General features: G+C 68.9%; 102 protein-coding genes and 1 tRNA gene (1 of these 103 cut by a window edge). 55 read left to right on the top strand and 48 right to left on the bottom strand.

The features are described 5' to 3' along the window. Positions 1-89, bottom strand: the 5' portion of a protein-coding gene (locus tag RIE31_00515; GenBank protein ID MEQ8639085.1) for a nucleotide sugar dehydrogenase. 1,354 nt of this gene lie to the left of the window's left edge; only the first 89 of its 1,443 coding nucleotides appear in the window; its start codon is at positions 87-89; its stop codon lies beyond the left edge, outside the window. A 120-nt stretch (positions 90-209) separates the two neighbouring features. Here RIE31_00515 and RIE31_00510 point away from each other — a divergent pair, with 120 nt between their 5' ends. Then, the gene (locus RIE31_00510) at positions 210-2,252 is read left to right on the top strand and encodes a nucleoside-diphosphate sugar epimerase/dehydratase (GenBank protein ID MEQ8639084.1); all 2,043 of its coding nucleotides are present in this window, start codon (positions 210-212) and stop codon (positions 2,250-2,252) included. 10 nt (positions 2,253-2,262) lie between these two features. Next, positions 2,263-3,876, top strand: a complete 1,614-nt coding sequence (gene purH / locus RIE31_00505; protein MEQ8639083.1) for a bifunctional phosphoribosylaminoimidazolecarboxamide formyltransferase/IMP cyclohydrolase — start codon at positions 2,263-2,265, stop codon at positions 3,874-3,876. A gap of 3 nt (positions 3,877-3,879) precedes the next feature. Here the strand turns inward: purH and RIE31_00500 are convergent, their stop codons facing one another. Then, positions 3,880-4,407, bottom strand: a complete 528-nt coding sequence (locus RIE31_00500) for an isoprenylcysteine carboxylmethyltransferase family protein (protein ID MEQ8639082.1) — start codon at positions 4,405-4,407, stop codon at positions 3,880-3,882. 62 nt (positions 4,408-4,469) lie between these two features. Here RIE31_00500 and RIE31_00495 point away from each other — a divergent pair, with 62 nt between their 5' ends. Beyond that, complete coding sequence (locus RIE31_00495) at positions 4,470-5,540, top strand: hypothetical protein (GenBank protein MEQ8639081.1); 1,071 nt, start codon at positions 4,470-4,472, stop codon at positions 5,538-5,540. Positions 5,541-5,557: 17 nt separating this feature from the next. Here the strand turns inward: RIE31_00495 and RIE31_00490 are convergent, their stop codons facing one another. The 4 genes from RIE31_00490 to RIE31_00475 all read right to left on the bottom strand — a co-directional run bounded on the left by RIE31_00490 (position 5,558) and on the right by RIE31_00475 (position 13,665). Next, positions 5,558-6,886 carry an MFS transporter gene (locus tag RIE31_00490; protein MEQ8639080.1) on the bottom strand — a complete coding sequence of 443 codons (1,329 nt, stop codon included), beginning with the start codon at positions 6,884-6,886 and terminating at the stop codon, positions 5,558-5,560. A gap of 65 nt (positions 6,887-6,951) precedes the next feature. Continuing rightward, positions 6,952-12,006, bottom strand: a complete 5,055-nt coding sequence (locus RIE31_00485) for an NAD-glutamate dehydrogenase (GenBank protein MEQ8639079.1) — start codon at positions 12,004-12,006, stop codon at positions 6,952-6,954. A gap of 250 nt (positions 12,007-12,256) precedes the next feature. After that, the gene (gene msrB, locus RIE31_00480) at positions 12,257-12,742 is read right to left on the bottom strand and encodes a peptide-methionine (R)-S-oxide reductase MsrB (GenBank protein MEQ8639078.1); all 486 of its coding nucleotides are present in this window, start codon (positions 12,740-12,742) and stop codon (positions 12,257-12,259) included. Beyond that, positions 12,739-13,665 (bottom strand): DUF1932 domain-containing protein, encoded by a 927-nt coding sequence (locus tag RIE31_00475; GenBank protein MEQ8639077.1) that lies wholly within the window; start codon positions 13,663-13,665, stop codon positions 12,739-12,741. The genes msrB and RIE31_00475 overlap by 4 nt, the downstream gene beginning before the upstream one ends. Positions 13,666-13,847: 182 nt before the next feature. On the opposite strand from RIE31_00475, the gene RIE31_00470 reads away from it, so the two are divergent. The 3 genes from RIE31_00470 to RIE31_00460 all read left to right on the top strand — a co-directional run bounded on the left by RIE31_00470 (position 13,848) and on the right by RIE31_00460 (position 15,606). After that, a tRNA-Gly gene (locus RIE31_00470) sits at positions 13,848-13,922 on the top strand. 107 nt (positions 13,923-14,029) lie between these two features. Further along, the gene (locus RIE31_00465) at positions 14,030-15,181 is read left to right on the top strand and encodes a hypothetical protein (GenBank protein ID MEQ8639076.1); all 1,152 of its coding nucleotides are present in this window, start codon (positions 14,030-14,032) and stop codon (positions 15,179-15,181) included. After that, positions 15,178-15,606 carry a hypothetical protein gene (locus tag RIE31_00460; GenBank protein MEQ8639075.1) on the top strand — a complete coding sequence of 143 codons (429 nt, stop codon included), beginning with the start codon at positions 15,178-15,180 and terminating at the stop codon, positions 15,604-15,606. The genes RIE31_00465 and RIE31_00460 overlap by 4 nt, the downstream gene beginning before the upstream one ends. Here the strand turns inward: RIE31_00460 and RIE31_00455 are convergent. Beyond that, positions 15,603-16,265: an SOS response-associated peptidase family protein gene (locus RIE31_00455; protein MEQ8639074.1), complete on the bottom strand. Its 663-nt coding sequence runs from the start codon at positions 16,263-16,265 to the stop codon at positions 15,603-15,605. The two genes, RIE31_00460 and RIE31_00455, sit on opposite strands and share 4 nt — an antisense overlap. A 203-nt stretch (positions 16,266-16,468) precedes the next feature. On the opposite strand from RIE31_00455, the gene RIE31_00450 reads away from it, so the two are divergent. Further along, positions 16,469-16,909: a CHRD domain-containing protein gene (locus RIE31_00450; GenBank protein ID MEQ8639073.1), complete on the top strand. Its 441-nt coding sequence runs from the start codon at positions 16,469-16,471 to the stop codon at positions 16,907-16,909. A 35-nt stretch (positions 16,910-16,944) separates the two neighbouring features. On the opposite strand, the gene RIE31_00445 is transcribed toward RIE31_00450, so the two are convergent. Further along, the gene (locus RIE31_00445) at positions 16,945-19,077 is read right to left on the bottom strand and encodes an ATP-binding protein (GenBank protein MEQ8639072.1); all 2,133 of its coding nucleotides are present in this window, start codon (positions 19,075-19,077) and stop codon (positions 16,945-16,947) included. 256 nt (positions 19,078-19,333) lie between these two features. Here RIE31_00445 and RIE31_00440 point away from each other — a divergent pair, with 256 nt between their 5' ends. From RIE31_00440 to RIE31_00410, 7 genes are all read left to right on the top strand, one after another. Further along, positions 19,334-20,149 carry a phytanoyl-CoA dioxygenase family protein gene (locus RIE31_00440; GenBank protein ID MEQ8639071.1) on the top strand — a complete coding sequence of 272 codons (816 nt, stop codon included), beginning with the start codon at positions 19,334-19,336 and terminating at the stop codon, positions 20,147-20,149. A 24-nt stretch (positions 20,150-20,173) separates the two neighbouring features. After that, complete coding sequence (locus RIE31_00435) at positions 20,174-21,148, top strand: SMP-30/gluconolactonase/LRE family protein (protein MEQ8639070.1); 975 nt, start codon at positions 20,174-20,176, stop codon at positions 21,146-21,148. 33 nt (positions 21,149-21,181) lie between these two features. Further along, positions 21,182-21,784 carry a prolyl-tRNA synthetase associated domain-containing protein gene (locus RIE31_00430; GenBank protein ID MEQ8639069.1) on the top strand — a complete coding sequence of 201 codons (603 nt, stop codon included), beginning with the start codon at positions 21,182-21,184 and terminating at the stop codon, positions 21,782-21,784. A gap of 187 nt (positions 21,785-21,971) precedes the next feature. Next, positions 21,972-22,910 carry a thioredoxin gene (gene trxA, locus RIE31_00425; protein ID MEQ8639068.1) on the top strand — a complete coding sequence of 313 codons (939 nt, stop codon included), beginning with the start codon at positions 21,972-21,974 and terminating at the stop codon, positions 22,908-22,910. Between the two features lie 5 nt (positions 22,911-22,915). Further along, a complete protein-coding gene (locus RIE31_00420) occupies positions 22,916-23,686 on the top strand; it encodes an LON peptidase substrate-binding domain-containing protein (GenBank protein ID MEQ8639067.1) in 771 nt (256 codons plus the stop codon). A 16-nt stretch (positions 23,687-23,702) separates the two neighbouring features. Then, positions 23,703-23,951 carry a Trm112 family protein gene (locus RIE31_00415; GenBank protein MEQ8639066.1) on the top strand — a complete coding sequence of 83 codons (249 nt, stop codon included), beginning with the start codon at positions 23,703-23,705 and terminating at the stop codon, positions 23,949-23,951. Positions 23,952-23,954: 3 nt separating this feature from the next. Further along, positions 23,955-24,368 carry a DUF971 domain-containing protein gene (locus tag RIE31_00410; GenBank protein ID MEQ8639065.1) on the top strand — a complete coding sequence of 138 codons (414 nt, stop codon included), beginning with the start codon at positions 23,955-23,957 and terminating at the stop codon, positions 24,366-24,368. Between the two features lie 3 nt (positions 24,369-24,371). On the opposite strand, the gene RIE31_00405 is transcribed toward RIE31_00410, so the two are convergent. The 3 genes from RIE31_00405 to RIE31_00395 are packed head-to-tail and all read right to left on the bottom strand — an operon-like array spanning position 24,372 to position 27,850. Further along, positions 24,372-24,875, bottom strand: coding sequence for a GNAT family N-acetyltransferase (locus tag RIE31_00405; protein MEQ8639064.1), 504 nt, complete (start codon positions 24,873-24,875; stop codon positions 24,372-24,374). Between the two features lie 37 nt (positions 24,876-24,912). After that, the gene (locus tag RIE31_00400) at positions 24,913-26,352 is read right to left on the bottom strand and encodes an aromatic amino acid lyase (GenBank protein ID MEQ8639063.1); all 1,440 of its coding nucleotides are present in this window, start codon (positions 26,350-26,352) and stop codon (positions 24,913-24,915) included. 13 nt (positions 26,353-26,365) lie between these two features. Then, a complete protein-coding gene (locus RIE31_00395; protein MEQ8639062.1) occupies positions 26,366-27,850 on the bottom strand; it encodes an aromatic amino acid lyase in 1,485 nt (494 codons plus the stop codon). 207 nt (positions 27,851-28,057) lie between these two features. Between RIE31_00395 and RIE31_00390 the strand changes: the two genes are divergently transcribed. After that, the gene (locus RIE31_00390) at positions 28,058-29,026 is read left to right on the top strand and encodes a homocysteine S-methyltransferase family protein (protein ID MEQ8639061.1); all 969 of its coding nucleotides are present in this window, start codon (positions 28,058-28,060) and stop codon (positions 29,024-29,026) included. A 17-nt stretch (positions 29,027-29,043) separates the two neighbouring features. Here RIE31_00390 and RIE31_00385 read toward each other — a convergent pair whose 3' ends face one another. Genes RIE31_00385 through RIE31_00370 form a run of 4 tightly spaced genes read right to left on the bottom strand, consistent with a single transcriptional unit; the run spans position 29,044 to position 32,529 of the window. After that, positions 29,044-29,562 carry an N-acetyltransferase gene (locus RIE31_00385; GenBank protein MEQ8639060.1) on the bottom strand — a complete coding sequence of 173 codons (519 nt, stop codon included), beginning with the start codon at positions 29,560-29,562 and terminating at the stop codon, positions 29,044-29,046. Between the two features lie 5 nt (positions 29,563-29,567). Continuing rightward, complete coding sequence (locus RIE31_00380) at positions 29,568-30,272, bottom strand: HAD-IA family hydrolase (GenBank protein MEQ8639059.1); 705 nt, start codon at positions 30,270-30,272, stop codon at positions 29,568-29,570. Continuing rightward, on the bottom strand, positions 30,269-31,144 hold the full coding sequence (locus RIE31_00375) for a DUF4743 domain-containing protein (GenBank protein MEQ8639058.1): 876 nt from the start codon (positions 31,142-31,144) through the stop codon (positions 30,269-30,271). The genes RIE31_00380 and RIE31_00375 overlap by 4 nt, the downstream gene beginning before the upstream one ends. Continuing rightward, on the bottom strand, positions 31,141-32,529 hold the full coding sequence (locus tag RIE31_00370; protein MEQ8639057.1) for a UbiH/UbiF/VisC/COQ6 family ubiquinone biosynthesis hydroxylase: 1,389 nt from the start codon (positions 32,527-32,529) through the stop codon (positions 31,141-31,143). The genes RIE31_00375 and RIE31_00370 overlap by 4 nt, the downstream gene beginning before the upstream one ends. A gap of 90 nt (positions 32,530-32,619) precedes the next feature. Here RIE31_00370 and RIE31_00365 point away from each other — a divergent pair, with 90 nt between their 5' ends. The 3 genes from RIE31_00365 to RIE31_00355 all read left to right on the top strand — a co-directional run bounded on the left by RIE31_00365 (position 32,620) and on the right by RIE31_00355 (position 37,286). Then, complete coding sequence (locus tag RIE31_00365) at positions 32,620-33,312, top strand: methyltransferase domain-containing protein (protein MEQ8639056.1); 693 nt, start codon at positions 32,620-32,622, stop codon at positions 33,310-33,312. 149 nt (positions 33,313-33,461) lie between these two features. After that, complete coding sequence (locus RIE31_00360; protein MEQ8639055.1) at positions 33,462-34,676, top strand: aminotransferase class I/II-fold pyridoxal phosphate-dependent enzyme; 1,215 nt, start codon at positions 33,462-33,464, stop codon at positions 34,674-34,676. Between the two features lie 60 nt (positions 34,677-34,736). Further along, a complete protein-coding gene (locus RIE31_00355) occupies positions 34,737-37,286 on the top strand; it encodes a DNA translocase FtsK 4TM domain-containing protein (GenBank protein ID MEQ8639054.1) in 2,550 nt (849 codons plus the stop codon). Here the strand turns inward: RIE31_00355 and RIE31_00350 are convergent. Genes RIE31_00350 through RIE31_00340 form a run of 3 tightly spaced genes read right to left on the bottom strand, consistent with a single transcriptional unit; the run spans position 37,283 to position 40,029 of the window. Beyond that, positions 37,283-37,816: an adenylate kinase gene (locus tag RIE31_00350; GenBank protein MEQ8639053.1), complete on the bottom strand. Its 534-nt coding sequence runs from the start codon at positions 37,814-37,816 to the stop codon at positions 37,283-37,285. The genes RIE31_00355 and RIE31_00350 overlap by 4 nt on opposite strands. A gap of 20 nt (positions 37,817-37,836) precedes the next feature. Next, entirely contained in the window at positions 37,837-39,027 is a 1,191-nt protein-coding gene (locus RIE31_00345; GenBank protein ID MEQ8639052.1) for a DUF2652 domain-containing protein, read from the bottom strand. A gap of 45 nt (positions 39,028-39,072) precedes the next feature. Then, positions 39,073-40,029: a LysR family transcriptional regulator gene (locus tag RIE31_00340; GenBank protein MEQ8639051.1), complete on the bottom strand. Its 957-nt coding sequence runs from the start codon at positions 40,027-40,029 to the stop codon at positions 39,073-39,075. A 103-nt stretch (positions 40,030-40,132) separates the two neighbouring features. On the opposite strand from RIE31_00340, the gene RIE31_00335 reads away from it, so the two are divergent. Then, positions 40,133-41,620, top strand: coding sequence for an aromatic amino acid lyase (locus RIE31_00335; GenBank protein ID MEQ8639050.1), 1,488 nt, complete (start codon positions 40,133-40,135; stop codon positions 41,618-41,620). Positions 41,621-41,635: 15 nt separating this feature from the next. Here the strand turns inward: RIE31_00335 and RIE31_00330 are convergent, their stop codons facing one another. The 7 genes from RIE31_00330 to RIE31_00300 all read right to left on the bottom strand — a co-directional run bounded on the left by RIE31_00330 (position 41,636) and on the right by RIE31_00300 (position 49,905). Then, entirely contained in the window at positions 41,636-42,253 is a 618-nt protein-coding gene (locus RIE31_00330; protein MEQ8639049.1) for a LysE family translocator, read from the bottom strand. A gap of 47 nt (positions 42,254-42,300) precedes the next feature. Then, positions 42,301-43,350: a hypothetical protein gene (locus tag RIE31_00325; GenBank protein ID MEQ8639048.1), complete on the bottom strand. Its 1,050-nt coding sequence runs from the start codon at positions 43,348-43,350 to the stop codon at positions 42,301-42,303. A gap of 43 nt (positions 43,351-43,393) precedes the next feature. Continuing rightward, the gene (locus RIE31_00320; protein ID MEQ8639047.1) at positions 43,394-44,464 is read right to left on the bottom strand and encodes a hypothetical protein; all 1,071 of its coding nucleotides are present in this window, start codon (positions 44,462-44,464) and stop codon (positions 43,394-43,396) included. Positions 44,465-44,752: 288 nt separating this feature from the next. Then, the gene (locus RIE31_00315) at positions 44,753-46,006 is read right to left on the bottom strand and encodes a Xaa-Pro peptidase family protein (protein ID MEQ8639046.1); all 1,254 of its coding nucleotides are present in this window, start codon (positions 46,004-46,006) and stop codon (positions 44,753-44,755) included. 45 nt (positions 46,007-46,051) lie between these two features. Beyond that, positions 46,052-47,305, bottom strand: coding sequence for a Xaa-Pro peptidase family protein (locus RIE31_00310; protein ID MEQ8639045.1), 1,254 nt, complete (start codon positions 47,303-47,305; stop codon positions 46,052-46,054). An 82-nt stretch (positions 47,306-47,387) separates the two neighbouring features. Next, complete coding sequence (locus tag RIE31_00305; protein MEQ8639044.1) at positions 47,388-48,455, bottom strand: hypothetical protein; 1,068 nt, start codon at positions 48,453-48,455, stop codon at positions 47,388-47,390. 223 nt (positions 48,456-48,678) lie between these two features. Further along, positions 48,679-49,905, bottom strand: a complete 1,227-nt coding sequence (locus RIE31_00300; protein MEQ8639043.1) for an enolase C-terminal domain-like protein — start codon at positions 49,903-49,905, stop codon at positions 48,679-48,681. 274 nt (positions 49,906-50,179) lie between these two features. Between RIE31_00300 and RIE31_00295 the strand changes: the two genes are divergently transcribed. The 6 genes from RIE31_00295 to RIE31_00270 all read left to right on the top strand — a co-directional run bounded on the left by RIE31_00295 (position 50,180) and on the right by RIE31_00270 (position 57,016). After that, positions 50,180-51,808, top strand: coding sequence for a trimethylamine methyltransferase family protein (locus RIE31_00295; GenBank protein MEQ8639042.1), 1,629 nt, complete (start codon positions 50,180-50,182; stop codon positions 51,806-51,808). A gap of 60 nt (positions 51,809-51,868) precedes the next feature. Beyond that, positions 51,869-53,167 carry an FAD-binding oxidoreductase gene (locus RIE31_00290; GenBank protein MEQ8639041.1) on the top strand — a complete coding sequence of 433 codons (1,299 nt, stop codon included), beginning with the start codon at positions 51,869-51,871 and terminating at the stop codon, positions 53,165-53,167. A gap of 127 nt (positions 53,168-53,294) precedes the next feature. Beyond that, positions 53,295-54,605, top strand: a complete 1,311-nt coding sequence (locus tag RIE31_00285) for an FAD-binding oxidoreductase (GenBank protein ID MEQ8639040.1) — start codon at positions 53,295-53,297, stop codon at positions 54,603-54,605. Positions 54,606-54,703: 98 nt separating this feature from the next. Next, positions 54,704-56,017, top strand: coding sequence for an FAD-binding oxidoreductase (locus tag RIE31_00280; protein ID MEQ8639039.1), 1,314 nt, complete (start codon positions 54,704-54,706; stop codon positions 56,015-56,017). After that, complete coding sequence (locus RIE31_00275; protein ID MEQ8639038.1) at positions 55,933-56,244, top strand: TIGR02391 family protein; 312 nt, start codon at positions 55,933-55,935, stop codon at positions 56,242-56,244. Before RIE31_00280 ends, RIE31_00275 begins: the two co-directional genes overlap by 85 nt. Before the next feature lie 82 nt (positions 56,245-56,326). After that, positions 56,327-57,016 carry an outer membrane lipoprotein carrier protein LolA gene (locus tag RIE31_00270; protein MEQ8639037.1) on the top strand — a complete coding sequence of 230 codons (690 nt, stop codon included), beginning with the start codon at positions 56,327-56,329 and terminating at the stop codon, positions 57,014-57,016. Here the strand turns inward: RIE31_00270 and RIE31_00265 are convergent. Next, positions 57,013-57,357 carry a DUF952 domain-containing protein gene (locus RIE31_00265; protein MEQ8639036.1) on the bottom strand — a complete coding sequence of 115 codons (345 nt, stop codon included), beginning with the start codon at positions 57,355-57,357 and terminating at the stop codon, positions 57,013-57,015. The genes RIE31_00270 and RIE31_00265 overlap by 4 nt on opposite strands. Positions 57,358-57,520: 163 nt before the next feature. Between RIE31_00265 and RIE31_00260 the strand changes: the two genes are divergently transcribed. Beyond that, on the top strand, positions 57,521-57,949 hold the full coding sequence (locus RIE31_00260; GenBank protein MEQ8639035.1) for a CBS domain-containing protein: 429 nt from the start codon (positions 57,521-57,523) through the stop codon (positions 57,947-57,949). Between the two features lie 7 nt (positions 57,950-57,956). Here the strand turns inward: RIE31_00260 and RIE31_00255 are convergent, their stop codons facing one another. From RIE31_00255 to cueR, 4 genes are all read right to left on the bottom strand, one after another. After that, positions 57,957-58,589, bottom strand: coding sequence for a TlpA disulfide reductase family protein (locus RIE31_00255; GenBank protein ID MEQ8639034.1), 633 nt, complete (start codon positions 58,587-58,589; stop codon positions 57,957-57,959). 109 nt (positions 58,590-58,698) lie between these two features. Then, positions 58,699-59,169 carry a c-type cytochrome gene (locus RIE31_00250; protein ID MEQ8639033.1) on the bottom strand — a complete coding sequence of 157 codons (471 nt, stop codon included), beginning with the start codon at positions 59,167-59,169 and terminating at the stop codon, positions 58,699-58,701. Between the two features lie 10 nt (positions 59,170-59,179). Further along, entirely contained in the window at positions 59,180-61,663 is a 2,484-nt protein-coding gene (locus RIE31_00245) for a heavy metal translocating P-type ATPase (protein MEQ8639032.1), read from the bottom strand. Beyond that, positions 61,660-62,082: a Cu(I)-responsive transcriptional regulator gene (gene cueR / locus RIE31_00240; protein MEQ8639031.1), complete on the bottom strand. Its 423-nt coding sequence runs from the start codon at positions 62,080-62,082 to the stop codon at positions 61,660-61,662. Before cueR ends, RIE31_00245 begins: the two co-directional genes overlap by 4 nt. 169 nt (positions 62,083-62,251) lie before the next feature. On the opposite strand from cueR, the gene RIE31_00235 reads away from it, so the two are divergent. After that, entirely contained in the window at positions 62,252-63,106 is an 855-nt protein-coding gene (locus tag RIE31_00235) for a phytanoyl-CoA dioxygenase family protein (protein MEQ8639030.1), read from the top strand. A 22-nt stretch (positions 63,107-63,128) separates the two neighbouring features. Here the strand turns inward: RIE31_00235 and RIE31_00230 are convergent, their stop codons facing one another. The 3 genes from RIE31_00230 to RIE31_00220 all read right to left on the bottom strand — a co-directional run bounded on the left by RIE31_00230 (position 63,129) and on the right by RIE31_00220 (position 66,407). Further along, positions 63,129-64,388, bottom strand: coding sequence for a DUF4325 domain-containing protein (locus RIE31_00230; protein MEQ8639029.1), 1,260 nt, complete (start codon positions 64,386-64,388; stop codon positions 63,129-63,131). A 68-nt stretch (positions 64,389-64,456) separates the two neighbouring features. Next, positions 64,457-65,254, bottom strand: coding sequence for a sterol desaturase family protein (locus tag RIE31_00225; protein ID MEQ8639028.1), 798 nt, complete (start codon positions 65,252-65,254; stop codon positions 64,457-64,459). Between the two features lie 157 nt (positions 65,255-65,411). Further along, positions 65,412-66,407, bottom strand: a complete 996-nt coding sequence (locus RIE31_00220; GenBank protein MEQ8639027.1) for a methylated-DNA--[protein]-cysteine S-methyltransferase — start codon at positions 66,405-66,407, stop codon at positions 65,412-65,414. A 202-nt stretch (positions 66,408-66,609) separates the two neighbouring features. Between RIE31_00220 and RIE31_00215 the strand changes: the two genes are divergently transcribed. The 4 genes from RIE31_00215 (at position 66,610) to RIE31_00200 (ending at position 70,336) form a co-directional block, all read left to right on the top strand. Continuing rightward, positions 66,610-67,386, top strand: a complete 777-nt coding sequence (locus tag RIE31_00215; GenBank protein ID MEQ8639026.1) for a gamma-glutamyl-gamma-aminobutyrate hydrolase family protein — start codon at positions 66,610-66,612, stop codon at positions 67,384-67,386. Continuing rightward, on the top strand, positions 67,386-68,300 hold the full coding sequence (locus RIE31_00210; GenBank protein MEQ8639025.1) for a gamma-glutamyl-gamma-aminobutyrate hydrolase family protein: 915 nt from the start codon (positions 67,386-67,388) through the stop codon (positions 68,298-68,300). The genes RIE31_00215 and RIE31_00210 overlap by 1 nt, the downstream gene beginning before the upstream one ends. Positions 68,301-68,429: 129 nt before the next feature. Further along, positions 68,430-69,488 (top strand): 2Fe-2S iron-sulfur cluster-binding protein, encoded by a 1,059-nt coding sequence (locus RIE31_00205; GenBank protein ID MEQ8639024.1) that lies wholly within the window; start codon positions 68,430-68,432, stop codon positions 69,486-69,488. Between the two features lie 32 nt (positions 69,489-69,520). Beyond that, positions 69,521-70,336: an exodeoxyribonuclease III gene (locus RIE31_00200; GenBank protein MEQ8639023.1), complete on the top strand. Its 816-nt coding sequence runs from the start codon at positions 69,521-69,523 to the stop codon at positions 70,334-70,336. Here the strand turns inward: RIE31_00200 and RIE31_00195 are convergent. The 6 genes from RIE31_00195 to gfa form a co-directional block, all read right to left on the bottom strand. Further along, positions 70,333-71,238: a hypothetical protein gene (locus RIE31_00195; GenBank protein MEQ8639022.1), complete on the bottom strand. Its 906-nt coding sequence runs from the start codon at positions 71,236-71,238 to the stop codon at positions 70,333-70,335. The two genes, RIE31_00200 and RIE31_00195, sit on opposite strands and share 4 nt — an antisense overlap. Then, positions 71,235-71,783 carry a class I SAM-dependent methyltransferase gene (locus tag RIE31_00190; protein MEQ8639021.1) on the bottom strand — a complete coding sequence of 183 codons (549 nt, stop codon included), beginning with the start codon at positions 71,781-71,783 and terminating at the stop codon, positions 71,235-71,237. The genes RIE31_00195 and RIE31_00190 overlap by 4 nt, the downstream gene beginning before the upstream one ends. Positions 71,784-71,787: 4 nt before the next feature. Next, positions 71,788-72,282 (bottom strand): class I SAM-dependent methyltransferase, encoded by a 495-nt coding sequence (locus tag RIE31_00185; protein MEQ8639020.1) that lies wholly within the window; start codon positions 72,280-72,282, stop codon positions 71,788-71,790. Positions 72,283-72,340: 58 nt separating this feature from the next. Further along, complete coding sequence (locus RIE31_00180) at positions 72,341-72,814, bottom strand: cyclic nucleotide-binding domain-containing protein (protein ID MEQ8639019.1); 474 nt, start codon at positions 72,812-72,814, stop codon at positions 72,341-72,343. Between the two features lie 86 nt (positions 72,815-72,900). Next, the gene (locus RIE31_00175; protein ID MEQ8639018.1) at positions 72,901-75,600 is read right to left on the bottom strand and encodes an ABC transporter ATP-binding protein; all 2,700 of its coding nucleotides are present in this window, start codon (positions 75,598-75,600) and stop codon (positions 72,901-72,903) included. A 185-nt stretch (positions 75,601-75,785) separates the two neighbouring features. Beyond that, the gene (gene gfa, locus RIE31_00170; GenBank protein MEQ8639017.1) at positions 75,786-76,361 is read right to left on the bottom strand and encodes an S-(hydroxymethyl)glutathione synthase; all 576 of its coding nucleotides are present in this window, start codon (positions 76,359-76,361) and stop codon (positions 75,786-75,788) included. Between the two features lie 138 nt (positions 76,362-76,499). On the opposite strand from gfa, the gene RIE31_00165 reads away from it, so the two are divergent. Both RIE31_00165 and RIE31_00160 read left to right on the top strand, forming a co-directional pair. Continuing rightward, a complete protein-coding gene (locus RIE31_00165; GenBank protein MEQ8639016.1) occupies positions 76,500-76,985 on the top strand; it encodes a DinB family protein in 486 nt (161 codons plus the stop codon). A 350-nt stretch (positions 76,986-77,335) separates the two neighbouring features. Next, complete coding sequence (locus tag RIE31_00160) at positions 77,336-77,827, top strand: hypothetical protein (protein MEQ8639015.1); 492 nt, start codon at positions 77,336-77,338, stop codon at positions 77,825-77,827. On the opposite strand, the gene RIE31_00155 is transcribed toward RIE31_00160, so the two are convergent. After that, a complete protein-coding gene (locus RIE31_00155) occupies positions 77,824-79,128 on the bottom strand; it encodes an MFS transporter (GenBank protein ID MEQ8639014.1) in 1,305 nt (434 codons plus the stop codon). The two genes, RIE31_00160 and RIE31_00155, sit on opposite strands and share 4 nt — an antisense overlap. Positions 79,129-79,414: 286 nt before the next feature. Here RIE31_00155 and RIE31_00150 point away from each other — a divergent pair, with 286 nt between their 5' ends. The 12 genes from RIE31_00150 (at position 79,415) to RIE31_00095 (ending at position 93,795) form a co-directional block, all read left to right on the top strand. Then, complete coding sequence (locus tag RIE31_00150) at positions 79,415-80,674, top strand: hypothetical protein (protein MEQ8639013.1); 1,260 nt, start codon at positions 79,415-79,417, stop codon at positions 80,672-80,674. A 243-nt stretch (positions 80,675-80,917) separates the two neighbouring features. Beyond that, a complete protein-coding gene (locus RIE31_00145; protein MEQ8639012.1) occupies positions 80,918-82,234 on the top strand; it encodes a glycosyltransferase family 4 protein in 1,317 nt (438 codons plus the stop codon). A 24-nt stretch (positions 82,235-82,258) separates the two neighbouring features. Further along, a complete protein-coding gene (locus RIE31_00140; GenBank protein ID MEQ8639011.1) occupies positions 82,259-83,452 on the top strand; it encodes a glycosyltransferase family 4 protein in 1,194 nt (397 codons plus the stop codon). Further along, positions 83,449-84,129, top strand: coding sequence for a histidine phosphatase family protein (locus tag RIE31_00135; protein MEQ8639010.1), 681 nt, complete (start codon positions 83,449-83,451; stop codon positions 84,127-84,129). Before RIE31_00140 ends, RIE31_00135 begins: the two co-directional genes overlap by 4 nt. Next, a complete protein-coding gene (locus RIE31_00130; protein ID MEQ8639009.1) occupies positions 84,126-85,328 on the top strand; it encodes a glycosyltransferase in 1,203 nt (400 codons plus the stop codon). Before RIE31_00135 ends, RIE31_00130 begins: the two co-directional genes overlap by 4 nt. After that, complete coding sequence (locus tag RIE31_00125) at positions 85,325-86,188, top strand: polysaccharide deacetylase family protein (GenBank protein ID MEQ8639008.1); 864 nt, start codon at positions 85,325-85,327, stop codon at positions 86,186-86,188. The genes RIE31_00130 and RIE31_00125 overlap by 4 nt, the downstream gene beginning before the upstream one ends. After that, positions 86,188-86,790, top strand: coding sequence for a hypothetical protein (locus tag RIE31_00120; GenBank protein MEQ8639007.1), 603 nt, complete (start codon positions 86,188-86,190; stop codon positions 86,788-86,790). The genes RIE31_00125 and RIE31_00120 overlap by 1 nt, the downstream gene beginning before the upstream one ends. Then, positions 86,765-88,801, top strand: a complete 2,037-nt coding sequence (locus RIE31_00115; protein MEQ8639006.1) for an ABC transporter ATP-binding protein — start codon at positions 86,765-86,767, stop codon at positions 88,799-88,801. Before RIE31_00120 ends, RIE31_00115 begins: the two co-directional genes overlap by 26 nt. A 162-nt stretch (positions 88,802-88,963) precedes the next feature. Then, positions 88,964-90,943, top strand: a complete 1,980-nt coding sequence (locus tag RIE31_00110; GenBank protein ID MEQ8639005.1) for an ABC transporter substrate-binding protein — start codon at positions 88,964-88,966, stop codon at positions 90,941-90,943. A 118-nt stretch (positions 90,944-91,061) separates the two neighbouring features. After that, positions 91,062-91,331: a hypothetical protein gene (locus RIE31_00105; protein ID MEQ8639004.1), complete on the top strand. Its 270-nt coding sequence runs from the start codon at positions 91,062-91,064 to the stop codon at positions 91,329-91,331. Positions 91,332-91,546: 215 nt separating this feature from the next. Beyond that, entirely contained in the window at positions 91,547-92,545 is a 999-nt protein-coding gene (locus RIE31_00100) for an ABC transporter permease (GenBank protein MEQ8639003.1), read from the top strand. 83 nt (positions 92,546-92,628) lie between these two features. Further along, entirely contained in the window at positions 92,629-93,795 is a 1,167-nt protein-coding gene (locus RIE31_00095; GenBank protein ID MEQ8639002.1) for an ABC transporter permease, read from the top strand. Between the two features lie 71 nt (positions 93,796-93,866). Here RIE31_00095 and RIE31_00090 read toward each other — a convergent pair whose 3' ends face one another. From RIE31_00090 to RIE31_00075, 4 genes are all read right to left on the bottom strand, one after another. Further along, positions 93,867-94,799 (bottom strand): class I SAM-dependent methyltransferase, encoded by a 933-nt coding sequence (locus RIE31_00090; protein MEQ8639001.1) that lies wholly within the window; start codon positions 94,797-94,799, stop codon positions 93,867-93,869. A gap of 74 nt (positions 94,800-94,873) precedes the next feature. After that, complete coding sequence (locus tag RIE31_00085) at positions 94,874-95,737, bottom strand: MBL fold metallo-hydrolase (GenBank protein ID MEQ8639000.1); 864 nt, start codon at positions 95,735-95,737, stop codon at positions 94,874-94,876. Positions 95,738-95,953: 216 nt separating this feature from the next. After that, entirely contained in the window at positions 95,954-96,457 is a 504-nt protein-coding gene (locus RIE31_00080; protein ID MEQ8638999.1) for a hypothetical protein, read from the bottom strand. 106 nt (positions 96,458-96,563) lie between these two features. Continuing rightward, entirely contained in the window at positions 96,564-97,250 is a 687-nt protein-coding gene (locus tag RIE31_00075) for a response regulator transcription factor (protein MEQ8638998.1), read from the bottom strand. Between the two features lie 177 nt (positions 97,251-97,427). On the opposite strand from RIE31_00075, the gene RIE31_00070 reads away from it, so the two are divergent. From RIE31_00070 to RIE31_00060, 3 genes are all read left to right on the top strand, one after another. Further along, positions 97,428-98,702, top strand: a complete 1,275-nt coding sequence (locus tag RIE31_00070) for a GTP cyclohydrolase II (GenBank protein ID MEQ8638997.1) — start codon at positions 97,428-97,430, stop codon at positions 98,700-98,702. Positions 98,703-98,770: 68 nt separating this feature from the next. Next, complete coding sequence (locus tag RIE31_00065; protein ID MEQ8638996.1) at positions 98,771-99,412, top strand: hypothetical protein; 642 nt, start codon at positions 98,771-98,773, stop codon at positions 99,410-99,412. Positions 99,413-99,541: 129 nt separating this feature from the next. Further along, complete coding sequence (locus RIE31_00060; GenBank protein MEQ8638995.1) at positions 99,542-100,165, top strand: L,D-transpeptidase family protein; 624 nt, start codon at positions 99,542-99,544, stop codon at positions 100,163-100,165. A 26-nt stretch (positions 100,166-100,191) separates the two neighbouring features. On the opposite strand, the gene RIE31_00055 is transcribed toward RIE31_00060, so the two are convergent. Beyond that, positions 100,192-100,917 (bottom strand): YggS family pyridoxal phosphate-dependent enzyme, encoded by a 726-nt coding sequence (locus tag RIE31_00055; protein ID MEQ8638994.1) that lies wholly within the window; start codon positions 100,915-100,917, stop codon positions 100,192-100,194. Between the two features lie 102 nt (positions 100,918-101,019). On the opposite strand from RIE31_00055, the gene RIE31_00050 reads away from it, so the two are divergent. The 5 genes from RIE31_00050 to holA all read left to right on the top strand — a co-directional run bounded on the left by RIE31_00050 (position 101,020) and on the right by holA (position 109,084). Next, positions 101,020-102,867 (top strand): sulfotransferase, encoded by a 1,848-nt coding sequence (locus tag RIE31_00050; protein MEQ8638993.1) that lies wholly within the window; start codon positions 101,020-101,022, stop codon positions 102,865-102,867. 322 nt (positions 102,868-103,189) lie between these two features. Next, positions 103,190-104,311, top strand: a complete 1,122-nt coding sequence (locus tag RIE31_00045) for a porin (protein ID MEQ8638992.1) — start codon at positions 103,190-103,192, stop codon at positions 104,309-104,311. A gap of 249 nt (positions 104,312-104,560) precedes the next feature. Then, entirely contained in the window at positions 104,561-105,202 is a 642-nt protein-coding gene (locus RIE31_00040) for a DUF3576 domain-containing protein (protein ID MEQ8638991.1), read from the top strand. A gap of 113 nt (positions 105,203-105,315) precedes the next feature. Next, positions 105,316-107,970, top strand: a complete 2,655-nt coding sequence (gene leuS / locus RIE31_00035) for a leucine--tRNA ligase (protein MEQ8638990.1) — start codon at positions 105,316-105,318, stop codon at positions 107,968-107,970. Positions 107,971-108,025: 55 nt separating this feature from the next. Continuing rightward, entirely contained in the window at positions 108,026-109,084 is a 1,059-nt protein-coding gene (gene holA / locus RIE31_00030) for a DNA polymerase III subunit delta (protein ID MEQ8638989.1), read from the top strand. A gap of 21 nt (positions 109,085-109,105) precedes the next feature. On the opposite strand, the gene RIE31_00025 is transcribed toward holA, so the two are convergent. Then, positions 109,106-109,630 carry a hypothetical protein gene (locus RIE31_00025; GenBank protein MEQ8638988.1) on the bottom strand — a complete coding sequence of 175 codons (525 nt, stop codon included), beginning with the start codon at positions 109,628-109,630 and terminating at the stop codon, positions 109,106-109,108. A gap of 102 nt (positions 109,631-109,732) precedes the next feature. Then, a complete protein-coding gene (locus RIE31_00020; GenBank protein ID MEQ8638987.1) occupies positions 109,733-110,881 on the bottom strand; it encodes a polymer-forming cytoskeletal protein in 1,149 nt (382 codons plus the stop codon). Positions 110,882-111,106: 225 nt separating this feature from the next. Between RIE31_00020 and RIE31_00015 the strand changes: the two genes are divergently transcribed. Continuing rightward, a complete protein-coding gene (locus tag RIE31_00015; protein ID MEQ8638986.1) occupies positions 111,107-111,556 on the top strand; it encodes a VOC family protein in 450 nt (149 codons plus the stop codon). A gap of 42 nt (positions 111,557-111,598) precedes the next feature. On the opposite strand, the gene RIE31_00010 is transcribed toward RIE31_00015, so the two are convergent. Continuing rightward, positions 111,599-112,642: a C-terminal binding protein gene (locus RIE31_00010; protein ID MEQ8638985.1), complete on the bottom strand. Its 1,044-nt coding sequence runs from the start codon at positions 112,640-112,642 to the stop codon at positions 111,599-111,601. A 582-nt stretch (positions 112,643-113,224) separates the two neighbouring features. Between RIE31_00010 and RIE31_00005 the strand changes: the two genes are divergently transcribed. Further along, on the top strand, positions 113,225-113,662 hold a 438-nt coding region (locus tag RIE31_00005; protein MEQ8638984.1), incomplete at its 3' end, for an ABC transporter substrate-binding protein.

Below are 113,662 nucleotides of genomic sequence, written 5' to 3'. Positions count from 1 at the left end.
GGGGCGCTCTCGCTCTGGCCGGCCCGCCCTCGGCTGGCACCGACCTGGCTGGCCCTCCCCCGGCTGTCGCTCACCCTGTTATCACTCACTGGTGGCTCCTCACCCCGTGCCGGCCGGCCGGTGATCCGGCCGCTGCCAGGCGACGCTGGGGCGGACCTACCGTTCGACCGGCGATTCTGTCAACTGCCGGCCTGGTGTATGGTCCGCTCATGTCCGGTCTGTTCAGCCCCCAGCGCTTCTTCCGCACCCGCCGTGCGCCCCTTGTCCTGGCCCATGACGTGATCGTCGCCGGCCTGGCCTTCGGGCTGGCCCTGGCGCTGCGTGTGGGCGGCTCCATCGCCGCCTATGACCTGGCCTGGCTGGCCAGCCACGCGGCGGTCTATATGGCCATCGTCGCTGCCGCCGGCCTGGCCACGGGCCTGTATCGTGGCGTCTGGCGCTACGCCTCGACGCCGGAGTTGCTGACCATTTTGCGCACCGCCAGCGTCGCCGTCCTGGTCTTCACGCTGGCCGTCTTCGCGGTTACCCGGCTGGCCGACATGCCCCGTTCTCTGCCGGTCATTCTGTGGTTTACCACCGTCGCCTTCCTCGGCGGCCCGCGCTTCCTGTATCGCCTGCTGCGGGAAAGCCGGCAGGGCCGCAAGGCGCGCATGGCCGGACTCGAGCGGGTGCCGGTCCTGCTGGCCGGGGCCGGCGACCGGGCGGAGCTGTTCCTGCGCGACCTCAACCAGACGCCCGACGCCGCCTACCGGGTGGTCGGCCTGCTGGACGACAAGAGCGGTCGCGTCGGCCGCGCTATCCTCGGTGTGCCGGTGCGCGGCCGGCTGGACGATCTGGCCCGGGTGATAGACGACCTGCGGCGGCACGACGACGCCCCGCACCGGCTGATCCTGACTACCGACAAGCTGCCTGGTGAAGCGGTACAGCGTCTGTTCGACGAAGCGCAGCGACTGGCCCTGCCCATGGCGCGCCTGCCGCGCCTCACCGACTTTCGCAGTGACGATGGGAGTCATGACGGCGGGCATCATGACGACGGAACACTGGCGCCGGGCGCCGCCGGCCAGCCAGTGGCGCGCCTGCGCCCCATCGCCATAGAGGATCTGCTGGGCCGGCCGCAGACCGCGCTCGACCGCGCACCGGTGGAGCGCCTGCTGCACGGCCGGCGGGTTCTGGTGACCGGCGCCGGCGGGTCCATCGGCAGGGAGCTGGCCCGCCAGATCGCCGCCTATGGCCCGGCCGCTCTGGTACTGGCCGACCTCAGCGAATTCGCTCTCTATCAGGTGGACCTGGATATCAACATGGCGGCGGCAGATGTGGCGCGCCACGCCCGCCTGTGTGACGTGCGCGACGGGGCGGCGCTGGACCGCCTGCTGGCCGAAGGCCGGCCCGACCTGGTTTTTCACGCCGCCGCGCTCAAGCATGTTCCCATGGTCGAGGCACAGCCGCTCGAAGGCATCCGCACCAATACGCTGGGCACGGCGGCGCTGGCCGATGCCTGCCGCCGTGCCGGCGTCGCCCGCATGGTTCTCATCTCCACCGACAAGGCGGTCAATCCCAAAAGCGTCATGGGTGCCACCAAGCGCGCCGCCGAACGCTATTGTCAGGCGCTGGATCTGGCGCGCGGCGACGGCAACGGCCATGCCACCCGCTTTGTCACCGTGCGCTTCGGCAATGTGCTGGGCTCCACTGGCTCGGTGGTGCCGCTGTTCCGCCGGCAGATCGCCGCCGGCGGTCCGCTCACCGTCACCCATCCGGATATGCGGCGCTATTTCATGACCGTGCGTGAAGCGGTGGAGCTGATCCTCCAGGCCAGCGCCGCCGCCGGGCCCGAACAGGCCGGCGCCATTCATGTGCTGGACATGGGCCGGCCGGTCGCCATCCTCGATCTGGCCAAACGCATGATCCGCCTCGCCGGGCTGGAGCCCGAGCGCGATATCGCCATCACCTTCACTGGCCTCCGGCCCGGCGAGAAGCTGGACGAGGAATTGTTTCATGACGGCGAGCCGCCGGCGCCGACGGCCCTGCCCGGCATCCTCCAGGCGCGGCCGCGCGCCGGCGACGTGGCAGAGATCGCCGGCCTGCTGAAGCCGCTGGCCGAGGCGGTGGCCCGTCATGATCGGGCGGCGGCGCTGTCGATCCTGTCCCGCCTGGTGCCGGAGTTCAGCCCCGACGCCGCCGCCACCCCTGACGCCGCCGACGTTGACGCCGCCGCTGATGGCAAGGTGGTGCCCCTGCGCGGTCGTCCCGCATGAGTGGGCCCGCATGAGTGGGCCGGGCGACAGGGTAGCCATCCGTCGCGCCCTTCTGTCGGTGGCCGACAAGACGGGACTGGCCGATCTCGCCCGTGCGCTGGCGGCGCGTAATGTGGCCCTGCTGTCCACCGGTTCCACCGCCGCCATGCTGCGTCAGGCCGGCCTCGCCGTCACCGAGGTTGCGGACATCACCGGCGTTCCGGAGATGATGGATGGCCGGGTCAAGACATTGCATCCACGCATCCACGGCGGGCTGCTGGCCCGGCGCGACGCGGACTCCCACAACGCAGCTATGGCTGAGCATGGGATTCCGGCCATCGACCTTCTGGTCTCCAACCTCTATCCGTTTGAGCAGCGCCTGGCCGACGGTGCCGGCTTCGACGCTCAGGTGGAAGAGATCGACATCGGCGGCCCGGCCATGACTCGCTCCGCCGCCAAGAACCATGACTTCGTCACCGTGCTGAGCGATCCGGCGCAGTATGATTCCTTTCTCAGCGAGTTCAGCGCCCATGACGGCGCCACCTCGCTCCACTTCCGCCGGCGCATGGCGCAGGCCGCCTTCGCCCGCACCGCCGCCTATGATTCGCTGATCCAGGCCTGGCTGGCCCGCCAGATCGGTGACCAGTCGGCCGCGCCGCGCCACCTGGTTAGCGCCGGCCGTCTGGTCCAGACCCTGCGTTATGGCGAGAACCCGCACCAGACCGGCGCGCTCTACGCCGACCCGCTATCGCGCGGGCCGGCCATCGCCACCGCCCGGCAGGTGCAGGGACGCGAGCTGTCGTGGAACAACATCGCCGATGCCGACGCCGCCTTTCAGCTTGCCGCCGAGTTCGCCCGCCACCACCAGGCCGCCTGCACAATCGTCAAGCACGCCAACCCCTCCGGCGTGGCGCTTGCCGACTCGTCCGCCGCGGCTTATCTGGCGGCGCGCGCCGCGGACCCCGACAGCGCCTATGGCGGCATCATCGCTTTCAGCCGGCCGCTGGACGAGGCCGCCGCCCGCGCCGTCACCAGCCTGTTCGCCGAAGTGGTTGTCGCCCCCGCCGCCGACGATGCGGCATGCGCCGTGCTCGCCGCCAAGCCTAATCTGCGCCTTCTGCTGACCGGCCCCTGGCCTCCGGCGGGAGCGGTCCTGTCCGGTCCCATTCTGCGTTCGGTCAGCGGCGGCTGGCTCGCCGGCTCCGGCGATCACGCGGTCAGCACCGCCGCGGACCTGCGGGTCGCCACCCGCCGCCGGCCGGATGACTCACAAATCGCCGACCTGCTGTTCGCTTTCACGGTGGCCAAGCATGTGCGCTCCAACGCTATCGTCCTGGCCCGCGACGGCCATACGGTCGGCATCGGCGCCGGCCAGATGAGCCGGGTCGATTCCGTGCGTCTTGCGGTGGACAAATCAGAGGCCGCCCGTCACGCGGCGGCAGAGGCCGCGCCGCGCAGCCATGGCGCGGTGCTGGCCTCGGATGCCTTCTTCCCCTTCGCCGATGGCCTGCAGGCGGCGGCCGATGCTGGCGTCACCGCGGTCATTCAGCCGGGCGGCTCCTTGCGTGACGAAGAGGTGATCGCCGCCGCCGACGCCGCCGGCCTGGCCATGGTCATGACCGGGGTTCGTCACTTCCGGCACTAGCCCCTAGAGCCAGCGCCGCACCCGCCCCTTATAGGCCCGATAGTCCTCACCGAAGCGCCCCTCCAGATAGCGCTCCTCGCGGCTGATGACGCCCCACTGCATGACGGCGATGGCCGGCAGCGCCATGATCAGCACCCACAGGCTGCCGATCATCAGGCCGAGCCCCAGATGGACCAGCGCCAGGCTCAGATAAAGCGGATTGCGACTGAAGCGGAACGGGCCTGTTATGATCAGCGCGCGGGTCGCATGGAAAGGATCAACCGGCGTTCTGGCGCGGCGAAAGCGCGGCACGGTCATCACCGCTATCGCCAGCCCCGCCGCCAACAGCAGCACGCCGAATGACGACGCGCCGGTGTGCAGCATCGTCGGCCACACCCATTCCGCCACCAGGCCAAGGGCGATGGCCCCGGCGAAAATCAGCGGTGGCGGCGCCACCACACCGGCGGTGGTGTCATCCAACATGCCGCCACCCGGCTCTGGCCCGGACTCCGGCCCGGATGCTGGCCCGGTATCTGCTCCGCCGTCTGACATGATTCCCCTCCGATCGTACCGATTGCCGGCCAGACCCCTGTGACCGCGCGCCTGGCGCAGGCATGCTGGCACCCGTGAGCGACGGCGACCAGCATAACCTTGACCAGCAGGACGGCGGCGGACCGGTGCCCGGGGGGCCGGTAGAGGCGCGACCGCTCCTGCCGCCCGCCACCGCACCTGACGCCGGTCTGTGGCGCAACAGCCTCGCCCTGCTGGCGGAGAATCTGTCCCACTGGATAGGCCGCGCCAGCCAGCGGGTTCGCCACCGCCCGCCCGGTCGCGCCGATGTGACGGCGGAGGTGCGCCTCACCGAAGCCCGCCTCGCGCGCTTGTCCGCACTTGCCGGCCAGCCGGCGTTCGGCGGCCGCATCGCCCTGCTGGGCATGGGTCGCCACGCCGGCCTGCCCCTGCTGCTGGCCTGGGCCGGTGCCTCCGTGGTGGTCATCGAACGGTTCGACCGGCGCTTCGGCCGCCAGGACCAGGAGGCGGTGGCCGAGGCTCTGCGCCAGCGCTACCTGTCGCCGCGGCGGCGCATCCGTCAGGACTATGCGGCAGCGGGCGAAACCGGCGACGAGACCGCCGGCGATCTCAGCATCCACTTCGGCCAGGCGGCCCAGGCGGTCCTCGCCGCGGCCGGTCCGTTTGACGTCATCCTGTCGGACTGGGCGCTGACCGCCGACGCCGCCCCGCTGGCCTTGCTGGACGCCATGGCGGCGGCGCTGCGGCCCGGCGGGGTCATGGTCCACGATGTGCCGCTGGACGCCGGCACACTCTTTGCCGGCCACCATCCGCTGACCTTCCTGACACCGGGCGAGGCGGCCTGGCGCCTGATGTCCGCCGCCTCGGACCGGCCGGCCCGCCTGCGCGCGCCGGCCTATGGCGCCTGGCTGCGGGCGGCCCGGGCCGGTGGCCGGCTGGCCGATGGCGAGCTGCGGGTTTGCCGCATCGCCCAGACGACCCTGCCAACGCCTCTGTCGCTGGAGGAGGCGACCGCGCTGGCTGATGACGATCTGCGCGCCCGCGCCGCCGCCTTCGTCGCGCCTGTGCGGCCGCGCCTGGCCCGGCCCTTTCGCGGTCTCGGCGATCCCGACCTGGCCATCAGCCACATCACCGTCACCGCCCGCCGCGCCTGAACCCGCCTGCGTCCCGCCTAGCCTGGATCCCGGCCACCGGGCAGGCGCTGCGGCAGCAGCAGGATCAGACCCACCGCCACCAGGGCGACGGCGCCGGCCATGCCGGCGCGCTGGCTGTCGAACATCACACTCAGCCAGGCGAACAACAGCGGCCCCACAAAAGCGGTGATCTTTCCCGACAGGGCGAACAGGCCGAACATCTCGCCCTGCATCCCGACCGGCGCCAGCCGCGCCATGGCCGAGCGGCTGGCCGACTGCACCGGGCCGAAGAACAGGCCAAGCGCCGTGCCCAGAATCCAGAACATGGTGATGTCCGTGGTCAGCAACAGCGGCAGGCCGAGCCCGATCATCGCCGCCAGCGACACCACGATCACACGCTTAGGCCCCAGCCGGTCGTCGAGCCAGGCCATGGCCGCCGCCCCGATCCCCGCCGTCACATTGATGACGATGCCGAACAGCAGCACCTGCTCCAGGCTCAGACCGAAGGTGCCGGCCGCGTAGATTCCGCCAAACGCAAAGATGGTATTGAGCCCGTCGATATAGACAAGGCGGGCGATGAGAAAACGACCGATGGCGCTATAGCGTCGGGCCTGACGTACGGTTTCCACCAGCTCCCGGAAGGCCCGGCCGATGATGCGACCCGGCTGGCGGATGCGCGCCGTCCCGTCCGGCGTCCAGATGAACAACGGTACGGCAAACACCGCCACCCACGCCGCCACCAACAGCGCCGTCGCCCGGACCGGGCCGGCGGCGTGATCGTCCAGACCGAACGGCGCCGGCTCCGCCTGCACCAGACCGAAGAGCGCGATCACCAGACAGGCCAGGCCGCCGGCATAGCCAAGCCCCCACGCCCAGCCGGACCAGCGGCCAAGGCGACCCGGCGGCGTGATCGGCAGCAACATGGCATTGTAGAAGACGATGCCCACCTCGAAGGCGAAGTTGGCGACCGCCACCAGCAGCAGCGCCGCCAGGGCAAAGCGCGGCTCCGGCTCAATGAACCACAGTCCGGCGGTGGCCGCCGTCATCAGCAGCGTCAGGCCGCCGAGCCACGGCTTGCGCCGTCCGCCGGCATCGGCCAGCGCCCCCAGCAGCGGGCTGGTCAGGGCAATGGCCAGCGCCGACAGGCTGATGGCCACGCCCCACTGGCTGGCGCCGCTGACCGGATCGACCGCCACCGCCTGGGTGAAATAGGTGGCGAAGACGAAGGTGATGATGATCGTGGGAAAGGCGGAGTTGGCCCAGTCGAAGACCGCCCACGCCACGCGCCCGCCGGTGCCCCGTGTGTGCCGTGTGCCTCCCGCGCCGCCGCGACCGGCCTGGCCCTCGCTCTCGGGCGTCGCTGTCATGGCCGCACTCTAGGCGGCGACCGCCGGCCTCGCCAGCCGCGCCACGCCCGGCACGGTATCCGGCTCTAGTCCTGAACCAGACGGGCCAGGGCCCGCGCCGCGACGCTCAGCATGGCGAACTCCACCACCGGCTGCGTGCGCAACTCGCCGATCACCTGCTGTACCCGGGTCACCGCCACCGGGTGATGTCCGGCCCAGGCGTCCAGCGGCGTCACCGCCGGTTCACTCGCTGGCCGGCTGGCCGCATCGGCCAGAATGTGCGCCGTCACCGCCGACTGGCGGGCAAAGGCGTCGTCCACCAGCGCGGTCTGGGCCTGACGCTGCCAGTCATTGTCCGGCGTCAAACTCATGGCCGCATCACGCAACCATTCAAAGCCGAAGCGGTCGCCCACGGCGAAGTAGCAGCGGCCCACATCCTCCACCTCGGCGCGAACCGCGTCGGCGATGCCGACGATGTCCGGTCCGGCGGCCAGGGTCTCCAGGCTGGCCACCCGCCGCGCCAGGTCCTCGGGTACGCCGCGCGTGGTGTGCCGACCGGCGCGGGCGGCAAGCTCGGCTTTCTCGCCGTCCATCATGATGCTGTCCAGCGATGCGGCCAGGCGGGCGATGCCGGGGGCGAAGGCGGCTACCGCGTGGGCGACGTCCTCGACGCTCTCGGCCGTACGCAGCAACCACAGGGTCACCCGCTCCAACAGGCGGATGGTATCCAGCTGCATGTCCATCTGCGCCGCCGCCGGCACACTGGTATCCAGCGCCTCGATGGCCGCCCACAGTGAGCGCAGATCGAAGGAGTCCCGGGCAATCGCATAGGCCCTGGCCACGTCTGCCGCCGGCCGGCTGGTGCGTTCCATCATCTCGTTGGCAAAAGCGACGCCGGCCCGGTTGATCAGCGAGTTGGTGACGCTGGTGGCGACGATCTCGCGGCGCAGCCGATGATGCCGGATGTCCTCGGCGTAGGTCTCGCGCAGGCGCGTCGGAAAATAGCGCACCAGATCGTCAATCAGCAGGCTGTCATCGGGCAGGGTCGACTCGATCAGCTCTTCGTACAGATTGATCTTGGCGTATGACAGAAGAACAGCGAACTCCGGCCGGGTCAGCCCGCGGTGCGCCGCCTGACGCTCCGCCAGAACCTCATCGTCGGGCAGGTTTTCCACCACCCGGTTCAGCTTGCCCTGACGCTCCAGCCGCAGCATCAGACGCTTCTGCGCGCCGAGCATAAGAAAGCCGCGATGTTCGGCAATGGAGATGGCCTGGGCCTGCAGGTAATTGTCGCGCAGCACCAGCAGCCCCACCTCGTCGGTCATGCTGGCCAGCACGTCGTTGCGCTGCTTGCCGGTCAGCTCGCCGTCGCGCACCACCTGGTCCAGCAGTATCTTGATATTGACCTCGTGGTCGGAGGCGTCCACCCCGGCCGAATTGTCTATGGCATCGGTGTTGATGCGGCCGCCCTTGCCGGCCGGTCCGCCATTCTGGGCATAGGCGATGCGGCCAAACTGGGTCAGCCCCAGATTGGCCCCTTCCGCCACCACCCGGGCCCGCACCTCGCCGGCATTGACCCGGATGGCGTCATTGGCCCGGTCGCCGACCTCGCTGTTGCTCTCGTGCGCCGCCTTCACATAGGTGCCGATGCCGCCGAACCACAACAGATCGGCATCCGCCGTCAGGATGGCGCGCATCAGCGCGTTCGGCGTCACCTCGTCCTGGTCAAGGTGAAAGCGGGCGCGAATCTCCGGTGTCAGCTTCAGGCTCTTGGCGCGGCGTTCATAAATGCGGCCGCCGGCGCCCAGCGCCGCCGGGTCATAGTCGCTCCAGGCAGAGCGTGGCAGGTCGAACAGACGCTGGCGTTCGGCGAAACCCCTGGCCGTGTCCGCCTCCGGGTCGACGAAGATGTGCATGTGGTTGAAGGCGGCCAGCAACCGGATGTGCGGGCTCAGCAACATGCCATTACCGAACACGTCGCCCGACATGTCGCCGACGCCGACCACGGTAAAGTCCTCGCTCTGGGTGTCGCGGCCCATTTCGCGGAAGTGGCGTTTGACCGATTCCCACGCACCCCGCGCGGTAATGCCCATCTTCTTGTGGTCATAACCGTTGGCGCCGCCGCTGGCGAAGGCGTCGCCCAGCCAGAAACCGTATTCCAGAGCGAGCGCGTTGGCGATGTCAGAGAAGGTGGCGGTGCCCTTGTCCGCCGCCACCACAAGATAGGGATCGTCATCGTCGTGACGCACCACCTGGGGCGGCGGCTGAATCGAATCGCCCAGCCGATTGTCGGTGATGTCCAGCAGGCCGCGGATCAGCGTCTGATAACACGCCACCACTTCCTCACGCAGCCCGTCACGGTCCGCCGGCGGGCGCTTGACCACGAAGCCGCCCTTGGAGCCCACCGGCACGATGACCGCGTTCTTCACCATCTGCGCCTTCATCAGGCCCAGAACCTCGGTGCGGAAATCCTCGCGCCGGTCCGACCAGCGGATACCGCCGCGCGCCACCTTGCCGCCGCGCAGATGGACACCTTCGGTGCGCGGGCTATAGACGAAAATCTCCACCATCGGCCGCGGCAGCGGCAGATCGTCCACCTTCTGGCTGTCGAACTTGAACGACATGTAGGACTTCGCTCTGGCTACGCCATCGCTGCCCGTGACGGTCTGATAGACGTTGGTGCGCAGGCAACTTTCCACCAGATTGAGAAAGCCGGCCAGAATGCGATCCTGGTCGGGGTCTTCCACCGCGTCGAGGCCGGTCCGGACTTCCGCCGCCAGGGCGGCGGCCTTTTCGTCGCGGGAGGCATCATCCTGGGCCGGGTCAAAACGGCACTGGAACAGGCGGATGATAAGACCCGCCAGATGCGGCTGGGCGGCCAGCGCCGCTTCCATGCTGGCCTGACTGAAGGTGGTGCCGGCCTGGCGGCGGTACTTGGCCAGGGCCCTGACACCGCTGATCTGGCGACAGTTAAGGCCGGCCGCCAGCACCAGCCGGTTGAACCCGTCATTCTCCGCCCGGTCATGCCACGTCTCGCTGAAAGCCACGCGAAACAGATCGCCGATGGCCTGCAGGTCCAGATCGTCGGCGCCTTCGGCCTGGGCGTGGAAATCATGGATCCAGATGGGCTCGGACCCTTCCGGCTTGATCTCGTGGGGAATCTCGCTGATGACCCTAAGGCCCAGATTCTCCAGAATCGGCAGGATATCAGACAGGGGAATCGGCCCGCCCCTGTGGAACACCTTGAAGCACAGGCGGTTGGCCGGCGCGTTCGCCGGACGATAGAGCTTGGTGGCGATATCGCCGGTCTGTCGCACCTCTTCCAGAAAGGCGATGTCGCGCACCGCCACCTCCGGCGACACCGCATCGCGATAGGACAGAGGAAAGGCCACCGCATAATCCCGCAGCAGGGCCAGCCCGCGCTCCTCGCCCAGTTCCTGGACCAGTGCCTGGCTGTGCTGGTCGGTCCAGCTCTGCGCCGCCAGCGCCACCTCTCGCTCCACCTCCGCGGTGTCATAGTCGGCGATCTGGCCGGGCCGGGTGCGGATGATGTAGTGGATACGCGCCAGGACGCTGCCGTCGGCCAGATGCGGATAGAAGGTGCTGACCTGGCCGTTCACGCGTCGTGCCAGAATCTCGCCGATGTCCGTGCGCAGCCGCGTGTCATAGGCTTCGCGCGGCACGAAGACCAACGCCGAGACGAAACGGCCGAACGGGTCGTTGCGCATGAACAGGCGCACCCGCTGGCGCTCGTGCAGATTCAGAATGCCGATGGCCGTGTCGTACAGGGTCTCGGTGTCGATCTGAAACAGCTCGTCGCGCGGAAAACTCTCCAGCACGTTTTCCAGCGCCTTGCCGTTGTGGCTCTGCGGGTCAAAACCGGCGCGGCTGATGACCTGGCGCACCTTGCGGCGCAGGAAGGGGATGGAGTTGGCCGGGTGTGAATAGGCGGTGGACGTATAAAAGCCGACGAACACCCGCTCCGCCACGGCCACGCCGTCCGCATAGTCCTTCACCAGAATACAGTCCAGGTGCGCCGTGCGATGCACCGTGCCGCGCAGATTGGCCTTGGTCGCCAGCAACACCTGCGGCTGCAGCAGGAACTCCCGCATCTCGGCCGAGGCCGCTCCGGCCTGGCGCAGGCCACGGAAGACGACCACCTGATCGTCGCGCAGAATGCCAAGGCCGGAGCCGGCGCGCACATGAAAGGCGGTGTCGTGGGCATTGCCGCGCACGTCATACTCGCGGTAGCCGAGAAAGGTGAAATGACCGTCGCGCAGCCATTCCACAAAGGCGCGGCTCTCCATGATCTCGTCCGGCGACACCGGCGGCGGATCGCTGGCCAGGCTGGCGACCACTGTTTCCGCCTTCTGCCGCATGGCCTGCCAGTCGCCCACCGCCGAGCGCACATCGCCCAGTACGGCGGTGATACGCTGTTCAATCGCCCGCAGCCGGGCGTCGGCGGTCTGTTCGTCGATCTGCAGATGCATGCAGGATTCGGCGATGGTCCGGGGGAAGGTGTCCGCCCGGTCGCCGCCGCCATTGGCAATCGCCGGCCGCGCACTGCCACTGTCGCCGGGGCCGCCACTGTCACCGGAACCACCGGTCCCGGCGTCATCCCTATGGTCGCTGTCCTTGACCGCCGCTTCGTCGGCCCCTTCCATCTCGTCGTCGATAAGGGCCAGTCGGCGGCCGTCGCCGTCGCGCTGCACCCGCACGACCGGATGAATGATCAGGTGCAGGGCCAGGCCATCGGCGGCCAGCGCCCGGGTGATGGAATCCACCAGAAAAGGCATGTCGTCGTGGATGATGTCCACCACCGTGTGCGGCGATTTCCAGCCATCGGACTCAGGATCCGGGCTATAGACGCGGATGCGCGGCGTGAAGGTTCCACCCGTCGCCATGTCCGTGACCGGCGGCCGGCTGTCGCCCAACCGCCACAGCGCCAGCGCCGCGGCGGCCAGCTCGCGCGGCGCCGCCGTCAGCACATCCTCCGGTGGCACATGAGCATAGAAAGCCCGCACGAAACGGGCCGCATCCTCCGCCGCGTCCTGCCCCAGGCCATTGGCCGCGCGCGCCGCTTCGGCGCCGACCCGATCGATCAACTCCTGCAGCCGGTTGCCGGTGGCGGCTTGGCCCATGGTTGCTCCCGTCTGGCGCAAAGACGTCTGGTACAGGGACGTCCGGCGAAGCGACATCTGGCGTGACGTCTGGCGGACCGGCGCCGGCCAGCCCGGCCGGCGCTCCTCGCCGGCCGGCCATGTTTACCATAAACCCTTAAGCTTTCCTTAGTGTTGCGCCGCCGCTTCGCGGCCGGATCGTCGCGCGCCTGTTTCGCGCCCGGATGGCCCTATGGCGACGAGGTGGCGGCCCGACCGGTTGCGGCCAGCCTCACGCGCCGCCGGAGCCGCCGCCTGAACCGCCGTCCTCCTTATCGGCGACAAAGTTCATCGCCGCCGAATTCATGCAATAGCGCAGGCCCGTCGGCGCCGGCCCGTCATCGAACACATGGCCCAGATGGCCGTCACAGCGGCTGCACACCACTTCGGTGCGGCGCATGAACAGGCTGCGGTCCTCATGCTCGTTCACGGCCTCGCCGTCCGCCGGCTCGTAGAAGCTGGGCCAGCCGGTCCCGGACTCGAACTTGCTCTCGGAGCGGAACAAAGGCTGGCCGCAGCACACGCAGGTGTAGGTTCCGGCCGCATGATTGTCCCAGGTGCGGCCGGTGAAGGGCCGTTCGGTGCCTTTGCGGCGGGCCACCCGGTATTCCTCCGGCGACAGTTGCGCCTGCCACTCCGCATCACTCTTCACCACTTTGCGGCGCACCGGGTCCGGCGCGGCGGTGCCGGCGGTGGCCGGCGGGCGGGTATCGCTCATGACATCTCTCCTTTGGCGGGCCGTTGCAGCGCACCGGCCACGATCCGGACGGTTTCGGCCCGGCTGCGGCCGTGGTCCATGGTTTCGCGCGTCTCTTCTCCATATGGGCTTTCGGCCAGCCGCTGGAAGACCCAAGCCGCCCCGTCGTGAAAATCCCCGGTCACCCCGGCCGCGCGGAAGGTGGCGGCGATCTCTTCCATTTCGCCGATCCAGCGCCCGGCATCGGCCGGCAGGCGCGGGATCGCTCCGTCCAGACTGGCCAGCGCCGCCGCCTGGCTGTGCGCCAGTTCCGCCACAAGCGGCTCTGTCACGGCAAGCTGCTCGGCCGCCAGCATGACCGCCGTGTGCAGGCTGTTGGTGCCTTTGGTCAGCGCCGCATAAACCATCTTCAGGGCCGAGGCGCGACCGACCTCCGGCCCCAGATCCATGACTGCGAATCCCATGCCGTCCAGCGCCCCCATGGCGCCGGTGGCCGCGCCGCTCACATAGACACGCGGGCCGGCGCTGCCGGCGGCCGGCGGCCCGCCGACGATGCCGCCATCAATGAAGGGAGCGCCCGCCGCCGCGATCACCGCGGCGATACGCCTGGCCGTGGCCGGCGATACGGCGTTGAGATCCGCATAGGCCGGCCGTTGCCGAGGGCCGCCGCCGGCGGTCATGGCCGCCGCCACCGCCTCGGCCGTGGCCAGCGCCGCCGCCGGCGGCACCACCGACAGCACCAGATCGGCACCGGCCAGCAGCCCGGCCAGATCATCCGCCAGGGCCAGGCCACCACTCTCCGCCCGTGCCCGGCTGGCGGCCGAGCGTCCGGCGAGGCAGGTGGTGACCCCAAGGCCGGCGCGCACCAGGGCGGCGCCCACCGCCGCCCCCATGATGCCGGGCGACAGCAGGGCGATACGGCGTGGCGTGTGGCTGTCAGTCATACGCCCAGTCTAGCACCGGCCGGCGCCATTTCACCGCCGCCCGCGCCCTGCCCGCAGCGCCGGCCTCTGTCTTTGTCTCCGGTCTCCTGCCGCCGCCCATGCCCCCGTCTCTTGCAAAGCGTGGGCGCGCCGCTATCATCCGCCTCCGCCCCGCGGCCAGCGCGCCACCGGGGCCGGAGCGGGCGGGCGTAGCTCAGTGGTAGAGCACAACCTTGCCAAGGTTGGGGTCGTGAGTTCGAATCTCATCGCCCGCTCCAATTCCTGCCCATTCCTCACATGCATGGCGACCGGCGTTTTCCACCGGTCATTTGACCTGCCCCTCCGCGCCGTCATACTGGTCCGCCCCTGATTGCCGGAGACCGCCATGCCCGCCGTCGCGCCCACTGTCCTTCGCACCCTCGCGGTCATGCTGGCCCTGGTCGCGGGCGCCATCGCCGGACCGGCCATCGCTCAGGATGCGCCGCCGCCGGCCGCACCGCATCTCGACGGCGATGCCTATCTCGCCCTGCGCGGCGACACCGCCTTCGAAGCCCTCGCCTTTACCGTCACCATCACCCGCGGCAACGAAGAGCGTAGGCTCGAGGTGCTCCTCGGTCCCGATGCCGTCATCGAACGCCAGGGGTTGGCGACAAGGCTCTTCGACTTCCGTCAGCGCCGCATTCTTACGGTTCTGGACGGAGAGCGTCCGTTCACCAGTACATCTCTCTTCGGCGACTGGTTCATGTCCCAGGCGCTGCTGCGCCATAATCTGGGCGCTACAGCGAGCCTAGTCGCGGCGGGTGTCCTGCCGCAAACGGCCCTTAACCGTTTCTGGCTGGAGCAGACAGTTGGCTCGACCTATGCACTGGATATCGCCTCCGATGCAATGCCGTCTCCTCAATTCCGGGCTAGCTCTGCCGGCGCCGGAACCAGAGTCGTTGCCGAAGGTGTAAACGTTGCGACCATTGCACCCGGTGGGGTGGAGTTTCCCTCGCCGTCTCATCGTGCCACCTTCGCCGCATGGCTGGTTTGGAAACCGCACCTCCACCCTGAGGTTGCTTCTGCGGTTATAGCGTCCGGCCATATCCCCGAGCGCATTGAGCGTCTAACCCAACGCCTGGGAATTGACGTGGAGCCTGTGGTCGAGACACTGGCGTTCAGCCAGCCCACAGTCGTCCAGGCCGATCTCTCCGTATTTGCCGGGCGACCGGCCGCCAGCCTGGCGTGGGACCCGTTCATTCCGGCGGCCATGGCCGATTTGATGGTGAGCGCGGCGCGGGGTGAGGCGGCGGGCGGACCACTGTCCGACGCCGACTATGAGTCGCGCATCCGCGCCCTGGTCAACAGCGGCCGCGGCCTCGACGCCTTCATGCGGTATTGCCCTACGACGGCTGCGTCAATCCGCGCCTGTCTTCGCTCTGCAACCTGTTGGCGGCCGTGGGGGCAGTGGCGAGGCAGGAACTGCCGGTCCATGTCTACATCAATGCCCTCAATACCGATGGAGCAGGCCGCCATGGGGAGGCGGCGCGCGATTTGAGCGCCCTGCGCGGTCAGCGGCCGGCACGGCCGGACATTCTGGAAACCAGTATCGCCAACATGCTGGTGGAGGGGCACAAGGCTGGACAGCTTGACGACGCCCAGGAACAGGCCTTCACCCATCTGCCGCAGACCTTCCTGCGCATCTTTACGGCCGATCCCTACAACCCGGCGCGCTATCGCGATTTCTACAACTATCTCCATGCCGCGGTGACAGAGACGGACGACACCTACTTTGTCCACCCCCGCTCCTATGCGGTGATCGACCTGGCCCGCGCCCTGCCGGACCGGCGCATGCCTGCAATCATCTCCTCATTCACCGAGCAGGAAGCCCGCATCGCCGCCGATTTTCCGTTGCACTTCCCGGCCTATGGCGCGCCCGCCAGCGGTGGCGCAGCCGGCGGCACAACCGGCAGCGGCCGCTAGCCCGCCATCTCCATTTCTTCCGCCGGCAGCGCCCGCACCAGACGCCGCGCCTCCTCCCAGGGTGCGGTGAGCCAGGCGTCCCACGCCTCAGGCGGCAGAATCACCGGCATGGCCTTGGGATGCACCGCCGCCACCAGGGGATTGGGCGCCGTGGTCAGAATGGCGAACAGGCGCCAGTCGCCGGCGACCCGCTGGCGGCGCGGCTTGCCGTCCACCGCCTGCAGCCGTTCGCCGCGCCACGGCCGCCAGACGCCGGCGAAGGCGCTGACCTCCGCGCCCCTAACGGCGAACCATGCGTTGGCCACGCGGCCCCGTTCGTCGCGCCGCGCAGGATGCGGCTCGGCGAAGCCGGTGAACGGCACCAGACAGCGGTGCGCCGCCGTCAGCCACGGCCGCCAGAAGCCGGACTCCAGATTGCGCGCGTTGGTCACCGGCTGGCGCGCGCCGGGCGGCGGCGGAAAGCCCCAGCGCAGCAGCTCCAGGGTCCGGCCGCCTCCTGCACCGCCCCCCGCTTCGCCGCCCAGCACCACCGGTGCGTCCTGGTCCGGCCACACGCCATCCGCCGGCCGGAAGTTGCCCAGCCGGTCGGCCGCCGGCGGCAAGCGGAACAACCGGCGCATGGCTTCCTGGTCCGTGGTCAGGCGATAGGCGTTGCACATGGCGGGAGCCTAGACTCCCGCCACCGGCGATACCAAGACCGCCGGCGCCCGCCCGCCATACGCCTGCCGCACAATTCCGGCGCGAACGTCCGGCGCAGACCTCCGTTATCGCCGCCGGTGATTTGCCAGACGCGGCATCCCGGGTCAGGCTATGCTATCCTTGCACCTGTCGCCGCCCCTGCGGCCTGGAGAAAAAAACGCCTATGCGCACTTCTGCTGTCGCGGCCGGCCTCGCCGGATTGAGCCTCCTGATTGCCGGCGTTCTGACGTCGCCGGCCGCCGCCGACACCATCCACTTTCGCGCCACTCTGTCCGGCGCCAATGAAGTGCCGCCCATCACCTCTCCGGCGGCGGGCAGTGCGACCCTGGTTCTGGATACGGCGACCGGTCTGCTGCAGTGGCATATCCAGGCCCACGATCTGACAGCGCCGGCGACGGTTCTCCATTTCCACGGGCCCGGAACGGCGGAGCAGAACGCCGCCGTGGTGCTTGATATCGGTCGCGGTGGCGAAAGCCCGTGGCAGGGCCAGGCGGTCCTCAACCAGATCCAGATGGATCAGGTGCTGGCCGGGCTGTGGTACATCAATATTCACACCGCGGCCTTTCCGCCAGGTGAGATTCGCGGTCAGGTTGTGAAGAACTAGGCCGCCCGGACGCGCACTCTCTGGCCCGGACTCTCTCAGGCGGCAGCGCGGCGGCGAACCACCCGCGCGGCCGGAAAGCGCGCCTCGACCGTGGTGCCGACTCCCGGTGTGCTGGCAATCACCAGCCGTCCGTCATGCAATGCCATCAGCCGCGTCGCCAGCGGCAGGCCAAGCCCGGTGCCCTCGCGGCTGACCGCCACCATGCCATTGACCTGGCGGAACGGCTCCATGGCCAGCACCGCCTGCTCCGCCGTCATGCCCGGGCCATTGTCATGGACCTCGACCACCAGACCCCCGTCATGGGTCAGCCGCGCGGCAAGGCGCACCGTGCCCGCCTCCGGGCTGAACTTGACCGCGTTGGACAATAGATTCAGCACCACCTGCTTGACCCGCAGCTCGTCGGCCATCAGTCGCGGCAGATCGTCCGCCGCCTCAACCTTGATGGCCACACCGGCCTCCTCCGCCCGGCCGGCGATCAGCCGCGCGCACATGGCCAGGGTCGTCGCCACGTCCACCGGTTCCTCGTCCAGCACCACCCGATTGGCCTCGATCTTGGCGAGGTCGAGAATGTCGGAAATAATACGCAGCAAATGACTGCCTGACTGATGAATGTCCTCGGCATACTCGCGGTAGCGTGGCGTGCCGACCGGGCCGAACACCTCGCCGGCAATGACCTCGGCAAAGCCGATGACCGCGTTCAGCGGCGTGCGCAACTCGTGGCTCATATTGGCCAGGAACTCGCTCTTCGACCGGCTGCTGGCTTCCGCCTGGTCACGCGCCTCGATCAAGGCCTGCTCGGCCTGGCGGCTTTCCGTACGGTCGGTCAGCACCAGAACCGCGTGATGGGTCAGGCCGAAGCGCTCGGGAATCGGCGCCAGCCGCACCTCGACCCAGATCTCCGTGCCGTCCGGCATGGTCAGCGCCACCTCGCGCACGCTCTCGCCGGCGGCCGAACCGCTCGCGCTGTCCAGCCAATCATCATCGGCGAAGGCCGCCACCAGTTGCGGCGCCGCCACATCCGCCAGCGGGCAACCGGTCAGGGCGTCCGGCGGGCGACCCAGCAGACGACCCAGCGCCGGATTGGCCAGGACGATGCGCCGCTGTTCGTCCACCACCACCACGGCGACGCCGCTGCCAACCGACTGCACGGCGGCGCGGGCGATCCCGGCCTGCGCCTCGGCCGTGGCGCGGCGGCCGATCTGACGCACCAGATAGGCGGTGCCGGCGATCAGCAGCGCACTCAGCAAAGCACCGGCCAGACCGTTCTCGACCGCCCGCTGGCGGGTCGCCGCGAACACCTGGTCGGTGGCAAAGCCCACCGCCACCGCCAGCGGTAAAGTATCGCTCAGCCGGTAGCTGGTAATGCGCTCCACCCGGTCACGATCCAGCGCATGGAAGCTGCCGGTCGGCGCCTCCTGCAGAGCCCGCCACAGAGCGGAGTCGCGATAGCTGTCGCCTACCATGTTCTGGTCGTCGGGCCCGCGCACCAGCAGCGGCCCGTCTTCCCGCAACATGACCACGGCGGCGCCGGCCGGCAGCCCGAGGTCGGCCGAAAAGCCGCCGAAGTAGAACGGCGCGATCTCGACCACCACGATGCCGCGCTTGACCCCGGCGCTGTCGTGCAGCGCCTGACGCACCGGAATCAGCAGGTCGTCGCCGACCACCCGCGGCAGGCCGATTTCAGAGGCGGTCTTGGCCGGCAGATCGGAATCGAAGTTGCGCGCACTCTCTATGGGAAAGTCCGGGTTCGATGAGGCGATGAAGCCATAAGTGGAATCACGCACCTCGATAACCGGAAACAGGTCAGGGTCTGCCGCCTGCTGGCGGGCCAGCAATGCGTTGAGATCGGCCGGCGTCGGATCGAAGTCCAGCATCGCCTCGACGGTGCCGGCCAGATAGTCAACGCGGGCCAGGCTGGACTGGGCCCAGGCATCCACCAGCTTGGCCACAGTGGCGGTATCGCTTTGCGCGGAATCGCGGGCCAGGTCGAATTGCTGCGCCGTGGTCAGGCCGAACAGCCCCCACATGGCCACCAGCAGCACCGCCACGCCGGCGACCAACAACCGTCTCAACGGCACATGGCCGACCGCCGGCGTAGTCACCGGACGGCGGGACTGGCCCCTGCGGGGCGGCGGCCTGTCGTGCGGCGGCCTGTCGGGCGGTGACATGGCGCAACGCTCCCGGATTTGCCACATGGCGCGAATTCACCACAAAACCTAGGCTTGGGCCGTAAACCGGACGTTAAAATGAGGGTCCGCAGCGACCCCGGACGATCACAAGGCGCGGAGCAGGCCGGCCGGCAAGGGGCAGGTTCCGCCGGGTTTGCCATCTTGCCGCCGTCCGCCGGGCGGCTAGACTTCGGGCAAACGCGGCCACTATCCCTGCCGCCGTCCCGCCACCAGGCCACACACCCGGACCGCCGCCATGGCCGAACAGATCGCCGTCCCGCTCAGCGAAATCGCCGCCCGCGACGCCGCGGCGGCAGACAGCCAGGCCTATGAAGCCAACGGCTATCTGATTGTCCGCGGCATATTCCGGGGCTCGACCCTGCGCGATCTCAGTGATCGCGCCGACCGTTTCGCCGCTGCCGCCAGGCGCACCGAAAAGCACCGCAGCGCCAGTCGCGTCGATCTGCTGAGCCCGGCTCTCGCCGGCCATCACCAGCCGGCCTTGCTCAACTGCCTGTGCGACGATGCCATTCTCGGCCTGTCCGAACGGCTGGGCCACGGGCCGCTGATCGGCACGTCCTACTATCTCAACTTCGACACGCCGGACATGTATTGGCACCAGGACACCAACTTCCTGCCGCCGTCCCTGCCGGCGGCCTTTGACCTGGCGGCGTTCTGCGCCACGACGCCCTTCTCGCAGATTCAGTGGAACGTGGCGCTCAGTGACGATGCCTGCCTGATGATCGTGCCCGGCAGCCATCGCCGGCCCATGACCGCCGGCGAGGCGGCGGTGCGTGGCCTGACTGATGACCGCGCCGTCTATCACGACGCCATGCCGGGGCGCGTCGCGGTTGATCTGCGGCCCGGCGACGCGGTGGTCTACAACAACAATCTGCTGCACGGTGTGCGCAACCCGCAACGGCGCTATCGCCGCAGCCTTCACTGGTTCTGGGTGCGCGACGGCCACTATGACCCCTATCTCTATCCGCGCACGGTGCTGACCCCGGCCGAGCGCGCCGCCCTCGACCCGCGCCTCGTCGCCATGAGCGACCGCTCACCCCCATCACCATGACGCCGCCGCCATGACCGCGCGCCCATGACGACGCGATCAGCGCCGGCGGTCACCTGTGTCCTCGATTGCCGCGTCGCCCTGGCCGAAGGCCTGGCCTGGCACGAGGCGGAGCAGCGTCTCTACTGGGTCGACATACCGGGTCCGGCCATCCACCGCTTCGATCCCGTGACCGGGCACGACGAGTCCTGTCCGCTGGCCGGGCCGGTCGGCTGCATCGCCTTCCGCCGCCGGCCGGACGAGCGGGGCGGGCTGGTGGCGGCCCTGGCCTCGGGGTTCGCGTTTGTGGATTTTGCGTCGCGCCGGGTGACCGCCATCGGCGATCCGGAGGCGGACAAGCCGGCCAATCGTTTCAACGATGGCCGGGCCGGGCCCGATGGCGCCTTCTGGGCCGGCACCATGGCGTTTGATCCGAATGGTGGCCAACCGGCCGGCGCCCTGTGGCGGCTGGCGCCCGATCTGTCGTGGCGGCGCATGCGTGCGCCGGTGCGGATCGCCAATGGTCTGGCCTGGAGCAACGATGGCCGCACCCTCTATCACGCCGATACTGGCGGCGACGACGCCACTGTTCAGGCCTGGGATTTCGACGCCGCCAGCGGCGCCATGACTGGCCAGCGCCTGTTTGCCCATGTGCCCCGGCTGTTCGCGGACCGCCGACCGGCGGGCGCAGCCGACCCTGCTGCCCGCGATAGCGCCGCCGCCGCCGCGCCCGCCCCCGATGGCGCGTGTGTGGACAGCCAGGGCGGCTACTGGCTGGCCATTGCCGGCGGCTGGGCGGTGGCCCGCTTTCGCCCCGATGGCGCCGTCGACCGGGTGATTGACGTGCCGGTGCAATTCCCCACCATGCCAGGCTTCGGCGGCCATGACATGCAGACCCTGTTCATCGCCTCGCTCGGTCCCGGCGCCGGCCTTCACCTGGCACCGGACCAGCCCCAGGCCGGCTCGCTCTTTGCCTGCCGGCCCGGCTTTCAGGGCATCGCCGAACACCGCTTCGCCGGCTAGACCGGTGCCACCATGCCAGCGAGGGCGCCCGTCATGGCCGACACCACGAACCATGCTCCCACCGCCGGCCCGGTCGCCGGCGCGGCCACGCCGGACGACCTGTTCCGCGTGTTGCACGACCTGGCCATCACGGTGCACACCGTGGAACATCCGGCCGTCTTCACCGTGGATCAGAGCCAGGCGGTGCGCCGCCAGGTGGATGAGGCGCTCGGCGGGGGCGGCGACGGCGGCACGGCCGGCCACGGCAAATGCCTGTTCCTCAAGGACAAGAAGGATCGCTTCGTTCTGGTGGCGGCGCTCGAATCCACTGCCGTTGATCTGAAGGCGCTGCGTCGCCGCCTGGTCGCCGCCGGCCAGCCGTTGCAGACCCTGTCCTTCGCCTCGGCCGAACGCCTGGGCCAGGTCATGGGGGTGGAGCCCGGCACCGTGACGCCCTTCGCCCTGCTCAATCCCTCCGCGCGTAATGTGCTGGTGGTGCTCGATCCGGCGCTGTTCGCCTGCCGGCGGGTGCATTTTCACCCGCTGCGCAATACCGCCACCACCGCCATCGGCCCCGATGATCTGGTGCGCTTCATGGAATCCTGCGGCCGGGCGCCGCTGCGTCTGGCGCTGGGCGCCGATAAGGCTGCCGCCTGAGCCCGCGCTCCGCCTCCGGGGACCTTGTTCCGGCCCGCCCCTGACCCCATGTATTGACCGGCTGGCCGGCCTGCCGCCGCGGCCGCCGGCCGTGCCATACTGCCGATCAATCCGCGGCCCGAACCGGCCACAAAGCACGCAGGAGTATTCCATGGAACCGATCATCGGCGGGCTCGGCCCGGGCGGTATGTCCGCCAACGACCCGGCCGGCCAGGCCGCGCCCGCCCGCCCCAACGGCGCTGCGCCGGCCGCGCCAGCCATCCTGGATTCGAGCGAGCAGACCTTCATGACCGACGTCATCGAGGCATCGGCCCAGGTTCCGGTCATTGTTGATTTCTGGGCGCCGTGGTGTGGCCCCTGCAAGACTCTGGGCCCGTTGCTGGAGAAGGCGGTCACCGCCGCGCGCGGCAAGGTCCGCCTGGTCAAGATCAACGTGGACGAGAATCAGGGCCTCGCCGCCCAGCTTCGTATCCAGTCCATTCCAACGGTCTACGCCTTTCATGACGGCCGGCCGGTGGACGCCTTCCAGGGCGCCCTGCCGGAAAGCCAGATCGCGGAGTTCGTCAAGAAGCTGTCGGGCCTGTCGGCGCCGGGTCAGGCCATGGCCGAGGTGCTGGAGCAGGCGCAGGCCGCTCTGGCGGACGAGCGCTGGATGGACGCCCAGGAAGGCTTTGCCCAGGTGCTTCAGCAGGAGCCGGAGAACGGCGCGGCCATCGCCGGGCTGGTCCGCACCCTGCTGGGCGCCGGCAGCGGCGAACAGGCGCAGGCCCTGCTCGACAGCCTGGAGGACAGCTTGCGCAAGGTGCCGGAGGTGGAGAGCGCAGCCCAGGCGGTGGCGCTGGCCAGTCAGGCGGCGGCGAAGGCCGGCCGCATCCCGGAGCTGGAGCATAGGCTGGCGCAGAATCCCGTCGACCATCAGGCGCGCCACGATCTTGCCGAGGCGCTGTATGGTGCCGGCCGCAACCAGGAAGCCATCGACCATCTGCTGATGATCATCAAGGCCAATCGCGATTGGAACGAGCAGGCGGCCCGCCAGCTTCTGCTCAAGATCTTCGATGCCCTCGGCGCCAGTCACGACCTCACCCTGGCCGGCCGGCGGCGGCTGTCCACCATCCTCTTTTCCTGAGCCCCATGGCCCTGACACCGTTCGACCCTGCCTTTGACGCCCTGCCGGACCATGTGCCGGTCTTTCCCCTGTCCGGTGCGCTGCTGTTGCCGGGCGGTCGTCTGCCGCTCAATATTTTCGAGCCGCGCTATCTGGCCATGGTCGGCGATGTCATGGCCGGCGACCGCATCATCGGCCTGATTCAGCCGATTACCGGAGAGGCGAATGAGCAGCCCCGCCTGTTCGAGGTGGGCTGCCTCGGCCGTATCATCTCCTTCGCCGAAACCGATGACGGCCGCTACGTCATCACCCTGAAGGGTCTGGCGCGCTTTCGCCTGGGTGCGGAGCAGGCCATGGTCAAGGGCTATCGCGTGGCGATGATCGACACCGCGCCCTATCGCGCCGACTATGAAGAGGAGGCCCGCGCCTCCGGCCTCGGCGACGACGCTGCTGCTCAAAGCGACGCCCGGTCCGACTCCGGCGACTCCGGCCCGGCCGATGTGGCCATATCTTCGGATATCGCTCCGCCGCCGGCGCAGGTGGACCGCGAACGACTGTTCGCCGCGCTGGAAGTATTCACGACGCGCCGCCAGATCAAGGTTGACTGGGAGTCTCTGCGCAAGGCCGGCAACGAGGCGCTGGTCACCACCCTGGCTATGGTCTGCCCCTTCGCGCCGGAAGAAAAACAGGCCCTGCTGGAAGCCGCCGACCTGACCGAACGGGCCCGCGCCCTCATCGCCATGATCGAGATGGCGGTGCTTGAGGCCGCCAGCGACACCGCCCCCCTGCGCCACTAGCCAGTCCGGAATCGCCATGACCCCAGACGACACGACACCCGCAACCGCCGCACCCGCCGCCGGGAAAGCCCGGCAGGTGGATCCGCGCCTGCTGGAAATCCTCGTCTGCCCGTTGACCAAGGGGCCGCTGGACTATGACGTCACCGCCCAGGAGCTGATCAGCCGTCAGGCCGGCCTGGCCTATCCCATCCGTGATGGCATTCCCATCATGCTGGTGGACGAGGCGCGCCGCCTCGATGACGATAGCGGTCAGGCAAAGGGCTGAATCATGAGCGAGCCGGCGACCCCTGCATCCTCTGCGGTAGACGCGGCGCGCACCTTCGGCGCGCCGGCATGGCCCACCGATATCCGCGTTGATCGTCAGGACCGCCGCCTGCATATCGCCTTCGATGACGGCCGGAGCTTCGTCCTGCCGGCGGAGCTGCTGCGGGTGGAAAGTCCGTCGGCGGAGGTCAAGGGCCATGGGCCCGGTCAGGAAGTGACCGTGCCGGGGAAACGCATGGTCGGTCTGACCGGGGCGGAGCCGGTGGGCAATTATGCCGTGCGGCTGATCTTCGATGACGGCCATTCCACCGGCATCTTCACCTGGGCCTATCTTTATGAACTGGGCCGGGACCAGGCGGCGCGCTGGCAGCGCTATCTGGACCGCGTCGAACGCGACGGCCTCAGCCGCGACGCCTGAAGGTCAGGCGATGCGCGCAGGCTCCGTCAATTCGCGCCGCATCAGCACCGCCGCCATGGCCACGCCCGATTCCAGCCGGTGGTTTCTGCGTTCCACCACCGCATAGCCCAATCGCTCATAGAACCCCTCGGCGTTGAGTGAGGCCATGACCGTAAGCGCCGGCACCTTCGCCTCCCGCGCCGCCTGTTCCAGCGCCCGCACCAGAGCCGTGCCGACACCCTGCCGCGCCGCCGCCGGCGCCACATAACAGGCGCGCAACTCGCCCGTCGCCGCAACCAGGCAGGCGACGCCCACCAGCCCGCCGTCCTGCTCCGCGACCAGGCGCACCTGCCCCGCGCCATCGGCCATGAATGCGGCCACCTCATCATCGCTCACCACAGGCGGCGCCCAGGCGGCGATCACGTCCGGCGGATAGTGGCCGGCCGCCAGTCCGCGAACCGAGCGATGATGCAGCTCAAGCCAGGCCCGCGCCTCGCTGTCGTTCAGTCGGCGGACAATGAGGCCCATGATCGGCTGTGCCGCCGCCGGTGCTGGCGGACTCCGGCTAGAGCCGCACCTCGCCGCTTACCGCCGCCTGATTGAAGGCGGCGGCGATGGGTTCCACGTCGCCGCCCACGTCGCGCAGGCTGTTGACCAGCGGGAAGGCGCCCCGCACCTGCTCCAGCAGTGGCCGCAGCTTCGGTGCCACCGGCCGGTTGGCGATGGTCAGGGCCTGACACGATGCCGCCGCCAACAGGGCGAGGCACATGTCGAAGGCTTCCCCCGCCCGCAGCTCCTGGCGATAGGCCTGCATGAAGGGGGCGCCCAGATCGTCCTGGGTAGAGCCCGCCTCGTCGATCGGCATGGGCGTCGGCTGCGCCGCCAGGCGCACTTCATGGCCCCAGTCATGGACCAGCGCCCCCAGCGCCCACGAGCCCCAGAAGCTGCCCTCGGGCCGGAGCCCGCCCGGCAGGTCGGTCACCTCGGTGCGGTGCAGCTTGCTCACCTGACGCACGACGATGTTGGTCAGGTCGGCCCAGCCCTGCGCCATCCAGTTCATGGCCGGCGATGCCGCGCCATTGTGATAGCCGCCGGTGGAGATACAGCGGCCCATGGGATGCTCCGCCGTCGGCAGAACATAGACCGGATTATCGGTGATCGCCGACAGGCTGTGCGTCGCCACCTCCTCCAGCCGCTTCACCGCGCGATGGGTCTGGCCCAGGACACGCGGGATGACCCGCCACGACACCGGCGCCTGAAAGGCGCGGCGATCCTCCACCCGGGTGCCGGCCATGACCGCGTTGATGGCGTCCAGCGCCTCGCACTCGCCATCATCCGTCCACATCGCCTTGAGCGCCGGGTCATAGGCCTCCAGCGGCGCGTTGGCCGCCTCGATGGACAGGCCCAGCACCTGATGAATCAGGTTCAGCCGGTTGCGCGCGCGCAGCGCCGCGTCCGCCGTCAGCGCGGCCGACGTGGGCGAGCCGTTGAGCAGACAGCCGGCGTCCTTCTCTTCGCAATTCTCGCCATAGAGGTGGTGGAACAGGCTCATCAGCGGGCCCACTTCGCCGGCTCCCACATTGCCCACCATGTTCACCTTGGGCAGCGCCCGGCCGTCCAGCATGTCGGCCACCTGATGGGCTACCTTCGGCGACACCGCCGCCCAGCCTTCAACGAAGTTGGTCAGCCGGCAGAAGATCATGCCGCGCACCACCCGGTCGGCAACCACCGGCCCGTTGCCGAAGCCTTTGCCATAGGCCGGACGCTTGGCCACTTTCTTGCGGCCCTCGGCGTCCAGCCGGAACTTGGCGCCCTCGCCATAGTCGGTGGTGACGCCATAAATAAAGACGGTGGGATCGTTCTCCACCATGGCCATAAAGCTGTCACGCGCCGCCTGCATGGCGGACTCCGCTCGCGGCGAAAAGGCGATGGCCTCGTTGTGCCATGCAACCCGGCGGAAGGTGGACAGGTTGAAGTCGTGACGGTCGTTCAGTGTGACGGTCATGGGTCCAGGTCTCCTAAAGCCGGCTCTGCCAGACGTGTGCCTGATCGGCATCGCCAACCAGCACGTCGGGACGGGGATCGCACATGGCGCCGGTAATGGCGTGCCACAACTGTTCGCAATCGGCGCCTGGATCACGGAAGGAGTCGATGGGCGGGAAGATGCGACGCACCGCGTTCAGGAAGGGACGCAATGCCGGCGCGGGCTCGCGCTCGGTCACCCACAGGGCCTGGCTGGCGGTGGCCGCCAGGATGGCCATGCTGGCGTCCAGCATTTCACCGACCGCCGCTTCCTTGCGATAGGCGATCATACCCGGATTGGGCGTGTCGTTCTGCGCCGTGCCACCGCCTTCGCTTAAGGGAATGAAGGTGGGCTGCGCCATCTGGCGAATCTCCTCGCCCCACTGCACCTGATTCATGCCCATGCGCATGGCATAGCCTTCCTGCCCTTCCTTCACCAGATTGTCGGGCAGCAGCGAGACATTGCCACGCGAGAAAGCGGTGGTCTGGCGGTCGGCCAGCACCTGCACGTCGGTCCACGCCTGGGCCAGCCAGTCCAGCGCCGGATAGGCCATACCATTGTGATAGCCGCCGGTGGAAAAGGCGCGACCCAGCGGATGGCGGGTGTCGGGCAGGATATAGACCGGGTTGTCGCTGACGCTGGCGAGGCTGGTTGTCGCGGCGTGGGTCAGCGCTTCCTCGGCACGATAGACCTGGCCCAGAACGCGCGGAATGATGCGCCACGACACCGGCGCCTGATAGTCGCGCCGTCCCTCGGTGCGGCAGCCGGCCAGCAGAATGTTCAGACGCTCGATCGCCTTGCCGTCATGGGGGTCGCCCCACAGGTCCTTGAGCACCGGATCATAGGCCTCCAGCGGTGCGTTGAAGCCCTCGATGGACAGCGCCATCACCTGCTCCACCAGGCGCACGCGCTTGGCGGCGCGCAGCGCCGCGTCGGCCACCGTCCCGGCCGAGGCGCACGAGCCGTTGATCAGCGCCATGTTCTCGCCCTCTTCCAGCTCCGGCCCGAACAGATGGCCGAACAGCCGTCCCGGCACCGTCGTCTCGCCGGCCCAGGTGGTGCCCCGCGACGGCACCTTCGGCAGCGGGCCATCCAGCATGGCGGCGATGCGGCGCACCAGCTCCGCCCGCACCTTGCCATTGCCTTCGATGAAGTTGGACAGGCGGGCAAAAACGATGGCCCGCGACACCCGCTCCGGCAGCGGATCGCCGAAGGACTGGCCGGCGCTGTTCCGTGGCCGCTTGGCGTTGGCCCGTTGCTGCTCCGGAGTCATGCGGTGGCGCGCACCCTCGCCGCCCTGGGTGGTGGTGCCATAGATGAACTGGCTGCGGTCGCTCTCCACCAGCGCCATGAAGCTGGCCCGCGCCCCGTCGATGCGGTCCAGTGCGGCATCCGACACCATCAGCCGCTCGCCTTCCCAGGCCACCCGTTTCAGATTCGCCAGCGTGAAATCGCGGCGGTCATTCAATACGACGGTCATGCTTTGCCCCTTACGTCCCTGTCAGGTGTCCCCATCATGGGTCCGCCCGGTGATCGTCCCCGTTTGGCAATTAGTGTGCGCCGAAGCGGCGGGTGATGCCATAGGGGGTCTAGGGAAAGCCATGAGCCAGGCTCATGTCCGGTGTGCGCCCGGCCGCCGCCTGTGGCATGCTCCGGGCGTTTGGAAAGAAGCGGCAGGGAGGGTCCGATGAACAGCGCGGCAATTGGCCACTGGCTTGCGGAGCGGTTGAGGAACGGCCCGCCCCTGTTGCTGGACGGCGCCACCGGCTCGGAACTGGAACGGCGTGGCGTGCCCATGGATGACGCGGCGTGGAGCGGCGCCGCCGTCCACACCCACCCCGATGTGGTGCGCGAGGTCCACGCCGACTATATCCGCGCCGGCGCCGAGGTGGTCATCACCAATACCTTCGCTACCGCCCGCCATGCCCTGGTGCCGGCCGGCCTCGATGGCGAGACCGCGGCCATCAACCGGCGCGCCGTGGCGCTGGCCCGCGAGGCCCGCGATGTCGTCGCGGCAGAGCGCGGCGACGACCGACCGGTGGCCATTGCCGGTTCCATTTCCACCTTCGTCTTCGGCGATAGGCCACCGGACCATGACACCATGGCCCGCGACTTTGCCGAACAGGCGGAGCTGCTGGCCGGGGCCGGGGTTGATCTCTTCGCCATGGAGATGATCAGCGACATCGACCACGGAACGCTTGCCGTGCAGGCCGCCGCCGCTACCGGCCTGCCTGTATGGGTCGGCTTCTCCTGCCGCCGGGCGCGGGACGGCGACCGTCACGGCGACGCCGCCGGCGGTCTGGTGACGCTGGGCAGCGGCGCGGCCAACGCCCTGCCGCTGGACACCGTCGTGCCGGCGGTGCTGGCCGAACTGCGTAGCGGCGGCGCTGACGCCGCCGGCATCATGCACAGCCAGGTGCCACTGGTGGCGCCCGGTCTCCACATCGTCCGGCAACACTGGACGGGGCCGCTCATTGCCTACCCCCATCAGGGCCGTTTCGTCATGCCCAACTGGATCTTCGAGACCAGCCTAGATCCGCAGGCCTATGCGACGGCGGCGGCGGCATGGGCATCACACGGCGTTACTGCCATCGGCGCCTGCTGCGGCATGGGGCCGGACTATGTGGCGGCGCTGAAGGCGGCGCTTGCCGCCTGACCGCCCCGACCGGCCATTTACTTGACGCCGAAGGCGGGGTGGAATCTGACCATGCCGCTCGGCACGTCGCCGCCAAAAGCAAGCATCTGAAAATATGCCGGCGGCACGCCCTCCAGCCTGAGCCGCGGGTCGGCCCTGAACCCGAAGCGGCCATAAAATGCCGGCTCGCCCAGCACGACGCAGCCGCCCGCTGACGACTCCTGGCACAGCGCCAACCCCGCGCGCACCAGCGCCGAACCCGTGCCCCGGCGTTGCCAGCCGGGCGCGACCGACACGGGGCCGAGACCGAGCCAGCCCCTACCCCCATGATCGCCCGCCTGATCGATGGTCACCGACGAAAATGCCGCATGGCCGATGATCGTGCCGTCCGCCACCGCCACCAGCGATACCGTCAGCGCGCCCGCCGCCCGCAGGCCGTCCACAATGGCCGGCTCCGTGCCATCGCTGTGAGCCATGCCGGCGAAGGCCGCTGCGGTCACCGCACGGATCGCCGCGGCGTCGCCCGGCGCCTCGGGCCGAATGGTCCGGGCCGCCATCCGCCTTATCCGCCCGGCCCGCTCAGCCACGTGGCCAGATCGCCGTCCACCACATGATCCACATGGGCGGCGGCCCAGCCGGGCAGGGGGCGGCCGTGGGCGATCCACACGGTGGTCATGCCCAGGGCCTTGGCCGGCTGCAGATTGTCGGCCCGATCCTCGACCATGACCGTCTGCGCCGGATCCAGGCCAAAGCGCGCGACGATGGCCCCATAGGCCCGGCCGTCGGGCTTGTGCACCAGCCCGCCGTCATAGATGTCATACACCGCCTCGAAGGCATGGCTGATCGCCAGGCGCTTCAGCACTTCCGCCGCGTGATCGGCCCGGGCATTGGTGAAGACAATACGCCGACCGCTAAGCCCGGCCAGCGCGCCGGCCAGGGCGGCATCCGCTGCCAGCGCGTCATAGCTCATGGCCTCATAGCGATAGTCATAGAACCGGTCGGCCGCGCCGTCGCTTCCGTCCAGCGCCCGCACCGCGTCCAGGGTCGAGATATGTCCTGCCATGGCCTGGCCGATGCGCCGTTCGCGCTCCGCCTCCGCCAGGTCGTCCGGCAGGTTCAGCAAACGGGCCAGATAGGCGTCGCCGCGCGCGCGAACATGGTCATTGATACCGCTGGCCACGCCATACAGCGTGTCGTCCAGGTCGAACAGCCAGTCGGCCTGCGTCAGGGCCGCGGGACGGCCGCCGCTTGCGCCATGGCCGGTCATCGGCGCAGCGCCTGACGCAGCGCCGCCGCCTCGTCCGCCGATACCGCCGCCGCATCGTGGCGCAACAGAAAATCAATCAGCACCAGAGCGCTGTTGTAGAGCACCTGGCCCGGCACGGTCAGCAGCTTCCGCACGTGTGACACCGGCAGCAGGACGAATTCATCCACCTCGCCGTCGACCGGTGTCAGGCCCGGCGCCAGCCCCAGCTTCGCTTCGAAACAGATACAGCTTCCCACCTGCAGCCCCGCCGCATGGGCCCGGCAATAGCTGACCCGGCCGACCCGCCGCGCATCCTCCAGCCGTGTGCCGCCAAGCCCGGCTTCCTCCGCCGCCTCGCGGGCCAGCGCCTCCATGATACTCTCGCCCGACGCCACCGCACCGCCCACCGTCACGTCCCACAGGCCCGGGTCGTTGCGCTTGGTGGCGGCCCGCCGGCCGAGCCACAGGGCCAGCTCGCCGCCGGCCTCGCCATAGGCCACCAGCTTGACGTCTGTCGAGCGGATGCCAAAGGCATCGGCCGCGCTGCGCTCCAGCCACAGCAGCGCGTCGCCGGACCAGCCGGCGCGCACGTCCAGGTCCTCGCCCCATCGCGCCTCGGCCAGGCCCGCCCCGTGCAGATCGGGCAACAGGTCGGCAACCGCATGGCTGCGGTCGGCCGGCACGTCGCCGGCGTCCAGCATCAGACCATCCTGGCCGTCCCGCCGCTCTGGCCGGAACAGACCGCCACTCTTGTCTTTCAGCCATTGGGCAACAGCCGGTTGCAGCCAACCGGCCGGCGCCGCCGCCTCCGCCACCCACCACGGCATCGCCTGACCGGTATCGCCGGTGTTGCAGCGGGCGATGGCCTCCGCATAGCCGGCAGCCACGGTCATGGCTTGGCCGCGACCGCCATGCGCTGACCCAGCGGTTCGCCCTGCACCAGTCGCGGCAGAGTGCCCACCAGCCCCATGGCCCCGTTCATCAGCAGACGCTTGGCCGGACCCATCCGGTCCACCGCGCGCAACCCGGCGCTGCGGGCCAGCCGCAGCACAGGCCGGTCATTGCCGAACAGGCGGGTCAGCCCGTCGGTGGCCAGCACCAGGCTGGTATTGTCCGGCCGCCGCCACCGCTCATAGCGGCGCAATACACTGATCATGCCGAAGTCCAGGCCAAGCTCCGCCGCGTCACCCACCACTTCGGCCAGCGCCGCCGCATCGCGGAATCCAAGATTGGCCCCCTGGCCGGCGATGGGGTGGATGCGATGGCCGGCATCGCCCAGCAACGCCAGGCGCGGCATCACATAGCGCTCCGCATGAACCACCCCCAGCGGATAGCGCCCGCGCTGGCCGGTCAGACGGGTCTCGCCCAGCAGACCCTGGGTGCGCCCGGCCACCGCCTGGTTCAGCCGCGTCTCGTCGAGGCCGTGAATGTCCCGGCCGCGCCGCCGCTCCAGACTCCACACCAGGGCCGAGCGATGGGGCAGGCCGGCGGGATCGCCCCGCCGCGCCGTTGCGTCCGCCAGCGGCAGCATGGCCAGCGGCCCGTCCGGCCAGAATATCTCGTGGCTCACCCCGTCGTGCGGTGCCGCATGGGCCAGGGTGGCGACGAACGCCTCCTGACCATAGGCCCAGCCCTGGGTCGCAATGCCGGCAAGCTGGCGCAGGGTAGAGCGTGCACCATCCGCCGCCGCCACCAGCCACGCCCGTTCCTCGCCGCCATCGGCCAGGGTCAGGCGCGCACCGTCGGCGGCGCCACTGAAGGCGGTGATGGTCGCCGGCGCGCGCAGACGGATGGCCGGGGTCCGGGCGATACGGGCAAACAGCGCCAGGCGCAGGTCGCGATTATCAACGATCCAGCCAAGACCCTGAATGGATCCATCCGCCTCCGCCGGCTCGTCCAGATCGCGCACGTCATAGGTCAGCGCCGCACCGCTCACCCCGTCCGCCACCCTGACCGCCAGGATCGGTTCCGCCGCCGGCGCCAGGGCCGGCCACACGCCCAGCGCCTGCAGAACCTGCTTGCTGGCGCGGCTCAGTGCGGTGGTCCGCCCGTCATAGGCGCGGTCGGTCAGCGCCGCCGGGCTGGCCTGGTCCAGCAGCGTCACTCGCAGCCCGGCCTGGGCGAAGGCCAACGCCGCCGTCAGGCCGATCATGCCGGCCCCGGCCACCGCCACATCAGCCACCGCCGGGGCGGCCGCCGCCGGCCGGCCGCTGGCGGTCTTTCTGTTGGCCGTCTTTCCGCTGGTCTTGCGTCGCGCCATGCTGTCTTCGCCTGTCATGGGTGTTTGCCGACGACCACTCTATAAGGGCGGTGCCCGTGAGTGAACGCGACTCTTCCGCCGCATCACCGGGCGGCGCATGATATGGCCATGGCTGATCGCCTTCTGATCCACATCGGCTGTGGTTTTACCGCCGGGCCAAGCTGGCGCAACTTCGACGCCTCGCCGACCCTGGTGTTTGAGCGGCTGCCACTGGTCGGCCGCCTCTATACCCGCAACCAACATCGCTTTCCCGCCGCGGTCCGCTATGGCGATATTGTCCGCCGACCGCTCTGCCCACCGGCCACGGCGGACGCTGTGTTCACCAGCCACATGCTGGAACATGTGGCGCTGGACGACATGCGCCGCGCCCTGCGGCACATACTTACGATGCTGAAACCGGGTGCGCCGCTGCGTCTGATTGTTCCCGATCTGGAAAGTCGCGCCCGCGCCTATGTGGCGGCGGCCGAGCGCGGCGATGGCGCCGCCGCCCACCATTTCATGGCCGGCGCCGATCTCGGCGTGGCTAGCGAACCGGCCAGCCGCCTGGCCCGTCTCGCCCGCATGCTCGGCAACGCCGCCCACAAGTGGATGTACGACCGGGCGACCATGACGACCGAGCTGACCGCCGCCGGCTTTGACCGCATACAGCGCTGCCGCCTCGGCGACAGCGCCGATGTGCCGGAGCTGGCGGAAATCGAGGAGGCCGGGCGCTATGCCGGTCCCGACGGGCCGGAACTGGCGCTGGAGGCGCGGCGGCCAGCAACGGAAAGCGAAGATTCATCCCTGAATCCGACAAATTGAGTGGCTATCGCGAGATTCGAGTCAAGCCTATGGTCGCAATGACCTGATTCGGCAAGTTTATTTGCCGCTGCACCTCGCACCCTGACCTGCTAGACTCCCGCCTCGCCGGCCCGCCGCCGGCCCGTTCAGGACAGGGGACCCTGCCGCCGATGCTCAATCCGCGCCTGGCCGAACTGCCGGGCAATATGTTCGTCGAACTGCGCGCCCTGCTGGCGGATGTATCTCCGCCGGCCGGTCTGGCCCCTATCGACATGGGTATTGGCGAGCCGCAGGGCGCGCCGCCGGCGATCCTGACAGAGACTATAGCCGCCCACCCCGACGCCTGGGGCCGCTACCCGCCGCCCTTGGGGCTGGACGATCTGCGCACGGCCTCGGCCGAGTGGCTGACCCGCCGCTACGACCTGCCGACCGGCATGGTCCAGCCGCAGCGCCATGTGCTTGCCGTCGCCGGCACCAAGGAGGCGCTCTATCTGGTGGCGACCATCGCCGTCGGTCCGGCCAAGGCCGGCCAGCGGCCTGCCGTGCTGATGCCGGACCCGGCCTATTTCGTCTATGTCAACGCCGCCATCCTGTCCGGTGCCGAGACGGTGATGCTGGACTGTCCGCGCGACAACAACTTCCTGCCGGACCTCGATACTCTGGCCCAGGCCCTGCTGGACCGCACCGCCCTGTTCTACCTCTGCTCGCCGTCCAATCCGCAGGGCTCCATCGCCTCGCCCGACTACCTGGCCCGCCTCATCACCCTGGCCCAGGCGCACGACTTCGTTCTGGTGCTGGACGAGACCTATGCCGAAATCTACGACCGCACGGCCCCCGCCGGCGGGTTACAGGTGGCGCGTGATCTGGCGGCACGCCAGGGCACGACCACCGACCAGGCCATGCGCAACGTGCTGGTCAGCCATTCCCTGTCGAAGCGGTCCAGCGCCGCCGGCCTGCGGGCCGGCTTCGTCGCTGGCGATCCCGACCTGATCGCCGCCTTCGCCCGGGTGCGGGCCTCCACCGCCCCGGTGATTCCGGTGCCGCTGGCCCATGCCGCTGCGGCGCTGTGGCGCGATGACGCCCATGCCGAGGCCAACCGCAACGCCTATCGCGCCCGCTTCGACGCGGCGGAGCGCCATCTCTCCAACCGCGCCGGCTTCTACCGGCCGCCGGGCGGCTTCTTCCTGTGGCTGCAGGTGGATGACGGCAAGGCCACGGCGCGGCGTTTGTGGCGCGAGGCCGCCATCCGCGCCATGCCCGGCGCCTTTCTGTCGGACAATCGCCCGGACGGCTCCAATCCGGGAACCGGCTATCTGCGCCTGGCCATCGTCCACAGCCCCGCGGTGGTGGAAGAAGCGGCGCGGCGCATCGCCCCCTTATTGTAGAGCCGATATGCCTGACCCGACGCACCATCCCTCCCGCACGACACCCAGGACCGACCTGTCATGAGCAGCACCGCCACCATCGGCCGCACCGCCAGCCGCAACACACCGTCAGGCCGCGGGGCCGGCCGCGGCACCGGCGGTGGCGCACGGGCCGGCCGCCAGCCGGCCCGTCGCCAGATCCTGCCGGACGGCGCCCGCGCCTGGCTGGTGTCCGGCCTGATCCGTTTTTCCGGCGCCGTCCTGATGGCGCTGGCGCTGGCCTTCACCCTGGCGCTGCTGAGCTGGAATCCGCTCGACCCGTCTTTCAACCGGGCGACCGCCGCCGCACCGGCCAACTGGCTCGGCCTTGTCGGCGCCTATGCAAGCGATCTCGCCCTGCAGAGCCTGGGGCTGGCCAGCGCGGTGCTGGCCGGTGTCGTCGGGTTGTGGGGCTGGCGGGTCATGCGGGTGCGCTCGCTTGGCCGTTTGTGGCTGCGTCTGGCCAGCCTGCCGGCCGCCCTCATCGCCGCCGCCGCCGCCTTGTCGGCGCTTGGCGCGCCTTTTGGCTGGCCCTTCGCGGTCGGTCTTGGCGGTGCCGTCGGCTGGCTGGTACTGGACCAGTCGGCCACCCTGCTGGGCGGCTTCGGCCTCGACGTGCTGCCGCTGTGGCCGGCCCTGGCCTGGGCCACCCTGGCCATCGCCGCCATCGCCACCACCTCCGGCCTGTCCGCCGGCGAATGGCGGCGGATCGCGGCGGCCCTGGGGCGCGGCATCGGCACTGCCGGTCTGTTCCTCGGCCACGCCCTGTGGCGCGCCGTGACCGCGTTCGGCCGCCTGCTGGGCGCACCGTTGCGTGGCGCGCGGGCCCGTCACGGCACGGCCCCTGCACGGGCGCCGACGCGCCCCCGGCAGGAGCCGCGCTTCGTCGCTGGTAGGGAGGCGAGCCCTGACCCGGCCGGCCGCCATGACCAGGATGCGGACGAAGACGATGATGTGCCGCTGGCCGCCCCGGTCAGCCGGCGCGAGCCGGAGCTGGTGGCGCCGCGCCCGGCAACGGCGCGCGGCGGCCGCCGCCGCGCCCGCGAGCAACAGCCCGCACTGGATCTGGACTTCGAGGCCGGGCTGGAGCTGCCGACGCTGGACCTGCTGAGCCCGCCGCCGCCACCGCGCCAGGCCGACAGCCAGGAAGCCCTGGCCCAGAATGCCCGCCTGCTGGAAAGCGTGCTGGCCGACTTCGGCGTCAAGGGCGAGATCGTCAAGGTGCGGCCCGGTCCGGTCGTCACCCTCTATGAGCTGGAACCGGCGCCCGGCACCAAGACCAGCCGGGTCATTGCCCTGGCCGACGACATCGCCCGCTCCATGTCGGCCATCAGCGTGCGCATCGCCGTGGTGCCGGGCCGCAACGTCATCGGCGTCGAGCTGCCCAACGCCGACCGCGAGATGGTCGGCTTGAGCGAGATGCTGGCTGCCGACTCCTATGACCGCAGCAGCGCCAGGCTGCCGCTGGCGCTGGGCAAGGACATCGGTGGCCAGCCGCTGATCTCCGACCTGTCGCGTATGCCGCACCTGCTGGTCGCCGGCACCACCGGCTCCGGCAAGTCGGTGGCCATCAACACCATGATCCTGTCCCTGCTCTATCGCCTGACGCCGGAGCAGTGCCGCTTCATCATGGTCGATCCCAAGATGCTGGAACTGTCGGTCTATGAAGGCATTCCGCACCTGCTGTCGCCGGTGGTGACCGACCCGCGCAAGGCGGTGGTCGCGCTTAAATGGACCGTCCGCGAGATGGAGAACCGCTACCGTGCCATGAGCCTGCTGGGGGTGCGCAATCTGGCTGGCTACAACGCGCGGCTGGCCGAGGCGCGGGACAAGGGCGAGGCGTTGACCCGCAAGGTGCAGACCGGCTTCGATCCCGAAACCGGCAAGCCGATCCACGAGGACCAGCCGCTGGACATGGCGCCCATGCCCTACATCGTCGTCATCATCGACGAGATGGCCGACCTCATGCTGGTCGCCGGCAAGGATGTGGAGGCGGCCATTCAGCGCCTCGCCCAGATGGCTCGCGCCGCCGGCATTCACCTGATCATGGCGACACAACGACCCAGCGTTGACGTGGTCACCGGCACCATCAAGGCCAATTTCCCCTACCGCATCTCCTTCCAGGTGACCAGCAAGATCGACAGCCGCACCATCCTGGGCGAGCCCGGCGCCGAACAGCTTCTGGGCCAGGGCGACATGCTGTTCATGGAAGGCGGCGGCCGTCTGACCCGCGTCCATGCGCCCTTCGTCTCGGTGGAAGAGGTGGAGGCGGTGGTCAGCCATCTGACCCGTCAGGGCGTGCCCGATTATCTGGAGGAAGTCACCGAAGACGAGGATGCCGCCAGCGGCATTCCCGGCTTCGATGACGGAGCGGGCGGCGCGGGCGGCGACGGCGACGGCGGCGACACCCTCTATGACCAGGCGGTGGCGCTGGTGGCGCGCGAAGGCAAGGCGTCAACCAGCTTCGTCCAGCGCCATTTGCAGATCGGCTACAACCGCGCCGCCCGCATCATCGAGCAGATGGAAAATGACGGGGTCATCGGCCAGGCCAACCATGTGGGCAAGCGCGAAGTCCTGATCGGCGAGCGCTAGGTTGCGTCCGGCCGGCGGCGCAGCGCGTCCTGCATCTCTGTTAGTTCCTCCGGCCCGGCGATCCGCCTGACGGACTTGCCGGCCGCCTCTTCCGCCGCCACCAGGCGTCGGATCTCCGGCATCCAGTCTTGGTCGATCTCTTTCATCATGGCGAGGACGGCGTCGAGTGGCGGCGCGTCGGCATGGTCGCCCGGCGGGTGGTCCAGTGTGCCGGCCTGCCACGCGGCGTGGCGTTGCAACACCAGCCGGCGATGCACCTCAAACGGCATGTCCACCAGTATGATCTCGCTCGCCCGCGCCAGACGCGGCGCGATGAACTCACGCCGGCCGATGCCATCCATCAGCCAGCATTCGCCGGCGATGATGGCGTCGTGCAGCGCCGCATACTCCGCTTCCGGCCGCAATCGCCAGCCCGGCAGCCACACCAGCTTGTCTACTTCGTGATACGGCAGGTCATGTCGCGTCGTCAGCAGCCGCGCCAATGTCGACTTGCCGCCGCCGGCATTGCCCAGAATGGCGACCCGCCGCACCCTCGCAACCGAAGTCAGTCTCAGGCCGGCGCTGCCAGGCGCAGGCCAATGGCCGCGGCGATATCGGTCTTTGGCGGAGCCGTCCGCGCCGTCGGCCGGCCAATGCCTTTCGCCAGATCGGCCTCGGCCAAACCCCGGATTGCCGCCATGGCCTTGTCCCAGTCCGCCGCCATGGCCGGCGACTGTTTGCGAATGGCCCGGCGCAGCAGCCAGCGCTTGAGCGGGTTGGCGTGGTCCGGCGCGGCGCAGCGCAGGTCCAGGTCCGCGCCGTCGGCCCGCTCGCTGAACCGAAAGCACAGCCGCATGCGGCCGCCCATGGGCAAAGCAATCTCCAGGGTCAGCATCTCGTTGGGACGCCAGGCGCGCACTGTCATCACGGTCACCGCGTCGCCGCCGTGGGCGCAATGATCCACCGTGCCGATGCCGGCGCGGCCGCTTTCTGCCGTCATCCGATCCACCTTCACCACATTGGGAAACCAGTCGGCCCGGCGCGCCGGGCTGGTAATGAGGGCCCACAACCAGTCGACCGACACCGGCAGGTGGAGCCGCACGTCCGGATGGGCCCGCGGCTCATCGTCCGCCACGGCCACCTTGGCTTCCTGTCGTTTCTGCTGCCATACCGCCGCCATGTCGAACACGTGCAGAACCACATCGCCGAACTCCTCGGTCGGCTCCGTATGGCGCCGGGACCGGGCGAAGACGGCAGGCAGATTGATGGCGTCGGCCGCTGCCTGGGTCACCGCGCCATAGGCGGCAAGGCCGGTCGCTTCGCGCACCGTGTTCTTGAGCAGCCGGTGCAGCAGGATCACATCCCCGCCGGCCAGCTCGCGCCGCTCACCGGCCGCCTGCTCGGCGAACTCGCCGTGATGAACCACCAGCTTGAGGTCCAGGTCCGTCATGTTGGCGCAGGCGGCGCAGGTGCAAGTGGTGTTCAGCACCATGCGCGACTGGGTCTCGGCAAAGCCGCAATACACAGCGTCCATGGCGTCCAGCACCTGCTGGCCATCGGCCACGTCGCTGTCGCGGGCGAACGCGAATACGGCGTCGCCCTGCACGTTGGACAGGTGAAAGGGCAGGTCCAGGCTCCGCAGCAGCCCGTCGAACAGCCCCTCCAGGATACCGCGCGCGTGCTCCAGTTCCGACCGGGTCAGAAACCGGGTATAGCCGCTGATGTCCGCGATCAGCAAAAATCCGCGCTCGACTCCGGCCATGATATCTCCCCTGTCGCGCCCGCTCGCAGCACCGACGCGCGGTGACTATAGCCCGTCACCGTCGGCCGTGCCTACCAAGCGGGGCGCGGTGTCAGGCACGGCCCCGTCCTCCCCCCAGTCATGGTTGCGCGACCACAGCGCCAGGCGCTCGGCCACCTGACCGGCCGCGCTCTGAGGTCCGTCGGCCGGCCGCGTCAGGGCGAACCACGCCAGCGGCACCGCCGGTTCCAGCGACCGCGCCACCAGCCGGCCGGCCGCCACATGGTCCGCCGCCAGCCAGCGGCTCAGCAGCGTTACGCCGTGTCCGGCCTCGACCATGGCCAGGATGGCGCTGACCGGACCGGCCTTGCGCAGACCACCCGGATGGACGCCGGCCGGCCGACTGAATAATTCGCGGCTGTGTCCTGGCACCGGCACCACCGAATAGGTCAGAGTCACGGCGTCGGACAGGTCGGCCGGACGCACCGCCGCCGCCGCCGCCAGGGGATGGTCCGGCCGCGCCAGCAGGACGATGGCGTCATTGAACAGGGGCCACACCCGGAGCGGCCCGTCCGGCGCCACGCCGCACTCGATGGCCACGTCGGCCTGACCCGACTGCAGGGCGCGCTGCGCCGGCGTCTCGCCGGTGGCCGCCACCTGCAGGGGGAAACCGGCGACCGTGGCAAAGCGCGCGAACCAGCCCCAGCGGTCGAACGGACCGCTGGTCACCTGCACCGGCGGCCGACCCTCGGCGGCAATCACGCGCGCCTCACGCTCGCCCTCATCGCTCCGCGCCAGCACGTCGCGGGCCATGGCCAGCATACGCTCGCCGGCCGGTGTCGGTCGCAGGCGCTGTCCCACCCGATCGAACAGGGCCAGACCCAACCGCCGTTCCGCCTCGGCGATGCGGTGGCTCAATGCCGACTGGCTGAGCCCCAGAGCATGGGCGGCTCGGCTGACGCCGCCGGCATCGACCACCGCCGCCAGTGCCTCCAGATGCTTGAAGTCCAACTGTCCGGCCATCTGCTCACTCTATCGATTTTCTGCATAGATTTGCGAGAACTATGAACGTGACCAATGGGTGGCCAGACGATATGTCAGGGGAAACCAACGCCCCGGAGGCCCCATGACCGTCACCTTGAACACCCTGGCCGATCTCAGCCTGGCGAACGCCCGCCGGGTCGCCATCGACGGCCAATCCATCGCCATCGGCCAGACCGCCCGCGCCGCCATGGACAAGGCCCGCGCCGCCTACGACGCCATGCTGGCGGCGGAGCCCGACCTCTTCATCTACGGCACCACCACCGGCCCCGGCAGGATGGCCAAGGACCGGGTCACGCCGGAGGAGCGGCAGTCCTTCGCCGAGGCCTTCCGCCGCTGGCAGCCGCGCGGCCACGGCTTCGGCGACGCGGTGCTGCCGGAGCGCCTGTGCCGCCTCATGGTCCTGGCGCGGCTGGCCAACTTCATCGCCGGCCACGGCGCGGTTCGGCCGCTGGTGGCGGAGCGGGTCGCCGCCGTGCTGGACAAGCCCCTGCCGTCGGTGCCCCTACGCGGCATGACCGGGCCGGGCGAGATCCTGCCGCTGTTTCATCTTTTCGCCGATCTGCCGGACGACGACTGGCTGCCGGGCGAGCCCATGAGCCTGCTCAACGGTTCGCCCTGCGCCTCGGCCACGGTGGCCGACGTGGCGCTCAGCGCCCGGGCCCGTCTCGGCCAGGCGGTGCGCGCCTTCGCCCTGGCCATAGAGGCGCAGTCGGCGCCGCTCGGCCACTATGAAGCGGCAGTCGGCCGGCTGTGGAACAACCCCTATGACGCCGAGGCCTGCGCCGCCCTCATGGACGCGCTGGCCGGCGTGGCGAGCGGCAACCGCCAGGCCTATCAGGCGCCGGTGTCGTGGCGCGTCATGCCACGTGTGCTGGGCCAGGCCTTTCGTGTCGTTGCCAATCTGGAAGAGGTGGCGGCCCAGTCACTGGCCGCCGTGTCGGCCAATCCGGTCTATCTGTTTCCCGGCGAAAGCGGCGATGAGGGTCCCAGCGGCCACGGCCGCAGCGTCTCCACCGGCGGCTATCACAACGGCCAGGCCCATCCCGCCATCGATGCGGTCAATGCCGCCTTCGCCGAGGTCGTCACCCTCATGGGTCATGTCACCGGCCAGTTGCAGGACGGCCGCGTCACCCGCCTGGCCGACGGCCTGTCGCCGGGCGGCCGGTTCCCGCACGGCACCATGAACATCTCCTGGCTGCTGGCCGACTATGTGGATCGCGCCCGGCTGATGGCGACGCCGACCCTGATCCCCGCCTCGGCCTACGGCGCCATGGTGCAGACCGACGTCTCGGAGCCGGTCTTCGCCGCCTGGGAGAAACACCAGGCGGCGGCCGAGTGTCTCGACATGGCAACCACCGTGATGACGGCCATTACCGTCCATGCCCTCGACCTGGGGGGCACGGCGCCGCCGCCGAAGCTGGCCGCCATGGCCGGCCGCATCCGCGACCTGGCCCTGCCGCTAGTAGCGGAGGACGGCATCGCCGCCGGCGCTGGCCTCGACCGGGTCTATCGGCGCATGACCGACGCCGCCTTGCGTGGTGATCCGGCCACTTTCGAGACCGCCAACTGAGCGACCCGCCGCCCCCTAGCGTCTGGCCGCCGCAAGAGCCAGTGCCGCACCGGCCAGAACCACCGCGCTCACCCGGCCCAGCATCCGCATGCGTCCGGCCCGCCGCAGGAAGCGTCCGGCGCCGGCGCCGGCCAGGGTCCACACGGTGTCACCGGCCACCGCCAGAACCGCAAAGGTGACAGCCAGCAGTACCAGTTGCGCCGTCGCCGGCCGCGCCGGATCAACGAACTGCGGCAGGAAGGCCGCATGGAACAGCAGGGTCTTCGGATTGGCCATGGCGATGGCGAAGCCAAGGGTGAACAGCCGGCCATGGCGCGGCGCGGCGATCACCGGCGTCGCACGGCTGGCCTGACGCCAGGCCTGCACCGCAAAGGCCAGCAGCACGCCGACGCCGATCCAGCGCAGCAGGCCGAAGATCTCGGCGAACAGGTTCAGCACCGAGGCCAGCCCGGCGGTCACCAGGGCCAGTTGCAGCACCAGGCCGATCTCGGTCCCGGCCAGCACCACCAGTCCGGTGCGCGGACCATGCGCCGCGGCCTGGCTCACCATCAGCGTCACATTGGGGCCGGGAAAGGCCACCAGCAGCAGGGTCGCCCCGGCGAAGGCGGCGAGCAGAGCCGGTTCCACAACCATCAGCCCACCGCCATCGCGCGCAGGGTCTGCCGTGAAACGCAGGCCCGTCAGCCGCCGGGGCGGTAGGGCGGCTCGCTCATCTGCCAGGCGTCGTCCTCGGCATACTGCGTCAGCCGTCCCTCGCGCGGAATGGGGCCGTGCTCCATGCGGGCAATCATCCGCTCCACATCGACGATGGCGCCTTTCAGGGCCTGGACGATTTTCGCCCGGTCCTCCGTATAAGGCAGTTCTTCAATCAGGGTGCCGAGGCGGCCCCGCGCGCGCCATGCGGCGTGGCGGGCGGACTCGGTCCACACCGGATCGAAGCTCTCCAGGCGGTGCGGCCGCTCGGTGAAGTAGGTGCGGCTGGGCTCCGGCGAAGACACATCGCGGCCGGCGAAGGACTGCACCAGGCTGGCGCGAAAGCCACCCTTGGGCATGGCCTGGGCGTGGTGCCAGATGGCCGTGCCCTGCATGGCGCAGGCGGTGCCTGGCGGACAGGCCGGCGCCACCAGCCGGTCGGCCGGGATCGGCTCGCCGGACTCCCGATACTTCAGGCCTTCCTCGCGGGTGCCGGTGTAATACTCAAAGCGGCCGCCTTCCACCGCAAAGGGGTCATACATGGACAGCACCATGGTGAAACCCACCTGGTCGTGGTGCCAGCCCTGTATCTCGCGACCGGGCTCCGCATGGCCCAGATTGATCTGGCTGTGCAGATGAACCATGGCCAGCGGGGCGATGGGCGTCTCGAATATCTGGCTCATATGGTCCAGCACTTCGGGGCTGCGCATGAACTCGCGGAAGAACATCGAGCGATAGGTGCAGTTATAGATGCGGTTGCCGGCGACGTCCGGCGTAGTCATGAACGGTTCGACGGTCTTCACCGCCGCCTGCATGGCCTTGACGCCTTCCTCGCTCAGCACCCTGAACGGCGTGACCACCGCCCACGGGCTGGCATACTGCTTGATCTGCTCCGGGCTGTAGCCGAACTCGCTCAACGCCATGCGCTTTTCCGGCATCTCCAGTTGCAGATGCCTGTTCGGATCGAAGGTCGGTCCGTCCACCACCTCCATGCCCGGCGGCAGGCGGGGCGGAAAGGTATCAACGTCAGCCAGCATGTGAGTCTCTCCCTGGTCTCTTGACCATTCAGCCTGTGCCTCTTCAGCCCTTGGCGGTGTGCCCCGGCATGAAGGGCGGGGTCGCCATTTGCAGTTCATCGTCGCGCACATACTGCTCGCGCATGCGCTCGCGGCTCACTTCGCCCTCTTCCAGCCGGGCGATGGCGCCCTGCACGTCGGCGATGCCCTCGCGCAGAGCGGCGATGATGGCCGTGCGGTCCTCGGTAAAGGGCAGCTCTTCCATAAGGGTGCCGAGCTTGGCCCGGCTGACCCACGCCTTGTGCCGCGCCCATTCGGTGAAGACCGGGCTCACCTGGCCTTCCGGTACGCCGAAGCGGCTGCCCGTGAAATAGGTGCGGTTGGCGTCGGGCAGCGACAGGTCGCGGGCGCAATAGCTGTGCACCAGGCTGGCCCGATAGCCCGGCGCTTCCATCGGCGCGCCGCGGTGCATGATGGCCGAGCCCTGCATCAGGCAGGCCGTGCCCGGCATACACGCGGGCGAGACGATGCGGTTGCGCGGCAGATCGCCGGCCTCGTCGAGAATCTCTTTGGCTTCCTCGCGGGTGCCGAAGAAATATTCGAAACGCCCGCCCCGCACCTTGGACGGATCGTACATGGACAGCACCATGGTGAAGCTCACCCGGTCGTGGTGCCACGGCACGATGTCCTTGCCCGGCTCGTCATGGCCGAGATTAAGCTGGCTGCCCAGGTGCGGCATGGTGTGCGGCGCGATGGGCGTCTGGAAAATCCCGCTCAGCCAGTCGGTCACCTCGACGCTGTGCATCAGGTCGTGGATGAAACGCGAGTGATAGGTGCAGTAGTGCAGGCGCCGGGCCCGGCCCTGGTCCGCATGGCTGCGCGGCATGCACGCTTCGATGGCCTGCTGCAGCGCCGCCACGCCTTCGTCGGTCAGCAGCCTGACCGGCGCCAGCAGGGCGACCGGGCTGGCGTACTGGCCGATGCGCGCCGGGTCATAGCCCACATCCTCCAGCGACCAGCTCTGCGCCGGCTTCTCCAGCATCAGATGGCGGGCGGCATCGAATACCGGCTCGCCCTCCACATAGGAAAAGCCCGGCGGCAGGCGGTCGGGCATCGCGTCACGTTCGGCCAGCATTCTCTTCTCCTGACGGCGGCGCGGCCGTCCCCGCCACGCCCGCCTTGTGAGGTCGCCGCTGCCGCACTTCGCCCGAAGGGCGCGCCTGGCAGGCCCGCCTGCGGGCTGATCCGGCATCAATGAATTGGCTGGACTCAATCCTGCGCCCGCCGCACCGCCGGATGCAAGGCCTTTGCGCCCGGCGCGCCTCTGGCGGGGCAATCATGGTGCGCCCGGGCGGTTGCCCCGGCCCGGCGGACTTGCCGGCAGGTCTTCAAGCGGCGCGATCTGCGCCCATGGGCAACCGGCCTATCCCAGCAGCACCTCTTCCCACGGATAGGTGTCCAGAATCTGCACGCCGCTTGCCGTCACCACCACCTGGTGTTCCAGCTTGACCCCCTCCGCGCCGCCTTCACGGCCCATATAGCTCTCGACGCAGAACGCCATATTCTCCTCGATGACCCGGTCGGGTTCGCTCATGCGGTCGGTGTCCTGCACCTGCGGGATGCCCGGATACTCGTCGCCCAGGCCAACCCCGTGCAGCAGGGCATAGCGGTTGAGCACCGTGTCCTGCGGCATGCGAAAGCTCTTCTCCACCACCTGGCGGAAGGTCACGCCAGGTTTCAGAAGCGCCATGTTGTGCTCCACCTGGTCCACCGCCAGTTTGTAGAGATCCTTCTGCTCCGCCGTCGGCTTGCCCGGGCCGCAAAAGAAGGTGCGGCTGATATCGGCGCAATAGCCGAAGGCGCCGTTGGCGTCGGCGTCGAAGGCCACCAGCTCGCCCGGCCGCACCCGACGCTGGCCCGCCTCCTGCATCCACGGGTTGGTCCGCCCGCCGGACGCCAGCAGGCGGGTCTCCATCCATTCGCCGCCGTTCTCCGCATTGGCCTGGGCGATGATCGACCACAGTTCCTGCTCGGTCATGCCGGGCTTCAGGGCCTCGGTCATCCGGTGCATGCCGGTCTCGATGCCGCTGATGGCCCAGCACATGCACATGATCTCTTCCCGGCTCTTGATAAGGCGCGCCTGGGCCATGACCCGCTCGCCGTCGCCCACCTCCAGGCCCTTGGCCTCCAGCGCCTTGAGGCCCAGCGGGTCCAGATGATCGAAGGCGATGCGCCGGCTGCCGCCACCCTTTTCACCCATAAGCTCGGCCAGCTCGCCGGCCCACGCCGCCACCCGCTCCGCCTGGTGCTCCACCGCCGAACGATAGCTCCAGCCGCGCGCCGGCCGCACCTCGCCGATGGTCTCCAGCGCGCCCGAGCGCGCCATGATGCCGTGATTGCCGAACTCGAACAGAACGCATTTGCCTTCCGCCGGAACGAACACCCAACGCGCCGCATTGTGCATGGTCCACACGCTGAACACCCGGGTGCCGGTGGCGTAGCGGATGTTCATGGGCTCGGTCAGGACCGCCGCGCCATAGTCATGAGCCCGCAACTGGTCCTGCACACGGCCCAGGCGATAGCCGCGCAAGGCCGCCACATCGAGCTCGGCCTCGAAGTCCTTGATGCCGTCACCGGCCATGGCCCGGGCCATGGCATAGGGATCATCGCTGGTCATGGCGGCTCCTTTCAGGTCTGCCGCCGGCACCGCTGCCGGCCGGGCCTAGCCCAGCAGATCCTCTTCCCATGGATAAGTGTCGAGAAGCTGCACGCCCTTGGCGGTCACCAGCACCTGATGCTCCAACTTGACCCCTTCGGTGCCGCCCTCGCGGCCCATATAGCTCTCGACGCACAGCGTCATGTTCTCCTGCACCACCCCATCCGGGTCGCTCAGGCGGTGGGCGTCCTGGATCTCGGGAATGGTCGGGTATTCGTCGGCCAGACCGACCCCATGGATCGGCCCATAGCGGTTGGCGGCGAACTCGTTGCCCAGCTTGTAGCTCTTGTCGATGAACTCCTTGAAGGTCAGGCCGGGCTTTAACAGCGCCATGTTGTGCTCCACCTGATCCACCGCCCGTTTGTACAGGTCCTTCTGCTCCTCGCTGGGCTTGCCGGGGCCGCAGAAGAAGGTGCGGCTGATGTCGGCGCAATAGCCGAACGGACCGATCATGTCGGTGTCGAAGCTGACCAGCTCGCCGGCGCGGACCCGCCGTTCACCCGCCTCGCGCATCCACGGGTTGGTACGCGCGCCGGTGGTCAGGATGCGGGTCTCCATCCATTCGCCGCCCATCTCGTTGTTGGTATTGGCGATATAGGACCACAGCTCGTTTTCGGTCAGACCCGGCTTCAGCGCCTCGCGCATACGGGCCATGCCCACCTCGGCGACGCCGATGGAAATGGACATGCACTGGACTTCCTCCGCGCTCTTGATCATGCGGGCGCGCTCCATGACCCGCTCGCCCTCCTCCACGTCGATGCCCAGCCGGTCCATGGCGCGCAGCCCGGCCGGATCCAGATGGTCAAAGCCGATCCGCCGGTTGCCGCCGCAATGCTCGCGCACCAGCGCGTCCACATCGCTCGCCCACTCCGCCACCCGTTGGGGAATGCTCTCCGAAGCGGTGAAGTAGAACCAGCCATGGGTCGACGGCCGGACTTCGCCGACCGTCTCCAGCTCACCGGTCGCCGCCATGGCGCCGCCCTTGGCGAACTCGTAAATGATGGGCAGACCCTCCGCCGGCACGAAGGCCCAGCGACAGGCATTGTGCAGGGTCCACACCGCCATCTGCCGCGAGCCGGTGGCGTAGCGGATGTTGAGCGGGTCATAGAGGATCACCGCCCCCAGATCATGCGCCTTGATCATCTCCTGTGTGCGCGCCAGGCGATAGGCGCGCAGCTTGCGCATGTCCACCTGGCCTTCGAAGTCCTTGAGGCCGGCGCCTGGCGTGTTGCGGGCCATGTCCGTCAGTATGTCAGCCATCTTCCCACTCCCCCTGATACGCGCGCCTGATACGCCGGCCTGACGCGCGGCCGGCGCACCGGGCCAAAGCGCCGCTGGTCTTTCAGCCCACCGTGAAGCGCGGCGTCGTCATCTGCCGCACATCGTCCTCCTGATAGAACTGACGATAGGTCTCGTTGGTGATCACCGGCGTCTCCAGACGCTTGACCAGCAGTTCCACATCGGCGATCGCCCCTTTCAGCGCCCGGATGATGTGCGCCCGGTCCTCGGTGAAGGGCAGCTCCTCCATGATGGTGCCGAGGCGGCCGCGCGCCACCCACGCGGCATGCCGCGCCGTCTCGGTCATGGATGGATTGGCCATGCCGTCGGCAAACTCGATGTCGTCGCCGGTGGTGACGTAATAGCCGCGGTTGGGGTCGGGCGCCGCCACGTCGCGACTCACATAGGAGTTGATGACGTTGCAGCGATAGCCATGCTCCAGCATGGGCTGACCGCGGTGCAGCACGGCGCTGCCCTGCATGGTCGACGCCCAGCCCTTGGCCGCATGCACCGGCACCACCAGCTTTTCCGCCGGCAGGGTGCCGCCGGCACGGACAATGGCCAGCCCTTCTTCGCGCGGCCCGGCATAATATTCAAAGTGCCCGCCCTTGAGCTTGGCCGCGTCATGCATGGTCAGCACAACCGTGAATCCCACCTGGTCATGGTGCCAGCCCGACACGTCGCTGCCCGGCTCGCGGTTGGCGAAGTTCACTTGGGTCTGCAGGTGGGCCATGGTGTGCGGCGCGATGGGCGTTGCGTAGATTTCCGACAGGAAGGCGCAGATGTCCGGTGAGCACGCCAGATCGCGCAGGAAGCGCGAGTGGTAGGTGCCGTAATAGATGCGCCGCAGGCCCGCCTTGCCATGCTCGACGATGCGCGGCTGCAGCAGTTCCAGAACATGGTCGAGCGTGGCGATGCCTTCGTCCGACAGCATCCTCACCGGGCTGGTTGCGGCAAGCGGGCTGGCGTATTGCGCCGCCTGCGCTTCGCTGTAGCCAAGATCGGCCAGGCTCCATACCTGCTTCGGCTTCTCAAGTTGCAGGTGCTTGGCCGGATCGAACAGCGGCTCGCCGTCGATTGGCACGAAGCCCCGCGGCAGGGTCTTGGGAAAGGTCTCGGCGTCGGCCAGCATGGGAGTCTCCCTGGAAAGCGCTGATTGAAGGCGCTGGCGAAAACAAGCCCGGCGATCCTATGACGGCGGCGGCCGGTTGCAAGCGGATAATGCGGCGACCCCGACTTTCTGTTCAGCCCCCTGCCGGCACCCCCTTCGGAACCGGCGGCTCAGGCTGTCGCTGGCCCCCCCGGGGCGCTGACCTGGACGCCGACCCAGAACACGATCCCGCCGCCACACAACCTCACCCCGCCGCCGGATACGGCCGTACCAGGCGGGCGCCGGACTGCTCCAGACGATCACGGCGAAAGGTCAGGCCCCAGCCCGGCGCCTCGCTCAGGTGGATCAGCCCCTGCTCGGGCAGCGGTTCACCCTCGAACAGCTCGCCCATCACCGGCTCGATGGTGTCGCCTCTGGCGCTGGGCGAGATGTACTCCACAAACGGCGTGGTCGGCTGGGTGGCGGCGAAGGCATAGGTGTAGCTGGAACCGCCGTGCGGAATGACCGGAATGTCGAAGGCGTTGGCCAGGGCGGCGATACGCAGAATCTCCGTCATGCCGCCGCCCCAGCGCAGGTCCGGCTGAACAATATCCACCAGCCGTTCGGCAATCAGCCGGCGATGACCATAGCGCGTGTGGTGGTGCTCGCCGGTGGTCAGCCGGGCCCACGGACAGGCCTGACGGATCAGGCGGAAGCCGTCCACATCGTCCGGGTGCAGCACCTCCTCGAACCAGTACAGGTTGACCTCCCGCGCCGCCGTGATGAAGTCGATGGCCGAGCGCACGTCCAGCGCCGACCAGCAGTCGATCTTCAGCGGGAAGCCGGCGCCCACCTTGTCGCGCCAGCCCCGCACATAATCCAGGTTGCGGGCCAGTGCGCGGTGCCCGTCGGCGCCCGCGGCCAGCGGCGAATAGGGCAGGGTCAGCTTGGCGCCCGTAAAGCCCAGGCGTTTTGCCGCCAGCGGATCGGGCCCGGTCAGATAACAGGGCAGGGCGTCGCGCACATGGCCGCCGATCATCTTGGCCACCGGCTCGCCGCGCCGCAGCCCCAGCAGATCCCACAGCGCCAGGTCCACCACGCTCAGGGCATAGATGGACAGGCCGCTGCGGCCGTGATTGAAGCCGATACTGCGGAACATCTGGTCCCACATGCGGGCGATATCGCGCACATCGCTGCCGACGACGAAACGGCGGAACATCTTCTCGATAAGGAAGCAGGCCGGCACCCCGCCCTGGCCGGTGGCGATACCTACCTGGCCGTCCTCGCCTTCCACTTCCACGTGCAGATTGCCGATGACGTCAATGCCCCAGTCGGTCCGCGCCCCGGCGTACGCGTTGTGCACGCTCATGACATTGGCCATGGGGTCGTCGGCCCGCCAGTGGCCACCCTTGGGCGCATCGGTCGCCTTGGCGACGCTGCCCTCCACCACATAGGCCCGCAGATCCCGGATCCGCCACCTGCCGTCCGCCATCTTCGATTCCCCTGTTCTCGCCGCCCGTTCCTGCCGCCGGCGGTTCTGTGGCCGGCCGCCCGGCCGCCCGGCACAGCGTCCGGCATCCGGCCGGTCACCGCAATCCCGCCCGGTCATATCATCGCAACCGGTCGGGCGGCTCTTGACTCTACTCCCGGTCAGGCGTGGGATTGAGGAAATCGCGACAGTCCGGCCCTAGTCCACGGTTCCGACCGGGAACCGACGGGCCGGGTCCGCGCGACACTCCAGCACTGTCTTCAACGGGGGCGAGTCCATGAGCAACGAGAACGACGATCCGACCGGTGGCCGCAAAGAAGCGTTTGATCGGGCCGGCGCGCAGGATCGCGAGGCGAAAGAGCGGGCCCACCGCAGCCGCCGTGGCGGTCGCCGCACTCAGCTCTCCGTCGCCTCCACCGGCCCCGGCTTCGTCCAGCGGCCGTGGTCGGTCATGGCCAATTTCATGCCGCCGGTAAAGTTCATCTCCGACGACGAAGTGGAATCGATCCACCAGGCCGGCCTGCGCATCCTCAAGGAGATCGGCCTTAAGTTCACCGACCCCAAGGCTCGCGCCGTGCTCAAGGGCATCGGCTGCGATGTGAACGAATCCACCGAGCAGGTGAAATTCGACCCCGCGCTGGTCGAGGAATATATGGCCTTGGCGCCGCACGACTGGGTGATGGAGGCGCGCAACCCGGCGCACAACCTGCCCATCGGCGGCAATGTCATCACCTATTCCACCACCGGCGGCCCGGCCTTCGTGTCCGATCTGGAACGTGGCCGGCGCATGGGCACCATGAAGGACCTGGAAGAGTTCATCAAAATGTTCCAGGTGATGAACGTGGTCCATCGCGGCGGCATCGGCTTCTCGCCCAACGATATTCCCGCCCCCATCCGCCACCTGGTGACCAACCAGGCGCTGATCACCATGACCGACAAGACCCTGCCCGGTGGCGGCTGGGGCCGTGAGCGGCAGATCGACTCCATCGACATGGCGTGCATCACCATGGGGATCAAGCGCGAAGACCTGAACACCTCGGGCCGCGTTCTGTGCATGGGTGGCTGCAACGTCAACTCACCACTGCTGTTCGATACCACCCAGACCGAGAACATCATGACCCTGGCCGAGCACGGCCAGGCCTCCATCGTCACGCCGTTCACCCTGGCCGGCTCCATGGCCCCCATCACCCTGGCCGGCGCCATCGCCCAGCAGCATGCCGAGGCCTTGTCCGGCATCGTCCTGGTGGAGGCGACGCGCCCCGGCGCGCCGGTTGCCTATGGCGCGTTCACCACCAATGTGGACATGCAGTCGGGCGCGCCCGCCTTCGGCACCCCTGAATATGCCAAGACCAACATCATCTCCGGCCAGATGGCGCGGCGGATCGGTGTGCCTTACCGCTCGTCCTCCACCAACACCTCCAATGCGCCGGACAGTCAGGCCGCTTATGAGAGCATGATGAGTCTGTGGGGCGATATTCTCGGCCACTGCAACATCGTCGCCCACGGCGCCGGCTGGATGGAGGGCGGGCTGACCTGCTCTTATGAAAAGTTCGTCATGGACTGCGAGATGCTGCAGATGATGAACGCCTTCATGGAGCCGATCAGCCTGGGTGAAGATGATTTCGCCATTCGTTCGGTCGAAGAAGTGGGCCCCGGCGGCAACTTCTTTACCAATCCGCACACGCTGGCCCGCTACAAGTCGGAGTTCTATTCGCCGCTGCTGTCGGACTGGCGCAACTATGAGAGCTTCGAGGAAGCGGGCAGCGTGTGGACCGCGCCGCGCGCTAATGGCCTGTGGAAGAAGATGGTCAAGGCCTATGAGGCGCCGCCCCTCGACGAAGCCATCCGTGACGAACTGGCCGACTTCGTAGAGCGTCGCAAGCAGCAGATTCAGCAAGCCGCATAGACCCCGCCGGTCACCGTCCCGGACCCGTCCACACGCCGCCAGACGCAAAAGGAAAGCGCCATGCAACTGCCCGCCAACGCCGCCACCAACGGCTGGTACAATATCCTGCCGACGCCGCCACCGGCGCGACGCCTGCAGGGCCAGCAGCGCTACCCCTGGGTGGTGATCGGCGCCGGCCTTACCGGCCTGTCGGCGGCGCGCCAGTTGGCGACTCATATGCCCGACACGCCCATCGCCCTGATCGAGGCGGAGCGGGTCGGCTTCGGCGCTTCGGGCCGCAACTCCGGCTTCGTGCTGGAGGTGCTGTTCGGCGGTGCGGCCGGTGTGTTCAGCGATGTGGACCTGGAGAAGGCGCGCATGCGCCTGTGCACCGGCGGTCGCGATACCCTGAAAAAGCTGGTGCAGGAAAATCAGATCGAATGTCACTGGCATGATTGGGGCAAGCTGCATGTGGCCGCCGGTGAGGTTGGCGAGGCCGGCCTGAAGGTCCAGAAGGAAGGCAACCGCAAGCTCGGCGTGGCCTATGAAGAGCTGGACCAGGATCAGGTGGCGGCCATCACCGGCACCCGCTTCTACACCCGCGGCCTCAAGACCGAGGGCACCGCACTGGTCAATCCGGCCGCGCTGTGCCGCGGTCTGGGCCGCACCCTGCCGGCCAATGTGACGCTCTATGAAGAGACCCCGGTCACCGCCATGGCGCGCGGCAAGCCATTCCGCCTGACCACGCCGGAGGGCGAGATCACCGCCGACAACATCATCCTGGCCACCAATGTGTGGTCACCGGCGCTGGGCGTCGCCCGCAACCGCATGGTGCCGACTGTCGCCTATGCCAGCCTGACCCGGCCCATGACCCAGGCCGAGATGGATGAAGTCGGTGGCGAGAAGGCCTTTGGCCTGCTGCCGTCGGCGTGGTCCGGCTCCACTGTCCAGCGCACCCCCGACGGCCGCATTCTCATGCGCAACACCGGCGCCTATGGCGGCGAGGCGACGGCTGACCCTGCGATCCTGGCCAGGGCCCGGGCCAACCATCGGGAATCCATCGCCAAGCGCTGGCCGGCCATTGCCAATATTGAGATCGAGCACACCTGGGGCGGCTGCCTCGGCGTGACCCGCAACGGCGGTCATATCTTCGGCAAGCTGGACGATAATATGTGGGGCACCATCGCCTGCAACGGCGCCAGCGTCGCCCGCGGCACCATGGCCGGCGCTCTGCTGGCCGACTATATCGTCGGCGCGCCGTCGGATCTGCTGAACGACCAGTTGTCGGTGCCGCCGCCCAAGTGGGTGCCGCCGGTCATCGGCCGCTTTGTCGCCAACCGCCGCATCGCCAAGGTGCTGGCCGAAAGCGCCGAACGCTAAGCCGGTCGCGCCACTGCGCCCTGGCCACAACGTTCACGGCTACTGAACTTCGGCGTGTTTGCGGTGCGCCGGCCGGGGTCGGCGGCGGCCCACGCATTAGTACGGACGTCCAACACGGAGCATTGCCATGGCGGCCAAACTGCCTGATCTGGGTGACACCTGCGGCTGGTTCAACGTGCTGGAGCCGCCGTCGCCGTCGCGCCGGATCGAGGGCCGTCAAAAGGCCGACTGGGTGGTGGTCGGCGCCGGCGTCACCGGGCTTGCCGCCGCCCGCCGCCTGGCTGAGCACAAGCCCGGGGCGAGGATTCTGCTGCTCGACGCCACCCGCATCGGCAATGGCAATTCCGGCCGCAACTCCGGCTTCGCCCTGCACTGCTGGTTCATGGGGGCCACCGGCTACTCCAACGACCTCACGGTCCTGCACCGCGAGGCGCGGCTCAACGGGGCCGGCGCGGAAACCCTGCGCCGCCAGGTGCGTGAGAACCAGATTGAGTGTCACTGGCACGACTTCGGCATGCTGTGGGCCGCCGCCGGACCGGCCGGCGAGGGCGGAGTCGCCGACCGCCAGAAGGGCTTCGGCCTGCTGGAGCAGGATTGCGAAATGCTCGACGGCAAGGCCATGCAGCGGCTGACCGGCTCGTCCTTCTACACCATGGGCGTGCGCGCCAAAGGGACCGCCCTGGTCAACCCGGCCGCCATGTGTCGCGGCCTGGCTCGCACCCTGCCGGCCAATGTGACGGTCTATGACCAGACCCCGGTGACCGGTCTGCGCCGCGGTCGCCCCCATGTGCTGAGCGTGGCCGGCGGCGAGATCGAGACGGAAAACCTCATTCTGTGCACCAACACCTTCTCGCCGGGCCTGGGCTTTGCCCGCTTTCGCATGGCGCCGGTCTCCAACTATGCCAGCCTGACCCGGGTTCTGAGCGACGACGAACTCAAGGAAGTGGGCGGCGAGGGACCGTGGGGTCTGCTGCCCGGCGTCACCGGCGGCTCCACCGTGCGCCGCACCAGCGACAATCGCATCATGATCCGCCACGGCGCGCGCTTCGTGCCCCAATGGCGATTCACCCAGGAGCATTTCGACTGGGCCCGGACCAAACACTATCAGTCCATCGCCAAACGCTGGCCGGCGCTCAAGGACGTGGCAATCGAACACACCTGGGGCGGCGTTCTCGGCACTACCCGCAATCGCGGCCACATCTTCGGCCGGCTCGACGACAATATCTGGGGCTCCATCGCCTGCAACGGCGCCAACGTGGCCAAGGGCACCGCTGCCGGCGGTCTGCTGGCCGACCACATCGTCGGCGCCACCTCGCCGCTGTTGAACGATATGCACAGCCAGCCGAAGCCAGCCTGGCTGCCGCCGGACTTCATTCTCGGCTATTTTGTCAACAAGCGGCGGCACATCATGGCCCAGAACGGCGCCGACGAAGCCTGAGCCGTTCCGTTCCGCGCCCGCGCCTTTCCACCCCACTCCATTCCCCCAGCCTCAACGCCAACCCCCGCTCCACCCCCCAGCCCCCATCGGAGACAGACATGGCCGCCACCCGCACCCCCGATCTCGGCAAGACCAATGGCTGGTTCAACACCCTGGAGCCAATGACCAAACCGCGTCAGGTCAAGGGCACCGTGCGGACCGACTGGGTGGTGCTGGGGGCCGGCGTTACCGGGCTTTCCGCCGCCCGCCACCTGGCCGAACAAAAACCCGACGACAGAATCCTGCTGATCGAGGCCGAGCGCGTCGGTCGCGGCAATTCCGGCCGCAATTCCGGATTCGCCCTGCATGCCTGGTTCCATGGGGCGCTGGACGATCCGGCGGAGCTGGAACACGCGCGGCGCATCGGCCGGCTGTCCACCGGCGGCGTGGAGATCCTGCGCCGCCTGGTGCGCGAGAACCAGATTGAGTGCGCCTGGCACGACTTCGGCATGTTGTGGGCCGCCGCCGGCAGCGCCGGCGACGCCGGCGTGGCCGATCACGCCAAGGCCTTCGAACGGCTCGGCCAGACGGCGAAGCGGCTGGACAAGGCGCGCATGAAAGCGATCACCGGCAGCGACTTCTACACCAGCGGCGTCACCGCCCCCGGCACCGTCCTGATGCAGCCGGCGGCGCTGTGCCGCGGCCTCGCCCGCACCCTGCCGGCCAATGTGACGGTCTATGAAGAGACGCCGGTCACCGATATCCGGGCCGGCCGGCCGATCCGCCTGACCACCCCCGACGGCGAGGTGGAGACAGGGAATCTGATCCTCACCACCAACACCTTTTCGCCGGAGCTGGGCTTCGCCAGGAACCGCATGGCGCCCATTTCCACCTATGCCAGCTTCACCCGGCCGCTCACCACCGACGAGCTGCGCCACGTGGGCGAAGAAGGGCCGTGGGGCATCCTGCCGGCGGCGCGCGGCGGCTCCACCGTACGGCGCACCAGCGACAATCGCATCCTCATGCGCAATGGCTTCTCCTATATTCCCGGCAAGACATTCGACGAGCCGACCCTCGCTGCCATGCGTCACGACCATGCGGAGTCCATCGCCAAACGCTGGCCGGCGCTGGCCGGAATCGAGATCGAACACACCTGGGGCGGCGTCCTCGGCTCGACCCGCAATCAGGGGCAGATCTTCGGCAAGCTGGGCGACAATATCTGGGGCATCATCGCGTGCAACGGGGCCAATGTGTCACGCGGCACCCAGTCCGGCGCCCTGCTGGTGGACTATATCGTCGGCAAGGAATCGGACCTGCTCAAGGACCAGCTCTCCATACCGCAACCGTCATGGCTGCCGCCGGAGCCGATTTTGGGCTTCTTCGTCCGCCGCCGCTATCGCCAGATGGCCAGCGCCGGCGAAGACGAGCGCTAGGCGAGCATTCAATAAAGATACCGGCCCCCTTACTGAAATGTCCGCACTGGTTGGCGGAGAGGGAAGCGCTTTCAAACTTGTTTGCAGGTGCGATTGGGCATTTTAAGAACCCACAGTCGCATAGAACTGTCGGTATGGATGATCCAAGGACGGCTCGCGAGGCGATCATGCTAGCAAATCACTTGCTTCGAATCGTCAGTGAACGAGTCCTTGCCCAAGCTACGTAGGTGGGGTTCTTTCTCTCAGTTTCCCCGCTCTCGAATTCGACCGCCCCACCTTTGCCCCAATCAGCCTTATGATAGGCGGGTGATGAACGCCGCTCTATCCCGCCGCGCCCTGTCTTGCTGCCGCGCCCCCGCTTCCCGCCGCACGGTGCTCCGCGCCGGCCTCGCCATGGGCGCGCTTACCGCCGGCCTGGCCCTGCTGCCGCGCGCCGCCCTGGCCGCGCTCAGCGACACCGACCGGGCCGATCTGGAGCGCATCAGCCGCTGGCTCAATGACTTCGAGACTCTCATCGCCCGCTTCATTCAGATCGCCCCCGACGGCGCCGTCGCCACCGGCAGCCTGTGGTTCCACCGGCCGGGCCGTATGCGCATCGACTATGACCCGCCGGTGCCGGTGATCATCGTCAGCGACGGCGGCCCCATCCTCTACTGGGATGCGGAGTTGTATCAGGCGAGCTATCTGCCGGTGGCGGCGACGCCGGCGCGCTTCCTGCTGGCCGACACCATCTCTTTCGATGGCCAGGACGTGGTGGTCGAGACGGTGCTGCGCGATCCCGGCGTCATCCGCGTCGCCGTCCGCTCCGCCCGGCCGGACGAACCCGGCCAGATCATCCTCAACTTCGCCGACCGGCCGCTGCAGCTCGCCGGCTGGCGTCTGATCGATGCCCAGGGTCAGGCGGTGGACGTGGCCCTCACCGACCACAGCTTCGGCGTGCCCATCCCGCCCGGCCAGTTCCGCTTCACGCCGCCCGAGGCGCCGGTCGGCCGCCGCTAGCCTTCCAGCAGTGGAAAGACGTGACGGCCGGAATCGTCAAGCGGCAGCGGCTCGGCCCGGTGCACCATGGCCACCGGCAATGAGCCGTATAAATGGGGAAAGAGCGCGCCGCCCCGCGACGCCTCCCACTTCAGCGCATCGCCGGCCGCCGCCCCATCCACCTGCAGCAGTACCAGATCCGCCTCGCCCGCCCGGTGACGCGCCGCGCTCTCTTCAATCTGCGCCGCTGTAGAGAAGTGGAGAAAGCCGTCGGCGCGGTCTTCGGCCGATCCGTCATACACCCCGCTGGCCTGCGCCGCCCGCCACTCGGCAGCTCGCGCCAGATGATAGATAAGCCTCATGTCGCCTTCTCCCTGTTTTCATGCCGACGCAACGCGCCGCTTGGTCCTTGCCGGCCGGCCGGTCTAGACTGGCTGGCAAGGGGCCGCTCCCGGAGCCGTCGCCCCTGCTTCAAGGGTCATGACCTCCGGGACGCCCCCTGGCAAAGCCAAGGGAGGCACGCTCATGGCCACCATCCGTCACATTCTCGAGGTCAAGGGCCGTCAGGTCCACACCACCCTGGCCGATGCGCCGGTGCTCGACGCCATCCGCACCATGGCCGACCAGGACATCGGCGCCCTGGTGGTGGTGGAGGACAGCCGGCCGGTCGGCATCATCACAGAGCGTCATTATGCCCGCGACGTCTTTCTCAAGGGCCGCGCCTCGCCGACGACGCGGGTCGGCGACATCATGCAGCGCGATCTGGTGACCATCGGCCCCGACGAAACGGTCGAACGCTGCATGGGTCTGATGACCGAGCGACGGGTGCGCCACCTGCCGGTGATGGACGATGGACGTCTCGCCGGCATCGTCTCCATCGGCGACCTGGTGAAGAGCATCATCGCCGACCAGCAGTTCACCATCGAGCAGTTGCAGGACTATATCCGCAGCTGATTTTTTCTCAGGTGGCGGCGTCGGCGGCCAGGCCGGCGAGGGCACGAACGAAACGCTCCGCCGCCTGATGGTCCCAGTTGACCGCACCGGTCACATAGCCGCGCAGCCGTCCGGCCAGATCGATGAAATAGGTGATCGGCATGCCATAGAGCGGCAGCGGGGCATCCGCGCCGCTTTCCGCCGGGCCGGTCTGCACGGCGAACGATCCGACCCGCTCGGCCGGATCGAGGAAGACCGGCAGGTCGCCGGCCACCCCATTGGCGGCCAGAAACGGTCCCACCGCCGCTTCGCCATCCTCGTCCATGGAGACCGCGGCGATACGCGCGCCGAGTGTCCCGGCCCGCCTGGCCAGCCGCGCCAGCGACGGCACCTCGCGCACACACGGCGGACACCATGTGGCCCAGAAGGCCAGCACCACCGCCTGCCCGCGCCAGTCGGCCAGCCGCTGCGTCACGCCCCGACGGTCGGTCAGGACAACGTCAGGCGCCGCGGCCAGTGGCTGCAGGGCGCGAAACTGTGACGTCTCGCTGTCCAGCCGCGGCAGCGCCGCCGCCCGTGCCGGTGCCGGCCATGCGACAGGCAGCAGGCCGCCGGCGGCGACCCCGGCCACGCCGGCCAGCACCTGGCGGCGGCGCATCATCGTCGGGCCATCCACATGGCCCCGCTCCGTTTCGGGCTCATGGCTGCATCATGGCGGCAAACCACGCGCGCCGGCCGACACGTTCCGGTGAAGGGTCGCGCCAACCACGTCAGGAGCCGCCGCCCGCCTGCCGGTTGATGTCCGCCTGACGGGCGCGAATGTCCGCCGGCCACTGGCTCTTGATGAAGGCGAGGACGGCCCGGATGTCCGCGTCGCTCAACACATGGCCGAAGCCATCCATGCGTGTCTTGTAGTCGCCGCCCACCAGCGCCGCCGTGCCGTGCTTGGTAATGGCGAACAGCACCGCGTCCGGATGGTGCCAGGTGTGGCCCGTTCCGTCGTGCGGTGGCGCCGGCAGAAATCCATCCGCGTCAGCCTGGCGCCAGTTGGCTTCGCCCGCCAGATCGCCACCATGGCACGATGCGCAATATTGTCCGTAGAGCATCTCGCCGCGGGCCACCTCCGCGACTGGGTCCGCGGGCGTGCCTGCGGCACCGTCCACCACCTCGCCGCCGTCATCGCACGCCGCCACAAGCAGCAGCGCGGCGATCACCACGGCCAGCCCACCGCCTGCTTTCATCACGCTTCCCCTACAACCTGACTGCGCGCAGGCGCAGCGCGTTGCTGATCACCGAAACGCTGGAAAGACTCATGGCCGCCGCGGCGATCATCGGGCTCAGCAACAGACCAAACACCGGAAACAGAACGCCGGCGGCGATGGGTACGCCGGCTGCGTTGTAGATGAAGGCGAAGACCAGATTCTGGCGGATGTTGCCCATAACCGCGCGGCTCAGGTGCCGGGCCCGCGCGATGCCCGCCAGATCGCCCTTGACCAGGGTGACCCCGGCGCTCTCCATGGCCACATCCGTGCCGGTTCCCATGGCGATGCCCACATCCGCCAGGGCCAGCGCCGGCGCGTCATTGACCCCGTCGCCGGCCATGGCGACGATTCGCCCTGCCGCCTTGAGCCGCGCCACCACCTGGCCCTTCTGCTCCGGCAGCACTTCCGCCTCCACGTCCGTGATGGCCAGGTCGGCGGCCACCGCCTGCGCCGTCACCGCGTTATCGCCGGTCAGCATGACAATGTGCACACCGTCGCGACGCAGCGCGTCCAGCGCCGCCCGGGTCGTCCGCTTGATCGGATCGGCCACACCGATCAGGCCGATGATGGCCCCGTCACGCACCACAAAGACCACCGTCTGACCCTTGCTCCGCAAGCCATCGGCCCGCGCCGTCACCGCCGCCGCCGGAACCAGGTTCAGGCTGTCCAGCAGATGGCGATTGCCCAGCGCCACTCCCACGCCGTCCAGCCGCCCGGTGACGCCCTTGCCGGTGGGGGCGTCGAAGTCCGCCACCGCCGCCGCGGTGATGGCCCGCGCCGCCGCTTCGGCCAGGATGGCCGCGGCCAGCGGATGCTCGCTGCCTCGCTCCAGGCTGGCCGCAATGGCCAGAATGCCGGTCTCGTCCGTGTCGCCGGCCAGCACCGTCACCGACGCCACCCGCGGCCGCCCTTCCGTCAGGGTGCCGGTCTTGTCCACCACCAGCGTGTCCACTTTCTCCAGACGTTCCAGCGCCTCCGCATCGCGGATAAGGACGCCCGCCTGGGCGCCGCGGCCGGTGCCGGTCATGATCGACATGGGCGTCGCCAGACCCAGCGCGCACGGGCAGGCGATGATCAGCACCGACACCGCCGCCACCAGGGCATGGGCCATGGCCGGCGCCGGTCCCCACACGCTCCAGGCGATGAACGACAGCACCGCAATCGCCACTACCGCGGGAACGAACAGCCCGGCCACCCGGTCGGCCACCTTCTGGATCGGCGCGCGGCTGCGCTGCGCCGCCGCCACCATGGCGACGATGCGCGACAGCATGGTGTCGTCGCCCACACGCTCGGCGACCATGACGAAGCTGCCGGTCTGGTTGATGGTGCCGCCGATGACCGTGTCACCCTTCGACTTCTCCAGCGGTATGGGCTCGCCGCTGACCATGGATTCGTCCACCACGCTGCGCCCGTCCAGCACCGTGCCGTCCACCGGGATTCGTCCGCCAGGCCGCACCCGCAGGTGATCGCCGGCCCGCACCTGGTCCAGCCCGACCGTGCTTTCGCTGCCGTCGCCGGCGATGCGCAGCGCCGTCTCCGGCGCCAGGTTCAGCAGGGCGCGCAACGCATCGCCGGTGCGCTCGCGCGCGCGCAGTTCCAGCACCTGACCCACCAGCACCAGGGTGACGATCACCGCCGCCGCTTCGAAATAGAGGCCGACCGAACCGTCCGCCATGCGGAAGGTATCGGGAAACAGGCCCGGCGCCACAACCGCCAGCACGCTATAGGCCCAGGCCGCGCCGGTACCCAGAGCGATCAGGGTGAACATGTTGAGGTTGCCGGTGAGCAGCGACCGCCAGCCCCGCTCAAAGAACGGCCAGCCGGCCCACACAATGACCGGCGTGGCCAGGGCCAGCTCCAGCCAGTGGGCGGTCGCACCCGGCAGCAGCCGGTGGATGGCCGCGCCCAGCGCCGGCACCATCGGCCCCATGGCCAGAATCAGAACCGCCAGGGTCAACGGGATGGCGAGCCAAAGCCGCCGGCTGAAGTCCACCAGTTCCGGGTTTGCTGTCCGCTCCGCCCGCACCGTCACCGGCTCAAGCGCCATGCCGCAGATCGGACAGTCGCCGGGCGCGTCGCGCACGACCTCCGGATGCATGGGACAGGTGTATCGGGTGCGGGTCGCGGTCATCGGCGCATCCGGTTCCAGGGCCATGCCGCACTTGGGGCAGGCGGCCGGGCCGATGCTCTCCACGCCCTCGCACATGGGACAGATGTGGCGCTGGCCGGCCAGCCCGCCACCGGCCGCGCCCGCCGCCGGCGACTCCCCTGACGCGCGGGCCCGTTCGCGCTCCGCCTGGCGGGCCAGCATGGCCGCCGGGTCGGCCTCGAACTTCGTTTTGCACCCGGCGCAGCAGAACCAGTAATCCACATCGCCGAAGCGCGCTGTGTGCTTCGCCGTCGCCGGATCCACCGTCATGCCGCACACCGGGTCCGTAGTCAGCCCGGCCGCCGTCTCCTTTGTCGCATTCATGACACTGCCTCTGACACTGCCTCTTCGCCGCGGTCGCCGGCCAGCCCGTCGAGAATGGGGCAGTCGGGCCGCTCATCGCCGTGACAGCGCCTGACCATCACCGCCAGGGCGTCGCGCAGCGAGGTGAGCTCGGCGATTCTGTGTTCCATTTCCTTGAGATGCTGCTCGGCCACGCGTTTGACGTCACTGCTGCTGCGCGCGCGGTCCTGATACAGCGACAGCAGCGCCCGGCAGTCCTCCACCGAGAAGCCCAGCCGCCGCGCCCGCGCCAGAAAGCGGAGCGTATGCACGTCGCGCCCGTCATAGTCGCGATAGGCGTTGGGCCGGCGGCTGGCCGGCGTCAGCAGGCCGCGCGATTCGTAATAGCGGATGGTCTTCGCCGGCAGGCCGGAACGGGCCGCCGCTTCGCCGATGTTCATGGGGCTTCTCCCTGTGACGTCCTCATCACATAAACCTTCCCGTGGTGGGAAGGTCAAGCGCGGTGCCCCCGGGCTCCGCCCAAAGGCAGACAGGCGCCGGACCGGGCGGCTGGCCAGGCGGCCCGGCCAGCCGCTAGACTTCCCGCCGCGGACATAAGCGGGGGTTCTCATGGCTGAGTTGCAACGCTTCGCCGCCGATGCGCCGGCGGATCATTGGCTCGCCGCCGCCGCGGCCGATGGCGGGGTGATCGTCGAGCGGCTGATCCCCGACGCCGTGCGTCAGGCCTTTCTCAACCAGATCCGGCCCCATGTGCAGACCGCCCGACCGGGCAGCACCAGTGACGCCGCGCGCCGCCGCACCTTCTATGGCAACAACACCAAGCGGTTCTGCGGCCTCGCCGCCAAGGCGCCGGCCTTCATCGACCTGCTGCTGCATCCGGCCCTGCTGGCCTATGCCCACCGGGTGCTGCTCAAGGACGATACCGAAGACGTCTGGCTCAACACCGGTCAGATGATGGTGGTGGGACCGGGCGAGCCGGCGCAGCGGCTGCACCGCGACGACGACAACTGGCCGGCGCTGGCCCGCATGGGCTTTGCCGCAAGCGTCTCCACCATGATCGCCCTGGAGGACTTCACGGCAGAGAACGGTGCCACCCGCGTGGTGCCCGGCAGTCATGGTGAAACGCCGGCCTTCGATCCGGCGGCCAGCGACGATTCAGTGACCCAGGCGGTCATGCCGGCGGGCTCGGTGCTGTTCTACAGCGGCCGCACCGTCCACGGCGCCGGCCACAACCGCACGGCGGATACGTGGCGCATGGGCCTGCACATCAGCTATGTCTCGGCCCTTATCAGGCCGGAAGAAAACCACGCCCTGGCCGTGCCGCTGGAGGTCGCCCGCACCCTGCCGGCGGCGGCCCAGCGGATGCTCGGCTGGGCATCCTATGTGCCGAAGGGCAAGGGCGGCAGGCTCGGCCTGCTGGACTTCGAGGACTCGGCCGTTGCTGTCAATAAATCGTTACGATGAAAAAATATTAACAAACGAATTACTAAACTGCCTTCATTCTTTGAATTATACTTCTATCTATCAAACGCTGAACAATATCTTCTGCATTTATTATTTCAATCTTCTTATTGAACTCCAAGGGCCCCAACTCAGCGAAGAGCTTTCCAAAAACTTCATCTGCGTAGCTACTTGAAACTAGGCGTATCTTTTCCAGATCGATAATTACCTTGCGAGTCGAAAACTTTGCTAGATTGAGGATTTTCGTCCTGACAGTAGCTCCTGCGCCTCTAGTCCCATATCCTTCGCTTTCATTCCTAAGGGGGAAGATTAGATTCCCACTTTCGTCGTCGCCATACTTGAGATCGATGGAATCAACCGGTACATGCTTTCGATTATTGAATTCCAGCACATTCTCCAGCACCAAAGGATTGTTATACCCTACAGTTGCCGATACGAGAGTCCCAGAGAACGGGATGTTCTGGTTTTGGCTATGGATGGCTTTGTCTTTCTGGTTATAGAAGAAACTTGCGTTTCCCGACTGAATCTCAAAACTGCCTTCGGTTGATTCTGCGATACGAAAACTTCCGTACAGTCCGTTTCCCTGCCCATAATTTACGCCTCGGGTAACACCTTCGCGGATAGCTCTGTCAAGCGCTTCCGAGTCGCTACGAATCTCGGGGTGCCCTTGACGCAACGTGTACGGGATACCCAACCCTGCATCGGCAACACAAAACTCGAATTCCTTCCGGTTTTTTTCAAACTTGGTAACCTGAACTAGCCCGCCCATACGTGATTCAGAGTGGTTCAGAACATTGTCAGTGACCTCATTTACCGACCACTCAATTGCGCTCAAGTGCGACTTCTCAATTTCGTCTAGTGTACCTAGAATCTGGTCCATAATTTTGGACACTGCTTGATGCTGTTCTTGTGGTGTTTGGAATTGCATCGCGGGCAACTGCTTTGTTCCCTGATAGCTCGATTTCGGATGCATCATAGGTGAGATTATGTGCGCCCAATTCGCATTAGCAAATATAGAACTGAGACGGCTGTCTCTGGGCAAAACCAATTCTGTATCAATTCCTTCAACAAGATAGTTACGACATATACAAGCCAGTGCGAGTATCGGTGGAGCGAAGGCAATACCTAAGTTGGATAGGTCAAGCACAATATCCTTGTACCCTTTATTAGACACAGTGTTAAATATTGCCGCAAAAAGATAACGCATCTCCGCAGTTCGCAAGCCACCCGAGACGGTGATACGATTTTCGTTTGTAGAGACATCCAGCGGTGTGTATGTGGCCATTGTTTGTCGCTTTGAGGCTGCCTAGTTCTCCGATCTACCCAGGCGGATAGTTACCAACCAATTCTATATCACCCCTTCCCAAACGGCACCCACAGCAACCGCGCGAAGTCGCGTTCAGGCCGGCCCTCGACGCCGATTTCCATGTCCGACGTGCGCGCCGTCCGGCTCCGCGAGCCGAACAGCCGGTCCCAGAAACTGAAGATGGTGCCGTAATTGCTGTCCGTGTCACGCCTGACCCGGTGGTGATGCACCCAGTGGATCGACGGCGTGATGATGACGCGGCTCAAGGCCCGCTCCAGCGCCCGCGGCAGTTTCAGGTTGGAGTGGTGGAACGCCGACGCCGCGCCCAGCGCCGCCTCGAAGGCGAGCACGCTGGTCACGGGAAAGCCCAGGATCACCACGACCGGCACCCGCGCCAGGGCCGACAGGACCACCTCGCCGAAGTGAAAGCGCACCGCCGTGGTCACGTCCAGGGTGCGGTCCAGATGATGCACCTGGTGAAAGCGCCACAGCAGCGGCACTACATGGTTGAAGCGGTGCCACCAGTAAATCCACAGATCCAGCAGCACCATATCCAGCGCCAGACCGGCCCAGCCGCCCCACCACACGGGCCGCCAGTCCACGCTCAGACCGCCCAGCGCGCCCGCCACCCAGATGGTCAGCGGCACGATGATGGCGATGGAAATGCCGGCATTGAGCACCGCCAGCCCCGCATTGCCGGCCAGCCGGCCCCACCGCCGCGCGACCACCACAGGAGGCAGGGGCGCGGCGGGGCGCAGCCGTTCGGCTACGAACAGCACCGCCAGGGTGCCGAACACCAGGGCGATCTTGACCAGCCCCAGGGTCTCCACAGATGGCAGGGTCATCGCCGTGCACTCATCGCCGCGCACTCATCTATGCACACCCATCTGTGTCGCCATCCCTGGCACCGCCCTATCGCCTGTTCCCGGCTTGCCCTACAGGCACGCCCGCCGGCCGGCAACCGCCCGACCGATCATGGCCCGGCGGGGCGGGCGACGCGACTCACGTCTGCGCAAGTACGCCGCCGCCTTCCGGCCCGCCCGCCGTTTCGCCGGCCACGCCGCCGACCCGCGCCGCCTCCCAGCCGAACATCACCTTGCGCCTGACCGGCCCCCAGCGATAGTCGCCAAAGGCGCCCGACGCGCGGATCACCCGGTGGCACGGCACCAGCCAGCCGATACGGTTTTCGGCCATGACCCGGCCGACGGCGCGCTGCGCCCGGGGGGCGCCGGCCAGACGGGCCAACTGGCTGTAGCTCACCAACTGTCCCGGCGGCACCTTCAGCAGTGCGCTCCACACCCGCGTCTGAAAGCCGGTGCCGCGCAGCACCAGATGCGGCGGCTTTGCCGGGTCGGGCAGGCCGCCGGCGGGAAACACCCGCTCCATCCATTGCGCCGTCGCCGCCGGGCCCGGCACCAGCCGCGAGCGTGGCCAGTCGGCCGCCGCCCGGTCCAGCGCCTGACGGCTCGACTCCTCAATCAGAAAATCCAGGCCGCAAATCCCCCGCTCCGTGGCCAGCAGCAGGGCCGGGCCGAACGGCGTGTCGTGCACCCCATAGGCAATGGTGAGGCCGTGGCCGCCGCTCTTGTAGTCGCCCGGCGTCATGGCCTCCCAGGTGACGAACAGGTCATGCAGCCGCGACGGCCCCGACAGGCCCACCGCCAGGGCGGTATCCAGCACATCCTCCTCACTGCGCAGCAGCGCCTTGGCGTGACGCAGGGTGACGGCGGCCAGAAACCGTTTCGGGCTGGTGCCGGCCCAGCGGGTGAACAGCCGCTGAAAGTGTGCCGGCGACAGACCCACATGGCGCGCTACCTCGTCCAGCTTCGGCTGCTCCGCATGGGCCGCGTCCAGATAGCGGATGGCCCGCGCCACCCGGCCATAGTCGCTCTTGTCGTCCCGTTCGTGCGCCACCGCCGGCTCTCCTCCTGCCCCTCCTCTTAGGGGACCATCATAAACCGGACCGGCCGCACCCGGTGCCTCATATGCGCTGTTCATGGCTCATCAATCTCCTTGCCGCACACTGGGCACAGCCTGGCCGGGCGGGCCGCCGCCCGCCACCCGATCCATGCGCCGGTCCGCGCGCGCCATTGCCCGCGGTTCCACCTGCGGCTTTTGCGTGGCGATCGCGGCTCGGCTAAACTGCGCCGTCGCTCCGGCCCGGAGCGGCCCGAACCCTTGTTGTGAGCCACGCCCGACCATGAGTCGCCAGCCCCTGATCGGCATTCCCGCCTGCGCCAGGACCATCGGCCCGCGCTGGCTGAGCCACGGCACCGATGAACAATATGTCCATGCGGTGGCCGGCTATACCGGCGGCCTGCCGATCCTGATCCCGCCGGCCGGTGCGGCCGACGTGGCCGATCTGGCGCGCCAGCTCGATGGTCTGTTCCTGTCCGGCAGTCCGTCCAACGTGGCGCCGCACCACTATGGCGCCACCGCCGATCCGGCAAAGGCCGAGACGCCGGGCGAGAACGACCATGGCCGCGACGCGGTCATGCTGCCGCTGATCCGCGCCATGATCGCCGCCGGCAAGCCGCTGCTGGCGGTGTGCCGCGGCCATCAGGAGCTCAACGTCGCCTTCGGCGGCACCCTGCATCAGGCGGTGCATCAGGTGCCGGGCAACTTCGATCACCGCCCGCAACGTCAACTGCCGCGTGAGGCCATGTGGGCGCCGCGCCACGATGTGATCTTCGCCGGCAATGGCGTTCTCCATCGTCTGTTCGGCGTCGAGCGGCTGACCGTCAACTCCCTGCACAGCCAGGCAGTGGACCGGCCCGGTGAGCGCATCATCGTCGAGGCGCGGGCCGAGGACGGGGTCATCGAGGCCATCCGCGTGGACGGCGCGGCCTTCGCCATCGGCGTGCAGTGGCACCCGGAATGGCGCATCGAAGACCAGCCCATGAGTCAGGCGCTGTTCGGCGCCTTCGGTCAGGCCTGCCGCGACGCTCTGGCCGCCACCGCCCGGCGCGCCGCCTGATGGACGCCCGCCCCGCCGCCGCCCCGGGCGCCGCACAACCGGCGGCTGTTGCCGGCGACAGCCCGCCGGCGATGAAACGCGCCACCCCGCCGGTGGCCAGCGCCCGCGATCCGGCGCGCGATCCCGCCCGACCCGACCATGACCGGCGGCCGCTCATCGCTATTTCTGCCAACACCATGTCGGACAATGGCTACCATCGCTATTCCACATCGGAAGGCTGTGTGCTGGCGGTGCGGGACGGCGCCGGCGGTGTGCCGCTGATCTTTCCGGGGCTCGGCGGACGTGACGCCGATGCGCTGCTCGACCGTCTCGACGGCCTGCTGCTGACCGGCGGCCGCGCCAATGTGCAGACCCACCTCTATGACGGGCCGCCGGACGGGCCGGGCCGGCTGATCGACCCGCGCCGCGATTCCACCGTCCTGCCGCTGATCCGTCATGCGGTGCGCCGCGGCATTCCGGTGTTCGGTCTGTGCCGCGGTATGCAGGAGATCAATGTAGCGCTGGGCGGCTCGCTGTTCGTCGAAGTCAGCGCCCAGCCCGGCAAGCTCAACCACCGCATGACGCCCGGTGACCCTCCGGAAAAAGTGACCGCGCCGCGCCACTGGATCGACGTGCGGCCCGGCGGCATCTTCGATTCCCTCTTCGATGACAAGCGCCTGCTGGTCAATTCCCTGCACGGCCAGGCGGTCAACCGCATGGGCCGCAACGTGCGGCTGGAGGCGGTGTGCGAGGATGGCGTGATCGAGGCCATCTCAGTGGATGGCGCGCCGGGCTTCGTGCTGGGGGTGCAATGGCATCCGGAATACAAGCCGGTGGAGGACGCCATCAGCCGCACCCTCTTCGCCGCCTTCGGCGCTGCCTGCCGCGCCCACATGGAAAAGCGACTGGCGCAGGACGCCGCCGTCGCCGCCTGACGGATTCCCGCCTGTCAGCCCGCGGCGCGGGTTTGACCCGCCCCGTCACCTGGCCTAAATCCCTTGCCTGTCCTTTCCGCGCCTCCGTTTCCGGCGGCCTTTCCCGATTGCTGCTGCAGAGACGCGCCCATGAGCCACACCGTCCGTATCCGCCGCGCCACCACGCCCATCCAGGTGGCGGAGGACCGCACCATTCTGGAAACCGCCCTCGACGCCGGCATCAACTATCCCCATTCCTGCCGCTCCGGCATGTGCGGCACCTGCAAGTCGCGCCTGCTGTCGGGCCGCGTCGACATGCTGCCCTATGAGGAGTTTGCGCTGACCGACGAGGAGAAAGACTCCGGGCTGGTGCTGGCCTGCCGCTCCCGGCCGCGGGCCGACTGCGAGGTGGCCTGGCTGGAGTTCGACGACGCGCCCAACCATCCGCTGGCCACGGTTCAGTGCACCGTCAGGCATCATGAGCGCATGACCCACGACGTGGTGCGCATCGTCCTGGACCAGGGTGCAGGGGGACCGCTCGCCTTCTCCGCCGGCCAGTTCGCCCAGGTCACCTTCGACAGCCTGCCGCGCCGCGACTATTCCTTCGCCTCGCGTCCGGACGAGGACACGCTGGAGTTCCATGTCCGTCATATTCCCGGCGGCCAGGTCTCGGCCTATGTGGAACAGACCCTCAAGGTGGGAGAGCCCGTGTCGGTGCATGGCCCCTTCGGCATGGCCCACCTGCGTGAGTTTCACACCGGCCCCATTCTCGCCGTCGCCGGCGGTTCCGGCCTGGCGCCGGTCAAGGCCATCGTCGAAACCGCACTGGCTCGCAGCATGGCCCAGCCCATCCACCTCTATCTCGGCATGCGGGCCGAACGGGACGTCTATTTCGAAGAGCGTTTCAGAGAGCTCACCGCCGCCCATCCCAACCTCACGCTGCATGTGGTGCTGAGCGAGCCGGACGGTGACGCCCCCCGTGGTGAGCGGCGCAGCGGTTTCGTCCATGAGGCGGTGGCCGCCGACATCACCGATCTGGAGGGCTTCAAGTGCTACACCGCCGGGCCGCCGGTGATGGTCGAGGCGCTGACCCGCCACCTGCGCGGCGCGGGCATGCGCATGGACGATATTCACGCCGATGCCTTCTATACCGAGGCAGAGCTGGCCGAACGCGGGCTCAAGCCCGCCGCCGGCGGCGTCGCCACCTGAACCCGATACCGACACTCACCACGCGCCTGACCATGCCGGCCCTCCGCCTCGCCACCTGGAACATCAATTCGATCCGTTCGCGCCTCGATTCGCTGGACCGTTTCGTCGCCGCCGAACAGCCGGACGTCATCTGCCTGCAGGAGACCCGCGCCCAGGACAGCGACTTCCCCCTGTCCCACATCACCGACGGGCTCGGCTATCCGCACGTGGCCCTCAAGGGCCAGAAGATGCACAGCGGCGTCGCCATCCTGTCGCGCCTGCCGCTGACCAGGATCGACAGCCGCATCTGGTGCGGTCAGGACGACTGCCGCCACCTGTCCGCCGTGTTGGCCGGCGATATAGAAGTGCACAATTTCTATGTGCCGGCCGGCGGCGACGTGCCGGACCCGGCGGCGAATGCCAAGTTCGCCCACAAGCTGGCCTTCCTCGACGAGATGAAAGCCTGGGGCAAGGACCTGCCCGGCGGCGGCGGGCGCTCCCGGCGCAAGCGTGTGCTGGTCGGTGACCTCAACGTGGCGCCCCTGCCGAGCGACGTGTGGAGCCACAAGCAGTTGCTCAACATCGTCAGCCACACCCCGCCGGAGACCACCCGGCTGGACGCGGCGCGCGATGCTCATGGCTGGATTGACGCCGTGCGCCACAGCCACGGGCCCGACGCGCCGCTCTATACCTGGTGGAGCTACCGGGCGAAAGACTGGCGGGCGTCAAACCGCGGTCGCCGGCTCGACCATGTGTGGCTGACGCCGGCCCTCGCCGGCGCGCTGACCGACGCGCGCATCATCGACGCCACCCGCGACTGGCCGAAGGCGTCGGACCATGTGCCGGTGATGGTGCGGCTCGACCTTTAGGGATTCGCCACGGGCGTTCCGTCGTCCTCTGGACCCGCCGCATCCGGCGCCGGCGGCCCGTCGCCGCTCAGGCGGCCATAGACCAGCGCGGTGAAGATGGCGAACAGGCCAAACCCGAAGACATAAAGAAATGCCACACCGGCGACGCCGGCGGCCACCACCAGAGTGGTCACCACCCAGGCCAATGACGTGCCTGCGGACAACGCGATTGCGCCGGTGGCAATCGCCCCGCCGGCGACGAATACAACGACCCCGACGAAGGCCATCAGCAATGCCAGCAGCAACAGGGAGCCGCCCAGGCGAATCGTGTGTCCGGCGGTGAGCCTCCAGACGCCGCCTGGTCCCAGGCGCCGGCCACGGGCGATAGCCGGCGGCCAGGGCAGAAGCCGGATATAGATCCAGATTATGGCCAGCAGCACCACCGCAAAAGCCACTGCGAGAACGACCGGTGAGTGGCTGACCAGAGATACCACCAACACGCTCCCCACCCAGCCCGCTGCCAGCAGCAGCGTCAGCAACAGGCCAACGCCGGCCATGCGCCAGGCGCGGCCGTCCAAACCCGGCCAGGCCAGACCGCGCATGCGGATGGCGCCATGGTCGAGGACGCTGTTGACGATGCCCAATGTGACGAAGGCGCCGAGAACATACGTGTTCAGGAGGTCGAGTATCATGCCGGCCGCGGTCAGAAACCCGCTCATAGCCAGGCTCCCGGTCGCCATAAACACGGCGCTGTAGGATAACACCTCCGCCAACGCCGCGACGACGAGCATCGGCAGCATCCAGATGGCCAGCGGTCGGAGGTTCCGGCCGGTCATAACCATGGCGCTGTTCAGCAGGCTGTTGAAGCCGGGCCTTCCGCCGGTCGCCGCTGATGGCGCCTCGGCTCTTTCCTGATCGCTCATGTCGCATCCTTTCGGTAGAGATAATAAGGAAACACCGTCATGCCCGCCGGCGCCGGCAGCGCCCGCCAGCGCGGGTGACCGCGCGGCCGGTCCTGCGCCACCACCGCCCCCGCCGCCAGCAGCGGATGCAGCGCCGCCGGCAGCCAGGCATCGAACGCCGCATCCGCCGCCCGGCCTTCGCCGCCGCAATCCACATGGGCCAGCGCCACCTGGCCCGGCATGTCCCGCGCCAGCCGCGGCAGCAGCTCCGACAACTCGCCCAGCATCAGTTGATCCGCCGCTGGCCGCAGCGCCGCCGGCGCATGCACCTCGCGGTCCAGCGCCAGCCGTCGACGCTCCGGCAGCAGATGGCCCAGCAGGTCCCAGGTCCGCCCCTTGCCGAGCCCCACCTCCAGGACCATGCCGTCGATTCCAACCAGCCTCTCCGCCGCCGCCGTCAGTGCTGCTTTCTGGCTGGTCAGGCGGGCGATCATCCGGCTCACCGCGTCCAGTTTGCGCCACGCCGCCAGCGGGTCGCGCTGCGTCGTCAGCGACGCGTCCGCCACCGGTTCAGACCGCCCGGTACAGGTGATAGCGCCCCGGCCTGACGCCCGCCGGCAGGGGCAGGTCAGACCAGCCCGCCACGTCGAGCGCCTGGTCGCTGACAATGACACCGCCGGGCCGCACCAGCCGGGCCAGGGCCGGGCCAATCAGGCGGGCCAGCACCGCATTGGCCGCCGCATCGCCGGTGCCCAGATCGCTGTGCGCCAGGGCGGCGCTGCGGCCAAGCCGCCGCTCTGCCTGCGGCAGGGTTTCGTCAATGGCGCCGAGAAAGAGATGCGCGTCGTCGGGAACGCAATCGGGGTGCGCCGCTACCTTGCGTTCGAACACGAAAATCTCGCGGTCCGGCAAGCGCTCGCGCAGATGGTCGTAGGTGCGGCCATTGCCAAGACCGAGCTCCAGAACCGGGCCCGCCACGGCTTCCTCGGTTATCAGGGTCGCCGCCGCATCGAGGCAGGCGCGCTGCGCCTCCATGCGGCGGATGAAACTGTCCAGCCGGCTCACTGGCGAACCGGGCGGCAATCCCGGCGGCCAGCCCGGCGGCCAGCCCGGCAGCCGACCGTCACGGCCCGTCCGCCTGCAGCCGCCGGAGCTCCGCCTCCGCCGCGCGCAACTGGGTGTTGGTGTGCTCCAGCCGCGTCGCCAGCACCCGCATGATCTCCACGGCGATCTGCGGAAACTCGTTGACCAGGCGGAAGAACAGCTCCTTGCTGATCTTGAGGGTGACCAGCGCCGACGTGGCCCGGACCGATGCGCTGCGCGGCACGTCGCCGACAATGGCCATCTCGCCCACCGGCGCGTTGCGGCCGATCTCGGCCAGGTGCAGCTCGCCGTCGGCGGAGTCGATGAACACCTCCGCCTCGCCCTCCACAACAATATAGAGCGCGTCACCCGGATCGCCCTGGCGGAACAGCATCTGGCCCGGTTCGAAGGTCAGACGCTCGGCGGTGAAGGCCAGCAGCTTAAGCTTCGACGGCTCCATATTCTGGAACAGGGGAATGCTGCGCAGCAGATCCACTTCCTGGTTCAAACTCATCCCGTCACTCTCCCGTTGCTCCCCTCATGCCCGCGACGGCCTGTCCCGGCCGCACGCGCGCCCTGCGCCCGGTCCGGCCGCGGGGCCTACTCCGCCGCCAGAATTTTCTTCAGCCGCGACTGGCCATCGGCCAGCGCCTTGACCTCGCCGTCCTCCACCACCCGCCCCCGATGCATCACCAGCACCCGGTCGAACCGCTCCACCAGTGCTGGCCGGGTCAGCACCCAGACCAGACCACGCCCCGCCATCTCCGTCTGCAGGGCGTCGGCCAGGCGCGTTTCGGTGGCGCTGTCCAGAACGCCGGTCGCCTCGTTCAGCACCAGCAGGTCGGGCCGCTTCAGCAGGGCCTGGGCGATGGCCAGCTTCTGCCGCTGCACCCGGCTCAGACGCGAGCCGCCGACGCCGACCTGGTAGGTCAGGCCCACTTCCATGACCCGGCCCCGCAGGTTCAGCGCGTCCACCACCTCGCCCATCAGGGCAGAGACCTGGGCCTCCGCATCGGCCTGGCCATAGGCCAGTTTGCCGAACAGGATATTGTCCTGCAGGGTCGCCGCCGCGTTGTACTGCTCCACGTCAAAGAAGGCGACCGCGTCGCGCAACGCCGCCGGCAAATCATCGCTGAACAGACGGCGGGCCTGCAGGATTCTGTCCTGCATCTGGTCATCAATCAGCCCCAGGCGGTGGCGCGCCGGCGACAGCATGAAGGTCAGACCGACCAGGCGCTGATGATCGGCGTCGGTCAGGCTGGCGCCGCCGCTGCGTCCGGCCTCGGCGACTATCCGTTGATAGTCCGGCAGATCGTCGGAATCGAAGAAGCCGAACTGATCGAAAAACTCATGACCCGGCGGCAGGTCGGCGAAGATTTCCACCATGGTCTCCGCCACCTGCAGGCCGGTGTCAAAGAACGTCTGGTCGAGCCCGGCGCTCGTCAGAACCTGGCGCACATAATCGTTCTCGGCCAGTCGCGCCGCGTCGAAACGGGAATCCCGCGGCGTGCCGAACAGCAGGTTTTCCGCCACCGTGGCGTTGGTGTTGTAGGTGCTGCGGTCATAGGCCTCGACGAACCGCGCCTTGCCCGCATCCTCCAGCCGGTGATGCAGCCGTCGCCTGGCCTCCAGGATGGCATCGGCCAGGGCCGGGTGGCGGGTCGGGTCGATGGTGCCGCGCAGGCCCAGTTGATAGACGTCGCCGGCCATCTCCACATGCTCCAGCACCTCATGCGCCCGCGCCAGCAGCCCGTCGCCGTCCGCCACCCCCACCGACTCCAGATCCAGCCAGTCATCGTCCGGGTCATCGCCCGTATTGCCGGCGCGCAGCGCTTCGTGCCGCCGCCGCTCGCTTTCATGCTTCAGCCGGGCGTCATCGGCTGCCGCATCGCGCATCAGGTCGCGCGGCCGCACCGGCCGGTGCTTCAGGCCAAGGAACAGATTGTCGCCCAGGCTGGCGCTGAACAGGGTCGCCTGCGGCCCCACATAGCCGATGCGCCGGCCGAGCACCGCTGCCGGCATCTCCGCCACGTCGCGGCCGCCGATGGTCAGCCGACCGCCGGTTGAGCGCAGCAGTCCGGCCAGCAGCATCGCCACCTCTTCGCGGCCGCTGCGGCCCGATCCCAGAACCGCCACATGGGTCTTCAGGGGAAAGCGGAAATTGGCGCCGGCCACCGCCGGGTCGCTGCCATCTTCCGCATAGGTCAGATTGGCCGCCGCCACCTCGCCGCTGAGCGGCTCCGCCGCCGCATCGGGGTCCAGCAGGTTGGGATCCAGCATGCCGGCCGGATCGAACTGCTCGATGACCTGCTCATACTTGATGCGGGTGTCTTCCTTCTGCTGGTAGTAGGTCAGCAGCTCCTTCCACGGTGCGGCCAGATCCTTCTGGGCGGCGATCACTGCCACCAGCGCGCCAAGGTCCAGATCGCCCGCGAACACCAGCCAGCCGCCCAGCAGGTAGAAGAAGAACGGCGTAATCTTGTCCAGCGAGTTGTTGATGTATTTCTGCCAGCCCTTGAGCCGGTAGATATGGAAGCGCAGGTCATAGATGACGCCCAGCCGGCTCGCCATGTCGGCCCGGGCGAAGGCCGTGGCGTCGCTGGCCCGCAGGGTGTCGATGCCGGCAATGGATTCGCCGATGCGGTCGCCCAGCTTGCGCACGGTCAGCACCCGCTCTTTGCCCAGGCGGTTGGCGACGCGCTGAATCTTCGGAATGATGTAGCCCTGCACCGGGAACATGGCCAGCGCGGCGATGCCCAGCACCGGATCCTGCGCCAGGATGAACCCCAGGGGCACCAGCAGAAGCCCGCCCTGAAAGATGGGCTGGACGTAGGCGTCGCCGATGAAGCCGCCGAGAGGCTCCACCTCCGAGGTGATCATGGGGATGATCTCGCCCTGGCTCACCTTCTTGAAGTGGGCCAGGGGAAAGCGCAGCACGCGGGCATACAGTTCATAGCGCAGGCGGCGCAACATGCGCTCCGCCAACTGGCCCTTGAACACGTTGATGTAGAACTTGAAGCCGCCGTTGATCAGGGTCAGCGCCAGGAACACCATGCACAGCAGGACCAGCCAGCCCAGCGCGGTGAACTGCAGATCGACCAGCGGCAGGGCCGCATCCGGATAGGCGGTCAGAACCCCCTGCGACTGGTTCTCCACCACCGCCCGGATGTGGTTGATGATCTGCTTGGGCAGGTCATAGGAATAGTAGAGGAAGGGATAGGATACGCCGGCCAGCAGGATCAGCATGATCTGCTCGCGCTTGGAATAGCGCAGGACAAAGCGATAGATACTGCGGTCCATGGCCCCTGCCACTGGCCGGGCGCACGGCCCGGCGCGGATCATCCCGCCACCGGCCGGCCGGCGGTCATCCCCGGGGCGGTTGTCGCGTCCGGGCCGGCAAGCCTAGCCCAGCCCGGCCGCCGGGCATAGCCAGCGGGCCGGCCATCACGCCGTGACCTCCCTCCCAGGTCGACCTCAGGCTGCCCTCAGGTGGCCAGCGTGCCCTTGGCCTTCGCCACATGGCTGGCGATGGCGTCCATCAGCGGCGGCGACAGGCAGTCATAGGGCTCCAGCTTCAGGTCGCGCAGGCGCTGCCGTACGCCGGCCATGGCGGCGGGGGCCACGCCGGACTCGATGACCGACGAGACGAAGGCGGCGAACTCCGGCGCCGCCCAGCCCGCATCGTCCGAAAGTTCCGTGTGGATGAAGTCGAGACCGTGGAACGGATGTCCCTTATCCTCGATGCGGCCGTACATGTGGGCGCCGCATTTCTTGCAGGCGTGACGCTGGATCGCCGCCTTGGCGTCCACCACCGCCAGCTTGTCGCCATTGGCGGTCACGCTCAGCGCCTCGCGCGGCACCACCGCCACCTGCGAGAAAGTCGCACCCGCCGGCTTCCAGCACTTGGTGCAGCCACAGACATGATTGTGGGCGCATTGGCTTTCCACCCGCACCTCGACCCGTTTGTCCGCACAATTGCAGTGCAGGGTGCCGCCCTTGAAATCGGCCGACCCCGCCTTGACCCCGCCGTCCACGGCCGGGTGAATAGTCACCTTGCTCATCTGGCCCTCCGTCCGTTGCCCTGAAACCCGCCGGTCTTGCCGCCGGCGTCGCTCCAGCCTGCGCCTGTCGCGCCCCGGAGTCGACTCACAGCATTTGGCGCGTCATCCTTGCCTTTGCCACAAGGGGAGGGGGTCGGGGTGATCACGCCGGATTTTGTGCGCGAGATGGCGCACTACAACCGCTGGCAGAACACCAGGGTGTTCGGCTTCTGCGATACCTTGTCCGACCAGGAGCGGCGGGCCGACCGCGGCATGTTCTTCGGCTCCATCCACCAGACCCTGGTTCACATCATGAACGTGGACCGCTGGATCATGAGCCACCCGCTCGGTGTGCCCGGTGTGCCCGCCGCCGGCGGCGACCACTGGACCGACATCAAACGCGACCGCGCCGCGTTGGATGATTTCATCGATCGTCTGGCCGACCGCGCGGAGTGGCGAAGCGGCGTCTATGAACGGCCCGGTCCGGACGGCGCACCGCCGCGGCGCATTCCCCGGCCGCTCTTCGCCGTCCAGTTGTTCAGCCACCAGACCCACCATCGCAGCCAGGTGACCAGCGAGCTGTGGAAGCTGGGCATCGACTATGGCAGCACCGACATTCCCTTCCGCCCCGACGCGCCGTGGTGAACGCACCATGGTGAGCGGCGACGCATCATGATCCGGCCATGACCCTCTACGACCGCAGTCTCCTCGCCATCGGTGGTGTGATTACCGGCGGCGCGGTTGTCATCGCTCTGTTCGCGCCTTGACTGGCGCCTTATGACCCGTTTCAGACTTTCCCCGCCGGCTTTGCCGGCAGCGGGTTCTCCCAGCCTGGACATCTGTTCGGGCTTGACGGGCAGTGTCGCGACCTGTTCAGCCGCATTCTCTTCGCCATTCGCGGCGACTTTCTGAACGTTAGCTTATTTCTGCCTCTGGCTTATGGCGCGGGTTTGCTTTTCGCCTGGCTGGAACACCGGAGCAGGGTCGGGCCCATCGTGCGATGGCTCGGTGATGCCTTCGCCCAATTCTACCTCGCCATGCCGCTGTTCATACTCGTCATGCTGCTGCTCACCTCATGGTGGCTGACATGGCCTCTTTTTCTGGCGATCATCACACTCTACAGCCTGCCGCTTACGCGGGGCGCGTTCGCTACACTGAGGCGTATCCCGCCCGCCGGTCCGGGACAGCAGTCGCGTCTGCGGCTCACGGTGCTGACTGTCCATGCGCTGCACTTCGCGGTATTCGTTTTGCTAGCCATACAGGGCCTGGGATTTCTCGGCCTCCTGTTCGGTGATCTATCCCTGGGATGGGTTGTTTCCAATACGATCAACTTCATCCCCTTTGCCCCGGCCATGGCCGTCTGGCCGGCTGCCACCCTCATTATCCTGCTCATGGGGCTGCAGCTTCTGGCGCTGGGCCTGGAAAGCCGCCTGCCGCCGGCCCTGCGCGGCACGGACCCGGTGTTGTCGGTTCTGGGTCGGGGCTAAGGCTCCACCGGGGCATGCAATGTCGCCGGTGACTCGAGGGTGGCGCGCAGGGGCTCGCCCCGCCGGTACAGCCGCAGCGCCACCACAAGAGTGATGCCAGCGACAATCAAAACCACCGGCGACCACTGTGTCGTCGCTGTCCAGCCCAACATGTCCGCACCAACCTTGCTAAGCAGCCAGCCCAGACTGGCCGACATCGCCGCCAGCCAGGTCAGCCCGCCGACGAGCCGGCCACGCATGTGTTCAGCCACATTCAGTTGCGCCAGCATGGACACACAGACCCCGAGCGCCGCGACGGCCACACCCAGGAGCGTGACAGCGGACGCGGCAATCCAGGCACTGACGCCGGTCGTCGCCACAACAGCCAGCGGCATTGCCGCGATCGCCAGTACCAATACCATCCGCGTCAGGCCAAATGGGGCCGAACGATAGCCAAGCCAGAAACTGAAGACGAAAAGCGCCAGGACGGCCAGCATCTGGAAGCCGACAAATGTTTGGATACCGAATGCCCCCGCTGCCTGTTTGAGTTCGGGCGCCAACGCCACCGCAAACAGCACAAGCAGGTTCACACCCACGAGCGGGCCCAATCCCACATGGCGCCGGACATAGCGCACACCGTCGGCCAGATCGGTCAGGAACGGTTTGCCGGATGGTGTAAACCGGCCGGACGGTCGCAACCGGATACGAAACAGAAATCCCAGAAACACCAGTTCGGCTATCGCCGCACCACCAAACCCGTACATCGCGCCCCGCTCCAATGGCATCAAATCGAATACAAGCAAGCGCCCTACTTCACCCAGCGACGATGCCCCTCCCACAAGAACAAGCGCGGCGATCAACAGGCGACGGGGCACCAGCCTGGGAACGATGCACAGCAAGACCGGGCTGCCAAATGCAGTGGCAACACCAACAACAGAGAGTCCGACCGCCAGAGCCCACGCACTACCCAATCCCGCCGCCACCACGCCGCCCAAAATGGCCAGCCCCAGGGCGCAGGCCAGGTGGCTGAGCCACAGCAGGCGGAATCTGTTCGTCCGGTCGGCCAGAATACTGGCAAACGGAACAACCAGAAGCAAAGCAAGCAGCGGCATGGATGTAATAATACCGATGGAAAGCGCGGACTTGGTCTCTTCCCACACCATCCAGCCAACGACCGGCACAATGATCGCCCCGCCGGTGCCAACGAGCACTAGTCCTGCAAGCATCAGTTGCAGCGGCCGCTCCGCCAGCGCATCACCCATGCTGCCCAGCAACAGGCGCAGCAAGCGCGGTGTCCGGCCGGACCCGGCTTCGTCTGTCATTTCGGGCCACGCTTGCGGTGCGCGGGCGCCACGGCGTTGGTCGGCGGAACTCATAGCGAAAGCGTAGCCGACAGTTCCGCCGCTGGCATCGCCCGCCGCCATCATCCGACTTGGCCTCTCACCCGGTTCTCGCCTAGTCTTGGCGCCGGCGGGCCGCGCGGTCGCCCGTCAGGCCGGCCCCCGGGGGAAGGGGGACCGGAACCGGCGACGGTTCCGGACCGCCGGGGCCGGACACAGGCGCAAGGGCTTTTGGGGCAGCGGCCCCGACGCAGGGGAGTGACCATCCATGGCGGCCAGGCCCATGCGCGTGCTGCTCTATTGCCACGATACCTTCGGCCTTGGCCATCTGCGCCGCAGCCGCGCCATCGCCCATGCCATCGTCGCCGCCAACAAGCGGGCCCGTTGCCTGATCGTTTCCGGTTCGCCGGTGCTGGGCGATTTCGATTACCGGGCGCGGGTTGACTACATCTCCATCCCCGGCGTCATCAAGCGGCGCAGCGGCGCCTATGTGGCGGCCGACGCCCATGTGGACCTGGAGCAGACTCTGGCCATGCGCCGCGCCATCATCGCCGAGACCGCGGAGGCGTTCGATCCCCACCTGTTCATCGTCGACAAGGAGCCATGGGGCCTGCGCGGCGAGCTGGCGCCGACTCTCGACGCGCTGCACCGCCGCGGCGTGCCCATCGTGTTGGGCCTGCGCGACGTGCTGGACGATCCATCCCTGCTGGTGCCGGAATGGGGGCGCAACGACAATGTGACGGCGCTGGCGCGCTATTACGACCAGATCTGGGTCTATGGCCTGCCGCAGATGTATGAGCCGCTCGCCTGCATAGACCTGCCGCGTTCGCTGCGCCGTCGCATCGTCTATACCGGCTATCTGCGGCGCGAGGTCTCCGCCTTCGCGCCGCCGCCCGCCAATCTGCCCGGCACCACGAAAGAGGATGGCCGGCCCTACATTCTGGTGACTCCCGGCGGCGGCGGCGACGGCGACGGGCTGGTGGACTGGGTGCTCAATGCCTATGAGGCCGACCCCGCCATTCCCGCCAACGCGGTCATCGTCTTCGGGCCCTTCCTGGACAGCACCGCGCGCACCGGTTTCCTGCACCGCATCGAAAAGCTGGAGCGGGTCCACGCCCTGGTGTTCGACGCCCATATCGAGGGCCTGATGGCCAACTGCGCCGGCATTGTCGCCATGGGCGGCTACAACACCTTCTGCGAGATTCTCTCCTTCGACAAACCGGCCCTGGTGGTCCCCCGCACGACGCCGCGCCTAGAACAGTGGTTGCGGGCGCGCCGGGCGGAAGAGCTGGGCCTGGTCGCCACCCTGCCGGACCCGGGACCGCCGGGCAGCGGCCGCGCGCCCGGCCGGGTCATGGCCACGGCCCTGCGTCACCTGCCGCAGCAGCGCCGTCCCTCCGACGTGGTGGTGCCGGGCCTGCTGGACGGCCTCGACAATATCAACCGGCTGGCCCGCCGCCTGATCCGCCGCCCGTCGGTGCAGGCGGTCGCCGCCGATCGCGGCGCCAACCGCGCCGCCATACGCTGAGCCCCACACGCGCCCCGGCCCGCACGCGCCCACACACGCCCCAGCCCACACACACCCGCGCCGGGCCGTGCACAGCCTGCCTCTTCCCCTGGCCGGCCCTTTGCGGCACATAAGGTCATGGCTCCCCGCGAAGAGGCTCCCGCCGCCCGGCCCGACACCGCCGCCGTCCGCGGCCCCGCGGCCGGACCGACCGCCCCCGCCATGAAACCTGCGGCCTCCGCCGTCAGGCCTACGGCCATCGTGATGAAGGGCTGGCCGCGCCTGTCCGAGACCTTCATCGCCCAGGAAATCCTGGAGCTGGAGCGCCGCGGCCTGCCGCTCCTTTTGGTCTCGCTGCGGCAGCCGACCGATGGCGCCACCCACCCGGTGCATGATGCGGTGACCGCGCCGGTTCTCTACCTGCCGGAATATCTGCGCCAGGCGCCGGGCCGCGTCGTGCTTGCCTTCCTCGCCGCCCTGCGCCGCCGCACCTTCGCCCGCACCTTCGTCCGCTTCCTTGCCGATCTGGCGCGCGACCCCACCGCCAACCGCCTGCGCCGCTTTGGCCAGGCTCTCGTGCTGGCCCGCGACCTGCCCGGCGCCCTGCCCGGCGTCGCCCATCTCTATGCCCACTTCCTGCACACCCCGGCGTCAGTGACCCGCTACGCCGCCATGCTGATGGACCTGCCGTGGAGCGTGTCGGCCCACGCCAAGGACATCTGGACGACGCCGGACTGGGAGAAGGCCGCCAAGCTGCGCGAGGCGGCGTGGACGGTGACCTGCACCGGCAATGGCCGTGACCATCTGGCGGCCCTGGCCCGCACCGACACCGGCAGCGGGGCGGCGGCCGACATGCCCGCCCGACCGGTCCACCTGGTCTATCACGGTCTCGACCTCGACCGTTTCCCGCCGCCGCCCAGCCACCGCCCGCCGCGCGACGGCAGCGACAGCGACGATCCCGTGCGTCTGCTGACGGTCGGCCGGCTGGTGGAAAAGAAGGGCTATGCCGACCTGCTGACGGCGCTGTCCATCCTGCCGCCGGATCTGCACTGGCATCTCACCTGCATCGGCGGCGGTGAATTGCACGATGCCCTCGCCGCCGGGGCGCGGGGCCTTGGCCTGGCCGGACGCATAGACTGGCAGGGCGCGCGCGCCGCCGATGATGTGATCGCCGCCTATCGCCAGGCCGACCTCTTTGTCCTGCCGTCACGCATCGCCGATGACGGCGACCGCGACGGCCTGCCCAATGTGCTGATGGAGGCCCTGTCACAGCACCTGCCGGTCATTGCCGGTAACGTGTCGGCGGTGCCCGAGCTGATTACCGATGACCAGACCGGCCGCCTGGTGCCGCCGGACAATCCCGCCGCCCTGGCCGCGATCCTGGCCGACCTCATGAGCGATCCCGACAGCCGCGCCCGGCTGGGCTTCGCCGGCGGCAAGCGGGTCGCTGACCATTTCGCCTTCCACGATCATATTGGCCGGCTGGCAGCGCTGTTCGGCCTGCCCGACCGGCCGGCGGCAGCGCCCTTTGCCACCACCGAGATCGCCGCCGCCGCCCTCGCCCGGCGGGCCGGGTCCTGAGGGCCGCGCGCCGGCAAGCCACCCATGCGCATCGCCTTCTACGCGCCCATGAAGCCGCCCGACCATCCGGTGCCGTCCGGCGACCGCCGCATGGCCGGACTGCTGATGGCCGCCCTGCGCCGCGCCGGCCATCAGCCGGTGCTCGCCAGCCGCCTGCGTACCTGGACCGGCGATGAAGGCATGGCCGGGGCGGCGAGCCGCGCTGTGCTGCGCCTGAAGAGTGCGGAGCAGGCCGCGGCCCTTGTCCGTCGCTGGCGGGACGCAGCCGACCGGCCGGACCTGTGGTTCACCTATCACCTGTTTCACAAGGCGCCGGACGGCATCGGCCCGGTGGTGGCGCGGGAGCTGGCCATTCCCTATGTGGTGGCCGAGGCCAGCGTCGCGCCAAAGCGCCGCACCGGCCCATGGGCCGCGGGCCACGCGGCGGTGGTGGCGGCGCTGGGCCAGGCCGCCGCGGTCATTGCCCTCAACCCGGCCGACCGCGCCTGCGTCCTGCCGTGCCTGGCCGATGGCCGCCGCCTGTATGACCTGCCGCCTTTCCTCGACGCCCGGCCCTATGTGGCGGCGCGGCGGCGGCGCGCCGCTGGCCGCGCCCGTCTGGCCACCGCCCACGCTCTCGATCCGGCAACGCCGTGGCTCATCGCCGTGGCCATGATGCGGCCGGGCGACAAGCTGGCCTCGTGGCGCTTGCTGGCGAAGGCTCTCCTGCCTCTGGCGACGCCCGCCGCGCAGGCGCCGGCCTGGCACCTGCTGGCGGTGGGCGACGGCCCGGCCGGCGAGGCGGTCCGCCGCCTCTTCCGGCCCCTGGCCCGTCATATGGTGTGGCTCGGCCAGCAACCGGAGGACGCCCTGCCGGACCTCTATGCCGCATCGGACCTGTGTGTCTGGCCGGCCATCAACGAAGCCTGGGGCATGGCCCTGCTGGAGGCCCAGGCCAGCGGCGTGCCGGTGCTGGCCGGCGATGCCGGCGGCGTGCCGGCGGTGGTTCACGACGGGGCCACCGGCCGCCTGGTGCCGGTGGGCGATGCGGCGGCCTTCGCTCACGCGCTCCGTCACCTGCTGCAGGACAGCGACGAGCGTGCCCGTCTGGCCGCCGGCGCCCGCCGCCTGACCGGCCGCCGGCACGGTCTGGCCGGCGCCGCCCGCCGCCTCGACCACATCCTCGCCCGCGCTCTCGTCCGCGCTTCGGCTCGCACGCCTCGTGGCATGGGGCGATGATCCGCCTGGCCCTGTTGCGGCATGGTCCCACCGCCTGGAGCCGCGCTCACCGGTTGCAGGGGCGGGCCGATGTGCCGCTGGATGCGGCCGGCCGCGCCGCCGTAAGCGGCTGGAGTCTGCCGCCGGAACTGACCGCCTGGGCCTGGCGCACCTCGCCGCTGCTCCGCTGCCAGGAAACCGCCCGCCTGCTGGACCTCGCCGCCGCCACCGATGACCGCCTGATTGAGATGGACTGGGGAGCGTGGGAAGGCCGCTCGCTCCGCGCCATCGCCGCTGAAGAACCCGCCGCCCTGGCGGCCCGGGAAGCGCGCGGCATCCACATGACGCCGCCGCCCGGCCCCGCCACCGATTGCGGTGCCGGGTCCAGCGAAAGCCCGGCCATGGTCATGGCCCGGCTGGCGCCGTTGCTGGCGGCGGTGGCCGCGGCCGGTCGGGACTGCGGCTTCGTCACCCACAAGGGCGTCATCCGCGCCTTGCTGGCGCTGGCCACGGACTGGGACATGACCGGCCCGCCACCGGCCCGGGTGGCGCCCGGCAGCCTGCAGCTCCTGGCCCTCGACGGTCGGCGGCTGCGCCTGCTGGCGGCCGACCTGGCGCTCAACGGCCGGCCCCTGCCCGTTCCGCAACCGGCCGCGCCCGGACCCACGCCGCGGGCTGGCCCGCGAGGCGGCCCATGAGTGGGGCCAGGAGCCGGCGCGTCCTCATCTGGGTGCAGCATCTGCTGGGCTCCGGCCACCTGGTGCGGGCGACTGTGCTGGCCCGGGCGCTGGCCGCGGCCGGCTTCCAGGTCACCCTGGCCAGTGGTGGGCGGCCGGTGCCGGGGCTCACCTGTGGCCCGGCCCGTCTGGTGCAACTGCCCTGGGTGGCCAGCGACGAATCCTTCTCAGCGCTCAGCGGCGAGCACGGCCAGCCCTATGGCGGGGCGCTGGCCGCGGCGCGCCGCGACCGCCTGCTGGCGCTGCTCCATGAGGCGCGGCCCGACGTGGTGATGGTCGAGCATTTTCCCTTTGGCCGCCGGCCGTTCCGGGCGGAGCTTCTGCCCCTGCTGCAGGCGGCGCGGGCGCTGGCGGCGCCACCGCTGGCGGTGGTCAGTGTGCGCGACATCGTCAAGCGCGAGCGTAAGGCCGGCCGTCACCAGGAAGCCTGTGACTGGATCGGCTCTCTGTTCGATGCGGTGCTGGTCCATGGCGACAGCGCCTTCCTGCCGTTTGCCCACTCCTTTCCGCTGGCGTCGGCGCTTGGCTCGCGAGTGCACCACACCGGCTATGTGGCGGCGCAGTCCGTGGCCGCGGCCCCAACCTCCGCCGCTCCATCCATCGCTGCTGACGCGGCTGGTCCGCCACGTCACGGCGTCATCGTCGCTGCCGGTGGCGGCGCCGCCGGGCTGCCGCTGTTGCATGCCGCCGTCGCCGCCCGCGCCTTGAGCGGCCATCGCCATCAGCCGTGGCAAGTCTTCGCCGCCAGCCTTGCCGCGGCCGACCGCGCCCGCCTGCTGACCACCGCCGCGACCCAGCCGCCGGGCCTCTCCCTGCATGTGGGTCAGCGCGATCTGGCGGCGCGCTGGGCCGGCGCCGTCGCCGCCATCAGCCAGGCCGGCTATAACAGCGCGGTCGAGCTGCTGGCCGCCGCCACGCCGGCGGTGCTCGTCCCCTTTGTGGGTCCGGCCGGGGAATCCGAGCAGTCGGTGCGCGCCCGGGCCATGGCCGCCGCCGGTCGCGCCCTGGTGGTGAACGAGGACGCGCTGTCGCCGGCCGCCCTGGCCGCCGCTCTGGATGCCCTGCCCCGGGAGATGCCGCCTTCGCCGGTAAATCTGGACGGCGCCGCCGCCACCGCCCGCTGGCTGCGGCAGGCCCTGGCCGCCCGCCCCGGACCATGAGCGCCTTCGCCGCCCTTTCCGCCGCCCTCGACCGGCTGGCCGACAGCGGTTCGGCGATCACCGTGTGGTGGCGCGACGACGACGCGGTGGCCGCCACGCCGGCCCTCGACCGTCTGCTGGCGGTCGCCGGTGACCACGCCGTGCCCCTGGCCCTGGCGGTAATCCCGGCCCGGCTGCAGGACTCCCTCGGGCCACGTCTCGCCGGGCTCGATGGCCGGCGCTGGCCGGACGGCCGCCTCAGCCTGCTGCAGCATGGCTACAGCCACACCAACCATGCGCCGGACGGCGAGAAGAAATGCGAGCTCGGGCCCCACCGGCCGCTGCCCCTGACCCATGGCGACCTGGCCACCGGCTGGGCCCGCCTGCAGACGCTGGCCACCGCCGGGACCGGCCCGGCCCGGCTGCTGCCGGTGCTGGTGCCGCCGTGGAACCGTATCGCGCCAGGCCTGATCCCGGCCCTGCCGGAAATGGGCTATGGCGGCCTGTCGCGCTTCGGCCGGCGGGCCCGGCCGCGACCGCTGGCCGGCCTCCTGGAGATCAACTGCCACCTGGACCCGGTGGACTGGCGCGGCCGCCACGGGCCGGCCCACGCCTTCATGGGCGAAGCGCCGGCCCTGGCTCCGTTGCTTGAGTTCACCGCCGCCCTCGGCACTCCGGACCTGGGCGCTCCTGACATGACCGCTCCCGGCCCGGCGGCGGAGCCGTTCGGCCTGCTGACCCACCATCTGGACCATGACCATGACGGCTGGCGCTTCCTTCAGCGTCTGATCGGGCTATTGTGCCAACATCCGGCGGTGCACTTTGCCGCCGCCGCCGATCTGTTCCCTCCGCCACAGCCGTCCGGGAAGGCGCCCGTCTGATGTCCACCGATAAAGTCATACGACCAGCCGCCGGCCCGTCTTCCCGTGACGGGGGCCGTGACGGGGGCCATGACGGAGGCCCGGGCGGGGCCCGGCGCGGCGCGGTCAGCGCCCACCGCTATCGCTTCGCCGCCATGGCCGGCGACTATGTGCGGGCCGCACTGGGCACCGGCGTCTTTGCCTTTCTCCTGCTGTTCGCCGAGACCGGCGCGTGGGGCCTTGGCATCCTGCTGACCCTGACCACCGTCTTCGCCCTGTTCGCCGCCCGCACCATCATCGTCCACAGGACCCGGGTAGAGATGGACGATGTGGGCATCGCCGCCTTTGGTTTGCGCCGCCGCGCCATTCCCTGGAGCGAGGTGCGCGACGTGGCGCTCAAATACTATTCCACCCGGCGCGACCGCCGGCGCGGCTGGATGCAGATGACCGTGCGTGGCAGCGGCCAGAGCCTGAAACTCGACTCGAAGATCGACGGCTTCGACCGGATCGTCCGCCGGGTCGGCCAGGCGGCGGCCGCCAATGATGTGGAGCTGAGCGAGATCACCGCCGCCAATCTCTATGCTTTCGAGCAGGATGATGACGACGACCGCTCGTTCAACTGACCCGGCAACTGACCCGGCCACCGGCCCCGCTGCCGATCCCGCCACTGACGGTGCCGGCGATCTGCTGCAGGTAGAGGATCTGGCCGTGGACTTCCGGGTCCATGACGGCTCCATCCGCGCCCTGGACGGCGTCAGCTTCCGCGTCCCGGCCGGACGCACCGTGGCGCTGGTCGGCGAATCCGGCTCCGGCAAGTCAGTCACCAGCCAGGCGATCATGGGCATCCTGCCAGAGAGCGCCACCATTACCGGCGGCCGCATCCTGTTCCGCGATCCGGCCACGCCGGCAACGGTCATCGACATCGCCACCCTCGACACCGAGGGCGACGCCATGCGCCGGCTGCGCGGCGGTCGCATCTCCATCATCTTTCAGGAGCCCATGACCTCCCTGTCGGCGCTGCACACCGTGGGCAATCAGGTGGGCGAGGCGGTGCGCCTGCACCGCAACGCCAGCCGCGCCGAGGCGGATGATCTGGCGGCGGAGATGCTCGGGCTGGTGGGCTTTCCCGATCCGCGACGGGCGCTGCGCACCTACCCTTTCGAGCTGTCGGGCGGTCTGCGCCAGCGCGCCATGATCGCCATGGCCCTGGTCTGCCGGCCGGCCCTGCTCATCGCCGACGAGCCCACCACCGCGCTCGACGTCACCATCCAGGCGCAGATTCTCAAGCTGCTCAAGGATCTGCAGGGTGAGCTGAGCATGGCCATCCTGATCATCACCCATGATCTGGGCGTCGTCGCCAACATGGCCGACGAGGTGGTGGTCATGTATCGCGGCCGCGTCATGGAGTCCGGAACGCTGGAAGACATTTACGGCAATCCGCGCCACCCTTATCTCAAGGCGCTGCTGCATGCGGTGCCGCGCTTCAATATGAAGCCGGGCGAGCGGCTGCAGCCGCTGCGCGAAATCCGCGCCGAGACCGGCGTCATGCTCCAGGACAAGCCGGCCGCCATCATCCAGCCCGCCACCGCCACGCCCGCCACCGCGCGCGCCGTTTCCACGGCCTCCCTTCCCATGCTTGACGTGCGGCACATCTCCAAGTCCTTCACCATCCGCAAGTCCGGGCTGTTCGGTGGCGGCACCGCCGACCGGGTGCCGGCGGTCAGCGATGTCAGCCTGCAGATCATGCCCGGCGAGTGTCTGGGGCTGGTCGGCGAATCCGGCTGCGGCAAGACCACATTGTCGAAGATCATCATGCGCGCCGTGTCGCCGGACACCGGCGCCATCACCTTTAATGACGGCGCCGGCGGCGGGCCGACCGACGTGCTGGCGCTCAGCGGCGATGACCTCACCGCCTTCCGCCGCCGCCTGCAGTTCATCTTTCAGGACCCGTTCGGCTCGCTCAATCCGCGCATGACGGTCTATGACATCATCGCCGAGCCGCTGGCCATCCACCGCATCGGCGACACCGCCAGCCGCCGCGCCCTGGTCATGGAGCTCATGCGTCTGGTGGGCCTCGACCCGCGTTTCCTCAACCGCTATCCGCACTCCTTCTCCGGCGGCCAGCGCCAGCGCATCGGCATCGCCCGGGCCCTGGCCCTGAAGCCCGACATGCTGATCTGCGACGAGCCGGTCAGCGCCCTGGACGTGTCGATCCAGGCGCAGATTCTGAATCTGCTGAAAGACCTCAAGGCGGCGCTTGGCCTGACCTACCTGTTCATTAGCCACAACCTGGCGGTGGTGGACTATATCGCCGACCGTATCGCCGTCATGTGCCGCGGCCACATCGTCGAAGTGGCGCCCAGGGCCGAACTGTTCGCCAATCCGGTGCACCCCTACACCCAGGCCCTGCTGGCGGCGGTGCCCAAGCCCGACCCCGGCCAGCGTCTTGACCTCAGCCGCCTGATGGAGGGCCGCGCCTCGGAGCCGACCCTCTGGCCCGCGCCCTTCGCGGTGCCGCCCATGGCCTCCGCACCGGCCGCCGAATCCCGCACGGCCGGCCGGCCATCCATGATCGATCTGGGCGATGGCCATCTGGTGCGCGCCACCGCCCGACCGACCGCCCCGGCTATCTGAGCCGCCGGCGACGGCTTTTCAGCCCGTGCCGCGGGCCCATCACGCAAACGTGGCCCGCGCGCGAGGCCCATGCCGCTCCGCCGCCCCTTTGCTAGACTGTGATGAACACCAGGCCCGGCCGCCACATCCGATGGCCGGCCGCAGAGCCAGGAGGGGGAGGCCATGACCACCATCCGCACGCGCCGCGCCGGCGTCGTTCCGGCCGCCTTGCTGCGCGGCCTGTTGCCTGGTGTGCTGCTGGTCCTGACGGTGATGGCCCTGCTGGCGCCGCCCGCCGCGCGCGGCCAGTCGGGCAGCCAGGCGGGCCACCCGTCGGCCGCTGTCGAACCGCCGATGCTGCTGCCCCGGATTCTCTCCGGCGCCCTGCCGCCGTTGGCGGAGCGTCTGCCGGCGGTGCCGTATGTGGACGCCATGGACCGGCCGGGCCTCGCCGTCGGCCGGCACGGCGGCGACCTCACCATGCTGATGGCCAACCCGCGCGACATCCGCATGTTGACGGTCTATGGCTATGCCCGGCTGGTCGGCTATGACGCCGACTATAATCTGGTGCCGGACATCCTGGAGAAGATGGAAGTGCGCGAAAGCCGCATCTTCACCATGACCCTGCGCGAAGGCCATCGCTGGTCCGACGGCGCGCCGTTCACCACCGAGGACTTCCGCTACTACTGGGACGACGTCGCCAACAATCCCGACCTGTCGCCGGTCGGTCCCGATATCCGCCTCAAGGTGGACGGCGAATGGCCCACCGTGGAAATCCTCGACGAGCGCACCGTGCGCTATTCGTGGAGCCGGCCCAATCCGGATTTCCTCATTCATCTGGCCGGGCCCAGCCCGCTCTACATCTATCGCCCGGCGCACTATCTCAAACCCTTCCACGCCAGCCACGCCGACCCCGAAGAGCTTGAAGAGCGCATGGAGGCGGCGCGCCGCCGCAACTGGGCGTCCCTGCACAACGGGCTCGACAACCAGTACGCCAACGACAATCCGGCCCTGCCGACGCTGGACCCGTGGGTCAACACCACGGAGTCGCCCGCCGACCGCTTCGTCTTCGTGCGCAACCCCTACTTTCACCGGGTCGATCCGCAAGGCCGCCAGCTCCCCTATATTGATCGCGTCATCGTCAACATGGCGGATTCAAACCTGATCCCGGCCAAGGCCGGGTCCGGCGAATCGGACCTGCAGGCGCGCTATCTGGATTTCGCCGACTTCACCTTCCTGCGGGCCGGCACAGAGCGCGGCGACTATGACGTGCGGCTGTGGCGCACCGCGCTGGGCAATCAGGTGGCGCTCTATCCCAACCTGACCGTCACCGATCCCGGCTGGCGCGCCATTCTGCGCGAGGCCGACTTCCGTCGCGCCCTGTCCCTGGCCATTGATCGCGACGAGATCAACGCCATTCTTTTCGCCGGCCTCGCCTTCCCGTCCAACAACACCGTGCTGCCACAGTCGCCACTGTTCAGGCAGGACTATCAGAGCCAGTGGGCGACCTACGACATCCGCCGCGCCAATGCCCTGCTGGACGGTCTCGGCCTGACCGCGCGCAATGGCGACGGCACCCGCCTGCTGCCCGACGGCCGGCCCCTCGACATCATCATCGAGACTTCCGGCGAGCGGGCGCAGGAGGTGGATATTCTCCAGCTCATAAAGGACTCGTGGGCGCGCATTGGCGTGCGCATCTTCATCAAGCCGTCGCAGCGCGAGGTCATGCGCAACCGCATCTTCGCCGGCGTCACCCTGATGAGTGTGTGGACCGGCCTCGACAACGGGGTGGCGACGGCGGCCATGAGCCCGCACGAACTGGTGCCCATCGACCAGATTCACCTGCAATGGCCGAAGTGGGGACAGTATTTCCAGACCAATGGCGCCGCCGGCGAGCCGCCCGACACGGTAGAGGGGCGGCGCCTGCTGTCGCTCTATGGAGAGTGGCGCGAGGCCTCGTCAGACGATGGCCGCCGCCGCATCTGGCAGCAGATCCTGGAGATCAACGCCGATCAGGTGTTCACCATCGGCACCGTCGCCGGCGTCCTGCAGCCGCTGGTGGTCAAGCACGGCCTGCGCAACGTGCCGAAGGAGGGAGTCTTCGCCTGGGACCCCGGCGCCCGCTTCGGCATCTATCACCCGGACCGGTTCTGGTGGGAGTAGGGGATGGCAGTGATTCTCTTCCCGCGTGAAACCGATACCTAATCAGCGCACAAACAGATGGTTGATCGGGCGCAGCCCTTGTCAACACCGGCAACAGGCTCATTTTGAGAACATGACCATGGACTTGAAAACAGTATCCATCATCACGTTCGGCGCTGCGCTCTTTGCCATCTCCGACTATCAGGTGCGAGAAGCACAAGCCGACTTCTATGACCGTTCAATCGGTCAAGCTGGACACATCGGTGTCTCGCCGGCATATGTAGGCTCGACGTCGGGGCCAACTGTTTGTTTGGAGACTGGCGGCACACAGAAAGCTCCGCCAGGTGAACTGGTCCAATTGCATGCCGAGATTTATGGATGGCGCCTTTTTCCAACCAGCCGCCTTTGATCGAACGCTTTCCCGTCAGTGCCGCAGCGCCGGTTGCGAAACCGCGCCAGTCGCTGCCACCCCACCTAGCCTTTCCGCCGCCGGCCCCGTAGCATCGCGCTGGCGCGCCGGCTGACCGCTCCGGCGCGCCGCCCTGCCGCGCCGTATCGGGGGAAACGCCGGCCCATGCTCCACCCGCCATCCACGCGCCCAACGCGCCCCTGCGCCCTGCCGCCATGCTGATCTACACCGTCCGCCGTCTGCTCATCATGGTGCCGACGCTGCTGGTCATTTCGGCCATCGTCTTCGTCATCATTCAGTTGCCGCCGGGCGATTACCTGTCCACCTACATCAACGAGCTGCGCAGCCAGGGCGAGGCGGTGGACGAGGCGAAGATCGCCTTCCTGCGCCAGCAATACGGTCTCGATCAACCGCTGCTCGTGCAGTACTTCACCTGGCTGTGGAACTTCATCCAGGGCGATTTCGGCTTTTCGTTCGAGCTTGACAAACCGGTGACCGACGTCATCGGCGCCCGCATGATGCTGACCATCGTCGTCGCCACCGCCACCATCGCCTTCACCTGGCTGGTCAGCTTCCCCATCGGCGTCTATTCCGCCACCCACCAGTATTCGTGGTCCGATTACGGCCTCACCTTCCTCGGCTTCCTCGGCCTGGCCACGCCCAACTTCCTGCTGGCGCTGGTGCTGCTGTATCTGGCCAATGTGTGGTTCGGCACCTCCATCGGCGGGCTGATGGATCCGGAGTTCATCGACCAGCCGTGGAGCCTGGCCAAGATGGGCAGCGTGCTCGAGCATCTGTGGGTGCCGGTGCTGGTCATCGGCACCGCCGGCACCGCCGGCATGATCCGCCGGCTGCGCGCCAACCTGCTGGACGAGCTGCAGAAGCAATACGTCACTACCGGCCGGGCCAAGGGCCTCGGCCGCCACCGCCTGCTGTGGAAATACCCCATGCGCCAGGCGCTCAACCCGTTCATCGCCGATATCGGCAGCCTGCTGCCCTCGGTCATTTCGGGCGCGGCCATTGTCTCGGTGGTGCTCAACCTGCCGACCAACGGGCCCATGCTGCTGCGCGCCCTGCAGAACCAGGACATGTTCCTGGCCGGTGCCTTCGTCATGCTGGAGGCGACCCTGGTGGTCGTCGGCCTGTTCCTGTCGGATATCGCGCTGGGCTTCCTCGATCCGCGCATCCGACTGACCGGCCGGGCGGTGGAGTAGGGCCCGTGAGCAGCGATGACATGAGCAGCGGCGACCCCACAGCGGGCCCGGCCAAAGACACCGGCCCCGCCCACGGCCCCGTCATGCGCCCGTCGCCGGCGCGCCTGGCCCACCGGGTGGACGACGCCCCCTTCGACCCGAGCGAAGACGACCACCTGTCGCCGGAGCTGGAATCCCTCTACATGGCCGGCCAGTGGAAGATGATGTGGTGGCGTCTGCGCCGCCACCGGCTGGCGGTGTGGTCGGGCGGCCTGCTGGCCCTGCTCTATGCCTCCATCCTGATTGCGGAGTTCCTCGCCCCCTGGGGCCTCAACTCCCGCAACACCGACCACATCTTCGCGCCGCCCCAGGCCATTCACCTGTTCCATGAGGGCCGCCTCGTCGGTCCCTTCGTCTATGGCTTCGATCAGGAGCTCGACCTGAACACCCTGCAACGGGTCTATACGCGGGACACCAGCGACGTGCAGCGGCTGCGCTTCTTCTGTCGCGGCGACGCCTATGAGTGGTGGGGGCTGATCCCCGCCGACCGGCACCTGGTGTGCGCGGCCGAAGGCGGCAGCTTCTTTCTGCTGGGCACCGACCGTCTCGGTCGCGACATGTTAAGCCGCATCATCTACGGCACCCGCATCTCGCTCACGGTCGGTCTGGTGGGCATCACCATCAGCTTCGTGCTGGGCATACTGATCGGCGGCGCGGCCGGCTATTACGGCGGCTGGGTGGACTCGATCACTCAGCGCGGCATCGAGGTGCTGCGCAGCTTCCCGGAGCTGCCGCTGTGGATGGCGCTGTCCGCCTCCCTGCCGGTCACCTGGTCGCCGATCCTGGTCTATTTCGGCATCACCATCATTCTGGGCCTGCTGGACTGGACGGGGCTGGCCCGCGCCGTGCGCTCCAAACTGCTGGCCCTGCGCGAGGAGGACTTCGCCATGGCCGCCCACCTCATGGGGGCGAAGCCGCAGCGCATCATCCTGCGCCACCTGATGCCGAGCTTCATGAGTCACCTGATCGCCTCGGCCACCCTGTCGATTCCGGCCATGATCCTGGGCGAGACGGCGCTCTCTTTCCTTGGCCTGGGGCTACGCCCGCCGATCACCAGTTGGGGCGTGTTGCTGAGCGAGGCGCAGGACATCAACGCCGTCGCGGTCTTTCCGTGGCTGATGCTGCCGGTGGTGCCGGTGATCGTGGTGGTGCTGGCCTTCAACTTCCTCGGCGACGGTCTGCGCGACGCGGCCGACCCCTACAAGTCCTGAGCCGGCCGCACCCGACGCCCGGCGTTCAAGGCACCGGGCTTGCAAGGCACCGGGCTTGCAAGGCGCCGGGCTTAGCGAACGGCGGGCGCGATCTTTCTCAACCAGAGACTGGTCGGCTGCGCCGCCGGGTGATGCGGCAGGCGTCTCACCACGCCGCCGGCGATGGATTGGGCGAACCGTTGCGCCGCCCAGTGGCTGGCGAACAGGACGCGCCAGCCGCCGCCGGCCAGCAGCGCCGCCACCAGGCTCTGCTCGCCATAACCGCGCCACGCCCACGCCGCCGGATAGCCGTCCGGCAGGAACACGTCATGCACATGGACCACGACCCCTTCGGCCAGCCGCGGCAGGATGCGGCCGAACAGGAAGTCCACATCGCCGCCGGCCACCGCCACGTGGCTTGAATCGATCACCGCCAGATCGCCGGCCTCCAGCCCGTCCCACGGCGCCGTGCCCGAACGCTCCACCAGGCCCGCTATGTGGCGGACACCGGCCGGCAGCGGCGCGCGCGGCGCGGGGTCAATCGCCGTGATGGCGGTGGCCAGCCCGCCGTCACGGACGGCGCGCGCCAGAAAGCGGGTGGAATGTCCGCTGCCCGCCTCGACCACGCGTTTCGGCTGCTCGCGCCGCACAAGCCCATAGGCCACCGCCGCGTCCAGGGTGGGAAACCAGCCCTGGTCGAAGCGCGGCCCCCGGCGCGCGCCGGCGTCGCTGTCCTTGCCGGCGGCGTGGGTCTGGTCATGACCGTCCTCGCCGGCGATGACCAGGAGGTCCGCCGCATGGCTCTCCACCGTCTCCAGCAGCGCCGCCATTTCCGCGTCGCACGCCGCGAAAACTGTCGCCATCTCGGGATAGGCCGGCGCATCACTGTCGGCACCCCCGTCTGCGCTGCCGGCGCCGTTCAGGCGCAGCGCGTCCGCATAACGATAGGGTATGAAGACGCCGCGCCGCCGGCCCAGCAGGGTCTGGGCCAGCATCCAGCGACCGCGCCATGACCGGCTGCTCATGTCCATTCCTCCGGCATTCTGCACACAGGAGAACCCGGGGGCGTCTGCGGGCGCCCGGGCGCACCCCGCACCGCTCAGGCTGACAGGATCATCCCTTCGCGGGCGACGATGGTGCCCGGCCGCATGGTCTCCGCCGCCGCGGCGATACGGTCCATCATGGCATCGTCGTGGCCCGGATCGTGATGAAAGATGACGCAGGTCCTAACCCCCGCTGCCGTCGCCAGCCGCACCGCCTCCTGCCAGGTGGAATGGCCCCAGCCCTTGTGCGCCGGATACTCCTCGTCCGTATAGGTCGAGTCGTAGATGAAATAGTCGGCGCCCTCGATCAGCTTCAGGATGTTTTCGTCACGGCCCGCGGCCGGGTGCTCGGTGTCCGTCACATAGCAGATGGCCCGGCCGCCGAACTCGATGCGATAGCCTACCGCCCCGTTGGGGTGGTTGAGCGGCGCCGTCACCAGGCGGATGCCGTCGCCGGCGTCCAGGGTCTCGCCGCAGGTGAAGTCATGGAACACCACGCGGCTGGCCATGGCCTCCACCGGAATCGGAAACAGCGGCGCCATCATCAGCTCGCACAGCACCTCGCGCAGCGTCATGTCGGGCCCCAGATGGCCGCCCCACAGGCGGAAGGTGTTGGCCGGGTTATAGATGGAGCTGAAGAACGGCAGGCCGCACACATGGTCGAAATGGCTGTGGCTGAAATAGATATCCGCGTCCAGCGGCGCACCGTCGGCCGCCGCCTGACGGTCCAGCGCCTGGCCCAGGCGGCGGATACCGGTGCCCGCGTCGAAGATCAGCAGCCGCTCGCCGCAGCGCACTTCAAGGCACGAGGTATTGCCGCCATAGCGCAGGGTCTCCGGGCCGGGACAGGCGATGGAGCCGCGGACGCCCCAGAAACGCACGGTGAATGGCAGATCCCCATGGTGGTCCGGCGCGGCCATGAACTCCCCTCAAGCCGTTGCCCGTCTGTCACGGGCCGTCGCGGCCCCCCCGGACACGCAACGATCCGGCACAGTCTCACGGGCGGTCCGCCGCAGAGTCAATTATGCACTATCGCTATAACCCTATTACGGGCCGATATAGCCAGACTCGCTGACCAATCGCCGACGTGTCCTGATGTGGTGCCGGTCCTCATATCGCGCTGCCTATGGCCGCCTTCAGCCGTCGGCCTCCACCGTGCCGCGTCCTTCGCCTCCCAGGCGGGTGGCCACAGCACCGATAATCAGGCCGATGATGGCGCCGTCCAGCGCCAGCCACCAGGGCGCCACGCCGCTGCCGGCGCGGCCCAGCAGCGGCGCCAGCATGGTCTCCGCCCGCTCATGAGCGAAGAAGGCCAGGACGAAGTTCATCCAGCCGCCCAGCAGCGGCGCGCGAAACCACCACGGCATGGGCAGGCGCAGCACCGGATGCCAGGTAAAGACGCCGAAGACGCCGATCATGGCGCCCAGGGTCGGGTACCACAGCAGCAGGCCCCAGCGCACCAGCCCGGCGTTCGGGTCCATCTCCGCCCGCAGCCGCTCCGCCACATCGCCGGCCACGCCCTCCAGGCCGCCCAGCCCGGCAGCGGGCGCCAGGAAAAAGGCGAGCAGGCCGAAGGCCAGGCCCATCCCCTTGCCGATGGTGATACGGGTAATCAGCGACGGATTGGCGAACAGGGTCATGACCAACTCCCGGTGCGGGTGAGCGAACCGGCGACGCCATCGCCGCCGCAGGACGTAACCCTGGCACATCGCGGCACGCGCCGCATTGATACGGGTCAAGTGTGCCCTACGGCACCAGCTTGTAGCCGCCGGGCTCGGTCACCAGCAGGGCAGCGTTCGACGGGTCGGCCTCGATCTTCTGGCGCAGGCGATAGACGTGGGTCTCCAGGGTGTGGGTGGTCACCGCCGCGTTATAGCCCCACACCTCGCCCAGCAGGGTGTCGCGCCCGACCACCTTCCCGGCCCGATAGAGGTAGCGCAGAATCTGCGTCTCCTTCTCGGTCAGGCGGATCTTCTTGTTGTTGGCCTCGTCCAGCAGCAGCTTCTGGGCCGGCCGGAACGAGTAGGGCCCGATGGTGAAGACCGCGTCCTCGCTCTGCTCGTGCTGGCGCAGTTGCGCCCGCATGCGGGCCAGCAGCACGTTAAGCCGGAAGGGCTTGGCCACATAGTCATTGGCGCCGGATTCAAGACCCAGAATGGTGTCGGAATCGGAGTCCGCCGCGGTCAGCATGATCACCGGGCTGGCAACGCCGCTGCGGCGCATAAGCCGGCACACCTCGCGCCCGTCCATGTCCGGCAGCCCCACATCGAGGATCACCAGGTCATAGTATGTGTCCCTGGTCGCCTCCAGGGCCGAAGCTCCGTCGGCGGCCTCCGCCGTGTCGAACTCCTCGAACAGGCGGAGCTGCTCGGCCAGGGAATCCCGCAGGCCCTCGTCATCATCCACCAGCAGGACTTTGCGGCGTGTGTTCATGGCTCTGCTCTCCCGGAATGCGCGGCTCACCTCGGCCAAACCAGACGTGAGGCCACCACCCTTGTCAACGCGGAACCGCGCAAAACCACGCGATCCGCCATCCGCGCCGGGCGCTGCTGCGGCGCTGCCCTGCGGCCGGCCGGGACTCCGGCCCGCCGTTTCTGCTATGCAGCGGCCATGACCACGCCCGCCAGCACCGCCCATCAGCCGGCCATGGGCAGCGCCCGCCTGCTGCGCGCCGAGACCAGCCCGCCGGCGCTCGTCCAGGTGGACCGCGCCGCCGGTGATCTGCGCCGTGGCGAGCCGGTGGTCCTGCGCGGACCGCGCCACACCGCCTGGCTTGTGCTGGCGGCGGAAACCGCCCTGCCGGCGGCGCTCGACCGGCTGACCGCCCTGGCCGGCCAGCCACCCGCTCTGCTGCTGACCGGCCGCCGCGCCGCCGCCATCGGCCTGTGGCGAGCGCCCGCAGGCGAGCCGGACAGCCCGCCCCCCGACGGCGTTCGGGTGGTGCTCGCCGCCCCCTTCACCCTCGACGGCGTGCGCCCGTTGCTCGACCCCCTGGACCGGCCGCGCCCGACCGCCGGGCCGGCCCTGGCCGCCACCCCCCTGGCCGTGCAGGACCTGGCCGAGCGGGACGGCGAGACGGCAGCGCTGGAACTGGCCAAGCTCGCCCGCCTGCTGCCGGCGGTCTTTGCCGCACCGCTGCCGGCCAGCCGCATGGCCTGGCTGGGCGACTGGGCGGCGCGCGAAAACCTGCTGGCGGTGGACGGCGAGGATTGCCTGGCCTATCGCCGTATCGCCGCCCGCGCGCTGCAGCCCGTGGCGGTCGCCGACATCCCGCTGGAAGGGGCGGCCGCCTGCCGGGTTCACGCTTTCCGCCCCGGCGACGGCAGCCTCGAGCATCTGGCCCTGGTCATCGGCCAGGTGGACCCCGACCCCGCCCCCGACTCCGCCCCCGACTCCGGAGAGGCGGCCGTCGGCGGCAGCGGCGCGGCGCCGGTCCTAATCCGCCTCCATTCAGAGTGCTTCACCGGCGATCTGCTGGGCAGTCTGCGCTGTGACTGCGGCCAGCAGTTGCGCGGCGCCATTGACGAGATCGCCCGCGCCGGCTCCGGCATCCTGCTCTATCTGGCCCAGGAAGGCCGCGGCATCGGCCTCATCAACAAGCTGCGCGCCTATGCCCTGCAGGACGCCGGCCACGACACCTTCGACGCCAACGAGGCGCTGGGCTTCGAGGCCGATGAGCGGCTCTTCCTGCCGGCCGCCACCATGCTGCGGCGCCTCGGCGTCGGCCGGGTCCGCCTGATGACCAACAATCCGGAGAAGGTGGCGGCGCTGCGCCGCTTCGGCGTTGACGTGGTGGAGCGGGTCGCCCACGCCTTTCCCTCCAACGGCCACAACGAGGCCTATCTCAAGGCCAAGGCCGGGCGCGGTCACCTGCTGGACGTCTGACCACGCACAGGGCCGCGCCACCCTTTCAGCCCCCCCTCTGGCATGCTCCTTGCACCGTGCGGGGGGTCATGTCCGCCGCCCTCTCCCTCGCCGCCCGCCCGCCCCCTGCGCCCGGCCTTGCGGCCGGCCTATCACCAGGCCCGCCGCCGGACCGGCTCCATGCCGCCGCCGGCCGCGGCGAGGCGGCCTTTTCCGCCGCCGTCAGCGCCCGGCCGGCGGCCGGCGCACCAACCCACGCCCTCGGCTTCGCCGATCTTCTGGACGTGCTCAATCCCCTGCAGCATCTGCCCCTGGTCGGCAGTCTTTACCGCCAGGCCACCGGCGACAGCCTGTCGCCGGCCGCCTATGTGCTGGGCGGCGGCCTGTGGAATGGCCTGCTGAGCGGCGGCGCGGGCCTCGCCGTGGGCATGGCCGGCGCGGTCACCGACGCGGTGCTGGTCGCCGGCACCGGCCGCGACAGCGCCATGATCGCCGGCAATCTTCTGCTCGGCCGGCCCGCTGCGCCACAATTGGCCGGCAACAGCACCGCAGGCGGCTCCACCGGCCCGACCGGCGGTCGCGGCGACCCGGCGGGGCTGATCGCGACCGTGGCCGCCACGCCGCCCGCCGTTGCCGCCATGGGCTATGCCGCCGCCGCCGCCCACCTCACCCCATCCCACCTGACCTCGTCCGCCAACCCGCCGCCAGCGGCCACCGCCGGCCGCGCCTGAGCCGCCCCGACCCAACGGCCGGCTTGCGTCCGCCGCCGCCACTTGCGACAACCGCCCTGTCCCGCCCGCGGCCCCTGGGCCCGCTTCGGCAATTCGCCACCACCCGGCGGGAGCCGCCCGGGAGCCGTCATGGCCCGATCCCGTTCCGCCGTCACAGGCACACCGCCGCCAGAGGGCGCCGGCCGCCCGGCCCGGGCGCCGCGCGGGCCGCGCCCGCCTCGTCCTGTCAGACTGGTCCGCGTCACCGCCGATCCCGGCGCGCGTGAAGGCCGGCTCACCGCCGGCGCCTTCTCCTGTCCGGTGCTGGTCGGCCGTGGCGGCGTCATTCATGCCAAGCGCGAAGGCGATGGCGCGACCCCGGCCGGCATGTTTTCCCTGCGCCAGGTTCTCTACCGGCCGGACCGCGAGGCGCCGCCGGCCACCGGCCTGCCGGTGGCGGCCATCGGTCCCGACGACGGCTGGTGCGACGATCCGCTTGACCCGGCCTATAACCGGGCGGTGCGCCATCCCTATGGGGCTTCGGCAGAGCGTTTGTGGCGACGCGACCGGCTCTATGACCTGATCGTCGTCGTCGGCCACAACGACGCGCCGCCGGTGCCCGGTGACGGCAGCGCCGTATTCATCCACCTGGCCAGCCCGCGCCGCACGCCGACCGCCGGTTGTCTGGCGCTGCGCCACGACGATTTGCTGCAGGTGCTGGCCCGGCTCGGTCCCGCCACCCGCCTGGAGATCATCGCCAACGCGGTCATATGACGGCGGCCGCCCGCTGACGCCGTGTCTCAGTCGTCGCGCTCACCGAAAAGCGCGCGGCCGACCCGCACCGCCGTCGCCCCACAAGCGATGGCCGTGGCGAAATCGCCGCTCATGCCCATGCTCAGGGTTTCGATGCCATTACGCCGGGCGATCTCGCGCAGCAGGGCGAAATAGGGCGCCGGCGGCTCGTCCGCCGGCGGGATACACATCAGGCCGCTGATGGCGAGACCCCATTCGTCGCGGCAACGGGCGATGAAGCCATCCGCCTGCAACGGCATGATCCCACCCTTCTGCGTCTCCTCGCCGATATTCACCTGGACATAGAGGTCGGGCCGCCGCTCGCTGCCGGCCAGCGCCCGGGCCAGCGCCGCCGCCAGGCTTGGCCGGTCCACCGTTTCGATGACGTCGAACAGGGCCACCGCCTCGGCCGCCTTGTTGCTCTGCAAGCGGCCGATGAAGTGCAGTCGAAGATCGCCCGCCACCGCCCGTCGCCCACCGCCCTGCGCCGCGCCCCAGTGGGCCTGCGCCTCCTGCAGCCGGTTCTCGCCGAACACCCGCTGGCCGGCGGCGATCGCCGCGGCAATCCGCTGCTCCGGCTGGCGCTTGGCCACCGCCACCAGGGTCACCGATCCGGCCGGGCGGCCGGCCGCCGTCGCCGCCTGGTCGATGGCCTGACGCACCGCCGCCAGCCGCTCGGCCACGGCTCTCTCTTCTGTCGCCCCGGTGGTCGCCCCTGTGGTTGCCTGACTCATGGCCTAGGAGTGGCGCTGCCGCCGGTATCCGTCAAGCACCCGCTTTACCGCCGCCCGCGCGGCCGGCTTTGCCCGCACCCTGCGCCATGATAAAGACGCCGCATGTCCCGCACCCAGCCCTCCGCCGCCGACCTTGACCGGCTGCACCAGCAGGCTCTGGCCCACCACACGGCCGGCGATCTGGACAAGGCGGCGGGCCTCTACCGGCGCATCCTCAAGACCTGGCCGCAAGTGGTGGAGGTGCAGCGCCTGCTGGCCATCATCGACCTCCAGCAGGGTCGCTATGGCGACGCCATACCCGTGCTGGAACAGGCCATCGCCGCTGATCCGTTCAATCATGCCTGGCATGTGAATCTGGGCAATGCCCTGCTGGGCGCGCGACGCCACCGTGATGCGGTGCGCGCCTTCAATCATGGCCTGCGCTGCATGACAGAGGCGGTGCCGGACGGCGAGCGCGCCCGCGCCTATGCCGGGCTCGGCCGCGCCCTGGCCCTGGCCGCCAATACGCCGGCCGCCGTCGCCGCCCTGGATCAGGCCGTGACGCTGGCGCCCGACTACGCTCAGGCGTGGGTCTGGCTCGGCCAGGCGCTGGAAGAACCGGCCGCCAACCGCGATCCCGTCCCGGCCTTTGCCGAGGCGGTGCGCCTGGAACCGGCCAACCCGTCCTTCGCCACGGCGCTCGGCATCGGCCAGATGCTGCGCGGCCTCTATGCCGAGGCCGCCGCCACCCTCGACCGCTCCCTCGCCCTCAAGGCGGACCAGCCGCTCGCCCTCCACTGGCGGGCCCGCCTGTTCCAACGGGATGACGAGCCGGGCCTGCGCGCCTACCAGGCGCGCCTGCAGGCACAGGCGGACAGCCTGTCGCGCCAGCGCCCGACCGCCGACCACCAGACCACCGCCGACGACCTCGCCCGTGACCGGGCCCAGGTGGCGTTCGCCCTGGCCGAATGTTGTGAACGGCTGGGTGAGGACAAGGCCGGCTGGGACCATCTGGTCACCGCCAACCGGATCGAGGCCGGGCGCGCGCCATACGATGGCCGGCCGCAGCGCCGCGACATGGAGGACATAGAGCGGGTCTTCACCGCCGACCTGTTCGCCCGCCGCGCCGCCGCCGGCCTGCGGCAATCGCCTGACGCCGCACCGGTCTTTATTGTGGGATTGCCGCGTTCCGCCACCTCTTTGACCGAACAGATTCTGGCCACCCACCCGGCCATGGTCGGCATAGGCGAGTGCACCTTTCTGGAGGCCCTGGTGCGCGCGCCGGACCGCGAGGCCGGCCTCGCCCTGCCGCCGGGCTTCACCTGGCCGGCCGCCGTGGCCGACCTGCCGGACGCCGCCTTCGCTGCCATGGGCCAGGCCTATATGGACCGGGCCACGGCGCTGACCCCGCCGGACAAACGGATCATCGACAAGATGCCGGACAATTACTGGCAGATCGGCATGATCCGCCTGATGCTGCCCGATGCGGTCATCATCCACTGCCGGCGCGATCTGATGGATGTGGGCCTGTCGCTCTTCCGCCAGTTGTTCAACGGCGGGCTCGAATACTCCTATGACCTGGAGGCCATGGGCCGGCACATCAATATGTACCGCCGCCTGATGGACCATTGGGGGCGGGTTCTGCCGCCGCGCGACGACGGCCGCCCGGCCATCCACCATATGGATTATGGCCGGCTGCTGGCCGATCAGGAGGCGGAGTCCCGCGATCTGCTGGCCTGTTGCAGCCTCGACTGGGATCCGGCCGTCCTCGACTTCCACAAGACAGAGCGCACCGTGGCCACCGCGTCGGCCGGTCAGGTGCGCCGTCCGCTGGACCGCGCCGGCGAGGGCGGCTGGCGGCGCCACGAGGCGGGGCTTCGGCCGCTCGCCCGGGTCCTGGCCAGCGGTGCCCTGCCGGGCGATCCGCCGGCCACGGAAACTCCCGTTACCGGGGCGGCCATCACCAAGTAACTAATTGAAACAGAAAGATAATTCCTTCTGCCATGCAGTCCGGCGGGACGAACTGTGTCTTTCCGGCAACAGTCCGGCCCGACCGCCTCCACGGAGTTGAGAATCCATCGGTTGGCCAGACCCTTACTTCGTTAACAAGACCTTTCCCGATCTGTTGCATTGCTGCAACAAGTCCCTCGAAATTGTGTGGAAATTGCAACGGACCCATTGCAAGGGCCCGGAAACACGGGCCTTATGCCGCCTGCTTCAGCCGCGGGGGATCGCCTTTCGGCGAGGCATTCTTGGACACGGGCCCGTGTCTCAGTCTTTCGGAGGAAAACACATGAAGAAGACTCTTCTCGGGGCGACGGCTCTCGCCGGCGGTCTGGCTCTGGCCAGTGCCGCGCAGGCGCAGTCGCTCGACCCCATCAAAGTTAGTGGCTTCCAGTACACCTACTGGGCGTATGTCTCAGAGGATCTGGACAGCGCGCCGCTCAGCACGAAGAAGCGTGCGGACACCATCACGACCGACACCGAAATTGAATTTACCGTTCGCGGTTCTGACGAGTCGGGTCTGTCCTGGGGTGCCCAGGTCGAGCTGAACGGTGCCGATACGTCCGGTGGCGCCAGCAACTTGGACGACAACTATCTCTGGATCGCCAACGAGGCGATGTGGGGCCGGTTTGAGTTCGGCACCCGTGACGGCGCCAAGAACCGCATGCACTTTGGTACCCCCGTCAACTACGGTTATGACGGCGGCATCAACGGCACCTGGTTCAACGCCACCTTCCCGGCCGGCAATAACGGCTGGGTCGCCTATCGCGGCAACAATATCGGTCGCGCCACCAAGGCCACCTACTTCACGCCGCGGTTCGCCGACGGCATCATCCAGTTCGGTGCGTCCTACTCGCCCGACCGTCGCAACGGTGACCAGACCCTGGCCCGTACGACTGCCGGCGCCCGTCAGGGCAACATCGAGCTGGGCGCCAACGCCATCATCCCCGCGGGTGATGCGTCGGTCCGTCTGTCGGCTGGTTATTACCACGCCGACCAGCCGACCACGGCTGCTGCGGCCGAAGACTTCCGCACCTACCATATCGGTGCCAACGTCAAGTTCGGTCGCCTCGAAGTCGGTGCCACCTGGGCCACCAACGGCGAGTCGGGTCAGACCAAGACCGATCCGTTCAAGTCCGACGCCGAGGTCATCTCGGCCGGTGTGTCCTACGGCGCATGGGGTGACTTCCGCGTTGGTGCGGCGGCCTCCTTCTCTGAAAACGCCGGTTCGACCACGGTTGCCGGTGACGACGAGGCCACCATCTACAACGTCGGTGGTGACTATCACTTCCTGCCGGGCATGATGGTGTTCTCCGAGCTGTCGTTCATCAGCTGGGAAGACGAGGCCAGCACGGCCACGGCGGAAAATGACGCCACTGTCTTCGCTCTCGGCTTCGCCGTGAACTTCTAGTTCACACGAACGCCGACTGCGCAAGCAGTCCGGGGGCGGCGGGGCAACCTGCCGCCCCCTTTTTTTGTCCGGTCCCGCCGCCGGCCGCGACTCTCCATCGCCACGATCATTGCCCGCCGGGCGCCCGGACAGCCCGGTTTGATGGCCGGGCCGATTGACCGTTCGCGGCTTTTCAGCAAAGGTGCCGGCCCAGAGCCCCTGCGCCGCAGTCGCGGTCTGGCCGTCACCGTCAGGATACCCGTTTCGCCCATGACGCCACGTTCAATCCTGCCGGCCATCCTGCCGGCTATTTTGCCGGCCACCCCGCCGGCGATGCCGCGCCTGCTGGCGGGCCGGCGGCGGCACGGACGCGACCGGACGCCGTATGTTGCCGCGCTCTTTGCCGCCATCGTGCTCGGCCTCGCCGCCTGCGGCGGCACCTCCGCCGAACAGCAGCGGCAAAGTAACGAGGCGCTGAACCGGGTGGACAACGAACCGCCGGATGACGCGGTCGGCCTGTTCGGCGAGGGCGGCCTGAGCGGCCTCTTCAGCGGCGGCAATACCGAACCGGGCGCCGGCGGCGGTGGCATCGGCGTCAACGCCTTCCTGTGGCGGGCCAGTCTCGACACCCTGTCCTTCCTGCCCCTGGTCTCGGCCGATCCCTTCGGCGGAGTCATCATCACCGACTGGTACCGGCCGCCGGAGTCACCGGACGAGCGGTTCAAGCTGACCGTCTTCATTCTCGATACGCAGTTGCGCGCCGACGGGCTGCGGGTCGCCGCCTTCCGCCAGACCCTGGACGCCGCCGGCCAGTGGGCCGACGCGCCGCTGGACGCGGAAACCGTGCGCAAGCTGGAGGACACCATCCTCACCCGGGCCCGGCAACTGCGCATCGCTGCCGTGCAGCAGTAGGCGACGCCTGCGCCCGGCGGGCCACCTCCACAACCGCGCGCGTCAGCGGACAAGTTTCCGACTGGTCGGCCCACCGGCCGCGGCCGTCGCCTGAACCCGTTTTGAAGACCGTCATGGACCGATACGACTTCAAGAGTACAGAGACCCGCTGGCAGGCCCGCTGGACAGAGAAGGACTGCTTTCGCGCCGGCCGCCACGGCGACCGCCCGAAATACTACGTGCTGGCCATGTTCCCCTATCCGTCGGGGCGCATCCACATGGGCCACATGCGCAACTACACCATGACCGATGTGGTGGCCCGCACACGCCAGGCCCAGGGCTATGACGTGCTCAACCCCATGGGCTGGGATGCCTTCGGCCTGCCGGCGGAGAACGCCGCCATGCGCGAAAAGGTCCATCCCCGCGACTGGACCCTGTCCAACATCGCGGCCATGCGCGATGTGCTGAAATCGGTCGGCCTGGCCATTGACTGGAGCCGGGAGATCGCCACCTGCGATCCGGCCTATTACCACCAGCAGCAGAAACTGTTCATGGATATCCACGAGGCCGGCCTGGCCTATCGCGGCGAAGCCTGGGTCAACTGGGACCCGGTGGACCAGACCGTGCTGGCTAACGAGCAGGTTGTGGACGGCAAGGGCTGGCGGTCCGGCGCGCCCGTGGAGAAGCGCCGTCTCAATCAGTGGGTCTTTCGCATCACGGCTTATGCCCAGGACCTGCTGGACGCGCTGGACGGCCTCGACGGCTGGCCCGACCGGGTGCGCCTGATGCAGGCCAACTGGCTCGGCCGATCCGCCGGCGCCCATATCCGCTTTCCGCTGGAAGAGGCGGCTGACACGTCCGGTAATCCGCCCGCCCGCCTGCCGGCCGAAGCTGTGGGTGGCGCTAACGGCGATGCCGCGCCGTCGGTGCGCGTCTTCACCACCCGCCATGACACCATCTTCGGCGCCAGCTTTATTGCCCTGTCGCCCGATCATCCACTGATCGGCGCCCTTGCGGCGGACGATCCCGACCTCGCCGCCTATGTCAGCGAATGCCAGCGCATGGGCACCTCGGAGGAAGCCATCGAAACGGCGGAAAAGACCGGCTACCGGACCCGCCTGGTGGCGCGCCATCCATTCGACGGCCGCCGCCTGCCGGTCTATGCCGCCAACTTCGTACTCATGGGCTATGGCACCGGCGCCATCTTCGGCAGCGCCGCCCACGACCAGCGCGACCTGGACTTCGCCCGCAAATACGACCTGCCGGTGCTGCCGGTGGTCTGCCCGGCGGGCGAGGGCGCGGCATCCTTCACGCGGTCTTTCACCGACCGCGACGAGGCCTATACCGGCGACGGGCGCATCATCAATTCCGATTTTCTCGATGGCATGACCATCGACGAAGCCAAGGCGGAGGTGGCCAGCCGCCTGTCCGCGGCGGGTCTGGGCGAGGCGACCGTCACCTGGCGGCTGCGCGACTGGGGGGTGTCGCGCCAGCGCTACTGGGGTTGTCCCATCCCCATGATCCACTGTCCTGACTGTGGCGTCGTGCCGGTGCCTAAAGCCGACCTGCCTGTATTGCTGCCCGATGACATAGACTTCGGCCGGCCCGGCAATCCGCTGACCCGCCATCCCACCTGGAAGCAAGTGGCCTGCCCGCAGTGTGGCAAGCCGGCCGAGCGTGAGACCGACACCCTCGACACTTTCGTCGATTCGTCCTGGTACTTCGCGCGCTTCACCGCACCCGACGCCAGCCAGCCGATTGATCCGGCGGCGGCCGACCGCTGGTTGCCGGTGGACCAGTACATCGGCGGCATAGAGCACGCCGTGCTGCACCTGCTCTATTCCCGCTTCTTCATGCGGGCGCTGCGCAAGGCCGGCCATGTAAAACTGGACGAGCCGTTCCGCGCCCTCTTCACCCAGGGCATGGTCAATCACGAAACCTACTACGACGCCGAACGCGGTCAGTGGCTCTACCCGCACGAGGTGGAAATCCGCGCCGACGGATCGGTCATCCGCGGCGATAGCGGGCAGGTGGTGCAGCGTGGCCGGGTCGAGAAGATGGCCAAGTCAAAGAACAACGTCATCGCCCCGACCGAGATCACCGCCCGCTACGGCGCCGACACGGCGCGCTGGTTCATGCTGTCCGACAGCCCGCCGGAGCGGGACATGGAATGGACCACCGCCGGCGTCGAGGGCGCCCACCGTTTCGTCAACCGTCTTTGGCGTCTGGTCCACGAGTCGCTGGACCGCCTGCCGGCCGCCGGCGCGGCGGAGCCAGAAACCATGAGCGAGGCGGCGCTGGCGCTGCGCCGCGAAAGCCACGGCGCCATCGCCCGGGTCAGCGAGAGCATCGCCGATCTCGGCTTCAACCGCGCCGTCGCCCACATCTACGCCCTGGCCAACGCCGTGCAGGACTTCGCCAATGCCGGCCACAACGCGGCGGACGCCGACTGGGCCCGGCGCGAGGCGCTGGAAACCCTGGTCCGCCTGGTCAACCCCATGATGCCCCACCTGGCGGAAGAGCTGTGGCAGGCGCTGGGCCATGACACCTGGCTGGTGGACACCCCATGGCCCGAGGCCGAGGCGGCGCTGCTGGTCCACCAAACGGTGACCATCGCGGTCCAGGTCAATGGCAAGCTGCGCGGCACGCTCGATGTGGCCACCGACATAGGCGAAGAGGCCTTGCGCGAGGCGGCGCTGGCGCTGGAGCCGGTGGCCCGTCAGCTTGCCGGCAAGCCGCCGCGTCGTGTCATTGTGGTGCCCGGCCGCATCGTCAACATCGTCGCCTGAGACCGGCCGCTGCCTCTGGCGGCGGACCGCTCGCTGCCGCTAGGCTTGGCCGCCCATGAAGATCACCGCCGCCCGCGCCGATGCCTTCTGTGCCGCGCCGGATTCCGCGATCCGCGCGGTTCTGCTCTACGGCCCCGATGAGGGACTGGTGCGCGAGCGCGGCCGCGCCCTGCTGGCCGGCATTGTGGAAGACCCGGCCGACCCCTTCCGGGTCGCCGATCTGGCGCCCGGCGAGGTGGTGAAAGACCCGGCCCGTCTCGCCGACGAGGCCGCCGCCATGGCCATGACCGGCGGCCGCCGCGTCGTCCAGGTGCGGGGCGCCACGGCGGCGCTGGCGCCGGCCCTGCAGAACGCGGTGGAGCGGCTGGCCGAGGCGGCGGCGACGCCGGCCGACGCCGCGCTCATCATCGTCGAAGGCGGTGACTTCGGACCGCGCGACGGCCTGCGCAAGCTGGCTGAGGCGCACCCGGCCATCGCCGCCGTGCCGTGCTATGGCGACGAGGGGCGGGGCCTCGCCCGCATCATCGCCGACAGCCTGAGCCAGGAGGGGCTGACCGCCAGTCCCGATGCCCGCGCCTGGCTGGAGACTCACCTTGGCGCCGACCGCGCCGTGACCCGGCAGGAGATAGCCAAGCTGGCCCTCTATGCCGGGGACCAGACCAGTCTCACCCTGGCCGATGTGGCGGCCACCATCGGCGATGCGGCGGCGCTGTCCATGGATGATGCGGGCCTGGCGCTGAGCGCCGGCGACGCGGCGGCCCTCGACCGCGCGCTGCAGCGCTTGTGGCATGAAGGGGCGGCGCCGATCTCGCTGCTGCGGGCCACCGCGCGTCATCTCGACCGGCTGCACAAGGCGCGCATCGCGGTTGATCGCGGCATGGCGGCGGAGCAGGCCATTGCCGGTCTGCGGCCGCCGGTTTTCTTCCGTCACCGCGACGCGCTGCGTCGCCATCTGCGGTGGTGGCCGGCCAGCGCCTTTCCCGCCGCCATCAGCCGCCTGCTGGAGACCGAGCGTCTGTGCAAACGGTCCGGCGCCGCCCAGGCCCTGCTGGCCGACCGCGCCCTGCTGTCCCTGTGTGTCCAGGCGCGCCAGCGCGCTCGCCGCGCCACCTGAAAGCGCGCTCGCCGTGCCGGACTAGGGAAAGGAAATGGTGGCGATGAGGGCCTGCATCGCCGCGTCGTCCAGCGTTCCTTCGCGGCACAGGGTGCCACGCAGGTAGCGGCTGTCATCCGCATGGCTCAACTGCACACAGGTAAAGCCGGTCCAGTCATAGGTGACCCGCCGCGCGGCAAACATTCCCGCCGCCGTGTTCAGGGCGGCCACGCCATAGGCGGTGGTCAGATCCTCGATGGGTTCCGGCATGGCGGCGAAGGTGGCCTCCACATTGGCCATGGACGCGGCCAGCGCCGCCGGCCACGCCGCCGCCGGGTCCCGTCGGGCGTGGCGCAGGGTGCCGAAGAAGGCGCGGCTGTCGTCACTGATGTCCCAGTGGGCCAGGGTCTCGCTCACGCCGTTCGCCGTGCTCTGGCTCACCGTGTCGGCCGGACGCGGCATGGCGTCCACGGTGAAGGGCAGGGCGCTCTGCTGGGCACCTGCACCGTGGCCGGCGCCAATCAGGGCGACCAGCGCCAACGCCAGTATGACCGTGCCTCGCTGCATCGGCCCATGCTGACCCGCCGCCGCAGAGATTGGCCAGCGCCGCCGCTTCACACTGTGGCGAGGGAGGGTAGCGAGGCGGGGCAGAGAAGACTGCCGCGCCGCCTACAGCGCGCCGCGCCGCAGGCTGGCCAGCAGGGCCAGGCTCCAGCCACCGAGACCGGCCAGCCCCGCCGCCGCCACCAGCAGCCAGCCGACGACCGGGACCAGGCCGATGACGGTCAGCACGGTGACGCCGACGACCATGGCCAGCACCGCCCGGCCGCGGCTGAACCCCGGAAAGTCAGGAGTGCGCCGGCGGCTGAACAGCGACACCACGCGCTCGCCGCTCCAATAGGCGCCGGCCAGATAGGCCAGCAGCAGCAGCACCGGATACAGCGCCAGCAGAGCAAGACCCAGCGGCACCGTCAGCACCAGGGCCAGGGCCACCACCGCCGCGGCGGGGACCACCACCAGGGTGATGAAGCCGACGCCAAGCGCCCGCGCCCGGCCGTCCTGGATGCGTCGCTCCACCGCCGCCATCCCAGCGGGCAGCAGCAGGACCAGCACGACCCCCGACAGCGCCAGCATGGCCCAGCCGAAAAGGCCGACCGCCGCCACGCCCCAGGCCATGTCCCGGACGTCGGGCCGGTCCATGTGCATGGTCTCGTAAACCGTCGCCCCGCCGATGGTGGCGCCGGCGGCGATCTCCGCCGCTTCGGGCGCGCGGTAGGTCAGGTTGCCGATGATCGCCGCGTTGGGGCCAAGGTGCAGCTCGCCGGCGCGCGCCATCACATCGCCGGCCACCACGCCGTCCAGCCACACCTCGCCGCCATTGACCGTCAGGTCGCCGCCGATGCGACCGCTTACACGGATGTCGCCGCCGCTGATCCAGGCATTGCCCTGGATGTCGCCGCGAACGCGAACCTCGCCGCCGGCGATCATCGCCTCCTCGCCCACCCGGCCCGACAGGGTGACGGTGCCGCCGGCGGCGCGCAGGTCGCCGGTAATGCGCTCGGCCAGGCGGACAAAGCCGCCGGCTACCATGGCGTCACCACCGACCGGCGCCAGCACCAGCACGTCGCCGCCGGCCGCCAGCACGTCGCCGGACACCGCACCACTGACCTCGACAGAACCGCCGCTGATATACAGGTCGCCATTGACCGGTGTGGCGCTGCGGTCGAGCCGGAACTCGGCCGCCACCGCCGCGCCGCCCGTGGCGGTGAGCACCACCAGCAGTGCGGCCAGACCGGCCAAGGCTGAATTTCTGAACATGGAACGCCTCCCGCTGCCGGCCGCGCCGATGTGGCCGGCCCTTATGCAATTGCCGGCCCAGCCTAGCAGATCGCCCCCCGGCCCGGCGTGATCCCTGTCACAATTCGCCAGCGCACAATGCGCCACCCCATGTTGAGTCACGCAACCGGCCTTGCCGGCGCGCGCAGTGTGGCCCACATGACCGCTGACACAGGCAAACACAGCAAACAGCAAGGAGGCCCCCCCATGGCCAACGGCAAAGCCCGCGCGCTGGGCGTCAATCACGTGGTGCTGGAAGTGGGTGATCTGGACGAAGCGCTCGCCTTCTATGGCGCGATCTTTGATTTCAGCCTGCGCGGGCGCGGCGACACCAACGCCTTCATCGACATGGGCGATCAGTTCATGCAGCTCTCGCTCGGCAAGACCCAGGGGCCCGACGACGCCCGCCATTTCGGGCTGGTGGTGGACGACCGCGAGCCGGTGCGCGCGGCGCTGGCCAAACTCGGCGTCGAGCTCATTGGCGGCCGCCTCAATTTCCGCGACCCCTGGGGCAATCGGGTCGAGGTGGTGCCTTATGATGATATTCAGTTCACCAAGGCCGACCATGTGCTGCACGGCATGGGGGTCAACGCGCCGGCCAAGACCGCGGACGCCCGCCGCCAGCTTGCCGAGAAAGGCATGGCGCCGCCGGCCTGACCAGCCGCCCGCCCGCTGGCCCGGCGCTCTCCCGGCCGGTGTTCAGGCCGTCGCCGCCGCCAGCAGCTCGCCATTGACACAGTTGCGCGCCTGCCCGGCCGCCTGCCCGCCGGACAAATAGTCCAGCACCGCCCGGCTCGCCTTGCTGCGGATGTCACGTACGCTGTCGGCGCTGTAGAACGCCACATGCGGCGTCAGCACCAGCCGCCCGTCGAGCCACGGCTCGCGCGCCGCATAGGCGGCCAGCAGCGGGTGCCCGGCCGGCGGCTCCACCGGCAGCACGTCCAGCGCGGCGCCGGCCAGATGGCCGCTGCCGAGCGCGGCCGCCAGCGCGTCCAGGTCGACACAGCCGCCGCGCGCGGTGTTGATCAGCACCGCGCCGGGCCGCATGGCCGCCAGCGCGGCACCATCCATCAGCCGTCGGGTGGCCGGCGTCAGGGGCGTGTGCAGGCTGACCGCGTCCGCCCAGCCGAGCAGATCATGAAGCGTCGCGAACCGCTCGCATCCGATGGCCTGGTCGGCGCCATCCGCCAGAAACGGATCATAGAACCCGGTCGCCATGTCCAGCGCGCGGGCCCGGCGCAGCACTGCCTGACCAATGCGGCCGGCGCCGACCACGCCAAAGCGCGAGTCCCGAAGGCGCCCCACCGCCGGCCCCGGCGTCTGCTGCCAGTGGCTGGCCGGATCACGCAGCAGACGGCCATGGTGAAAACCGATCCCACGGCGCAGCGCCAGCAGCATGCCAATGGCGCTGTCGGCCACGTCGGTGGTGCCATAGTCCGGCACATTACATACGGGAATGCCCCGCGCCGCCGCCGCCGCCAGGTCAATATTGTCGGTGCCCACGCCGCAGCGGCAGATAATGCGACAACGCGCCATGCGGCCGATCAGGGCCTGATCCACCACCACGTCGTGATAGACCTGCAGCCCGTCGATCATCCCCCACACATCATCCGCCACCTCCGCCGCATGCCGCACCCGGCGCACGTCGTAGCGCACGTCCAGGCCCATTTCGCGGGCCACCGCCGTTTCCACCTCGGGCGGGCCATCATATTTGGCGTCGGGAATCAGAACCTGCAGGGCCATGGGCGCCTCGCTAACCGCTTGGAGACCAGTCCCGGCCAGGCCGGGCCGGATCAGGCGCCATCATGCCAGCCGGCCTGACCGGCGGCGAGGCGGGCCGCGCCGGGGCCGGGGCCGGCAAGAAGCCGGGCAAACGAAGGGCGGCCCCATCGCCGGCGGGACCGCCCCCAAGTGGCTGCCGGCCATGGGCACCGCCAGGGATGCCGCCGGCATATGGATTGCGGCCCCTGCCCGTGGACGCGGAAAGGAAAACGCCCCATACGCGGGAAAGTCTATGTCCGCCGCCGCCTCCTGTCATGAACAAAAATTGATTGCCAGACAATTCCACCGGCAACGCTCAAAAAAACACCGGAATCCTGTGGGATTCCCGCAGGTTTCCCCATTGGTTTTCACGTGAGGGCCGCACACCGCACGCCGCCCGGACCGGGTTGGCGGCCGGCCACCCCGGCGATTCCTCTTGTGGCTGTTGACGCTGCTTCATAGACTTTTCCGGTCAAGAAGGATCACGGCCGTCGGCGTAACGAGAGCAAAAGACCTGTGCCGACGAATCGTGCATCTGGGACATTCAATTTTGGGGGGCACTAGATGGCCACGTCACTGAGGAAAGAGGGTGAGTCTCACCCGTATGTCGGCGAGCTGAAGCGTCAGCTCGCGGACAAGGAAATCAGCCGGCGCGATTTTGTTCGCACCGCCACACTGCTTGGCATGTCGGCGACGGCGGCCTATGCCACCGCCGGCAAGATCACCGGCGCGAAGGCTGTGCCACAGGCCAAGGCGGCGGAGATGCCGGCCGGCGGCACCGCTACGCTGGCGGCGCGTATCCAGGACTTCACCAACCCGCACGCCGATAGCTGGTCGAACGTGGGCATTCGCACCACCTATGACTATCTGACCAAGACCCACGTGGACAATGTGACCCGGCCCATGCTGCTGGAGAGCTGGAGCGCCAGCGACGATCTCCGCACCTGGGAGATGAAGGTCCGTCCCGGCGTCAAGTTCCACAATGGCCGGCAGTTCACCGCC

The organism is Alphaproteobacteria bacterium, assembly GCA_040218575.1.
GTDB lineage: Bacteria > Pseudomonadota > Alphaproteobacteria > JAVJRE01 > JAVJRE01 > JAVJRE01.
The sequence above is the reverse complement of the archived record's forward strand: the minus strand, read 5'-3'. Positions and strand labels throughout refer to the sequence as shown.

What these genes read in the sequence shown, in the direction of transcription:
- RIE31_00510 (MEQ8639084.1), top strand. Translation starts at nt 210, where the DNA reads ATGTCCGGTCTGTTCAGCCCCCAGCGCTTCTTCCGCACCCGCCGTGCG.
- purH (MEQ8639083.1), top strand. Translation starts at nt 2,263, where the DNA reads ATGAGTGGGCCGGGCGACAGGGTAGCCATCCGTCGCGCCCTTCTGTCG.
- RIE31_00500 (MEQ8639082.1), bottom strand. Translation starts at nt 4,407, where the DNA reads ATGTCAGACGGCGGAGCAGATACCGGGCCAGCATCCGGGCCGGAGTCC.
- RIE31_00495 (MEQ8639081.1), top strand. Translation starts at nt 4,470, where the DNA reads ATGCTGGCACCCGTGAGCGACGGCGACCAGCATAACCTTGACCAGCAG.
- RIE31_00490 (MEQ8639080.1), bottom strand. Translation starts at nt 6,886, where the DNA reads ATGACAGCGACGCCCGAGAGCGAGGGCCAGGCCGGTCGCGGCGGCGCG.
- RIE31_00485 (MEQ8639079.1), bottom strand. Translation starts at nt 12,006, where the DNA reads ATGGGCCAAGCCGCCACCGGCAACCGGCTGCAGGAGTTGATCGATCGG.
- msrB (MEQ8639078.1), bottom strand. Translation starts at nt 12,742, where the DNA reads ATGAGCGATACCCGCCCGCCGGCCACCGCCGGCACCGCCGCGCCGGAC.
- RIE31_00475 (MEQ8639077.1), bottom strand. Translation starts at nt 13,665, where the DNA reads ATGACTGACAGCCACACGCCACGCCGTATCGCCCTGCTGTCGCCCGGC.
- RIE31_00465 (MEQ8639076.1), top strand. Translation starts at nt 14,030, where the DNA reads ATGCCCGCCGTCGCGCCCACTGTCCTTCGCACCCTCGCGGTCATGCTG.
- RIE31_00455 (MEQ8639074.1), bottom strand. Translation starts at nt 16,265, where the DNA reads ATGTGCAACGCCTATCGCCTGACCACGGACCAGGAAGCCATGCGCCGG.
- RIE31_00450 (MEQ8639073.1), top strand. Translation starts at nt 16,469, where the DNA reads ATGCGCACTTCTGCTGTCGCGGCCGGCCTCGCCGGATTGAGCCTCCTG.
- RIE31_00445 (MEQ8639072.1), bottom strand. Translation starts at nt 19,077, where the DNA reads ATGTCACCGCCCGACAGGCCGCCGCACGACAGGCCGCCGCCCCGCAGG.
- RIE31_00440 (MEQ8639071.1), top strand. Translation starts at nt 19,334, where the DNA reads ATGGCCGAACAGATCGCCGTCCCGCTCAGCGAAATCGCCGCCCGCGAC.
- RIE31_00435 (MEQ8639070.1), top strand. Translation starts at nt 20,174, where the DNA reads ATGACGACGCGATCAGCGCCGGCGGTCACCTGTGTCCTCGATTGCCGC.
- RIE31_00430 (MEQ8639069.1), top strand. Translation starts at nt 21,182, where the DNA reads ATGGCCGACACCACGAACCATGCTCCCACCGCCGGCCCGGTCGCCGGC.
- trxA (MEQ8639068.1), top strand. Translation starts at nt 21,972, where the DNA reads ATGTCCGCCAACGACCCGGCCGGCCAGGCCGCGCCCGCCCGCCCCAAC.
- RIE31_00420 (MEQ8639067.1), top strand. Translation starts at nt 22,916, where the DNA reads ATGGCCCTGACACCGTTCGACCCTGCCTTTGACGCCCTGCCGGACCAT.
- RIE31_00415 (MEQ8639066.1), top strand. Translation starts at nt 23,703, where the DNA reads ATGACCCCAGACGACACGACACCCGCAACCGCCGCACCCGCCGCCGGG.
- RIE31_00410 (MEQ8639065.1), top strand. Translation starts at nt 23,955, where the DNA reads ATGAGCGAGCCGGCGACCCCTGCATCCTCTGCGGTAGACGCGGCGCGC.
- RIE31_00405 (MEQ8639064.1), bottom strand. Translation starts at nt 24,875, where the DNA reads ATGGGCCTCATTGTCCGCCGACTGAACGACAGCGAGGCGCGGGCCTGG.
- RIE31_00400 (MEQ8639063.1), bottom strand. Translation starts at nt 26,352, where the DNA reads ATGACCGTCACACTGAACGACCGTCACGACTTCAACCTGTCCACCTTC.
- RIE31_00395 (MEQ8639062.1), bottom strand. Translation starts at nt 27,850, where the DNA reads ATGACCGTCGTATTGAATGACCGCCGCGATTTCACGCTGGCGAATCTG.
- RIE31_00390 (MEQ8639061.1), top strand. Translation starts at nt 28,058, where the DNA reads ATGAACAGCGCGGCAATTGGCCACTGGCTTGCGGAGCGGTTGAGGAAC.
- RIE31_00385 (MEQ8639060.1), bottom strand. Translation starts at nt 29,562, where the DNA reads ATGGCGGCCCGGACCATTCGGCCCGAGGCGCCGGGCGACGCCGCGGCG.
- RIE31_00380 (MEQ8639059.1), bottom strand. Translation starts at nt 30,272, where the DNA reads ATGACCGGCCATGGCGCAAGCGGCGGCCGTCCCGCGGCCCTGACGCAG.
- RIE31_00375 (MEQ8639058.1), bottom strand. Translation starts at nt 31,144, where the DNA reads ATGACCGTGGCTGCCGGCTATGCGGAGGCCATCGCCCGCTGCAACACC.
- RIE31_00370 (MEQ8639057.1), bottom strand. Translation starts at nt 32,529, where the DNA reads ATGACAGGCGAAGACAGCATGGCGCGACGCAAGACCAGCGGAAAGACG.
- RIE31_00365 (MEQ8639056.1), top strand. Translation starts at nt 32,620, where the DNA reads ATGGCTGATCGCCTTCTGATCCACATCGGCTGTGGTTTTACCGCCGGG.
- RIE31_00360 (MEQ8639055.1), top strand. Translation starts at nt 33,462, where the DNA reads ATGCTCAATCCGCGCCTGGCCGAACTGCCGGGCAATATGTTCGTCGAA.
- RIE31_00355 (MEQ8639054.1), top strand. Translation starts at nt 34,737, where the DNA reads ATGAGCAGCACCGCCACCATCGGCCGCACCGCCAGCCGCAACACACCG.
- RIE31_00345 (MEQ8639052.1), bottom strand. Translation starts at nt 39,027, where the DNA reads ATGGCCGGAGTCGAGCGCGGATTTTTGCTGATCGCGGACATCAGCGGC.
- RIE31_00340 (MEQ8639051.1), bottom strand. Translation starts at nt 40,029, where the DNA reads ATGGCCGGACAGTTGGACTTCAAGCATCTGGAGGCACTGGCGGCGGTG.
- RIE31_00335 (MEQ8639050.1), top strand. Translation starts at nt 40,133, where the DNA reads ATGACCGTCACCTTGAACACCCTGGCCGATCTCAGCCTGGCGAACGCC.
- RIE31_00330 (MEQ8639049.1), bottom strand. Translation starts at nt 42,253, where the DNA reads ATGGTTGTGGAACCGGCTCTGCTCGCCGCCTTCGCCGGGGCGACCCTG.
- RIE31_00325 (MEQ8639048.1), bottom strand. Translation starts at nt 43,350, where the DNA reads ATGCTGGCTGACGTTGATACCTTTCCGCCCCGCCTGCCGCCGGGCATG.
- RIE31_00320 (MEQ8639047.1), bottom strand. Translation starts at nt 44,464, where the DNA reads ATGCTGGCCGAACGTGACGCGATGCCCGACCGCCTGCCGCCGGGCTTT.
- RIE31_00315 (MEQ8639046.1), bottom strand. Translation starts at nt 46,006, where the DNA reads ATGACCAGCGATGATCCCTATGCCATGGCCCGGGCCATGGCCGGTGAC.
- RIE31_00310 (MEQ8639045.1), bottom strand. Translation starts at nt 47,305, where the DNA reads ATGGCTGACATACTGACGGACATGGCCCGCAACACGCCAGGCGCCGGC.
- RIE31_00305 (MEQ8639044.1), bottom strand. Translation starts at nt 48,455, where the DNA reads ATGCTGGCCGACGCCGAGACCTTTCCCAAGACCCTGCCGCGGGGCTTC.
- RIE31_00300 (MEQ8639043.1), bottom strand. Translation starts at nt 49,905, where the DNA reads ATGGCGGACGGCAGGTGGCGGATCCGGGATCTGCGGGCCTATGTGGTG.
- RIE31_00295 (MEQ8639042.1), top strand. Translation starts at nt 50,180, where the DNA reads ATGAGCAACGAGAACGACGATCCGACCGGTGGCCGCAAAGAAGCGTTT.
- RIE31_00290 (MEQ8639041.1), top strand. Translation starts at nt 51,869, where the DNA reads ATGCAACTGCCCGCCAACGCCGCCACCAACGGCTGGTACAATATCCTG.
- RIE31_00285 (MEQ8639040.1), top strand. Translation starts at nt 53,295, where the DNA reads ATGGCGGCCAAACTGCCTGATCTGGGTGACACCTGCGGCTGGTTCAAC.
- RIE31_00280 (MEQ8639039.1), top strand. Translation starts at nt 54,704, where the DNA reads ATGGCCGCCACCCGCACCCCCGATCTCGGCAAGACCAATGGCTGGTTC.
- RIE31_00275 (MEQ8639038.1), top strand. Translation starts at nt 55,933, where the DNA reads ATGGCTGCCGCCGGAGCCGATTTTGGGCTTCTTCGTCCGCCGCCGCTA.
- RIE31_00270 (MEQ8639037.1), top strand. Translation starts at nt 56,327, where the DNA reads ATGAACGCCGCTCTATCCCGCCGCGCCCTGTCTTGCTGCCGCGCCCCC.
- RIE31_00265 (MEQ8639036.1), bottom strand. Translation starts at nt 57,357, where the DNA reads ATGAGGCTTATCTATCATCTGGCGCGAGCTGCCGAGTGGCGGGCGGCG.
- RIE31_00260 (MEQ8639035.1), top strand. Translation starts at nt 57,521, where the DNA reads ATGGCCACCATCCGTCACATTCTCGAGGTCAAGGGCCGTCAGGTCCAC.
- RIE31_00255 (MEQ8639034.1), bottom strand. Translation starts at nt 58,589, where the DNA reads ATGATGCGCCGCCGCCAGGTGCTGGCCGGCGTGGCCGGGGTCGCCGCC.
- RIE31_00250 (MEQ8639033.1), bottom strand. Translation starts at nt 59,169, where the DNA reads ATGAAAGCAGGCGGTGGGCTGGCCGTGGTGATCGCCGCGCTGCTGCTT.
- RIE31_00245 (MEQ8639032.1), bottom strand. Translation starts at nt 61,663, where the DNA reads ATGAATGCGACAAAGGAGACGGCGGCCGGGCTGACTACGGACCCGGTG.
- cueR (MEQ8639031.1), bottom strand. Translation starts at nt 62,082, where the DNA reads ATGAACATCGGCGAAGCGGCGGCCCGTTCCGGCCTGCCGGCGAAGACC.
- RIE31_00235 (MEQ8639030.1), top strand. Translation starts at nt 62,252, where the DNA reads ATGGCTGAGTTGCAACGCTTCGCCGCCGATGCGCCGGCGGATCATTGG.
- RIE31_00230 (MEQ8639029.1), bottom strand. Translation starts at nt 64,388, where the DNA reads ATGGCCACATACACACCGCTGGATGTCTCTACAAACGAAAATCGTATC.
- RIE31_00225 (MEQ8639028.1), bottom strand. Translation starts at nt 65,254, where the DNA reads ATGACCCTGCCATCTGTGGAGACCCTGGGGCTGGTCAAGATCGCCCTG.
- RIE31_00220 (MEQ8639027.1), bottom strand. Translation starts at nt 66,407, where the DNA reads ATGAACAGCGCATATGAGGCACCGGGTGCGGCCGGTCCGGTTTATGAT.
- RIE31_00215 (MEQ8639026.1), top strand. Translation starts at nt 66,610, where the DNA reads ATGAGTCGCCAGCCCCTGATCGGCATTCCCGCCTGCGCCAGGACCATC.
- RIE31_00210 (MEQ8639025.1), top strand. Translation starts at nt 67,386, where the DNA reads ATGGACGCCCGCCCCGCCGCCGCCCCGGGCGCCGCACAACCGGCGGCT.
- RIE31_00205 (MEQ8639024.1), top strand. Translation starts at nt 68,430, where the DNA reads ATGAGCCACACCGTCCGTATCCGCCGCGCCACCACGCCCATCCAGGTG.
- RIE31_00200 (MEQ8639023.1), top strand. Translation starts at nt 69,521, where the DNA reads ATGCCGGCCCTCCGCCTCGCCACCTGGAACATCAATTCGATCCGTTCG.
- RIE31_00195 (MEQ8639022.1), bottom strand. Translation starts at nt 71,238, where the DNA reads ATGAGCGATCAGGAAAGAGCCGAGGCGCCATCAGCGGCGACCGGCGGA.
- RIE31_00180 (MEQ8639019.1), bottom strand. Translation starts at nt 72,814, where the DNA reads ATGAGTTTGAACCAGGAAGTGGATCTGCTGCGCAGCATTCCCCTGTTC.
- RIE31_00175 (MEQ8639018.1), bottom strand. Translation starts at nt 75,600, where the DNA reads ATGGACCGCAGTATCTATCGCTTTGTCCTGCGCTATTCCAAGCGCGAG.
- gfa (MEQ8639017.1), bottom strand. Translation starts at nt 76,361, where the DNA reads ATGAGCAAGGTGACTATTCACCCGGCCGTGGACGGCGGGGTCAAGGCG.
- RIE31_00155 (MEQ8639014.1), bottom strand. Translation starts at nt 79,128, where the DNA reads ATGACAGACGAAGCCGGGTCCGGCCGGACACCGCGCTTGCTGCGCCTG.
- RIE31_00150 (MEQ8639013.1), top strand. Translation starts at nt 79,415, where the DNA reads ATGGCGGCCAGGCCCATGCGCGTGCTGCTCTATTGCCACGATACCTTC.
- RIE31_00145 (MEQ8639012.1), top strand. Translation starts at nt 80,918, where the DNA reads ATGAAGGGCTGGCCGCGCCTGTCCGAGACCTTCATCGCCCAGGAAATC.
- RIE31_00140 (MEQ8639011.1), top strand. Translation starts at nt 82,259, where the DNA reads ATGCGCATCGCCTTCTACGCGCCCATGAAGCCGCCCGACCATCCGGTG.
- RIE31_00135 (MEQ8639010.1), top strand. Translation starts at nt 83,449, where the DNA reads ATGATCCGCCTGGCCCTGTTGCGGCATGGTCCCACCGCCTGGAGCCGC.
- RIE31_00130 (MEQ8639009.1), top strand. Translation starts at nt 84,126, where the DNA reads ATGAGTGGGGCCAGGAGCCGGCGCGTCCTCATCTGGGTGCAGCATCTG.
- RIE31_00125 (MEQ8639008.1), top strand. Translation starts at nt 85,325, where the DNA reads ATGAGCGCCTTCGCCGCCCTTTCCGCCGCCCTCGACCGGCTGGCCGAC.
- RIE31_00120 (MEQ8639007.1), top strand. Translation starts at nt 86,188, where the DNA reads ATGTCCACCGATAAAGTCATACGACCAGCCGCCGGCCCGTCTTCCCGT.
- RIE31_00115 (MEQ8639006.1), top strand. Translation starts at nt 86,765, where the DNA reads ATGACGACGACCGCTCGTTCAACTGACCCGGCAACTGACCCGGCCACC.
- RIE31_00110 (MEQ8639005.1), top strand. Translation starts at nt 88,964, where the DNA reads ATGACCACCATCCGCACGCGCCGCGCCGGCGTCGTTCCGGCCGCCTTG.
- RIE31_00105 (MEQ8639004.1), top strand. Translation starts at nt 91,062, where the DNA reads ATGGACTTGAAAACAGTATCCATCATCACGTTCGGCGCTGCGCTCTTT.
- RIE31_00100 (MEQ8639003.1), top strand. Translation starts at nt 91,547, where the DNA reads ATGCTGATCTACACCGTCCGCCGTCTGCTCATCATGGTGCCGACGCTG.
- RIE31_00095 (MEQ8639002.1), top strand. Translation starts at nt 92,629, where the DNA reads ATGCGCCCGTCGCCGGCGCGCCTGGCCCACCGGGTGGACGACGCCCCC.
- RIE31_00090 (MEQ8639001.1), bottom strand. Translation starts at nt 94,799, where the DNA reads ATGAGCAGCCGGTCATGGCGCGGTCGCTGGATGCTGGCCCAGACCCTG.
- RIE31_00085 (MEQ8639000.1), bottom strand. Translation starts at nt 95,737, where the DNA reads ATGGCCGCGCCGGACCACCATGGGGATCTGCCATTCACCGTGCGTTTC.
- RIE31_00080 (MEQ8638999.1), bottom strand. Translation starts at nt 96,457, where the DNA reads ATGACCCTGTTCGCCAATCCGTCGCTGATTACCCGTATCACCATCGGC.
- RIE31_00075 (MEQ8638998.1), bottom strand. Translation starts at nt 97,250, where the DNA reads ATGAACACACGCCGCAAAGTCCTGCTGGTGGATGATGACGAGGGCCTG.
- RIE31_00070 (MEQ8638997.1), top strand. Translation starts at nt 97,428, where the DNA reads ATGACCACGCCCGCCAGCACCGCCCATCAGCCGGCCATGGGCAGCGCC.
- RIE31_00065 (MEQ8638996.1), top strand. Translation starts at nt 98,771, where the DNA reads ATGTCCGCCGCCCTCTCCCTCGCCGCCCGCCCGCCCCCTGCGCCCGGC.
- RIE31_00060 (MEQ8638995.1), top strand. Translation starts at nt 99,542, where the DNA reads ATGGCCCGATCCCGTTCCGCCGTCACAGGCACACCGCCGCCAGAGGGC.
- RIE31_00055 (MEQ8638994.1), bottom strand. Translation starts at nt 100,917, where the DNA reads ATGAGTCAGGCAACCACAGGGGCGACCACCGGGGCGACAGAAGAGAGA.
- RIE31_00050 (MEQ8638993.1), top strand. Translation starts at nt 101,020, where the DNA reads ATGTCCCGCACCCAGCCCTCCGCCGCCGACCTTGACCGGCTGCACCAG.
- RIE31_00045 (MEQ8638992.1), top strand. Translation starts at nt 103,190, where the DNA reads ATGAAGAAGACTCTTCTCGGGGCGACGGCTCTCGCCGGCGGTCTGGCT.
- RIE31_00040 (MEQ8638991.1), top strand. Translation starts at nt 104,561, where the DNA reads ATGACGCCACGTTCAATCCTGCCGGCCATCCTGCCGGCTATTTTGCCG.
- leuS (MEQ8638990.1), top strand. Translation starts at nt 105,316, where the DNA reads ATGGACCGATACGACTTCAAGAGTACAGAGACCCGCTGGCAGGCCCGC.
- holA (MEQ8638989.1), top strand. Translation starts at nt 108,026, where the DNA reads ATGAAGATCACCGCCGCCCGCGCCGATGCCTTCTGTGCCGCGCCGGAT.
- RIE31_00025 (MEQ8638988.1), bottom strand. Translation starts at nt 109,630, where the DNA reads ATGCAGCGAGGCACGGTCATACTGGCGTTGGCGCTGGTCGCCCTGATT.
- RIE31_00020 (MEQ8638987.1), bottom strand. Translation starts at nt 110,881, where the DNA reads ATGTTCAGAAATTCAGCCTTGGCCGGTCTGGCCGCACTGCTGGTGGTG.
- RIE31_00015 (MEQ8638986.1), top strand. Translation starts at nt 111,107, where the DNA reads ATGGCCAACGGCAAAGCCCGCGCGCTGGGCGTCAATCACGTGGTGCTG.
- RIE31_00010 (MEQ8638985.1), bottom strand. Translation starts at nt 112,642, where the DNA reads ATGGCCCTGCAGGTTCTGATTCCCGACGCCAAATATGATGGCCCGCCC.